We start from the raw sequence: 81902 nt of genomic DNA, 5'->3' as shown, positions 1-81902 counted from the left end.
GGTGTTTGGAGCAGTAGTAATACTTCAGTAGCAACGATTGATAACAGTGGGAAAATCACCGCCATTGCAGCAGGCACAACTACTATCACTTATACCGTTACCAATGGCAGTGGCTGTACAACGAGTGTGAGTGCACCTGTTACAATTATTGGAATTCAAAAAGCATCCATACAATTAAAAGATACAGGTAGCACATGTTTGCCATACACTCTTACTTTAATCAATAAAACAGTACCTTCTTCAAAAACAGTATGGTACTTTAGTGATGGAACTTCGTTGTCTGGTGACAGTGTTCGTTATGCTTTTAAAAACAATGGACAGTATGCTGTAAAATTAATTACCCAAACAGCACGAGGTTGTACCTATGCTGATAGCATGCCTTTATCTGTTCATGTTCCTGAAAGAACAGTTTCATTTAATAGCGGCTATACCTGTATCAACAACAATGTTACTTTTAATGCCCATATTTTATCCGACGATTCTGTTCGATGGAATTTTGGGGATGGTAGAATCTTAACTACTACGCAAACAAGCATACAACATCATTACATAAAAGGGGGTACATATATTCCTTCTGCGCAGTTAATAGCAGCAACAGGGTGTGAAATGCCGTTATCTGTAAATGATACCATAAAAGTAGACGAATTAAAAGCAAACTTTCATTTAACTGCTCTATATAAATGTGGTAAAACCACTTATCAGTTTATGGATTCTAGTCATACACTTTTTGGTATTCAGGAATGGAATTGGAAATCTGATGAGGATATAGTCGAAACACATTCTTCATTTTCCCAAAATTACACAACAGAAGGTAACAGACACATTACTTTGGTAGTAAAAGGAAAATCTGGTTGTAGTGATACTGCTAAAGCCTCCTTTAAAGTAAAAATATATCAGTATCCAAAAGTAAGCATACAATCTATGCAGGAAGTTTGTCGTACTGCTTTAGTTAGTTTTAATGGAATCGCAATTTCACAAGATTCAATTGTTCATCGTCAATGGGATATGGGTAATGGTAACATTTCAAATGATTCGGTTAGAGAAATAAGGTATAATAATGCAGGTGATTATGTTGTGAAATATACTGTTAGTACCGTAAACCAATGTTTGGATTCAGCAATTAAACAAATTACGGTGCATGCCTTGCCAAAAGTAGCTGCTATGGCGCCACAAAGAATTTGTAAAGGTGATTCTATTCAATTGAATGTTAATGGTGCTGAACGTTACATTTGGAAAGATCAGAAGAATAATATTATATGCGAAAATTGCGCTACACCCATTGTTAAGCCTGATGCCAATACACAATATTATGTGGTAGGTTATAATGAATTTGGATGCAGCCAAATGAGTGCTACCAATATAACTGTAGTACAGCCGTTTAAATTATTGGTATCTCCCAATGATACCATTTGTGCCGGACAACAAAAGCAGATTATAGCCATAGGTGCCAATAATTATCAGTGGGTAGCACCCGATGGAAGTAGTTTGGGAACTAGTTCTTCTATGTATGTGAGTCCGATTACTACTACTACTTATTCTGTAATAGCAAAAGACAGTTACAACTGTTTTACAGATACCGGTAAAGTGAGTATTATTGTAGGAAATCCAACACAAATTACTGTTGGCAAAGACACCATTTTACAGGCGGGTGATACCTATAATTTCAGAGCTGTGGCCGAAAAACAAGATATTAAGCAATGGGCATGGAGCGGTGCCAACAATTTATCTTGTTACAATTGTCAGGAACCACAGGCCAAAATTTCTGATGATGCCTGTATTAGTTGTGTGGCTACCAACGTATATGGTTGTCAGAGTGCCGATACAGTATGTTTAAAAACATTTTGCCCCACTGCTGAAGTGTATATTCCAAATGTATTTACACCCGATGGAGATGGTATTAACGATTTACTGATTGTACAGGGTAAAGGCATAAAAGTAATTAAACACTTTATGATATTCAATCGTTGGGGTGAGTTGCTGTTTGAAAGAAGCAACTTTATGCCGGGCGATCCTGCTTATGCATGGGATGGTAAAATTCATGGCAAACCCGCAACGCCCGATGTTTTCGTATATGTATGTGAAGTTTTATGTGAAAAAGGATTACCAAATGTATATAAAGGAAATGTTGCCATATTAAAATAAAAAATATAATAAAATGAGCGGATTTGGTTAATTATTTCAGGAAGACTTTAAAAAGTCTTTTATAAAAATCCAAAAAATATGAAAAAACGCTACTCACCCTTCATCTGCTGCATATTTTTTCTCTTGTCCGGGCAATTTGTTTTTGGACAGGATCTTACTTTTTCTCAGTTCTACGAGCAGCCCTTGCTAAGAAATCCTGCATTGGCCGGGGTATTTACCGGTGATTTACGAGTGTCTACTGTGTATCGTGACCAATGGGCCAGTGTAACGGTACCCTTTAGAACAGAAGCTATGAGTGTGGAATATAAAATGCCCATGCAAGGCAATAACGACGTGTTAACATTGGGTTCTCAAATGACCTTAGATCAGGCCGGTGATATTCAGTTAAAACGCACACAGTTTTTGCCGGTAGTAAATTATAGCAAGTCGTTGAGTGATGATAAAGACACTTATTTATCTATTGCATTTATGGGTGGTCCTGTTTACAGCCAATTTGATCCTACACTAATTAAAACCGGCGATCAATACCTGGGTGGTTCTTATAATTCCAGTAATCCAACCTCACAAATGTTTACCAATACTGGATACAATTACTGGGATCTGGCTACAGGTGTAAGTTTCAGCAGCAGCTATGGAGAAAATGGCCGTTTTTATATTGGGGCGGGCTATGCACATTTTAATAAACCGGTGATACATTCTGTTACGGGGACTGTAGAAAATTTCCTGTATCCCAAACTTACTTTTAATGTTGGGGTCAATTCACCGGTTACCGACAGAAACCGCATTATTGCTTTTGCCGATTATTTTACACAAAATGGCTATCGGCAATTATTGGGGGGTATTTTATATGGGTTTGATGTTCAAAAATTTTATAATGAAGATCCATATACCATTTATTTTGGTAGTTTTTTGCGTTGGGGAGATGCGTTTGTACCAGTAGTGAAAATGGATTTTAAACACATGAGTGTGGGGTTAAGTTATGATGTAAATGTTTCTAAGTTAAAAACCGTATCGAATTATCGGGGTGGATTTGAGTTAACTGCATCTTATCATGGTTTTCTCAAAATTAGAAACAGTACCTTAGATAAGTTAAGGTGTACGAGGTTTTAATTGCAATGGCAGTGCATTTTCACATTTATATTGGGTATATACTTTTAAATCCTGCTTTTTGCAGGTTTTTTTATGCAATTATTGGCAAAATATTGCATTTTAAAAACGGATGAAATCGTTAAAATTTTTACATTGAATGTAAAATTAAAACAGTAAGTCATCCTTTGATACTAAAAATAATTAAAATTTTTTTTGGAATGTTAAATTTTTATTAATAACATTGTTTCATTAACCAAAATTAAAATCCTGCATACATGAGAAAAGTTTATTTCCTGTTACTATGCTTGTGCTTAATAGTAAGCCAGGTATTTGCACAAAACCGCACTATAACCGGCAAGGTTACGGATGAAAAAGGAGAACCGTTGGTAGGTGTTTCCATCAATGCATTAGGCGGCGATAAAAAGGTGGTTGGTACTGCAGTTACCAATGCCGCCGGTATCTATTCTATTAATGTTTCAGAAAAAGTGAAAGGGCTTCAGTTTAGCCATGTCGGTTTAGATGAACAATATATTCCTGTAGGTAACAAGGGTATTATTAACCTATCATTATCTGCCTCCAGTAAAGATTTATCAGAAGTGGTTGTAACCGGTTATGGTCTTCAGAAAAAGAGTAATTCTTCCGCTGCAATAGTGAAAGTAGGTGGCGAACAATTGGCTGATAAGCCTTATGGGTCAATTGACCAAATGTTGCAAGGCGCTGCTGCCGGGGTACAGTCGGTAGCTACTACAGGCCAACCGGGTGCCAACCAACAAATAAGAATCAGGGGGGTAGGATCTTTTTCGTTAAGTGCATCACAACCCTTGTATGTAATTGATGGTGTTGTTATGAATGGTGGTGATTTATCGAATGGTAACGGAGGTGGGTTTAACATCAATCCCAGTACTAATGTTTTAGCTACCATTAATGCCGATGATATAGAGAGTATCTCTATTTTAAAAGATGCAGCAGCTACATCCATTTATGGTTCAAGAGGTGGAAATGGTGTAATTATTATTACTACCAAGAGCGGTAAAATGGGTAAAACACAATTTAACCTAAGTGCAGAATTAGGCAACAATAATGTAATTGCACCACCGGCTGCCGGAAGAGCATTACAGGCAGCAGACTGGTTTACTTTGTTGCAGGAAGGGCTGGTTAATAATAATGCAAGCCAAACTACTATTAATAATACTTTAGCATCGTATGGTTATGGCAATGGTGTAGATATTCATTGGTTTGATTTGGTAACCCAAACAGGTATTCAAAATCAATATAATTTAAGTGCTTCAGGTGGTGATGGTAAAACCAGGTATTTTATTTCAGGTGGTTATTTTAAACAACAGGGTACTACCATTGGTGCAGATTTAACCCGATATACAGGTAATATTAAAATAACCCATGCGGCAACCGACCGATTAAGTTTTACAACAAAAGTAACGGTAGGTAATGTGGTTCAAAATTCAGTATTGGCTTCAAGCGGTATTTCCGGAGGAGGTGGTTATTTTGGAAATCCCGGATATGTATCATTGGTATTAAGGCCAACGCAAAATCCATTTAATCCGGATGGAACTTTAAATATTTCCGGAAATAATTTCGGCTTTCCTGCCCACTATAATCCATTATACATTGCCGCCAATGATAAACGCTGGTTAAAGGCATTAAGTATTTTTGGAACAGAAACTGTAGAATATAAAATATGGAAATCACTGAAATTTACCAGTAATCTGGGATTGCAGTTTAATGGTAACGAAGAGTATCAATTTAATAACCAGTTTCATGGAGATGGTTCAGGTACTGCAGGCTATGCATTATCATTGTATACGCGAAATTTTTTATGGAATTGGTATAACCAGTTAGATTATCATTTTGATTTTAATAAGGATAAGAAATTTTATGCAGATATAAAAGTAGGTTATGAAGCTACACGCAATGCGTATTTGCAGCAACAGGGTTCTGCTCAGAGTTTTCCGCCTAAATTAGATTTGTATTCTTCTCAAAATGCAGCAACCTCTACGCTGGGTATTCAGGTATCATCCGATTATGCATTCACCGGGGCTTATTCTACTGCCAATATCAGTTATGATGACCGTTACTCTTTATATGGTAGTTTTAGGAGAGATGGTTCATCCCGGTTTGGTAGTAGCAACCCTTATGGTAATTTTTATTCAATAGGATTTGCCTGGAATGTGGTGAATGAAAATTTTATGAAAAATATTCCCGCTATTACTAATCTTAAATTAAGGGCATCTTATGGCACCAATGGTAATGCTGAAATAGGCAACTACCAATGGCGACCGTCCTTTGGTTTTGGTTACAATTATAATGGTGTTGCCGGTGGTACTTTTAATAATATTGGAAACATTAATTTAACCTGGGAACAAAACAAACAATTTGATATAGGATTTGATTTGAGTTTGTTTAAAAACAGAGTAAACATTACTGCTGATTATTATAATCGAAAAACAGATGGTTCTTTATTGAGTCAGCAAATTTCCAGAACAACCGGTTTTACCGGAGTAATCAGCAACTTGGGTAGCATGGAAAATAAAGGAATAGAATTTTCCATATCTGTGATACCCATTCAAACGAAAGATTTTACCTGGCAGGTAAATTTCAATTATGCGCATAATAAAAATGCAGTAACCAATTTGCCTACAGGAGATCAGTTCAATCCGCAAAGCAGTGCATTCCTAATGCGAGCAGGCCAGCCTTTCTACTCGTTTTATACCAGAGGATGGGCAGGTGTAGACCCTAATAATGGAAATCCGCTTTGGTATACTGACAGTACCAAATCTGCTACTACTTCAACCTTTGCTTCTGCCAAATTATATTTAGTAGGTAAATCTGCCTCACCAACCGATTTTGGGGGTTTGGGCAATACCTTTACTTATAAGAATTTTTCTTTTGGTATTGATTTTTATTACAACTACGGAAATTATATTGTAGATAACTATGCACGTTTCTTTACGGATGGTAGTTTTCCTACCCGCGGCAAATATGCATTTATGATGAACCGCTGGCAGAAAAAAGGTGATATTACCAATGTGCCTAAATATATTTATGGAGACTCCAGAAATGGCGCAAGTGGTTCAGACCGTATTATCTATAAAGGTGATTATATACGCTTGAGAAATGTTCAATTAGGTTATCGATTAACAGATAAAAATGTATTATCAAAATTACATTTATCTGCACTCGCATTTTATGTTCGCGGAAGCAATTTGTGGACAAAAGTTTATGATAATAATTTAACCAGCGATCCGGAGCAGGGTGTGCAAGGATTTAACAACCAAGCCGTTGCACCTTCCAGATCATTAACCGTTGGATTAAACGTAACATTTTAAATTCATTACTTAATAAAATTTCTGATAATGAAACATTTAAAAATATACAATCATTTAAGTAAGCTTACTTTATTGGGGCTGATTTTATTTTTATCTGCCTGCCAAAAAAGTTTTTTAGATCTAAAACCTTACAATGCATCTGTTTTGAGCGATGCAATTAAATCTGAGGCCGATTTAAATGCGGCAGTCAATGGCTTATATGCCTCATTGCGGGCAACTGATTTTTATGGCAGAACCTTTGCCGTAAAAGGAGATTTAATGGCCGACCATGCTTTCCAATCCAGTCAAAATTCTGGTCGTTATACCGGTTTTAATTTGTACAATATGGTGGTTACCGATGGTTATGCCAGCAATATTTGGTTCAATGCATATCAGGCCATCAAAAATGCAAATTTGATCATCAATTCCGGACTGGCTATAACCAATGACAATATCAGTCAATTATTCTCTGAAGCATATGCCATTAGAGGTATGGTATATTTTGATTTATGTAGAAATTATGCTTTGCCTTATGCTAAAGATCCCAATGGCCCGGGTGTACCTATTGTATTAACATTCAATCAAAATGCAAAACCTGCCCGTAATACCATTAAAGAAGTGTATGCACAGGCATTGACCGATTTAAATAAAGCTTATTCTCTTGCAAAATTTAATCAGGGTGGTACCATGACATTTCTCAGTACCGGCCAAACCAGAAGTGTCAATTCTTCTTTCTGCTCTAAATATGCCATTTCAGGTTTATTGGCAAAAGTTTATCAGCACATGGGCGATTGGACCAATGCTAAAAATGCCGCTTTAGATGTGGTAAATAATGGAGGCTTTACCTTAACTCCAAGTACAGGCCTTGTAAATTACTGGAAAGGAACTACTCCAAGAACTGACAGGGTAGAAACCATGTTTGAAGTAACTTCTGACGCCAACAATAGTGTTTCAGATGGTACATTGGCGAACCTCTATGTACCCAAACCAATTGGAAGCTATGGTGATATTTTGGCAACACAAGATTTCTACAATTCGTATACTTTAACCGATGCCAGACGGCAATTGTATAATCCAAGTACCCGTTCCGGTCAATTGGGTATTGCCTATTATATAACCAAATACCCTATTGATCCGATTAATTATGATGATGTAAAAATTGTACGTTATGCAGAAGTTTTACTGATTTTGTCGGAAGCTTATTACAATTTAAACGATCCCATTAATGCACTGAAATACTTGAACATGGTAGCGATGCAACGAGATCCTGCTTTTACAGGTTATACCTCTTCCGGCCCGCAGGTGTTAGAAGATATTTTAACTGAACGGGGTAAAGAATTAGCATGGGAAGGTTACCGTTTTTGGGATTTTTACCGGTTGCAGCGTTCTTTTGTAAAACCACAGGCGCAGGATGCCACTAATGCCATTATACAAAGCTTAAATGTTACACCTGCAACCTTAAATATCATCTTTCCCATACCAAAGGATGAGGTATTAGTGAATCCCAATATTGTTCAGAATAACGGGTATTAATATTTTTTTTAATTAATTTTTAAAAAGGCTAAATTAAAATTTGGCCTTTTTTAATTATAAATTATCTTAAACTTAAATCCAAGAATATTTTTTTTAAAAAAAAGATAATTTCACATTGTTGTCCGACTAAAGTTGTAAAATAATGGTTTAACCCCCTTACAGAACCATATTTCAGTCGATTTCAAAAGATGATGGGGTGCTCCCTCCAACTTTGAAATAATCATTTTTTAGCCTGTAATTCTTTACAGCAAAAGATTACAGCGATTTTTAAGTTAAGTTTTGTCGAACAATAGTGATAATTTTTATTTTTTTGCAACTTTTTATAGAAAATTTATGTCTTTAATGTTTTGATAACTTATATTTGAAATCCTTTTTTAACTTTTTTTAAAACTAAAACACAGAGAATTATGAGAAAACTGCTATTGCTTCTCGTGTGTGCATTGTTGACTGTGGGTCAATTGTGGGCACAAAATCGTACCATAAAAGGTACGGTTCTGGATGAAAACGGCAAACCCGTTGAAAAAGCATCCATTTTGGCAAAAGGAACGAAAATTGGGACGAGTACAGAAAGTGATGGAACGTTTTCATTAGCAGTTCCTGCTAATGTTAAGGCTTTAATTATTACTTCTTTAAACTTTGCCAGAAAAGAGGTAAATATTGAAGGGGCCACTTTAATTAACGTAAAATTAGAACCATCTAATTCAAAATTAGATGAAGTAGTTGTTGTAGCTTATGGTACTCAAAAACGAAAAGAACTTACAGGTTCTGTTGCTACCATTTCAGGTTCATCGATACAAGATCTACCTGTTGCAGGCCCGGATCAGGCAATTCAGGGTCAGGCATCTGGTGTTCAAGTAAGTTCACAATCAGGTACTCCCGGTGGTGGAATTTCTATTAGAATTAGAGGAGTTTCTTCACTGAGTGCCGGAAATCAACCACTGTGGGTGGTTGATGGTGTACCGGTTATAACGAACAATTTACAAACAATCGGTGTTGGTGGTCAGGGTTTAAATCCTCTATCTGATTTAAATCCAGATGATATTCAATCTATTGAAATTTTAAAAGATGCTGCCGCGGCTTCTTTATATGGCTCAAGAGCTAATAATGGCGTTGTATTGGTTACTACTAAACGTGGCGCTAATCAAAAAACTAAAATAAGTTTTAGCTCTCAGAACGGTATTCAATCTGTTTGGAGAAAAATTCAGCCACTCACAGGTCCACAATATATTGGCTTGGTTCGTGAGGAAGTGTTTAATAGATATGGTAATTTAATTCCAAATCCATTCCCAAATTTAGATGCTTTAGTAAATGCGTTATTTGGGAGTGGAAATGGATTATTAATTGCAGATAGTGCTAAAGGTGTAAGTACCAATTGGCAAGATTTAGTGTTTAGAAATGCACCTATTCAAAATTATGAACTTAGTGCTTCCGGTGGAAATGAAAAAACTAAGTTTTATTTTTCTGGCGGATATTTAAACCAGCAAGGAACTTTAATTGGTTCAGGATATGAGCGCTATAATTTGAGAATGAATTTAGAGAACAAAATCTCCAATAATTTTACAATTGGAGGGGTAATTGCATTATCTAGATCTCAAAATAACAGACTGGTGAATGATAACAGTATTTATGGCGTACTTTCAACTGCAGTTTTGCTAGGTTCTAATACACCAGCATACAATGCGGATGGTAGTTATGGTCGTGATAGAAATTCAAGTATAGATAATCCCTTGGCAGTTGCTTACGAACCTACCATAAAAGCAATCACAAACACCTTGAATGCAAATACCTATGGAGAGTGGAAAATTAAACCCTGGTTAACATTTAAAAGCACCTTTGGTGTAAATTCAGTAAACTTAAGAGAATCCAGGTTTTATCCCACCACCACTAATTCCGGACGAGGCACCAATGGAAATGGTTATCAGGCTAATACAAACTATTATACATTATTGTGGAATGATGTATTAACTTTCAGGAAAAAAATAGATCGGGCAGGAAACCATGAATTGTCAGCCTTAATTGGTAATGAAGTACAAACATTCAATTACGAAACAATCAATGCTTCTGCCACAAATTTTCCCGGAAATACAATAACCCAGTTAGATGCAGGTGCAGTTAAATCTGGCGCAGGTTCTAGTGCTACAAGTAACGCTTTAGTAAGTTTTTTTAGCAAAGCTGATTATTCTTTCAAAGGAAAATATTTATTAGGTGCAAGTTTTAGGCGAGATGGATCCTCTAATTTTGGAGCCAATAACCGTTATGGTAATTTTTATTCAATTTCCGGTGGATGGAATATCAGTGAAGAAAAGTTTCTTCAGAATAATCGAATTATCTCTAATTTGAAATTAAGAGGCAGTTATGGTACCACAGGTAATAGAAATTTTGGAGACTTTGCAGCTTTAGCCTTAGTTTCTCCCGGATTTAATATTAATCAGTTACCTGGTTTGGCACCCAGACAATTGGGAAATCCGAGTTTAAGTTGGGAAAATCGTAAAGCTGCTGATATAGGTTTAGAATTGGGTTTGTTTAATAGGGTCAATATTACAGTAGATGTATACAAGAATATTACAGACGATTTATTATTTAACTTACCATTGCCTCTTAATTCGGGATTTACCAGTATTGCCTCAAATATTGGACAAATTACAAACAAGGGCATAGAACTTTCTTTAAATGCTAATGTAGTAAAAATAAATAATTTTAGTTGGGACTTTAATGCAAATATTACCTGGAACAATAATCGTGTTACCAAATTAAGTGGGCAGCCATTTGCTGCTGGTTTTGCTAGTTGGGTTCAGGAAGGATATGCATTAGGTTCTTTTAGAGGGTATATTGTAGATAAAGTATTTCAATCTAAATCTGAGATTTCAAGTGCCCCTTTTCAAAGTTCACTTACCTCTCCCGGCGATTTAAAGTTTAAAAGTTTAACAGGGGGATCTGCTATAACCGGTGCAGATCAAACTATACTCGGAAATGCACAACCATTATATTTTGGAGGATTTAGTAATATTTTCAAATATAAAAATTTTGAATTTTCAGTTTTTGCTCAATATCAGGTGGGCAATCTAATTTATAACAATACACGTGCATTTGCTGAAGGAATGAATAGTATATTTGGCCAATTTGCAACTACCTTAAATAGGTGGACTCCCTCCAATCCAACAACTGACATCAGGTATCCCAGAGCGGTTTTTGGTGATCCTAATAATAATAGAAGAACTTCTACCAGATTTTTGGAAGATGGTTCATACTTAAGATTAAAAACTGTAACAATTGCTTATTATTTACCTCAAAGTATTTTGAGAAGATTGACTATATCCTCTATGCGGTTTTATATTCAGGGACAGAATTTAGCAACTTTTACGAAGTATAGCGGATTTGATCCTGAAATTAACACTTTTGGTGAGACCACTACGGCCGCTGGAACAGATTTTTTAACTGTGCCTCAGGCTCGAACTGTGTCAATAGGATTAAATGTTACCTTTTAATTTATTCAAATAAAAATGTATGAAAAAAATATTTGTTATTTTGTTTATATTTGGTACTATTTTTACGAGTTGTACCAAAGTAATTACAAACCAAACCCCACAAAATGATATAGAAGCATCCAGGCTTAATGATCCTGCGAGTATTCGTGCTGCTTTACTTGGTGCTTATAGTGCATCTTTAAGTGGTAATTATATGGGATTACGTTACTTTATTTTTGCAGATATGTATGCAGATAATATAACGCATGTTGGTACGTTTCCAAGTTTTGCACAGATATTTAACAAATCAATTACTCCGGATAATGTAGAAATTACAAATATGTGGACGCAAATATATTCTGGAATAAATAGGTGTAATACTGTTATAGCTGCTGCAACAGCAAATACTGCAACCACTTTTACAGATAAAAATCAAGTTATTGCAGAAGCTAAAGTTTTGCGAGCATACCACTACTTTAATTTGTTACGTTATTGGGGGGGCAATGAAAATGGTTATAATCAGGGGCCAGATGCAAATGGGAAATCCTGGGGAGTTCCATTAAGAATAAATCCAACTTTAACCGGAAGTGATGCAACTCCAATAGCAAGGTCCTCAGAGGATGATGTGTGGAAACAAATTTTAGCTGATTTAGACCCTACTCAGGTTATAGCCAACTTGGCAGTAACCAATTCTGCCAATAGCAGTTATAACTGGCGAATTGATCAAAAATCAGGAAATGCTTTATTGTCCAGAGTTGCATTATACAGAGGAGATTGGGCAAATGCAGAAGCAAAAGCAACTGCAGTTATTTCTGTAGCAGGTCAGTCATTATTGTCTAATTATGCATCCTTATATGGCAATATTGGTCCTAAACAAGAGGTTATTTGGACACTTCCATATGACCCAACAAATCAAAATTCAGTTGCTTTCTTCTATTTTACAACTGGTTATGGTGGTAGAAATGAAATTTCTGCCAGCACAGGCTTAAATAATGCGCATGAAATTGGTGATTTAAGAAAGGGCGTAAATTACACAACCGCTGCAAGTGCTGCTATTGCTCCTCCAGCTAAAACGCTTAAATATACACGTGTTTCGACTGGTGATGATTTTATTCCTCAAATTAGATTAGCCGAAATCTATTTAATTCGCGCCGAGGCAAGAGCGCAGCAAGGTAACCTTATTGGAGCTGCCAGCGATTTAAATGTTGTTAGAAATCGTGCTGGTTTACCAAATACTTTGGCTGTTACACAGAGTGATCTTTTAACTGCAATTTTAAATGAACGAAGAGTTGAATTAGCACATGAAGGGCATCGTTTTTTTGATTTAAGAAGATACAAACAATTAGGTATTATTGGAATTAATACTTCCGATCCTAATAGTGCTTTTAAATGTAGATTCCCAATTCCTTTACAAGAAATTTTGAATAGTGGTTCCATAATGGTTCAAAACCCAGGTTATTAATTTGGTTTTTAATTTAATAAAAACAGGCTGCTCCATTATGGGTATGGGTACAGCCTGTTTTTTATTGTATACTTCCTTTTTCTCTATTCTTTAAAAATTTGCCCCATTAATTTGTAAAGGTGCATTAGCTAATTTAAGCAATCTAAAAAAGCACTAAAAAGAGGTTGTATCAAAAGTGATATGCAGCCTCTTTTTTCAGTAAAAGGGGATGGAGAAAAATTTTGTTTATGCAAAATCTCAGCTCTTTCATTTTGCTTTTGATACATCCTCTAATGAATATTAGTGCAACCTATTTTAAGAATCTACCTGTTTTTACAATAAGCTGCTTTACAATCATTTTTCTATTTTAACACTTCCGCTAACTTATCCTGCAACGCAGCTCCCCTTAATTCAACGCCAATTATAATACCCTGTGGGTTAACCAATACATTAAATGGTATACCCGTTATTTTATATGAATCAACCACACTACTTTGCCATTGTTTTAAATCGCTTACATGGGTCCAGGTAAGTTTATCCTGATGGATGGCTTTTAACCAGGCTGCTTTGTCATTGTCTAATGATACGCCTAAAACAGTAAAATTTTTATCTTTATACTTGTTAAAAGCAGCAACTACATTGGGATTTTCCTGACGACAGGGGCTGCACCAACTGGCCCAAAAATCTACTAATACATACTTACCTTTAAAACTACTCAATGATACCATTTTACCCGAAGTATCGGCTAATGTAAAATCGGGTGCCGGTTTGTTCATGAGTGCAATTTTTGGATCGGTTGCCATTTGGCCATTGATGATTTCCTGTAAACGCAATAAGCCCGCATTGTCTTTAAATTTTGCTGCAGATGCATCTGTTAATTGTTTGATTGCATCGGGTTGCATGGTTTTAAATGCTTTACCAATTACATAATAGGTGAGAGCCGGACTATTGGATGTTTTGATGGTTTGCTCTAAAAACCCATTAAAATTTTTCAATAAGGTTTCTTTGCGCAAATTAACTGCTGCCAATAATGCACTGTCGGCATGGGGTGTATTTTGTAAAGAATCTGCCTGCAGATAGGCATCGGCCAAAGGCCCAAATTTTGTACTATACTGTTCTAAAAACTGATGTAATGCAGTAGATGCAGCAGAACCATTGGTAGTATAAGCCTTGTAATTATGTGCATCCATTACTACTTTAATATCTTTACTATCATTAATAAATAAAACCTGTGGCCCATTTTCTATTGCCAATAAATAAAGGCCTTCAGTGGTGGCAGTTCCTCTTAATTCAAAATTTCCGTTCGAAGTTAATGTAGTTGAATCAACTGCTACGGGTTGTTGTGCACCAAAGGGCAATGCTTCTAATAAAATTTTATTGGAGGGTGCATTTTCAATTTTCCCACTTATAATAAAAGCTCCGTATTTTTTTTGCTGACAGGCTAATAGTGTAAAAACCAGTACAATACCTAATACAAATTGTTTCATATATTTTGCTTTGTTTTTAAATAAACGCTTTGTTTTGAAATTCTAATTGAATATGCAGCTTGTTTGCTGCAATATTATTTTGCATTTAAAGTCTTTTCTAATATTGTGGTAGTTATTTTAGGATCAGCTTTACCCTTGCTTAATTTTTTCACTTCGCCAACAAACAAACCCATTAATCCTTTTTTTCCTTTTTTATATTCGGCAACTTTTTCGGGCATTGCTGTAATAACATGATGTACCCATTCTAAAACTGCATTGTCATCTGAAACCTGAATCAGGTTCATTTTTTCGGCAGTTATTGCCGGATCTGCGTTGGTTGTGATTATTGCGGGTAATAATTTATTGGCAGCGGTTGAAAAATTAAGTTTGCCATCATCTACTAATTGTATGATGCCGGCTAATGTTTTTGGCTGTAGGGTTAATTGACTAAAATCATGGCCTTGTTCATTCAGGTATTGTTTTAAAGGTCCCAGCATCCAATTGGCAATGGCTTTGAAATGGCGGGTATGGGTTGCAGTAGTCTCAAAAAAGGCCGCTGTATGTTTATCGTCACATAACTGATGCGCATCATATACACTTAACCCATATTCATGCTGAAGCTTTTGTTTTAAGGCATTGGGTAAGGCCGGCATTGTTTTTTGAATGACTTCAATAGTAGACTGATTGATAAAAAATGGCACCAGGTCAGGATCCGGAAAATAACGGTAATCATTGGCTTCTTCTTTTTCACGTATCGCAAAGGTGGTATCGTTGTTTGCATCAAAACTTCGGGTTTGCTGAACAATGGGTTTGCCATTTTCTGTTAATGCAATCATACGTTCCACTTCATATTCAATAGCTTTTTTTACATTACGAATAGAGTTTAAATTTTTTACTTCTACCTTGGTGCCCAGTTCTGTTGCACCTTTTAAACGGATAGAAATATTGGCATCGCAGCGCAAACTGCCTTCTTCCATATTCCCATCACAAATATCTAACCAGCGCACTAATTTTCTTATTTCCGTTAAATATTGGAAGGCTTCTTCAGCCGATTGAATACAAGGTTCCGTTACAATTTCAATTAAAGGTGTGCCGGCACGGTTATAATCAATACAGGTAAACCCTTCTACCGCATCGTGAATGCTTTTACCGGCATCCTCTTCAATATGAATTCTGTTTAAATAAATCTTTTTTTCAATGCCTGCAATAAAAATGCTGATATAGCCACCTATGCAAATTGGGGTAGTATGTTGTGATATTTGATAACCTTTGGGCAAATCAGGATAAAAGTAATTTTTACGGGCAAAACAATTCAGGGTTTCAATTGCACAATGACAAGCTAAGCCCATTTTAATGGCATATTCAATAGCTTTTTTATTGATTTTAGGAAGGGTGCCGGGATGTGCCAGTGTAATAGGGTTGATTTGGGTATTGGGATGGCCTCCAAAACGATTGGCATCACCTGAAAATAATTTACTTTGGGTTTGTAATTGTGCGTGTACTTCAAGGCCAATTACGGTTTCATATTTTGAATAATCCATTCGTTAAATTCAATAGTCACTGGATGATTTTACTGCGTAAAGGTATCATTTTATAACATAGGGTAAAAGCAGCTTGTTTAAAATGAAAAAACCACACTAACTTTTTACATTAGTGTGGTGCGCTTGGATTTTCATTGGGGGCAGGCTTTTATAGCGTAGCTTTTTTGATGGTTTTAGGAAACAGGATATTGGTATTGTATTTTTTACCGTTTCGTAAATAAGATAAACTCACCTCATCGCCTTCTTTTTTGTTATTCATTACTTGTTTAATGTCCTCAATGCTTTTCACGGTACTTCCATCAATAGCGATAACAACATCTCCTTTTTGAAGTCCTGCTTTTTCGGCCGGTGAATTGGGATTAACGCTATTAATTTTTACGCCTGCATTATTGTCCATTTCTTCAATTTGTACACCCAGCATCGGTTTTTTATTCATATTTCTGAAATTGAATCCGGGCATGTCAGGCATGGGCGGCATTTGAAGATTAAAATTTTCTTTACCCCATTGATTATCATTGGCTGCCATTTCATTTTTCTGCAATAGTGCTTTTGTGGTGTTGGAGATACCGTTTCTTAAGTAAGCAATGTTAACAGTATCGCCAGGTTTGTATTGGCCAATAGCTTTATATAAATCTTCGCTGTTTTGAATGGGTGTGTTATTTATTTTTTGAATAATATCTCGTGTTTGTAACCCGGCTTTTTCGGCTGCAATACCTTTTTTTACTTCTTTAATAGCTGCACCTGTTTCGTTTTCAGCTTTTTCGGTAAGCACACCTAATTGGGCTTTATTGTAGATGGGGGCATTCACAACCGGTCCCATTCCTCTAAAAAACTGAACACCACCTCTTGATGCATTGGGGCCAAACATTTGTTCAAATTGTTGTTTAAATTCGGGGAAATTGAAGGCAATGGAGGTTGAATCTGATTGCACTATTTCAACAGTGCCATCTTTCCATTGGTCAACCGGTTTGCCATTTACAGTAATATTTTTTCCATCAATTACGATGGTTGTTTTTTGTTGTGCATTTCCTTTTCTATGAATAATAATATCATCGTTTTGTTTGGTTTGTGCTGCAATACCTGCTGTAATTGCCATTGCCAGCAGGGGCAAAATGATTTGTTTTTTGTTCATACCATTTGTTTTTGAGGTTATACGAAAAGTTTAGTAGTTCAAAAGTAATTCAATTTTTCATTTACGAAAACCTTCGGAAATGTTAAAATCATCAAGGATAAATACAAAAAAACCGGAGCCAAATGCTGCCGGTTATTATGAGTAAAATAAACTTGAATTAGATTTATAAAAGTGCCCGGATGGCTGAAAAAATGGTGTTCAGGTTACTGGCATCTTGTCCGCCAGCAGTTGCCAGCGTTTTTTGTCCGCCACCGCTGCCTTTAATAATGGGTGCAATATGTTGTTTAATGAGTTGGTTGGCATCCCATTTTTTTTCAGTAACCATTGTTTCAGATAATAGCACAGCAACATGTGGTTTGCCAGATATATTTGCAGCCAGTACAACTACATAATTTCCGGTAAGTTGGTTTTTTAATTGAAAGCAAAGTTTTTTCAATATGTCGGGTTGCATTACATTTAACAATTTACCTATAAAATGTGTATGGTTAACGGTATCTGCTTGCTGTAATAGTTGCTCCTGAATTTGTTCTATTTGTTTCAACTCTAAATAGGCTACCTGTTTTTTCAGTAGTGCATTTTCTTCCAAATATTGTTCAATGGCTTTTAACAGGTCTTTGGGGTTTTTTAGTAATGTTTTTGCTTCCTGTAAAGTATGTAATTGTTGTTGCATCCATTGTTCCGCTGCAATACCACAAACAGCTTCAATTCTGCGCACACCTGCAGCTACTGCAGTTTCGTGTTGAATGGCAAAAATTCCCAATTCTCCCGTACTGCCTACATGGGTACCGCCGCACAATTCAACGGAATAGGAGGGGTCAATAATTACCACACGTACCTCATCTCCATATTTTTCACCAAATAAAGCCATAGCGCCCATTTTCAGGGCATCTTCCTTTTTCATGGTTTGAACAACTACCAGAATATTTCCCCTTATTTTTTCATTCACCAAAGCTGTTATATTTTCTAATTCTTTATCAGTAAGCTTTGCGAAATGTGAGAAGTCAAATCGCAAATAGGCTTCATTTACTAAACTGCCTTTTTGTGCTACATGAGTACCCAATACTTTTCTAAGTGCAGCATGCAGCAAATGGGTGGCCGTATGGTGCGCCATGATGGCTTTTCGGCGGGGAATATTAATACTTGCAATAACCGGTTCATTTAACTGAGCGGGTAAAGCTTCTGTAAATTGAATAAATACATTATTTTCTTTACGGGTATCGGTTACTGTAATGGTTTCGTTTGCAATGGTAAGCCATCCCGTATCGCCCACCTGGCCACCGCTTTCTGCATAAAATGGGGTAGCGTTTAACACCACCTGGTAAGCTTGTTTTCCCTTTGCGGTAACTTTTCGGTATTGTACAATTTTTGTTTCAATACTTAAGGTGTCATAACCAATAAATTCAGTAAAGGCATTGGGTTGTAGTATTACCCAATCATCTGCATCAATTGTACTGGCAGCTCTCGACCGGTTTTTTTGTAATTGCATTTCGGTTTCAAAGCCTTTATCATCAACCTGCAAATTATTTTCAGCAGCAATGAGTTTGGTTAAATCAATGGGAAAGCCAAATGTATCAAATAATTCAAAGGCACTTTTACCATCAATGATATGTTGCGTTTGCTGTGCCTGTTCTATCAGTTCTTCCATTTTTTTAAGCCCTTTATCTAACGTACGTAAAAAGGCTTCTTCTTCTTCTTTAATTACCTTTGCCACAAAATCAACTTGCTGTTGTAATTCAGGAAATACCTGATTAAATTGTTGTGCTAATGCCGGTATAAGCTGGAACAGTAAAGGTTGTTTGTATTGAAGATACGAGAAATAATAGCGAACGGCTCTACGCAAAATGCGGCGTACTACATAGCCGGCACCGTTGTTGGCCGGTAATTGCCCATCGGCTATGGTAAAGGCAATGGCACGAATATGATCGGCAATTACTCTAAATGCAATATCCTGCTTATTTTGCGTATTCTGGTATTGTTGCTTAGTAATTTGTTCTGTTAATGCAATAGTGAGTGTAAATAAATCAGTATCGTAATTACTGGTTTTATTTTGAATAACACGAACCAGACGTTCCAGCCCCATTCCGGTATCTACATGTTTAGCAGGTAAGGGTTCTAATTTTCCGTTTTTTAAACGGTTATACTGAATAAACACATTATTCCAAATTTCAATAACTTGTGGGTGGTCTTTGTTCACCAGTGTTTTGCCATTAATGGCTATCCGTTCAGCATCTGGTCTACAGTCAATATGTATTTCTGTACAAGGGCCGCAGGGACCGGTATCGCCCATTTCCCAAAAATTATCTTTTTTGTTGCCGGGTAAAATTCTATCCGCGGCAATCCATTTACTCCATTCTATCCGTGCTTCTACATCTTCGGGTAAACCTTCTGCCGTATCGCCTTCAAATATGGTTACATACAATCGGTCTTTATCAATTTTGTAAACCTTGGTTAATAATTCCCAACTCCATGCAATGGCTTCTGTTTTAAAATAATCGCCAAAACTCCAGTTGCCCAGCATTTCAAACATGGTATGGTGGTAGGTATCAACACCTACTTCTTCCAAATCGTTGTGTTTACCGCTTACCCTAAGGCATTTTTGGGTGTCGGCAACCCGAACAGCATTGGGTTGCCGAACGCCTAGGAAAATATCTTTGAATTGATTCATTCCGGCATTGGTAAACATTAAAGTGGGGTCATTTTTTAACACAATAGGTGCCGAGGGTACTATTTTATGCCCTTTTGAAGCAAAAAAATCTAAAAATTGTTGCCTTATTTCTGCCGATGTTAACATGCCTGTTTCAAAATTTTACTAAAAGTTTAGCAATCATTACAATTACCTTTGCCAATTATTTGGCAGCGTTCAAAGGTAAGCAAACCGTATGCTTAAACATACGGTATGCAACTAAAATTTATTCGTTTCAGTTGAATATGTATTTTTTTTCATGAATACAACTGAATTTGGTTTGAATTAAAATATGGCTGTACATCGCTCACTGAAAAAACAGCTGTTGTTTTACTTTGAAATTGGTACCATGCAAAACAAACAAATTATTTGAATACATTTATCATCAAGCTGATGAAACCGAATGAAAATCCAATGTTCTAATGCCATGTGGTTATAACATGGGAAACCGTTAGCTCAAATAGTGGCTTTTTAGCGGTGTTTAAAAACAATCACATTTATGCGAAAAATAAAATATTATTATAATACACATACCCTTCGGTTCGAAAAATTGGAAGTACCTTTGCGGGTTCGAATATTGCAGGTAATTGGTTTTATCGCAGCTTCGCTTGTTACAGGGGTATTGCTGGTATTATTGGTATTTCAATTTGTTGACAGCCCGAAAGAGAAATTATTGCGTCAGCAAAATCGCGATCTTTCTGAAAATTATGCCCTTATACAAGAAAGGGTAAAACAGTTGGAAGTGCAAATGCAGGAACTGGAAGATCGGGATAATAATGTGTACCGTACCATATTTGAATCAACCCCCATACCCGATAGCGCCAGAACCAAGATTATGGAAACCAAAAATGAAATTAAATTATTAGAAGGGCAAACAGAAACCGAATTGGTGAATAACATTAAAAATCAATTGAATAATTTAACCCTTCGGGTGGCTTATCAGGGAAAAAGCTATGCCGATATTGATAACATGATAAAGAATAAGGAGAAGTTGTTATTGGCTATTCCTGCCATTCAGCCGGTAAGCAATAAAAATTTAAATAGAATAGCGAGTGGTTTTGGTTATAGAATTGACCCGGTTTATAAAGTAACCAAGTTTCATGCAGGATTAGATTTTGCTGCACCACTGGGTACGCCTATTTATGCTACTGCAGATGGTGTAGTGCAAACAGCCGGATTTAATACCGGTGGTTATGGTAATGAAGTAATCATTAATCATGGCTATGGTTACCAAACCTTATATGGGCACATGTTTAAAGTAAAAGCCAGGTCGGGCGAAGTGGTAAAGCGGGGTGAAGTGATTGGTTATGTGGGTAGTACCGGCAAAAGTACTGGTCCGCATTGTCATTATGAGGTACATAAAAATGGGAAACCGGTTGATCCTATTTACTATTTTTATAATGATTTAACACCGGCACAATTTGATCGTATTTTAAAATTAGCAGCTACAGCCAACCAAAGTTTAGATTAATATCAACCATTCAGCAACACTGATTGTTAAGCTTTAAATACAATTATATTGGAAGAAGATATCAGGACATTTTTTGTAAAAATCATCAATACCATTGCAGCAATATTACTTTGGCTGTTTGTAAATATTGCAATTGGGTTAAAGTTAAAATTTGCAGAAGTGCAACATCATTTAACTGCTGGCAATATTATATTTTATGTGTGGGTATTGTTGAGTGGTGCATTTGTTTTTTATTACGTTCTAAAAATTTGGAGAAAGAAACATCCGCTCAAATGATTTCATCAGGAACTATGATCGGAAATAATGACCCATTGCCCTTCTATTTTTTTAAACAATAAGGTATAGTAACCTTCGGCATTCCCCACTGTTCTTTCCAAATGCCATTTACCGGTTACATAGCAATAATTGCTAGATAAAGGTTGCAAACGTAAAGTAGGGGAAGTAAAATGGCCCATCTGTGCTTTAGTGGAATAATGTGCTTTATAATTGGCCAAAGTTTTGTTATAACCATATACAGACCCGTTGCTGTCAATAAATTACAAACTGTCATTTTTTCCAATACCCTTGCATAAATGCATCCAAATTGCCATTGTTCCAGGCAACTACTTGTTGTTGTAATATGTTTCGGGTGGCAGCTTCATCTTCAGAAACCTGTGCTGAAAGCCGAAATGGATAAAAACAAAGCAGTATAGCAATTCGCTTCATGTGTATTTGTATTCTAAATTTAGTAATAATGTGAAAATAGTGGTAATATAAACTTTTTGTGCATTAAACTTTTCCATAAAAAAACAGTCTAACCAGCTTTATTTCCGTTTTTTATTTAATTTCCCTGCATGCAAAGCGATGATACCGTATTGTTATATGAGTTTCGGGAACCGGCTACAAAAGAGCGGACATTTACTGCCATTGTAAAAAAATATCAGGAAAAATTATACTGGCACATCCGAAGAATGGTAGTGAATCATGAAGATGCCAACGATGTGTTGCAAAATGTATTTATTAAAGCTTGGAAAGGATTAGAAAATTTTAGGGAAGACAGCCAATTATACACCTGGTTATACCGAATTGCCACCAATGAATGCCTTACTTTTTTGGAGCAACAAAAGAAAAAAGGCACTTTAAGTTTTGATGAAATGGAAAGTGGTTTAAGCAATAAAATTCGGGCAGATGAAAATTTTAACGCCAATCAGTTAGAATGGAAACTGCAGTTGGCCATTCAACAATTGCCTGAAAAACAACGATTGGTGTTTAACCTGCGTTATTTTGATGAAATGCCTTATGAGGAAATGAGTAAAGTATTAGATACCAGCGAGGGCGCTTTGAAGGCGAGCTACCACCATGCCGCTAAAAAAATTGAAGAAGTAATTAAAAACTTATAAACTGTTAAACGATTACTCCAAAAATTAGTCTTTATACCATGATGTTGAGAAGTGAAATGATATTGCAGGAGTTGAAAGAACATTCTCCGGGGTTGATTCAGATACAACCCACGCAGGTTTATACTGTTCCTCATAATTATTTTGAACAGTTTGCAGGCAATTTATTGCTTAAAATTCGTGAAGATGAAGTAGCATCCCTATTTCCCTCTCCCCAAAATCCGTTTGCGGTTCCGAATAATTATTTTAATAAGTTGCCGCATCAAATATTACAACGGATTCAGCAACAGGATAATTCCCAGCAAACAGCTTGGGAAGAATTAGAGGAAGTGGCACCATTGCTCAATCAAATTTCAAAAATGCCAGTTTACAGTGTACCTTCGAAATATTTTGAGCGCACTGATTTTACGCCTGTTCAGGAACAAACTAAGGCAAAAGTGATTGGCTTTAGTAAAACCCGCAAATGGATAACTTATGCAGCGGCGGCTGTTATGTCAGGCATTTTGGTAACCGGTGCATTGTGGAACAATACCATGCTTACTTCATCTATCAATGCTTTTAGTTTGAATAAAGAAATTACGAATGTAAGCGATGAATCCATTCAAAATTATTTGAACAATGATATTACTGCTCCCGCTTATGTGAATGATACCGCCAGTATTGATACAGATGGTACCATGCTGAGTGTGCAGGAAAGTTTACAAAACATTAGTGATGATGAGTTGAAAGGCTATTTAAAGGCAACTGAAGATGTTGCAAACCTGCCGGTAGCTGCTGAAACCAAACAAAAAGTTGGAAGTTAAGCCCTAATCAGATATACGTTTGAAGATCAAATGCTGAATGTTTGAAGCATTAAAAATTTGCAGATGAAAAAAAATTATATATTCCTGGTTGTTTTGTTGTTTTGTGGGCTACAGGTATTTGCACAAACTACCAATAATCGTTTTGTCAATATTCAGGGTTTGAAAATTGCTTACATCACCAAACAGTTGAATTTAAGCAGTGAGGAAGCACAGCAATTTTGGCCTGTTTACTATGATTATTTAGATGCTTTGAAAGAGGCAAGAAAAAATAATCTCAATAATCCCAATATCTTGGCATTGGATGAAGCTATTTTAGAGGTTAAGAAAAATTATTACAACCAATTTAAACAAATATTGGGTACTGATGAAAGGGCCGGTAAAGTATTTCTTTGCGAAAGAAATTTTAGATTGGTTTTAAAGAACGAATTGGAAAAGCGAAGACAAAACCGTTTGCCCAATCAACGTTAAATGTTTCCTGAAGGCTACATTTGATACACTGGTGTTACAATATCGTGGTAGAATAAAAAGGTCCAATTTTGAGCTTTACCTTCCTGCCACCATTGCTGTCTTAATTGCATGGCCTTTTTCCCGTCAAAATCATATTTAGCTATAAACTTACTTTTCATTTGCTGCAATTGTGGGGCATCATCCGCACCAAAAAAAATGGTTTGCGAATTATTTTTTATGCGACAAATTTGGTGAAAAGGGCTATGAGCACCGGTAATTTCATATTCAATTTCGTAACCGATATTATTTGTTAACCTGCCATTGCCATGTAGCCATTGCACTTGCGGATGATGATGCAGCACTTCAATTTCTTCAATCATGTAAGAGGGAAATCCTGTATCCATTGCATAAGCAAATTCTTCTTCCTGAATATAATATACCGCATTAGTAAAGGTAAGGTTATAAAATCCCAGATTGTTTTTTTTACTAATGCCGCCTGCATGGTCTTTATGTAAATGACTCATCCACACTTTTGTAACCTGTTCGGGTTGTATATGTTGGGCTTGTAAATTTTGAATTAACTGCAATGTATTTTGAACCGAAAAGCCCAAACCGGTATCTAATAAAATAATATCTTTTTCCGTAATCACTACAAAAGGCTGCACTTCTACCAATAAACTGCCAATGGGCCTGTTATGTAAATTATCAGCTTCCAGATTAAAAGGAACAAAAATTTTAGATTTATCAATCGTGAAACTCCCTTCCGATAATGGTATTACTTGCATTTAACTTGCATTTAATTGATTAAAAACAAAAAGAAACAGCATTGCTGCTGCTTTCCAATTTTGCAAATATCCCTTCCTTTTTTTAATTAGCGTAAAACCATTTGCCGGTCGGCATCTAATCGGAGCATAATAAAAATTAAGATAGTAAATGTTAGCAGGGAAGATCCACCATAACTAATGAGTGGAAGTGGAATGCCAATAATAGGAAACAAACCAATTGTCATACATACATTTACTACAATATGAAAAAACAGGATGCTGGCAACACTGTAGGCATATACTCTGCTAAAAGTACTTCTTTGTCTTTCAGCAATGTTCACAATACGTATTAGCAGAAATAAATAAATGAGCAAAAAAGTTAAACTGCCTGCCAACCCAAAAGCCTCGCCCAAAGAAGTAAAAATAAAATCGGTATGTTGTTCTGGAACATATTTACCCCGAGTTTGTGTACCCTTCAAAAAACCTTTACCCCAAATACCTCCTGAGCCTATGGCTATTTTACTTTGGCGTACATTATAATCATCGGGTTTTCTGGGAGGCTTATAATTGGCTTTACTGCTATTGGTATGATGGTGGTTTTTACTGCAATCATAATCTTTACCTACCATGCTGTAAATACGTGTACTTTGGTAGCATTGAAAAACATTATTAAAAATATAAGGCACTGCAAAGCGCTGGATGCCTACACTCAATGCCCATAATACAATAATAATACTTAACAGCCTTTTATTGCGTTTCAATTGTTTTCGAACAAAATAAATGGTTAATACGGCTATAACGGTTAATGTCAAAGCAAGGGTATTGGGTTCAATTATTAATGTGGCTATGACCAGCGCTGCAAAAGAAAAACCAAAAATCAGCAAGCCGGGTGGTAGCCCTTCCCGATACATAACAATGAAGAAAGAAAGGTAAACAAGCGCCAGACCGGTTTCGTTTTGAAAAACAGATAATACTGCCGGAGCCAGCGCAAGTGCACCACCAATTAATTGTGATTTTAATTTGGAGAAATCTGTTTCTTGTCGTGATAAATATTTAGCCAATGCAAGTGCTGTAAAAATTTTACACAATTCTGCCGGCTGCAGGTTAAATCCACCGCCAATGGGTATCCAGCTTTTAGAACCATTAATGCTTCTACCTGCTACAAATGTGGCCAGCATTAAAACAATGCCCAATGTATAAGAAAGATTGGCGAATGCAGTATAAATTTTACTATCTGTGAGTAATATAAATATGGCTGCTACCAAACAAACGCCTGCAAAAATCAATTGTTTACTGTAATTGGTTTTGCCACTGATAAACGATGCCAACACATCGGTATTGGGTTTGTATTCTACCATAAAAATGCAGAGTATGCCAATGGCTACCAAAATAAGGTAAATAGCCACAATTACCCAGTCTATACCTGGAGAAATGGTTTGGGTAGAATGATGATTTCTATGCATTGAATCGGAATGTTTTCTTTTTTTTGTGATCAGTCATTAAAATAGCCATTGTAAGTTGCTGCTGTTTTCTCTTATTCGGCTGGTTGGGTAATGAATGATTGGGTTGTTGTTTTACTTCATTGGGGAATAATGCTTCAGTTGTTTCGGTTCCGGAAGAATCTAACAACTGCTCTTGCAGATTTTGTCGGTTCTGTTCTTCTTCTTTTTTTAGTTTGATAGAATCCAAACGATTCATTTCCGCTTTCATTCGGGCTGGTATTAAATTCAGTTTGGCTATTTCTTCTACTTTCAATTTTCTGTCGGGTTCGGGTATTGAGTCTTTTAAATATTGTTCAATCATTAAACTGGCAATTGGGGCGGCAGATTGTGCACCAAATCCTGCATTTTCACACAATACAGCAATGGCAATTTTAGGGTGATTGCGTGGGGCAAAAGCGCCAAAAAAAGCATGATCTTTTTGGGCCACACCATGGTAAAAATTTTGTACGGTACCGGTTTTACCGCATACTACCACACCGGGTACCTGTGCAGCAGCTCCGGTTCCATATTCCATTACACCCTGCATGCCATTTTGTACTGCTTCATAAACACTGTCGGGTATAGCACTGTCGGTTAAGTGTTTTTCTTTAAAGCGGTCTAATAAATAGTCGAATTCTTTTCCTTCAATTGAATCAACCATATGTGGGGTATAATACCAGCCTTTGTTGGCAATGGTGGCCATTACATTGGCCAATTGTAACACGGTTGTGCTTACCTCACCCTGCCCAATGGCATTAGAAATAACATTGCAGGAGTTCCAGTTTTTTCCAAAAATTTTTCTGTAATAAGAAGAGATAGGCAAATTGCCAGGTTGCTCGCCGGGTAAATCAATTCCCAGCCTGTGTCCCAGTCCGAAAGTGTATGCATAGCTGTTAAATATTTTTAAAGCACTGTCTGCTCCACCATACCGTTGTTGGTCTAGTATACGTTTGTACACTGTAGCAAAATAAGTGTTATCACTATGTGCTATGGCCGATGTTAAATTAAAAGTGCCTTTGTCTAAGCATTTAGGACGGCCATTGCCACAACCCCAAAAGGCACCATTACAAACAATGGAGAAGCGTTCATCAATTACACCTTCTGATAAACCAACAATGCCTACCACTGTTTTAAAAGTTGAGCCGGGCGAGTAAGTGGTATAAATAGCGCGGTTTAATAAAGGCAGGCGGGGGTCTTTATATAATTTATTGAAATGCCTGCTGCGTTCACTTCCGGTTAAGTAATTGGGGTCGTAACTGGGTGCACTCACCATGCATAAAATACCCCCTGTATTGGGATCGATAGCTACAATGCTGCCCACTTTGTTGGTCATTAATTTTTCACCCAGTGCCTGTAATTGGGCATCTAAACTGAGGTATAGGTTTTTTCCTGCAACAGCTGCGGTATCAAAAAGCCCATTTTCATACGATCCCTGAATGCGGCTTCGGTTGTCTTTTATATAGCGTTTTATACCTCGTTGACCCATTAATACTTTTTCATAAGTTCGTTCAAGTCCTGTCATACCGGTATAATCGCCCATTTCGTAGCCTTCATCTTTATGTTTGGAAAGAAATGCAGGATTTACTTCAGCTGTATACCCTAAAAAATTAGCGCCAATATGAAAGGGATAAATACGAACCGAACGTTCACTTAATTCAAATCCGGGAAATTTGTAAATGTTTTCATTGAGGCGGGCATATAATTCCTGTGATAGCAAGGGCTCAAAAACACTGGGTCTTACTGAAGTATTTTTAAAAATAATATCCCGCATTCTCCTTTTATATTCAGCTGTATCAATGTCTAATAAATTACATAGCGCCAAGGTATCAATGCCACGGCTTTCGGCAGGTGTAACCACCAAATCAAACATAATACTGTTTTCTAACAGGCTTTTATTTTTTCTATCGAAAATAATACCCCTGTCCGGATAAATCACTTTTCGGTAAATGGCATTATTCTCTGCCTGTAATTTATATTTTTTGGAAAAAACCTGCAGGTTGATTAATTGTGCTGCTATTATGATGAATACAATAGCAAAAATAATTTGTATAACCCTGCTTCTGCTTTGGTTAAATACGGGCATTGTTTTCTAAAATATATCAATAAATAATGAAATGAATATACAAAGATGCACAAAAGCTACAGACAACCGCACAAACTTTTCCAAAAACAAATCATTAAAATATATTTATTGCTTTTTGCAATAAGCAGCAGTTTTATGCAGCGTTTGTTCTGTACTTTGCTTTTCTGAAAAAAAGCATTTCAGTTATAAAAATAAGCAATAAATTAATGGCGGTGGTGCCCAGCACTTTACCCATAAAATACAAAAAATTTCCAAATTGCAACCACTCTATCAATACCAGATAAACATTATGAGTAAGCGTTAGCAACAGCACATAAAGGCTATAAGGTGCCCAACCCATACTTTTAATAGAGGGTTCTAAATAACTTTGTTCTGTAGTTTCTTGTGGAATTAAAATGTTGAGCAAAAATGGTCGGAGATAAGCAATAAGCGTGCAACAAGCGGCATGCAGGCCGGGGGTTTCAGTGAAATAATCTAAACTAATACCAAACAAAAATCCTGTAAAAAGTAGCACTAAGCGGTTGATGGAAAAAGGTAACCAAAGAATAAAAAGAAAATAAACGTATGGTACAATAAACTGATGAATAGGTGGAATACGGTTTAGCACAAATACCTGCACCAAAATAAATAGTACGAAGCGGATAATATTTCGGATGAGGTTACTCATTTTTTAATTTGGCGTTTTCTAAATTGGTTTGTTCGTTAAAATATTTGTTTGCTATAATATATACATATTGTAAAGTATAAAAGTTAGTGGCGGGTTTAACTTTTAAAGTATAAAAGTTAGAGGCTGCTTCATTTTCTGTTCCACTTACTGTCCCAATCATTAAACCTGGTGGGAAGTTAGCAGAATAACTACTGGTAACTACCGTATCTCCTTTATTTACTACTGAACCTTTTGAAATATTGCGTAAGGTTAGCTCGTTGGGGTTATCGCCATCCCATTCAATACTACCAAAGCTATTGTCTTTTTTTAGCATGGCACTTACTTTGCTGTTGCGGTGCAGCAAACTCATAACCCTGCTGTAATTGGGGCTTACATCAATTACTACGCCAACAATACCTTGTGGCCCCATCACCGCCATTCCTTTTTTGATATCCTGATTGGCACCACGTTGTAAGGTGAGATAATTGGTTTGTGAACTAACTGAATTCCCCACCACACGGGCAGGCAGAAAAATATATTTTCTTGTTTTTTGAAGTGAATCAATGCGCAGCGTATCGGTGAAAATTATTTTTGAAGTATCTGGTATTTGGAAATCTGCTTTTAAGCGATTTCTAAGTGCAGCATTTTCTTCTGCCAGTTGCTGATTAATTTTACGAAGCGAGAAATAACTGTTTATATCATTAAACTGTGTATATATTTTTCCAGTTATATCACCTGTAACTGCACCGAAAAAAACTTCATGGGTTTTACTATATTTGGATAGAAATACCATACTGGTTATCTGCAATACAATAAAGCAGATAAATACAAAAAAACGCCTTATAAATAGAAAAATATTTTTCATTTTCTAAAAAGGGAAGCTACTCTAAAAACCTGACAAAGTTATTATCTTGGCATCTGTTTTTAGTAAACTGTAAAGATTTTTTTAATACGGCTATCGCATAATGAAAGGAAAGCGTTGATAATTTTTAAGCGCCAGTCCGGTACCTCTTACCACACTTTTTAATGGGTCATCTGCTACATGTACGGGAAGTTTAATTTTCGCACTCAATCTTTTATCGAGTCCTCTTAAAAGGGCACCTCCACCAGTAAGGTATAAACCTCTCCGGTAAATATCGCCGGCTAATTCAGGAGGTGTGGTTTCCAGTGCTTTTAAAATGGCTTCTTCAATCTTAAAAATACTTTTATCCAAGGCTTCTGCAATTTCCTGATAGCTCACCATAATTTGTTTGGGGATACCTGTTACCAGGTCGCGGCCATTTACGGGCATATCATCGGGTGGATTATCTAAATCTTTCATTGCAGCGCCCACATTTATTTTAATTTGTTCTGCAGTTCTTTCTCCAATTAATAAACTGTGATAGCGGCGTAAGGCTTCCATAATGTCGGCTGTAAACTCATCTCCTGCAATACGAATCGATTGGTCGCAAACAATACCGGCCAAAGCAATTACTGTAATACCGGTGGTACCACCGCCAATATCAATAATCATATTACCTACAGGTTCTTCTACATCAATACCAATACCTAATGCAGCGGCCATTGGTTCGTGAATCATATACACTTCTTTGGCGCCTGCCTGTTCAGCGCTATCGCGTACGGCTCTTTTTTCTACTTCAGTGATGGAAGACGGAATACAAATAACCATCCGCCAGCTGGGTGGGAAAAGCGGTTTTTTAGGATATACCAACTTAATTAATTCCCTTATCATTAATTCGGCAGCATTAAAATCTGCAATTACACCATCTTTCAGGGGTCTTACCGTTCTAATGCTTTCATGGGTTTTTTCGTGCATGAGCAAGGCTTTTTTGCCTACAGCCAGCACTTCTTTCGGATTATTTCTGTTCAAGGCAACAATACTCGGTTCGTTTACCACAATTTCATCGTTGTGAATAATTAAAGTATTCGCTGTGCCCAGGTCGATGGCAATTTCCTGGGTTAAAAAATTAAAAACTCCCATGTAAATGATGATTCTCTAAAGATGAATAAATTAGTTGCAAAGGTGTATGAAAAATAGCTAACTATCAAAGCCAATTATATTTTTATTGAAACTGAATATAATTTGTAAGTGAATATTTTGTTTGCCGGCCACATGCAGTTATCGATGAACCCATAATTGACTTAGATATTCTGTAACTCTAACGCAAAAACTATTTTTTTATTGGCTCTGAACATTCGAATAATCGTGCCAGAGTTTATAAAAATTCGTAACCAATATCATTTCTGTAATACATTCCATCAAACGAAATAGCAGATAATGTTTGTTTGGAAAGCCTTACTGCTTCCTGCAGTAGAGGGGCTAATGCTGTTACTGCCAAAACCCTACCCCCGCTGGTAACAATTTGGTTGTTATCTAAACAGGTGCCTGCATGAAATACCATTACATCTGCTCTTTTAGGCATTGTATCCAAACCATGAATGGGTTTGTTTTTTTCATAGGCTTCCGGATAACCGCCACTAACGGCAACAATGGTAGCTGCAGCGCGTTCATCTACATTAATATTTACATCGGCTAATGTGCCATTGTGCATAGCTGCAAACAGGGCTACCAAATCGGTTTGTAACCTGGGTATTACTACTTCAGTTTCCGGATCGCCCATACGGCAATTGTATTCAATTACATAGGGTTTATTACCAACTTTCATTAATCCAAAGAAAATAAAGCCGTTGTATTCCAATTGTTCTTCCTGTAATCCTTTTATAGTGGGCTGAATAATGGTGGTTTCTACTTCTTGCATAAATGCATCATTGGCAAACGGAACCGGACTAATACAGCCCATGCCGCCGGTGTTTAAACCGGTATCACCTTCTCCAATTCTTTTATAATCTTTTGCATGGCCAATTATCTGATAATCTGTGCCATTGGTTAATACAAAAACACTCAGCTCAATACCGGTCAAAAATTCCTCTATTACAACTTTTTTTGAGGCTTCTCCAAATTGCGCATGTTGAATCATGTTTTCGTAAACAGAGAGAGCTGTTGCATGGTCTTCGCAAATTACAACACCCTTTCCGGCAGCCAGTCCATCGGCTTTTAATACAATGGGTAAGCTATGTTGTTGAATATATGCTTTACCTGCTTCAAAGTTGGTTGCAGTAAAACTGGCGTATGCAGCAGTTGGAATGTTGTGCCTTTGCATAAACAGTTTTGAAAATGCTTTGCTACCCTCAAGTTGTGCTGCATTTTTGGAAGGGCCTACTAAAATACCATCCCAGTATTTGATTCCTTCCTTATTGGTTTCCTGCATAAAATCGTAGATCCCGTTTACCAAAGGTTCTTCGGGGCCAACCACCAGCAAGCCTATTGTTTGTTCTACACAAAAATTTCTGATACTGTTAAAATCGTTGAGGGATAAAGATACATTGGAGCCGTATTGTTGTGTACCTGTATTGCCGGGTGCAATAAATAAAGCATCGCAATGATAACTTTCCGATAATTTTTTGGCCAGTGCGTGTTCACGACCTCCGCTACCTAAAAGAAGTATTTTCATTAGAATTTGTTTGTTGATATGATGCGAATCAGTTCAATGGTTTTTGATGAAAAAAACAGAAAAACCGGCAGATTGGGGTTTATTAAAAAATGTAACCTGTTTTCCGGATGGCTGCGAAATTAGCGCCTTATTTTTAACTGAAAATATTAGTTTGGGTATTGGAAGGCATAAAATAAAAAGCAGTACTTCAAACAGACTGCTTTTTTAATGTTATTGAGTTGGGTTACCCTGCTGAAGCTGCATCTTCCAAAACATAGTTTTTTTCGGGCAGCATTTTGGCTATTAACATATATACAATCAAAAACCCTGATAAAATTGCCACAAATAACCAAAAATAACTGGCACCTGTAAATTTGGCAAAAATACCTCCGCTTGCAATGCTGCTGTTTACAAATGCAGTGAATAAATTACCTACGGCAACAGTTAATAACCAAATAGCACTCATGGTACTTTTCATTGATTTGGGTGAGTTGGTATAAGCGTACTCCAATCCGGTGATAGAAACCATTACTTCCGATGCAGAAAGTATGGCATAGGCCAAAATTTGCCACCAAACACTGGGGTACCCGCCATGATCAATAGCTGTTTGAATGAGCGCTATAATAATAAATGATGCACCGGTTAAAAATAAACCTGCCCCAATTTTTCTGAGTGGTGTTACCTTAATACCCAGTTTTTCAACCAATGGATAAATGCCATAAGTAAAAATGGGTATCATCATTAATAGAAATAACGGATTTACTGTTTGTATTTGTTCGGGTAAAAAGGTTTTACCAAAAATATTGAGGTTTAATTTTGTTGCTTGTAAAACCCATTCTGAAAGGCTTTGGTCCCACATAGCCCAAAATATGGGTACAAAAGCAAATACCATTAACACCCGGTTTACTGCCTTCACGCCATCAATCGACTCGGCACTGTATTTTTCACCTACTGCTTCCCAAATGGTTTTGCCATTGCGATTACTGAATGCTTTCATTATGTAATACGCCATAATAAACACATAATTTTCTTTTTTAATGCCGGAAGGAGGTACCCTTACATAGTATTTACGGCCTAACCAGAAAATAAGTGTTGCCAGCAACATTAATAAACCCGGTACGCCAAAGGCAACAGATGGGCCAAAAGATTTATACAATACAGGAATGAGCATGGTAGAAAATACAGAACCGGCATTAATACTAAAATAAAACCATCCATACACTTTACTCATCAGGCTTTGGTTCGATTTATCGAACTGATCGCCTACATTGGCCGATACACATGATTTAATACCGCCGGCAGCAACAGCTATAATGACTAATCCGGTACTAAACAATGGAAGGCTATGGGTAGATAAGGCCAGCGTTAAATTACCTATGGAATATAAAATAGATACATAAAAAATAACTAAGTATTTACCAAAAAACCAATCTGCAATAATGCCACCCACTAATGGCATTACATAAGCCAATGAAACAAAAATATGGGTTTGTTCATTGCTTTTGGCTTCAGCAATAGCAGTAAGTACCGGATTGTGTGTGGGGTTAAAAAATTGTGCAACCAGAAAAGTTGCCAAAATAGACCGGATGCCATAAAAACTAAATCGTTCTGCAGCCTCGTTGCCAATGATGAATGGAACGGCTTTGGGCATACGTGGCTTAGGTGCAATCGTTTCTTTTAATTCACTCATAATGCATTTTTAAAGTTTTAAAGATATTGGAATTATGTATTTCTGTTTCAAAAAATTGTAAATTAATGGTGGAATGTTGCACTGGTTAAAATTTACTACCTCATTTATATTGTTTTTACTGGCTTATATGGCATTTACGCATACAGGCTGGTGGTGCCTGACTGCACTGATATATGCCTGGCTGCTGATTCCGCTTATTGAATTATTAAGCAGCCCAGATATCACGAATCTTTCAGAGTCGGAGGAAAAGGCTGCAAAAAATGATTTTCATTATGATGCGGTTTTGTATGTGGCAGTAGTGTTGCATATTTTATTATTCATTGTTTTTTTAGGTAGTATGCAAACAATAGGATTGCCTTTTACCACTGTTATAGCTCGAATTGCAACCATGGGCTTATTATGCAGCACATTTGGTATTAATATGGCGCATGAGTTGGGGCATTGGCAAAAAAAGTATGAACAGCACTGGCAAAAATTGCTCTGTTAACCAGTTTGTATATGCATTTTTTTATAGAGCATAACCATGGGCACCATAAATGGGTGGCAACACCAAAAGATCCGAGTAGTGCGCCTTTGCATTTATCGGTATATGGTTTCTGGGTTAGAAGTGTAACCGGCACATATCAAAATGCCTGGAGAATAGCCAATAAAAGTATTCAGCAACAAGGCCTCCCTGTTGTGCATTACAGGAATGAAATGATACAAATGCAATTCATTCAAATAATATGGATGGCAGGCATTTGGTATTGGATAGACTGGTTAATTACCTGTTATTATATAGCAGCCACAGTAATTGGGTTTTTGTTGTTAGAAACCGTGAATTATATTGAACATTATGGATTGCAGCGAAAAAAATGGCTGATGATAAATATGAACGAGTTATGCCCCGGCATAGTTGGAACAGCAACCATGTTATAGGGCACTTAATGTTGTTTGAATTAAGCAGGCATAGTGTTATTATTATTGGGCATCCAGAAAATATCAGTTATTAAGGCATCAGCCAACATTGCCGCAAATGCCTACCGGCTATCCTGGCATGATGATGCTGAATTTTTTCCCACTTTGGTTTTATATGTGCATCGGCAAATGGCTTGATGCCTTCATAAAGAATACTGCCTGGTTGAACGGTGTTAAAGACGTTTTCGTTTTGTTTTGAAACGCAGATTATAATTTTCCTCTTTTTATTTCATCTACAACACCAGGATCTAATAATGTAGTGGTATCGCCCAAATTCTCGGTTTCGCCTTCGGCAATTTTTCTGAGAATGCGGCGCATAATTTTACCACTTCTGGTTTTCGGTAAGCCACTTACAAACTGAATTTTATCTGGTTTGGCAATGGCACCAATAATGCGGGTAACGGTTTGCAAAATATCTTTTCTTACCAAATCGCCGGTGCCATGTGTATCCTGACCATGTGAACCTTGATAAATGACAAAAGCATAAATGCCTTGCCCTTTTACATCATGTGGGTAACCTACCACGGCACTCTCTACCACGCCGGCATGCATGTTAATGGCATTTTCTACTTCAGCAGTACCAATTCGGTGCCCGCTTACGTTGAGTACATCATCCACTCTTCCGGTGATGCGATACATACCTTCTTTGTTTCGCATAGCACCATCACCGGTAAAATACATGCCGGGGTAAGTGGCAAAATAATTGGTTCGACAACGTTCATGATCGCCATAAGTGGTTCTTAAAATACCAGGCCAGGGTGCTTTAATACAAAGATTGCCTGATACAGTTGCGGCATCACCCTGTTCAATTTCTTTACCATTTTCATCTACTAAAGTCATTTGCACACCAGGTAATGGCAAGGTAGCCCATCCGGGTTTGGATGGTGTAATACCGGCAATGTTTGAAATTAAAATACCTCCGGTTTCTGTTTGCCACCAGGTATCAACAATGGGGCATTTTCTCTTTCCAATATGTTCATGATACCAATGCCAGGCTTCTTCGTTAATGGGTTCACCAACCGTACCCAATACCTGTAACGAAGATAGGTTTTTGCCTGCCAGCGGCCCTAAACCAAAACCCATTAAACTTCTGATGGCAGTAGGTGCGGTGTACAAAATATTTACTTTGTATTTGTCTACAATATCCCAAAAACGACCGGCATCGGGCCAGGTAGGTATGCCTTCAAACATTAGCGTGGTGGCACCGGCAGATAATGGTCCGTAAACAATGTAGCTATGCCCGGTAATCCAGCCAATATCTGCCGTGCAAAAATGTATTTGTCCCGGTTGGTATTGAAAAACATTTACAAAACTGTAATTGGTGTATACCATGTATCCGCCACAGGTATGCACAACACCTTTTGGTTTGCCGGTTGAGCCGGAAGTGTATAAAATAAATAAGGGGTCTTCTGCATCCATTTCTTCGGCTACAAAATCTGTTAGCCCCAAGGTTTCTATTTTTTTAATTTCCTCTTCCCACCAAACATCACGCCCTTTTATCATAGAAACCGGTGTTCTCGTGCGTGTACAAACAATTACCCTTTGTACGGTTTTATTGCCAATTAAAGCATCATCAATTACACTTTTTAAAGGAATGTCTTTGGCACCTCTAAAAGCGCCGTCGCAGGTAATAATGTAAGTTGCTTTTGCGTCTTCTAACCGGTCGGAAATACTTTGGGCCGAAAAGCCACCAAATATTACTGAATGTATGGCGCCAATTCGGGCACAGGCTAAAACTGCAATGGCTAATTCAGGAATCATGCCCATGTAAATACAAACCCTATCACCTTTTTTAACGCCATTATTTTTGAGTACATGCGCAAATAAACAAACTTTTTCATGCAATTTTTTATAGGTAAGTACCCGGTGGTGTTCGTCAGGGTCATTGGGTTCCCAAATAATGGCCGGCATATTGCCCATTTTTTCTAAATGTCGGTCTAAACAGTTTTCTGTAATATTGAGTTTGCCGCCTTTAAACCATTCAATTTTTGGTTCTGTAAAATTCCACTCTAAAGTTTTATCCCACTTTTTACGCCAGGTAAAATTTTCTGCAATGTTATTCCAGAAAGCTTCCGGATTTTCAACACTGTTTTTGTAATCGGATTGATACTGTGCTACAGTTTTAATTTGATAAGGATACGACATGGCAATCAATGTTTTGGCAATAAAATTAAGATTATTGGTTGGCATGCAGTGATGGGCATGTTGTTTTTTGTTGCAAAATGCAAAGGTTTGCGCCATAATGGTAACATGGTTTTCTGCTTTCCATCATTTTTTAGGATAGTTTAATTTAAATGGTAAGCATCAAAAATAAACACAAGTCTGTCTTTGCATTATTATTTCAGGACAAGACACAATATGTTTCGTAGCTGTCGGGTATTTTTCTTTTAACATTTTCTATTCATTGCAAAATAATTTTAATGAAGTAAAAGTGATTGCCCAAAAACAATTCAAATTTATTTTGCTCAATTTCCCTGTTGAGATTGGTGTGGTAATCTGGTTTAGGTTCTACAAACCATCGATTTAATAGCCAATGTTATTTCAATTACTTTCTGTTTGAACAGATGAAAATATGAGGTTATTTTATGTTTTTATTGCAATCTGCTTAGGTTTAAAGTAGTACTTTCGGGCAAATTAGCAACACATGTCGGTAGAAGTGCAACATTTACTGAAACAGTATGGTACACAATTGGCAGTAAACGATATAAGTTTTAAGCTGAATAAAGGAGAAATTACCGGTTTTCTCGGGCCAAATGGTGCCGGTAAAAGTACCACCATGAAAATGATAACCGGCTATTTAAAGTCTGATGCCGGAACCGTTTTAGTGAATGGAATAGATGTGCAAAGGAATCCAATTGACGTAAAAAAAATGATTGGATATTTGCCCGAGTCAAATGCATTGTACTATGAAATGTATGTGAGTGAATACCTTTATTTTGTTGCTGGCATTAAAAAAATAGATCAAAAATGGAAGCACATAAAAAACGTAATTGCCCTTACTGGTCTGGAACTTGAAAAAAATAAAAAAATAGGGCAGCTTTCAAAAGGATACAAACAAAGGGTAGGTCTTGCTGCAGCATTAATTAATCAGCCTAAAGTACTTATTTTAGATGAGCCAATCAGTGGGTTAGATCCCAATCAAATTGTTGAAATTAGAAATGTTATTAAACAGCAGGGAAGTGATAAAACGGTATTGTTTTCTTCCCATACTTTACAGGAAGTGAATGCAGTATGCGATCGGGTTATGATTATTCATAAAGGACAAATAGTAGCCAATGATTCGTTGCAAAATTTACAACATCAAAAAAATGAAGTGGTAACTGTTATTGTAAGTTTTCGGGAGCAGTATTTAACTCCAGAGCAATTAAAATTCAATTTTGTTGATCGTGTAGAAATGATAACGCCGGGTAATTTTAAATTACATACCAAACAAGAGCAATTGGTAAGAAAAAACCTGCTGGCTTTTGCCTTACAGGAAAATTTGAATATACTTTCTCTACAAACGGAACAAAAATCGCTGGAAGAAGTATTTCGCCAGCTAACACTTGGTAGTTAAATATATCAGAAAAAATTCCACAGATAAATTAATTTCGCATCCAATAAATTAAAAATAAGCAACCATGAGTTACATTGTAGAAGTACATGCCCGCCAAATATTAGATAGTCGCGGTAACCCAACGATTGAAGTAGATGTTTTAACCGATGAAGGTATCATGGGCCGTGCAGCAGTACCCAGTGGTGCCAGCACCGGTGTACATGAAGCCGTTGAATTGCGGGATAATGATAAAAAAGTTTATCAGGGAAAAGGTGTTTTACAGGCTGTAAAAAATGTAAACGATACAATAGCAGAAGCAGTAGTGGGTTATGATGTTGCCCAACAAGTGGCCATTGATGAGGCGATGATTGAATTAGATGGCACGCCCAACAAAGCTAAATTAGGTGCCAACGCAATTTTAGCAGTTAGTATGGCTGTTGCAAAAACTGCTGCCGAAGAAGCAGGATTGCCCTTATATCGCTACATAGGTGGTACCAATGCAAAAACATTGCCCATTCCTATGATGAATATTTTAAACGGTGGTGCACACGCCGATAATAAAATAGATTTTCAGGAATTTATGGTAATGCCTATTGGCGCCCCATCTTTTAGTGAAGGATTGCGCTGGGGTGTTGAGGTTTTTCACGCATTAAAATCAGTATTAAAGAAAAAAGGTTACAGTACCAATGTGGGCGATGAAGGTGGTTTTGCACCTAATATTCAAAGCAATGAAGAAGCCATTGATACTGTAATGGCGGCAATTAGCGCTGCCGGGTTCAAAGCCGGAACACAGATGGCCATTGCCATGGATCCTGCAGTAAGTGAAATGTTTAATGCCGATAAAAAAGTATATCATTTTCATAAATCAGATGGCAAAGAACTTTCCATTGAAAAAATGGTAGATTATTGGGCTAACTGGGCAAAAAATTATCCCATTGTTTCTATTGAAGATGGTATGGCTGAAGACGACTGGGATGGCTGGAAATTATTAACACAAACATTGGGCAGTAAAATACAATTGGTGGGCGATGATTTGTTTGTTACCAACGTAAACCGTTTACAAAGAGGTATTGATGAGCATATTGCCAATGCATTATTGGTGAAAGTAAATCAAATTGGATCAATTACTGAAACAATTAATGCCGTTACTTTGGCGCAGCACAATGGTTATAATACTATCATGAGTCATAGAAGCGGTGAAACTGAAGATGTAACCATTGCCGATTTAGCTGTTGCATTAGGTTGCGGACAAATTAAAACCGGCTCCGCTTCCCGTACAGATAGAATTGCCAAATACAACCAGCTGCTTAGAATTGAGGAAGAACTGGGTTCAACAGCCATCTTCCCGACCGGTAAAATTAAGTTTGCTAAGTAGTGATATTTAATTACTTATTGAATGAAAGAAGAAGGCATGGCAACATGTTTTCTTCTTTTTTTATGCTTTTTTCAATAAAACAGCAAATATTCCGTTTAATAAAAAAAATAACTTTCAACTCAAGTAATTTTGGCATGAGGCTGCTCAAATCAATTTGAAATATTCTTTTGTGTTCTTGATATGAATCAATCAGTTGAAAAAAAATGTTACACTACAATGCATTTGGTTGTTTAAAAGGTTGAAATAAAAATGTTCTCTTACGCATGAAAAAAATTCCCTCATTTTTTTACAATAAGTATGTGCTGGTCACCGCATTTTTTGTGGTTTGGATGCTATTTATTGATCAGCGCGATGTTTTTTATGTATTGCAGCAAAAACATCAATTACAATCACTGCAATTAAAAAAACAATACTATGAGCAGCAAATTAAACTGGTACAAATAGATTTAGATAATTTACAGCATAATCCCGCCGCAATTGAAAAATTTGCCCGTGAAAAATATCTGATGAAAAAGCCCAATGAAGATGTTTTTATTGTGGAAGGCGATGTTTTCCACAATTAATGCACTACTGCAATAATTGAAATAAAAGCTCGTTTAACTGAGGTCGTCTTGTTTGATTAAAAAATGAAACAACAAATCACCAATAACACTGCAAAAAATATCCGGTAACAATGAAATCATTTACAGAAGAAGCACTATTATTATACCTTTATCAGGAAACCGATAAAAATCTAACTAAAGAAATTGAAGCAGCATTAGAAGAAGATATTCATTTGCAAGAAAGACTGAAAGTACTGCAACGCAGCATCAAACAATTAGAACGGTTAAAAAAACAATCAAAACATCCCCGCGAAGAGTCTGTGAACAGTATTTTGGCGTATGCTAAAAAATTGGCTAAAAAATAACGTATTTTTAGTTTGCTATTTTTCAAAAACACATGTTATGAAATCATTTTTATTGGTATTGGTGCTTTGCACCACAGGTTACTTTGCAGTAGCTCAATCGCACGGTACAGTAAGTGAACATGAAGTAATTAAAAGTAATATTCTGCATAAAGATGTAGCGTATGCAGTGTACCTTCCTTTCGATTATACTACTTCAAACCGCAATTATCCTGTTGTTTATTTATTGCATGGGTATACTGATGATCAAACCGGTTGGTTGCAGTTTGGTGAAATAAACCGTTATGCAGATAATGCTATTGCCCATGGTATCATTCCTCCTATGATTATTATTATGCCGAATGCTGACTCAAGCTGGTATATTAATTCATTTGATGGGAATGAAAATTATGAAGACTTTTTTATAAAAGAGTTGATGCCCACAGTTGAAAAAAAATACCGTATTAAAGCTGAAAAAAAATTCAGAGGTATTGCTGGACTATCGATGGGTGGTTATGGCACTTTAATATACGCTATGAAATATCCCGATTTGTTTGCAGCAGCAGCCCCACTCAGTGCCGCCGTTTTTACCGACGATGAGATGGTAAATATGCCACAAAAAAGCTGGGATATAACATTTGCCAGATTATATGGTAATAACTTAACAGGTAAACAGCGTTTAAATAATGCCTGGTATCAAAATTCTATTTTAAAAATGGTAGAGAATACACCGGCAGATAGTTTGAAAAAAGTACGTTACTGGATTGATTGCGGCGATGATGATTTCTTAACAAGAGGAAACTGCATGCTGCATATTGCATTAACCGATAAAAAAATTCCACACGAATATAGGGTGCGTGATGGGGCGCATAACTGGACATACTGGCGCACCGGAATTACAGATGCACTTCAGTTTATTGGAAACAGCTTTCACCAGTTTTAGCCACTTTTCTTTGTTGTATTCTATTTGAAGCAGGTGTATGACCAAAAAAGAACGTTATAAAATTGTATTAGATTATTTTGAACGTAGCATACCCAATGCGCAAACAGAACTAATATACCATAATCCGTTCCAACTGCTGGTTGCTGTTATTCTTTCTGCACAATGCACTGATGTTCGGGTTAATCAAACCACACCGGCTATTTTTAAAAGGTATCCTAACGTGGATGCATTGGCGAAAGCTACATTTGAAGAATTATTACCATTAATAAAAAGTATATCTTATCCCAACAATAAAACCAAACATTTAATAGGCATGGCCAATATGCTCATTCAAAAGTTTGGGGGCGAGGTACCCATGACGGTGAATGAATTGGTTCAATTACCCGGAGTAGGCCGCAAAACAGCCAATGTAATTACCAGTGTTATTGATCAGCAACCCAATATGGCGGTAGATACACATGTTTTTAGGGTAAGTGCCCGTTTGGGTTTAACTACAAAAGCTACTACGCCCTTAGCAGCCGAAAAGCAATTGGTTCAATACATACCCGAAACATTGGTGCACAAAGCACATCATTGGCTTATTTTGCATGGGCGATATACCTGTTTGGCACGCAATCCTAAATGCAGTGCATGTGGTTTAACCGAAATATGTTTGTATTATAAAAAACAAATGAAAAGTAAAACCTTAAAAACAACCGCATAGCTTACTGATTGGCCATTTTTGCAGAGTTTTCTGCCAATTGCAGTGCTTCAATAAATTCATCTATTTCGCCATTCATTACTGCATCTAAATTATATGAAGTTAATCCAATTCTGTGGTCGGTAACCCTTCCCTGCGGCCAGTTGTAGGTGCGAATTTTTGCACTTCTGTCGCCGGTGCTTACCAAAGTTTTTCTTTGCCGGGCAATTTCTTCTTCCTGTTTACGCACCTGTTCTTCATACAATTTTGTACGCAGCATTTGCATAGCTTTTTCGCGATTGCCTAACTGTGTTCGCTCTGTTTGGCATACCACCACTGTTCCGGTGGGTATATGGGTTAAAAATACCTTGGTTTCTACTTTGTTTACATTTTGTCCGCCGGCACCTCCACTTCTGGCAGTTTCCATTTTAACATCACTTTCTTTCAACTCAAAATCAACTTCTTCTGCTTCCGGTATCACTGCAACAGTAGCCGCCGAAGTATGCACACGGCCCTGCGTTTCAGTAGCGGGTACACGTTGAACACGGTGTACACCACTTTCAAATTTTAAAGTTCCATACACATCTTCGCCGGTTACTTCTACCACAACTTCTTTGTAGCCACCTGCTGTGCCCTCACTTTCACTCACAATAGCCGTTTTCCAACCCTTTTTGGCACAATAACGTAAATACATTCCTAATAAATCGCCTGCAAAAAGGCTCGCTTCATCGCCACCGGTACCGGCTCTAATTTCCAAAATGGCATTTTTATCATCCTGCGGATCTTTCGGAATTAATAATTGGGTTAATATTTTTTCTAATGAATCTTTCTTCATTTCTAATTCCGGTAATTCCATTTTGGCCAGGTCTTTCATCTCCTCATCGTTGCTATTCAGGTTTTCTTTTACAAATTGATAGTCGTTGAGTACCTTTTTGTATTCCTCAAATGGTTGTACAATTTTCTCTAAGGAACGGTATTCCTTGCTAAGTTTTCCAAACTCTGCCTGGTTATTAATAATCTCCGGGTTGGTCAGTGCAACACCTACCTGGTCAAATCGCGCTTTAATGGCTTCTAGTTTATCCAGCATATCCACAAAAAATTTTGAGTTGGCAAAAGTACTGCTTTGCAGTAAGATTAAGTTTCCTTAATTTCAATCACCCCAAAACAGCACACATGAGAAAATTAATTTGGCTTTTTATTGTTCTTTTCCCCGTTGCACTAACAGCCCAAACTGCTGATATACTTATAAAAAATGGGAAAATTATCAATGGAACAGGTAATAATTGGTTTTATGGTGATGTGGCTGTTGTGAACAATAAAATTGCAGCGGTAGGTAATCTCTCTGCCTGGAAAAGCGCCAAAGTAATCGATGCCGCCGGAATGATAGTAGCACCTGGTTTTATAGATGTACACACGCATATTGAAGGCGATGAAGTCCGAAATCCTACAGCAGATAATTTTATTTATGATGGAGTAACCACGGTAATAACGGGTAATTGTGGCCTTTCTAAAGTAGATATTGGAAATTATTTTAAGTGGTTAGATAGCTTGCATCTTTCTATTAACATTGCATCATTAGTAGGGCATAATGATATACGGAAAGCCGTAATGGGCACTGCCCGAAGAGCGCCCACTGAAGCTGAAATGTTGCAGATGGAAGCTATTACCCGAAAAGCAATGCAGGATGGAGCAGTAGGTTTGTCAACCGGCTTAATTTATATTCCCGGCACCTATGCTGCTACCGATGAAGTGGTGGCTCTAACAAAAATTGCTGCAGCCTATCATGGTGTATATGCCACCCATATGCGTGATGAAGGTGATAGTGTAGTACAAGCCATTCAGGAGGCATTGCATATTGGAACAGTTGCAGGACTGCCTGTTGAAATTTCGCACTTTAAATTAAGTGGCCAGCAAAACTGGAGAAGAAGTAAAGAAACACTTGCTTTAATAATAGATGCCAGAAAAAAAGGGATTGATGTTACCATTGATCAATATCCTTATACCGCCAGTAGTACCAATTTAGGAACATTGTTACCTGATTGGGTATTGGCAGATGGCAAAGATTCAATTAATGCCCGATTGAATAATCCTGTTATCCGTGAACAGGTAATTGCTTATATGCTACAACGCTTAAGTAAGCGAAAATTAAAGCATTTCAGTTACCCGGTAGTAGCCAATTATGCTTTTGATACTGCTTTTAATGGGAAAAGTATCGAAACAATAAACCTGTTAAAAGGCCGAAAACATACGGCCAAAGCTGAAGCTGAAACCGTTTTAGAAATGATGCAGCACGGTGGTGCAGGAATGGTTTTTCATGGCATGAGTGAAACAGATGTACAATACATTATGCAGTATCCTTTCTGCATGTTTGGGTGCGATGCTGGTATCAGGGTTTTTGGCGAAGGGGTGCCACATCCCCGAGGCTATGGCAGTAATGCTAAAATTTTAGGAAAGTATGTTCGTGAGGAACATTTGTTTTCTTTGGAACAAGCCATCCGGCGCATGACCAGTCTGCCAGCTCAAAAATTTCACTTACAAAACAGAGGATTATTATTGCCGGGGTATGCGGCAGATATTGTAGTGTTTAATCCGGATACAGTAACCGATAAAGCTACCTATGAAAAACCACACCAGTATTCAGAAGGGTTTAAATATGTGGTAGTGAATGGAACCATTACATTGAAAAATGGGCAGCATACCGGCGCACGAAATGGTATTACACTAAAAAATAGTGCATCATTTTAATGGTTTCATAAAGGAGGAGTACCATTTTGAAAATAGCTTGTTGTATTGCATTAATTATAAACATTCATATATGAAAATATTTTTTACCCTAATCGCTTTGTGTTTTGCTATCAGCTTATCTGCACAACGTTACCAACGCATTACACAGCAGGCTATTTTAGTAGATACCCACAATGATATTTTAACCGCCTGTATTGAAAAGAAGGTATCGTTAGATCAAGACTTGAAAGGTATTACCATGTCTGATTTAAAAAGATTTAAACAGGGTGGAGTAGATGTACAATTTTTTTCTGTGTGGTGTGATAGTGACCAACGGAACCCATTTGACTTTGCGAATCGTGAAATGGATACATTGTATGCCGTGGCTGAACGAAACCCTGATAAAATGGCTATCGTAAAAAATTATAGCCAGTTAATGCAGGCGGTAAAAGCACATAAACTGGCAGCATTATTTGGCGTAGAAGGTGGACACATGATTGAAAATGATGTATCCAAACTCGATAGCCTGTACAAAAGAGGTGCCCGCTATTTAACACTCACCTGGAATAATTCAAACCCCTGGGCAAGTTCGGCAATGGATGAAACCCTTCACCCCGATGCATTGCAACAAAAAGGACTGTCTGATTTTGGAAAAAAATTAGTACAACACATGAATCAATTGGGAATGATGATTGATGTATCGCATGTAGGTGAACAAACTTTTTGGGATGTAATGCATGCCACAACCAAACCTGTAATTGCTTCGCACAGTGATGTTTATGCGCTTTGTCCGGTTTTTCGAAATTTAAAAGATGATCAGATAAAAGCGATTGGTAAAAATGGAGGTGTTGTACAATTGAATTTTTATTCCGGATTTTTAGACAGCACTTTTATGCAAAAACAAAAACTGTTTGGTGTGCACCATCGCCATGAATTAGATTCAATGATTCATGCAGGAACACAACAAGATTATGCCCTAATCATTTTATTTGAAAAATATGCAGCAGAAGTAAATAGCTGGCGGCCTCCATTATCCTTACTGCTCGATCATTTGGATTATGTGGTACATTTAATTGGTGTAGACCATGTTGGCATTGGATCTGATTTTGATGGCATTAACGCTGCACCGCAGCAATTAAATGATGTTACAAATTATGCGCTCATTACCAAAGGTTTATTGCAAAGAGGATACAGTAAAAAAGATATCAATAAAATTTTAGGCGGTAATTTGTTACGTGTTTTCAAACAAAACGAAAATTAAAAATAAAAGTATTGTTATGAAATATGTATGGATTGCTTTGCTTTGGCCGATACAGCTTTTTGCACAATCACCTACCCATGAAATGGTTGCAAGATGGGAAGACATGGCAAATAATGTAACCATCATCAGGGATAATTGGGGCATACCACATATTTACGGAAAAACAGATGCGGCTGCTGTTTTTGGTTTGTTGTATGCACAATGCGAAGATGATTTTGATAGGGTTGAAATGAATTATATTGAAAAATTAGGCCGTATGTCTGAGATAAAAGGTGAATCTGCTTTGTATGATGATTTACTGATCAGGTTGCAAATTGATTCAGCAGATGCCCAAAAAGATTATGCAGCGGCGCCGCAATGGTTAAAAGCTTTACTCAATGCGTATGCCGATGGCATCAATTTTTATTTGTACAAACATCCGGAGGTAAAGCCCAAATTGCTATACTGCTTTAAACCCTGGTATCCACTTTTGTGGACGGATGGTAGTATTGGTGCCATAGATATTGGAGGGCTAAGTACAACTGAAATAAAAAATTTTTATGACAAGTTAAATGAGCCTGTAGCTAAAGTTGATACTGAAAATAACATCTTAACATCAGGTTCTAACGGCTTTGCCTTTGCGCCATCCCGAACAGCATCGGGTAATGCGATATTGTACATTAATCCGCATGTTACTTTTTATTTTAGATTTGAAGTGCAAGTGGCAAGTGATGAGGGGTTAAATGCATATGGTGCAGTAACTTGGGGGCAATTCTTTGTCTATCAGGGTTTCAACGAACATTGCGGCTGGATGCATACCTCCAGCTACGCAGATGCAGCTGATTTGTATGCTGAAAAAATTGTTCAAAAAAAGGGGCAATATTTTTATGAATACGAAAAGAAATGGTTGCCGGTAAAAGAAAAAAGTATTACCATTTCCTACACAACTGATAATGGATTGTCCTCAAAATCATTCACTACTTTTTTTACACAACATGGTACTGTAATGGCTGAGCGCAATGGTAAATGGATATCCGTTAAGGCTATGAACCGATCTATGACCAGCCTTATTCAATCCTGGGAACGCACAAAGGCCAATGGGTTTGAATCGTACAAAAAAATTATGGAGTTGTATGCCAATACCTCTAACAATACCGTTTTTGCAGATGATAAGGGCAATATTGCCTACTGGCATGGAAATTTTATACCACGCAGAGATACAGCTTATAACTGGGCATTACCTGTTGATGGCACTACTGCCGCAACTGAATGGAAAGGCTTACATACTTTAGATGAAATGGTGCATGTATATAATCCTGCCACCGGCTGGATAGAAAATTGTAATTCAACCCCTTTTACCGTATCGGGAAGCAGCAGTCCCTTGAAACAAAATTATCCGCGTTATATGGCACCCGATGGTCAGAATTTCAGAGGAATATTGGCCGTTAAACTTTGGAAAAATGCAACACAATTAACCATTGATAAGGTTATAAAAACAGCATATAATACACATTTAAGTGCATTTGATATTTTAATTCCTGCTTTGCTGAACGCATATGACGCTGAAAAAAATAATTATGCAAACCTGCAGCAGCCTATAGAAATTTTACGAAACTGGAATCGTGATGCCAATGCTACGTCGGTTGCTACTACATTGGCTATTGAATGGGCACAGCAATTATTACCTGCTATTATGCGCAATAATGGAGATGATGATGATCAGGTACAAAAAACTGAAAAATTTGTACAACAAGCCAATGCCGCTACCTTATTACAGCCACTTGAAAATGTGATTCAAAAATTAATTGAAAATTTCGGCACATGGCAAGTTGCCTGGGGCGATATGAACCGTTACCAGCGGTTAACCGGAAAAATAAATGAGCAATTTGATGATAGCAAACCCAGTCTGCCTGTTGGTTTTGCAGCTTCTACCTGGGGTTGTATTCCATCGTTTGTCAGCAGAACATTTAATGGAACCAAAAAAAGATATGGGTATAACGGCAATAGTTTTATTTGTGCGGTTGAATTTGGAAAAAGAATAAAAGCCAAATCATTGCTCACCGGTGGCGAAAGTGGTCATTTGTCATCTGCGCATTTTTCCGATCAGGCAGCCATGTACACCAATGGCATTTTTAAAGATGTGCTGTTTTACAAAGAAGATGTATTGCAACATGCCGAAAAAACCTATCATCCGGGTAGTTGATTCCATTTAATAATGCATTAGTTTTTGAATAGCAGCTTCTAATCTTGAACTGGCTAAAAAATTTTGTTCCAATGCCGTATTAAATGGAATGGGTGTATCTAAACTGGCACAGCGCAACACGGGTGCATCTAAATGCTCAAAACAATGTTCAGTGATCCATGCACTGATTTCAGCACCAATACCGCCTGTTAAGGTATCTTCATGCAGCACCAATATTTTACCTGTTTTATGAACCGTAGCACGAATGCTTTCATAATCAAAAGGCTGTAAAGATCTTAAATCAAGAATTTCAATATCTGTTTCAGTATGTTGCGCTGTATATTGTAATGCCCAGTGAACACCGGCGCCATAGGTAATAATACTCATATCATTCCCGGGTTTTATTACACGTGCTTTTCCGATAGGAATTTCATAGTACCCGTTTGGGACATAGCCACTAATACTCCTGTACAAAGCTTTATGTTCAAAAAATAAAACCGGATTGGGGTCTTTAAAAGCTGCAAGTAATAATCCTTTTGCATCAAAAGGGGTAGCAGGGTATACTACTTTTAATCCGGGTACATGTGTAAACCATGCTTCATTGCTCTGAGAATGGTATGGGCCAGCACCAACACCGGCACCTGTAGGCATGCGAATTACTACATCAGCATTTTGTCCCCAGCGGTAATGGATTTTTGCAAGATTATTTACAATTTGATTAAAGCCTACTGATACAAAATCGGCGAACTGCATTTCAACCATACTTTTAAATCCTTCTAAACTTAGCCCCAGTGCTGTTCCTATAATTGCGCTTTCACAAAGTGGTGTATTGCGTACCCGATTTTTGCCAAATTTTTCAACGAACCCTTCTGTAATTTTAAATGCACCGCCATATTCTGCAATATCCTGCCCCATCAATATCAGGTTAGGATATTTTTCCATTGCCTGATCTAATCCTTCTTTAATGGCATCTATAAGTCGATGTGGTTTTTGTTGAGATGGATGATGGCGCAATGATTCATCAGGTTCATCAATAGCTTCCACTGGGGCATATACATCCGCTAATTCTAGTGCTGTATTGGGTATAATGGCCGGTGCCTGAAATGCGATTTGCAATTCCAGCTCAATTTCTTTCCTGGTATTTTGTCTGATTTCATCTATTGCCTGTGCAGAAAGTATTTGCGCATCTAATAAATACTGCTCATAATTTTTTACCGGATCTTTTTCGCCCCATATCTCAAATAATTCATGCGGAACATATTTTGTGCCGCTGGCCTCTTCATGCCCTCTCATTCTGAAAGTCATGCATTCAATAAAATAAGGCTTTTGCTGTGTGATGCAATAATCCCTAACCCCACGAATGGTATCATACACTTCCAAAATATTATTCCCATCAATTTGAACGGCTTCCACGCCATAACCTATGGCTTTGTCAACCAAATTTTTGCAACGGTACTGCTCATTTACTGGCGTGCTAAGTCCATAACCGTTGTTTTCAATCAAAAAAATAACGGGTAAGCTCCATACTGCCGCTACATTTAATGCTTCATGAAAATCGCCTTCGCTGGTTCCGCCATCACCACTAAAGGCTAATGCTACTTTTTGTTTTTGTTGTAGCTGATTGGCTAATGCCACACCATCGGCTATAGCCAATTGTGGGCCAAGGTGCGATATCATTCCGCAAATAAAATGTTCTTTGCTTCCAAAATGAAAACTTCTTTCTCTTCCTTTTGAGTAACCTTCATTATTGCCTTGCCATTGCATAAACAATTTATGCAGGGGCATTTTACGGGATGTAAACACACCTAGATTTCTATGCAGTGGCATTATCCATTCATCGGGTTCTAATGCCATGGTAGCGCCTACAGCAATGGCTTCCTGACCAATACCACTAAACCATTTACTGATTTTTCCCTGACGCAGTAACAACAGCATTTTTTCTTCTATCAATCTGGGTAATAACAAATGCCGGTAAAGGTTTATTAAGTCGGTATCAGTAAGCGATTTTCTGTTAAATTCCATGGCAGCTCTTGTTTTAAAGTTCTAAATTACCGGTTATTCGCTGCAGGTATATCAATCTGCAAAAATGTTTTCAAAGTTTTTTAAAAGGGTATAAAAAACCCCATACTGTTTGGGTATGGGGCTATCAAAAATAATTGGTTTATTAGTTTCTGCTGCTGGCCAAACGGCTAAGCAGTTTTAATATTTCAATGTATAACCAAACAATGGTAACCAGCAAACCAAAAGCGCCGTACCATTCCATAAATTTAGGTGCTCCTTGCTCAGCGCCTCTTTCAATCATATCAAAATCCAATAAAAGGTTCAAGGCAGCAATAGCTACAACAAACAAACTGATACCAATGCCAAGCATACCGCCATTGGTAATACTCATAAATGGCATATTCACTCCAAAAAGGCCCAAAACAAGTGTAAGGCCATAAAAGATAGCGATGCCTAAAGTAGCAGTGAAAATAATGCTTCTTAATTTGTCGGTTACTTTAATAATCCTGAAACTGTACAGCAAAAACATAGCAAGTGCAACACCAAAAGTTAAGCCCACTGCTTGTAGTACCAAATTTGGATAATTTTTTGCAAACATGTCATTGATCATTGCTGAAATGGCACCAATAAATAATCCTTCCAATATGCCATAGGCCGGGGCAATATAACCTGCCCACATGGGCTTAAACATAATTGCAATAGCGGCAATTAAGCCACCAAAAACACCCACCATCATTAAAGTGGTAGTGGTGCCGGGTTGTCCGCTTTGGTAAGTATGCCAGGTATAAAAAGCGCCACCAATTACCATCAGCATTAAAAAACCGAATTTATTTAAGGTGCCTCTAACACTCATAATGCCTTGTGCATTGGCTTCGGCAGTAAGGCTGTTATTAAAAATTTTTTCTGTTAAAGTAGGGTTACCAGATTTAAAAATTGCCATAATTTAAATTGTTTTAATTCTTGTGTAAAGTTACTGCAATAATGTAAAAAGAGTCGTTAAAGTTATAATGGTTTTTTAAGATTGGGGTAATGGTCAACTGTTTCAAAAACGTAGTTGGAGTTTTGTTTTAACAGGCTAATAAATTTTTGCAATGAATCTGTAAAATTAGCATTTCTGAACATCCGGTCGTGTGAAAGAATCACCAGATGGTTTTTAGTATGGGTATAATTTTTTTCGAATGCATGATTGACCAGTTCCAACATTGTTTCCGGAGTTTGAATGGGGTTTGCCGTTTTATGGTTAAAGCTCCATTCTACATCCCAGCCAATTACATTGTAACCGGCACTATCTAACATTTTGCAAACAGGCCTTACCAGTGGTGATGTTTTTATTGAATTGGCGCCAATCCATGCACTGTTACCCGGCAAACGAATAATTTTGAATGGAATATTGATTGTTTCCTGTGCTTGAATAAAGTCATTAAACGCCATTTGTGGATGATGATAAAAATAAATGTATTTATTGCCGGCATGTGTAAAACTGTGATTGGCCAATAGTATTTGCGGATAATCATTGCGAATAGATGCCACTAATTTTTTCAGGTATACATCGTTTATCTGATTGCCTATCATAAAAAAAGAAGCTTTTACCTGTTCTTTTTTGATGGTTTCTACGCAGGCAGTTGTGCCATGTTGCGGGCCGTCATCAAAAGTCAGATAGATGTATTTTTTTGTTGTATCATATTGAATGGGCGTGCTGATAATGGTTTGCTTTTGTGCATGCATGGAATCCGCCAGTGCCACTATATCAGGTATTGAAAGAGCAAGAGAAGATAATTTTGCATTGGAAGGCTTTTCATTGCATGAAATGCTAAGCATGAATAGCAGCCCCATTAAACTTTTTAAGGATAAATTTTTTAGTAAAGAATCAGTCATATGTTACTTTTATACCCTGCAGGTGGTGCAAGGTAATGCGGTAATGTGTAATAAATGTTTAAAATGTTTCTAAATTGCTGCAAAACTGCTCAAATATGAACGGGTATTATGCTTAACTTCGTAACCAATTTTTTATAAAATGAACAGAAATGAGCAATTACTGCAGGATGTAGTAATCAAGTTCGCCGGCGATAGCGGCGATGGCATGCAATTAACCGGTCAGCAATTTACCAATAACACCGCTTTATTAGGAATTGATTTAGCAACATTTCCCGATTTTCCTGCTGAAATCAGAGCCCCCATTGGAACACTGCCTGGGGTAAGTGGGTATCAATTACATTTTTCTTCCAATAAAGTATATACACCCGGCGATATTGCTGATGTGTTGGTAGCAATGAATGCGGCTGCATTAAAAGTAAACTTGAAAAGTATTAAACCGGGTGGAAAAATTATTGCCAATATTGATGGGTTTGATGCAAAAAATTTACGCTTAGCCAATTATCCGGATGGCGTTAATCCTTTAGAGGATGGTAGTTTGGATAGTTATGAAGTAATTAAAATTGATGTAACCAAACTGACAAGAGAAGCACTTAAAGATTTTACCGATTTAGGCACCAAAGAGCGTGATCGTGCCAAGAACATGTTTGTGTTGGGTTTTATTTATTGGATGTACAACCGCACACTTGATAATACCATTGCGTTTCTGAAGGAAAAATTTGGTAAGAAAGAAAGCATTTTACGAAGTAATATTAAGGTATTACAGGCGGGTTATAATTATGGTGATACCACTGAAACATTTACTACGCGATACAAAGTAGAAAAAGCCAAACTTCCTGCAGGTACTTACAGAAGTATCATGGGTAATCAGGCATTGGCATATGGTTTAATTGCAGCCAGCCAAAAAAGTGAGTTGCCTTTGTTCTTAGGTTCTTATCCTATTACACCTGCATCTGATATTTTGCATGAACTCAGCAAGTATAAAGGGTTTGGTGTAAAAACTTTTCAGGCAGAAGATGAAATTGCTGCCATTAGCTCCAGTATAGGTGCCAGTTATGGTGGTTCTTTGGGTATTACCACAACCTCAGGTCCTGGAATGGCTTTAAAAGCAGAGGCGATGGGCTTGGCAGTGATGTTGGAAATTCCTTTGGTGATTGTTGATATACAACGTGGCGGCCCCTCAACCGGATTGCCTACAAAAACCGAGCAAAGCGATTTAATGCAGGCATATTATGGCAGAAACGGGGAATGCCCTATGCCCATTATTGCATCAGCTACACCCAGTGATTGTTTTGATGTGGCTTATGAAGCTTGCAGAATTGCCGTACAGCATATGACGCCGGTTATTTTATTGAGTGATGGTTACATTGCCAATGGTGCTGAACCCTGGCGTTTTCCAAAAGCAGCAGATTTAAAACCAATTGAAGTGGCTTTTGCTCCTGCTAAAACTAATGCTGATGAAAAGTTTCAGCCGTATGTAAGAGATGAAAAATTAGTGCGTCCCTGGGCTGTACCCGGAACTGCAGGATTGGAGCACAGAATTGGTGGATTGGAAAAACAGGATATTACCGGAAATGTGAGTTATGACCCCGATAACCACCAACACATGGTAAAAATCAGACAGGCTAAAGTAGATAAAATTGCCGATCATATTCCATTACAGCATTTAGACAGTGGTGCCGAAACAGGCGATTTGCTTGTAATTGGATGGGGTTCAACGTATGGGGCTATTAAAAGTGCCGTACTCGAATTGCAACAGCAAGGCTATGTCGTTAGTCATGCCCACCTTCGTTATGTACGCCCTTTCCCAAAAAATCTTGGACAAATTATTAAAGGATTTAAGCAGGTATTGGTACCAGAAATTAACAATGGACAATTGGTTAAAATTTTGAGAGACATATACATGGTAGATGCGAAAGGTTACAATAAAATAATGGGTATTCCAATTACTAAAACTGAGTTGGTAGCTGAAATGAGTGCCATGCTGAAAAAATAAATGAATAACTAAAATATTAAATATATAAAAAATAAAACTTTTAATCCCCCTCTCTTAATCCTATATCAAAAACCAAAACCCTCTTTTATTCGGAGGGTTTATTTTTATGATATGCAATAAGCTTATCAGTAATTTTAGCCATATCATAGGAAACATTGTGTATAAAATAATACTGATCAGTAATTGATTTTAAGGTAGAAAGATATGGCCTGGTTTCACTATTCAATTGTCCGGCATTAATTTCATTGGCTCTTATTTGCAATAAATCATTAATTTTTTGCTCGATGGTGGTTGTTTGAATGATTTTATTTGAAAAATCTGTTTGCTCAATTATCTTATCAGATTGCAATTGCTGAATGCCGCTATCAAAATATTGTTCAATCAATATTCCGATATCGTTTAATTCAGGTGTGATATATTGGTTGGTTAGTTGCTCCGCATAAAAATTTAGGGTAGCCAAATGCGCATTGGTAATATGCAACAACACCACTAATTGGTGTATTTGTGTAAGGTGATGTTGCTGATTTTTAGGTTCAGATAGCATTCTGTTAAAGCTGTCTGAAACATTGGCTATTGCAACCCAACTTTTTTTTCTGGAAAGGCGCATATCTGCCTTGTTGTATATTGCCCTTCCTGTAAAAATTTCATTTAAAGCTTTAAAATAATTACGTGTATCAGCTAAAGCCCGCACTATAATGGTATCTAATTGAACACTTTCCCAAACCGGAGGTAAAACATAACTAAAAATGAAAGCTAAGGCAGAACCAATGGCCGTATCAATTAATCGGTCTGTAATCAGTAAGCGATAATTATTGAAATTTAAAAGGTGATACAGCAATATAACATATAAAGTAATGGCAACAACGCTTAGCCGGTAATTGGTGCGCATAAAACTGTAGGCTACCAGCATACTGGCAGAAAGTATCAGTAATAAAATAGTATCGTTATGAATAAAGTAAAGTGCTATTGCACCAATCATTGCACCAATGATGGTGCCGGTTAATCTTTCTTTATTTCTTTTTTTGGTAAGATTATAAGCCGGTTTTAAAATTACAATTACAGTTAATAAAAGCCAGTAACTATGCCCTAGTAAAAAATATTGCGCTATGAAATAGGCTGCCAGGGCTGCTAAAGCAATTCTGAGTGAGTGCCTGAAAATATTTGAATGGAAAGTTAAATTATCTAAAACTACGTTAAATGATATCCGTTGGTGTGAAATGAAATCTTCAGGATTTGTTTCCTGAAAAATTTTACCGGGTATTTTAGTTCTGTAAGATGTATATAATTCGAGCGTTTTTATTCTTCCAGCTACTGCTTCTATACTGTCTAAAATATGTTTCAGGCTGATTAAAATTGGAATAGAATCTGCTGCGATATTTTTAGCATGCAACTGGCTGTATTCATTTCTAAGTGAACGAATGGTTGCACTAAAATCAGTGGGTGATTGAATGGCAGTACTACTTTTTAAAGCAATTCCCGCTTCATCTAAGTAATTTGCCAGATCGCTAATTGCATTGGCATAACCTTTTAGTAAATTTTGTGCAGGAAGATAGGCATGCAATGCCTGATAATTCTGATGCGAAGTCATTGAAATTTCCAGTAAATCGGTTGCATCTAAAAATGCCATCATTAAAATGTGGCTAACCGGTGTAGATTCTTTTACAAAATTTCTGGTTTTAAAAATTAGTTCGGCTGTCAGGTTTTGTTTTTCCAGAACGGTTGTTTGCAATTGCAATAGTTGTGCGTAAGTATGCTCTAGATTTGTTGCATCCTGAAAAAAAGATCCTTTTAAACGCAAATATCTGCTGATGGATTCCAGATATTCTCCTAATGCCTGTTGCATGATTTTGTAGGGACGAAGATTATACAGTGCCAGGCTTAACAGGCTATACCAAACAGCACCCATTCCAATATAAAAACTTACGGTTACAACATCCCTCCAATTATTGTAATGGTGTTCTGCCTGTAATACTAAAATCAATAAAGCTGCAATTCCAATAGAAGCGGCCCTTGTTCCAAAAACACCTAACATGGAAAATATAAAACACAATAAGGGTAATATGAAACCATATAACCAGTGGATTGGACTGGCGAAACCAATGATTAACGACACCAAAAACAGGATAATACTTCCGGCTAAAAATCCGTTTTTGCGATGGGAAATTGGGCCGGGATTGTCGCTAATGGCTATACCCAATGCGCCCAGCGACATATTAATGCCAATAGGCAAAGCATGAAAATATCCTGCAACAAGTGAAGGCAATAAAATGCCAAAGGTAATTCTTACCCCTTCGCCAACATAATAACTATTAATAAAACTGCGGAATTGTTTTAAATAATCCATACAGGTATAAAGTTATTCCCTTCACCTGCAAATCGTAAATTTTTTATTACTTCAATAAATGCGGAATAGTACAATAGTTTGATTTTCCGGGTGCTATTTAATTTTTTTTGTCGTAAACTGTTTTTGTTCCCAAGCCCATGCAGTGCGCATCATATCTTCTAAGCTGTATTGAATGTTCCAGCCTAATGTTTTTTTTGCTAATTCGTTATTGGCATAAATGACTACTACATCGCCCGGCCTTCTTGGGCCAATTTCATAATTTAATTGAACACCACTTACTTTTTCAAATGCATGTATGGCTTCCAAAACGGAAACTCCATTGCCGGTGCCTAAATTAAAAACATCGCAATAGCTTTTGTTTTTTTGAGCAATTAAATATTCCAAAGCAAGGGTATGTGCATGTGCAATATCACATACATGAATAAAGTCTCTGATGCAACTACCATCTCGTGTAGGATAATCGTTGCCATACACCATTAGTTTGGGTATTTTACCGATAGCAGTTTGGGTAATAGCCGGCACAAGATTCATGGGTTTACCAATGGGCAGTTCGCCCAAATGATTGGAAGGATGGGCACCTACCGGATTAAAGTAGCGTAATAAAATTGAAGTAGTTTCAAAAGCATTACTGCAATCTCTTACAATATCCTCACCCATTTGTTTGGTAGCTCCATAAGGCGATTCAGCTTTTTTGATGGGAAAAGATTCTGTAACAGGTATACTATCGGGATTACCATAAACAGTGCAGGAAGAAGAAAAAACAAAGTAAGGAATAGAAAATTCCTTTACACATTTCAGCAGATTGATTAATGAAAACAGATTGTTTTCATAGTAAAACAAAGGTTGTTCAACCGATTCACTTACGGCCTTATAAGCTGCAAAATGTATAATTCCTGTAATATCATGATGTTCTTGAAATACCGCTTGTGTTTCATCAAAATTCTTCAAATCAACTGTATAATTTTTTATTTTTTTTCCGGTAATCAATTCAATGCCATTTAAAGCAGTAATGCTTGATCTTGAATTATCATCAATAGAAATTACTTCATATCCGTTTTCAATTAAATCAACAATGGTGTGTGATCCAATATAGCCGCATCCACCGGTAACTAATATTTTCTTCATATTATTCAAACTATTTTGAGATTCTCAGTTATACTAAGCTGTTGTGTAATATTATTTTCATTCATTTCAATGAAAATATAAACCGGTATAAAGTTATACCCTGATTGTGTAAATATGGAAAGATAGCCGTATAAATTTATGTGCAAACGTTAGAATAAAAAATTTGCGCCATAATAGAACAATGCAGCCATACCTGCTGAAACCGGGATGGTTAGTATCCATGCCCAAACTAAATTGATAGTGACCCCCCAGCGCACTGCACTTAAGCGTTTGGTGGCTCCAACGCCAATAATGGCACCGGTTATGGTATGGGTAGTACTTACCGGGATGCCAAAAAATGTAGTTAAAAATATGGTTAATGCACCACCACCTTCTGCACAAAATCCTTCTAACGGGGTAACCTTTGTAATTTTTGTACCCATGGTTTTAACAATGCGCCAGCCGCCAAACAAAGTACCCAAAGCTATTGCCGTATAACATGCAAAAGGCAGCCATTCGGGCATGGCAAAATTGTGAATAGAACCAATATTTGGGTTAGAAGATTTTTCAAAAAACCATAAACCGGCTAAAATTAAACCCATGGTTTTTTGTGAATCGCCACCGCCATGCGCTAAGCTTAATGCACCAGATGATACCAATTGCAAACGTTTAAACCATCCTTCAGCTTTAGAGGGGCGGGCATTTTTTGCCACATTAACAGTAATAATGGTGATGATAAAACCAAATATTAATCCCAAAATAGGGGAGAGTACCATGAAAACTAATGCAGTTATAATGGGGCTGCTGTTTACGCCATCTAATCCGCCACCGGCTGCAATGGCTGCACCGGCTAAACCCCCAATTAAAGTGTGAGATGAGCTGGAGGGGATACCAAAATACCAGGTAATTAAATTCCAGATAATAGCAGCAACGGTTGCAGCCATTAATACATGAAAATTAATTATATTTTCTGCAATGATGTTGGCAATAGTGCCGGCTACTTTGTGTTCTTTAAAAACAAAATAGGCAATAAAGTTAAAAGAAGCTGCCCAAACTACTGCCTGTAAAGGTGTGAGTACTTTTGTAGAAACGATGGTGGCAATGGAGTTGGCAGCATCATGAAAGCCATTAATAAAATCAAATATCAGCGCAAGTACAACAAGTGTAACCAATAAAATCATCATATCTCCTGATTGCTGTTAATAAGTTTAGTTTAAGCCATCAATGCCGATTAAGCATATTTGATGATAATGGATTCAATTACATTAGCGGCATCTTCGCATTTATCTGTAGCAATTTCCAATACCTGATAAATTTCTCTCTTTTTAATCACTTCTTTGGCATCATTCTCTTTCTGAAAAAGCATTTCAATGCTCATATCAAAAACATCATCGGCCTGATTTTCTATGGAATTTACTTTTACTAATGCTTCAGTCATTTTTCTCAAATCTTTCATATCGCGAAGGCCATATACTGCTTTTTTAATTTCATTGCAACCCTGGTAAATTAATTCAGCCATTTTTTGGATACCGCTGTCATTAGGGTTAATATGGTAGAAATTAATTTTTTTGGAAGAGGAATAAATATAATCTGCAATATCATCTAATGCAGTGGCCAAATAGTGAATATCTTCCCTATCGAAAGGGGTTATAAAATTTCTGCCTAATTCGGTAAAAATTTTGTGGGTATGGTCATCATTTTTGTGTTCTAAATCTTCAATTTGTTTAATAAGTGGTGCCCTTTTATCATGTTCCGGTTCTGCTACCACTTTTTTAAGCATATCTGCCATCTCACAAACGGTATCGGCTACCTGCTCAAAAAGTTCGTAGAAAATTTTGTTTTTGGGCATGAAAATCCTGCCAATCGTGTTTAATCCCATAATCGAAAAAATTTGGACAAAAGTAAAGCTATGGATTTGAAGCCTTGGGTAAAAAAAAGAATTAATAATTTGTTAATACAGCCATTTAAACTTTGGCTCCAAAATGTTAATGATTTGGTTGCATTGAATTTACATTGGCTTCACATTGGGCTCTTTATTTTGCATTCAGAATTTAGTTCATAGTTAAAGCGCAACAAGAGTACAGTAGATTTTCTCATGACCGGCCCTTATTTTCATAGGGGCTTTTTTAATTTCTTTTGGTAGAAAGGGTAAACCCAACCGATGTACCTACATCAATTTTGCTTCTTATATGTATGGTTTGGCCATGTGCTTCAATAATGTGTTTGCAAATGGCTAATCCTAAACCTGTACCGCCTACATTTCGGCTTCTTCCCCGGTCGGTTCGGTAAAAACGTTCAAACACTCTGGGTAAATGCTCTTCAGCAATGCCAATCCCATCATCACTAATTTCAACTAAAACATGCATGCCATCGGTTTTATAAATACTGGCTATAATAGTACCATTGTTTTTACCGTATTTGGTGGCGTTTATCACTAAGTTATTGAGCACCTGCCTTATTTTTTCTTTGTCGGCAAATACAATTATGGGTGCTTCACATCCTTTTTTAATGATTGTTTTTATTTGTTTGGCTGCAGTTTTTATGGAAAGGGCTTCAAAAACTTCCCTGATTAAATCCTGAATAATAAAATTTTCTTTATACAGGGGTTGTTCACCACTTTCTAATTTCGAGATCTCATCTAAATCTTCCACTAAATTTACCATTCGGTCAATATTTTTAGAAGCATTTTCCAAAAACTTTTTATTGACTTCCGGATTTTCAATGGCACCACTTAATAAAGTATCTATATAACCCTGAATGGCAAAAATGGGTGTTTTAAATTCATGTGCTAAATTTTGAAGAAATTCTTTCCGGTAAGCTTCATTTTGTTTCAGCAATTCTATTTCAGCACTTTTTTGTTCTGCCCATTTTTCTACATCTTCTCGTACCTCATCTATTCCCTTTTGTGGTAATATATATTTATAATAGGTTTCTTCCCTTTTACTGGCTTTGGTTTGATAAATGAATTTATAAATTAGCTTGATTTTTCGGTAAATGAACGATTCCAGCACAAACCCGATGAGATAATAACTACCAATAAAAGTGAGTACAAATGCTGCTGCACCAATCCATACATTTTCAATTAAAAAAAATGTAAATCCAATAGGAATGGCCAGAAATAATGCGGTTAAGGCAGATAGTTGCTGGGGCGATAAATTTTTGGTTTCTAACATAGTGGCTAATATGCATAAAGCTAAGCAGCAAATACTTTTATAACAAGCATGGGAGGAATTATTTTCAGTTCGTAAACTTATATATCAAATTTATAGCCTACACCTTTTACAGTGGTAATACAATCTAAATTTAACTTTTGCCTGATTTTTCTAATATGCACATCAATGGTTCTGTCGCCAACAATTACTTCATTGCCCCAAACCTGCGAAAGTATTTCATTCCTTAAAAATACCCTGCCCGGTTTAGCCGCCAGCAGAAATAGTAATTCAAATTCCTTTTTTGCCAGCATTATTTCACGGCCATCTATTTCAACCACAAATTTTACAGGATCGATGGTAAGATTCCCCACTTTCAGTGGTTTGCCATCTTCTTTTTGTACCCTTCTAAACAGCGCATTTACCCTGCTGATGAGCATTTTGGGCGATATGGGTTTGCTTACATAATCATCTGCGCCGGTTTCTAAACCTTTAATGTGCGATGGTTCATCACTTAATGCAGTCAAAAAAATGATGAGGGTATGTTGAAACTGTGGTTGCGCTCTTAAAATAGCACATACTTCAATGCCAGTTTTATGCGGCATCATAATATCTAAAATAATTAAATTCGGTTTAACCAATTTGGCTTTTTCTATGGCTTCATCTCCATCTTTGGCAGTAGTAACTGCATATCCTTCTTTGGTTAAATTGTAACTGATAATTTCTAAAATATCGGGTTCATCGTCTGCAATTAAAATTTTTTTAGCTGCTGTTTCCATGATAACATCAAATTTACACAAATTTAACTTACAGTTTTTGCATTCATCTACAAGGCCCAGATTATCTAATTGTTAACTCCATTAACGAAAAATTTGCATAATTGCATTTATTTTTGATGATTATGCGAATCATTCAAAAGGTTTACCTATCCGTTTTATGTTTGCTGGGTGTAATGGTCTTGCAGGCGCAACCCGAATTAGCAATGCCGGTTATACCGCATATGCGCCAGTTAATTCACGATAATATAAAAACGGCCGAACAAAATATTATTAACCTTACGCCGAATAAGGATCATTTATTTGCACCAACTAACAACATTGATGTTAATTTACAAATTACCCAATTGCTGCATACCACTGTTCATAATATGGCTGCAGCGGTTGAATTAGACAGCACTATTAGCAATAATGATAAATACAAATGGTTAAGAGGTATTTACAGCCTTTTAGAAAGTTTTACTACAGCTTATAAAGCCGGATTAATAAAAGGAATTATGCTGGGCGATTTGATGGTAGTTTACGAAAATGCAATAGCCTTTGAAAAAAATCACCAATCTATAGCCCCGATTGTTAATGCTAACGATATGGCAATTGGAAATCTACTGATCAGCAATTTTGCCTTGCAGGATAATATTGGGCTAAATGATGCTAAAAATATTTTAGTACTAAAAAACTGCCAACAAAATCCGGATAACATTTTAAATATTATAGGAAATCATTTGAATTTGCCTTTTGCCGATAGCCTCATAACTGTTGTGGCGCACAGAAATCCGGATATGATTTATGATTATCTCGGTGCAGGAAATGAACTTTCGCAAAAAATAAAAAAAGTAAATGATGCATTGGTGCAAACCATTTATCAAATAGAAAAATTGCCCGGTGGCCGTATTTATTTCGCTTTTCTGGATGAAATTTATCACAAACAAATTACTATTGATTCAATACAGAAATTAAAAGATACCGACGACCCCTTTTATAAATTATTGGTGAATACAGAAATAAAATATGCAGCCCGTATGCAAATGGGTGATACACCTTATGCCAAACAAGTGTTAACCGATAAACTGAAACAAAAAGCTGTTGAACATTATATTAATGAAATTAATGGACTGCATGAAGAACCACGCGATGCTGTTCGGTTTAAAGTATTAGATAATTTGGCGCCTCAAGATTTATACTATTTATGTGTTTTGGGTGAAGATGATATTTATACCAGCAGCTATCTGGGTGTGTACAACCGAATTTTTCCACGCATGGCCATTCCCCGATCAGATACTTTATTGGCATGGGTACATGATGATTTTTACAAGAAGTTTATTCGCATGGCCGCTGCGTATAATGAGCTGGATGATTTTTTAAAGCGAATGGATAAATCAACCGCTCAAAATTTAATTAAGCGCTTTGTAAACGGTCTGGAAAAAACCACCACATTGGAAGATGCGGTAGATGTTGCTGATTCTTATGCCAGCATCAATGATCCCGGAATAAGAAGCCTGATGTTAAAGCAAGTGCAACAGCAACTGCAATACAATCAAAAAAAGCGAAATGAAAGAGGCATTGTAATTTATAACATATTGAATACCATTTTTTTATCGATGGATCCTGCCAATCACATTGATGTTTCAGCAAAATTGGGAATTATTCCGGTGTATGAAATGCCTTTATCATTATTGAAAGATGCCTCAGGTAAAGTAATTATTCAGCAGTTTTTTTACGGAGATAAAGACGGTAAAAATATATTTAATGCATTTTTGGCCAATTTTAATAATGGATATTGGCGTGTTGTAAATAAACCGGAATGGGTAGAAGTAAAATCAATGAAAGGCGCACCTATTGAAATTTATGCCAACAAGCCTTTAGATGCGCAGCAGGATTTAGATGATGCTGCTCAGCAGCACCTGTATAGTTATTTAGATTCAGCCAATATAGAACCTACGGTAGTGATTCATCGTGGCCACAGTTATTATGTAAATTCTACCATCAAAAGGTTGTTCCCTTCGGCAAAAGTGGTATTATTGGGCAGTTGTGGTGGTTACAATAGTTTGAATGATGTTTTAAAAATTTGCCCAGAGTCACATATCATTGCATCTAAACAAGTGGGTACGGGTGTGGTGAATATGGCATTGATAGAAACTATTACAGAAACTTTGCGACAGGGTAAAAATTTAGACTGGGCTAAAATCTGGAGCGGATTGCAAAATAAATTTACCGGCGGTTATAAAGAAAAATTTGATGATTACGTGCCACCGCAAAACAATTTAGGAGCCATGTTTATTATGGCATATAATAAAGCCATTCAAAAAGCTAAAAGTCAGTAAGATATTATGATTGCAGGAAGGGGTTGTAGCGCAACTCATGCCCAATAGTAGTGGCAGGTCCGTGCCCCGGGTATGCCACTGTATCTTCTGGTAAAACAAGCAATTTTTCTTTAATGTTTTTAATGAGTTGATGGTGGTTGCCTCCGGGTAAATCAGTTCTTCCAATACTTTCTTTGAAAAGCGCATCGCCTGCAATTAAAATTTTTTGCGGTGCATGATATAAGCAAATACTGGCAGGTGAATGACCTGGCACTTCAAAAATTTCAAATTCATCCTCATCTAAATATATTTTATCTCCTTCCTGCAATAAATTAATGTTTCCACTATAGTTTTCAAATGGCAAGCCCCATTGCTGGCCCGAAATGGGTGCCATTTCTAACATGGGTATTTCATCTTTATGTGCCCAAAGTTCAATTTTATAATGTTCATGTACCCATTTATTTCCAAAAACATGGTCTAAATGGCAATGTGTATTAACGAGCAACGAGGGTGTTAATTGTTTTTTTTGAATATAATCGCTAAAAACCTGTTGTTCTGAAGAAAAATAAAATCCCGGGTCAACAATTACAGCGTTTAAAGCATCATTATAAATAAGGTAAGTATTTTCCTGTATGGGGTTAAACGTAAAAACTTTAATGTGCAACATGTACTTATTTTTAAATTGATAATGGGTAATTACTTAATTTTAACAAGTATTGAGGAATTAGAAATTAATTGACCAATATCTTCACTTTAAAATTTTGGACAAACGTTTCTGATGCCCCGAATATTTTTAAATTCTGACTGGATATGCAAATGAAATCAATCATTCATAAAGTTACAATCTTATTATTTATCATTTTACCGGTAGCGGTTACGGCACAGGTAAATATGGTTGAATTTGGTAAAAACAGGGTACAGTTTAACAAATTCAAATGGAAATTTTACCAGTCACCTAATTTCAATACCTATGTTACACAAGGTGGTACTGAATTGGGAAAATTTGTAGCACAGGTTGCAGAAGATAATTTACCTGAGTTAGAAAAATTTACCGAGTATAGTTTGCAACGCCGCGCCAATATTGTGGTGTACAACAGCTATAACGATTTTAAACAAAGTAATATTGGAATTGGCATTGATTGGCAAAATGCCGGTGGATTAACCAAATTGGTGAACAATAAAATTGTAGTTTTTTTTGATGGCAATCATAATCATTTAAGAAATCAGATCCGAGAAGGAATTGCCAAAGTATTAACCGATAATATTTTGTTTGGAGATGATATTGGTGAATTTGCCAGTAATCAGGCTTTATTGGATTTGCCGCAATGGTTAACAGATGGTTATGTAGCTTATGTTGCACAGAATTGGAGTACAGAGAAAGATGATCAGTTAAAAAGTGCCCTGTTAAGTGGTAATTATAATAATTTTTACCAGTTTGCATTCGATAAACCGCTTTTAGCCGGCAACGCGTTCTGGTATTACATAGCCGAACATTACCGAAAAGAAAATGTAACTTATTTTTTATACTTAGCCCGTATCTACAAAAGTTTGAATAGTGCTTCTGAAAAAATTTGTAAGAAAAAATTTAAAGAGGTATTAGATGATTTCATGCAGCAAATGCAAGACCGCTATTATAAAGATATCCGGCAAAGAAGAAATGCGCCAAAAGGTGTTTTAAGTGTATCGGAAGATGTGAGCAAAAATGATTATTTCCGTTTTCAGGCAAATCCCAATCCACGCAATAATAACTATGCCGTAGTTGAATTTAAGAAAGGTGTTTACAGGGTTAAATATGTTGAAAATTTTTACGACACAAAAATATTATTAGATTATGGCGTTCGTACCAACGAAGGGGACATTAATCCAAATTATCCCATTTTAGCATGGGATGGCAAAGGAACCCGGCTTTTAGTAATTTATTGGGATAAAGGAAAAATTAAAATGTTTGTATACGATGTATTAGCCCGTTATAAAAGGTTTAAACAGGAAATTACAGGATTTGAGCAGATTAATGATGCGTCTTTTATGCTCGATGCCAATACCCTTATTTTAAGTGCAGTTAAAAATGGTCAGACAGATTTGTTTATTTATAAAATTGATGACCAGAAAATAGAGCAGGTAACCAATGATGTGTATGATGAATTGTATCCCAATTTTGTATCTTTCCCCAACAGATCCGGTATCATTTTTTCCTCTAACAGACCCAGCCCTTCTGCCCCCAGTAATGATACCGTTTTGCCAAGCCGTTACCGTTTCAATATTTTCCTGATTGATATTTTAAACAAAAGCAAAACCAAACAAATTACACAACTTACGAATTTAAAATATGGTAATGCTACTTTCCCGATGCAATACAATACCAATCACTTTACTTTTGTGAGTGATGAGAATGGAATTGGTAACCGTTGGGCCGGTTTTTTCTCTACCAAACGGGATGGGCTTGACACATTGTATTATATTGGTACCGAAATGTTGAGAAATCCTTCTGTAAAAGAGTTGGATTCTACCTTAGCCGCCTGGCGTAAACCCGAAGCCGATAGTATCAGTTATTTTCAGGTGTATAAAGATTCTACTTATACTTTCCCTATTACCAATTACCAGAGTTCTTTACTGGAATCAAGAGTATCGGGCAATAACGGCCAGGTAAGCGAAACCCGACAGGAAGGTGACTTTAAATTTCTTTACAAATTAAAAGTAGATGAAACAGCATTGAACAGAAGAAACGTGAATGCCCGGCCTACACAATACATACAAGAGCAAATGAATGCACAAAAAATTGCACGGGGTAATCCGTTAAATTACACCAATAATTCCAAAAAGAAACTGCCTGTTGCATTAGTTGATACGGTAAAACCAGCACCAAAAAACTTTTTTCAAAATGAATTTTCAAGTGAAGCCGATACTGCTACCTCCCAATCAGGTATTTCGAACACCAATATTTCAGGAAACAATGCCACAGGAACTAAAAATCAACATAACTATTTACAAGAAACCAAACTGTTTAATTATCGTTTAAAGTTTAGTGCCGATTATTTGTTGGCCGGTGTTACTAATAACATATTGGTAAATCGTTATCAACCTTATGCAGGTGGTGCCGGCCCTATTCAGTTGAACAATGGAAGTGCCATTAACTGGAGCTTCCGCGCAGGTGTCAGCGATTTGATGGAAGACATTAAATTTATTGGAGGTATTCGTTTCGGCACTTCTTTAAAAGATAAAGATTTCTTTTTCTCCTTTCAAAACTTGAAAAAACGGGTTGACTGGGGTGTAACTTATTACCGTAGTACCCAAACTAATTTCTTTAATACCAGCCCTTATGATAATCAGTTAATTACCAACTTGTATCAATTTAATGTGGCCTATCCATTTGATGAGGTAAGAAGCCTGCGAGCCACATTCGGCTTACGTAAAGACCTTGGCGTTATAAAACCTGCAGATCAGTTTTCACTCAAGGTAAATGATACCAGTGCACAATATTTAGTGGGGCATATTGAGTACGTTTATGATAATACCATCAACCCGGCACAGAATATCTGGAATGGTTTGCGCTGGAAAGTATATGCCGATATTAATGAGCCCATTGCCGGAACTACCGGTGGCAGTGGTAATCAAACTTATAACTTAGGCTTTGATGCACGTAACTACTACAAAATTTATCGCAATTTTATTTGGGCAACAAGGGCAGCAGGCGACTTTAGTTTTGGCAACCAAAAAATTATTTATTACTTGGGTGGAACAGATGGCTGGGTAAATCCAAAGTTCAATAGTGCCAATCAGCCTGCACCCGATCAAACCTATGCATTTCAATCGTTGGCTTTAAATATGCGGGGTTATAATCAAAATGTTGCCAATGGTAATAATGCAGTGGTGATTAATAGTGAACTTCGGTTTCCTTTATTTTCAACCTTGTTTAACCGCCCCATTAACAATGCCTTTTTAAGGAATTTTCAATTGGTTCAATTCATTGATTTAGGTACCGCATGGAACGGAAAATTTAATGGCATTAAACGGCCTACTGAAATATTTCAACCTGCCAATCCGGCTATTAATCCTATTACAGTACGCTTAGATGCCGGTGGTTTAGGCCCATTTGCCGGTGGTTATGGATTTGGTGCAAGAAGTACTTTGTTGGGTTATTTTATCCGTGCCGATTTGGGTTGGCCAATGAAAGGCTTATTTAGAGGACCATCTGTATTTTATTTATCACTTGGGTTAGATTTTTAATGAAATGAATATGATATGCTTCAATAAACCGGTGTACATCCATTGCATCGGTTTTTTTATTCCCAATTGAAAATATAGTGAGTGATTTTTGGAATAAAAATAATGCAACCAATTATTACACTGCAACAGGCTGCCCAAAGTACGGCACCAGCAGCAATATCTTTAATGATTTTAATATTAGGATGAAAATCCGGTGTGATGTGATTGCAGATTTTTTCAATAGCTGTATTCATCATTTCTAACCCAATTACCAGCATCATGCAAAGCAAAACCAGTATCCATTCTATGTTTGAAATATGTAACCACCAACTGAGAAAAAGGGTAAGAATGGCTATAAAGAACTGTATTTTTGCATTTCTTTCCTGTATAAAAAATGTATAAATGCCGATAGCAGCATATTTCACAGCAATAAAAAATGAGGTCATTCCCTTGTTTGAATTGTAGTTTAAAGTTATTGTTATTGGGAAATATGTAGCAACCATTTTTGAAAAATCTTGTTATACATTAATTTATTTTAAATAATAACAATTGAAAGCTGTGTTTTTTCCATTCATTTTCACAAAAGCAGCATTTCATAAAAAAGGGCTATCTAACCAAAAGTCATTGGGCATGATTTAAAATAAATTAAATTTAATTGTGACTTATGTCTCTATTTACATTCCCCTATCCTTTAATTTTGCGCTATGATATGGCATACAGTTAAGAAAACCCTTTTGAGTGTTCTTTTGGTTTGGATGTGTAGCGCAGTAACTGTAGCGCAGGCAATTAAAATTAGTGGAGTCATAGTAGATAAACAAAGTGATGAGCCTATTCCCTTCTCTACTGCTGTTTTTAAATTGAGCGGGCAGGGTGTTTTAACCGACTCTTCCGGCCGCTTTGTATTTACTTCCGGCCAATGGAGTCACAATGATACCTTGCAAATCAGTTCAGTTGGGTATAAAAATGTTTTAATACCCAGTGCTTTATTTAAAGACTCGGCATTTTTTACTGTTAAAATGGAATTGTTGCCCAGTAATGATGTGGTGGTTAAAAGCAAATACAACCGGGCATTATGGTTTTGGCGAAAAATTATGCAGCACAAAGCCGATCATGAGCGTACCCACTGGAATAATTTTTATTATGAGGCTTACAATAAATTAGAATTAGATATTGCCAATATCAACACTGCCAAACTTTCCAAAAACTTTTTGGTAAAGCCTTTGAATTTTGTGTTCAATTATATTGACTCTACTTCAGAAGATAAACCATTTTTACCGGCTTATTTAACCGAAACCATTTCAGATTATTATCATCAAAATAATCCCGTACGTTCCCGCGAAATTATTAAAGCAACCAAAACCAATGGCATTGATAATGAAAGCCTGATAAAACAATTGGGTAATATGTACCAGATTGTAGATATTTATGCCAACACCATTCCTGTGTTTAACCGAGATTTCATTGGCCCTTTTAATGAACGTGGCGATAAGTTTTATAATTTTAAATTATTAGATACACAGTACCTGAATCATCGGAGATTGGTGCATTTTAAATTTACACCCAAACACAAAGGTGAAGATGTATTTGAAGGAGATTGCTGGGTGAATGATACCAGCTTTGCCATTCAAAAAATTACTTTACGGCCTGCCGTTGACGTAAATTTAAATTTTATCAGTGGGCTTACTTTAATTCAGGAATATAGATTAATAGATGATAGTATCTGGTTTTTATCGAAAGATAAATTTGTGGTAGATATTTCGCCCCTTGGGAAAAATAAACTGGCTTTTAAAGGACGAAAAACAACCACTTACCGAAAGGTATTGCTGAACAGCCCTTATGTTACCCGCATGCTCGATTCGGCCAAAACACCGAGTGAAGTTGATCTATTACCCAATGTTACCAATTTGCCCGATTCATTCTGGGCCGATCATCGGCATGAAGAACTGAATAAAAGTGAAAAAACGGTGTATGCATTGTTAGATACATTGGAAAATAATAAAACTTATATTCATTATCGAAATACATTAGAGTTTTTAGCGAAAGGGTATAAAGATGTGGGCAATGTACGTATTGGCCCCTGGTGGTATTGGTTAAGCGCCAACCCCTATGAAGGTGCAAGGGTTCGTTTTGATGTGGAAACCAATCGTGGATTTAATGAGCATTGGTTTGCACATACCTATCTGGCTTATGGCTTTAAAGATAAAGGGCTAAAAGGGTTGGGTGAAATACGGTATCAGTTTAGCAGGCAACCCTGGAGTTACATCAACTTAAAGTATCGAAATGATTTGGATAATGGCCAGATGTATGCTGATCAGTTAGGTACCGATAATATTTTTGCTACCATTTTCAGGAGGCCTAATATTCCTTTTAAATACCAACGTTCCGAAGAATGGGATTTGAATTATTATGCAGAGACCAATTCAGGTTTTGGCTTTGGCACTTCTTTCACTTCTAAACAATATGAAGCATTATTAAACTTGCCCGGTAAACAATATTTTCCTACTACGAATGGCGGTACCCCTTTAAAAACCTTTGAAGCCGGATTTAGTGTTCGCTATGCTTACGATGAACGTACCCTGGTCAGTAATTTTACACGTTATAGTTTGGGTAGCGATTATCCCATTGTATTATTCAACTATGCGCATGGCTTCCCCGGTGTTTTAAACAGTAGTTACACCTACGATAAAGTAAGTTTATCTGTTTCTGATTATTTAAAAATTGCACCATTTGGTTATGTTTATTATAATGTGTATGGCGGTAAAATTTTTGGAACAGCACCTTATCAGTTTCTGGAAGTACATCCCGGTAATGAGCAGTACTATTATAACAGGTATGCTTTCAGCTTAATGAATCGTTTTGAATATGTAAGCGATCAATATGCAGGTATTAATATTGAACACAATGTAGGTAATGGTTTGTTTAGATTAACCTCATTAACCCGTAAACTGAAGTTGCGGCAGTTATGGACATTTAAAGCTGTAGTAGGCAATTTAAGCCCTGACAATCAGCAATTGAACTATGTAGGCAATGCCCCCTTTAAATCGTTAGACGGGCATGTGTATACAGAAATTGGAACAGGTATTGATAATATATTTAAGCTGTTTCGTGTTGATTTTATTTGGCGCTTATCGCCAACTCCGGCAGTTAATGAAAATATAAATAAATTTGGTGTGTTTGGCAGTTTCCGAATTACTTTTTAATGAGCAACAGCAATCAACGGCTTAGTAAAGACTCGCAAATATTGCGTGCAATACGCGGTCCTTCATACACAAAACCGGTCCAAACCTGTACTAATTGAGCACCTGCTGCAAATTTATCCTGGGCATCGGCACCCGTAAAAATTCCTCCGCTTCCTATAATGGGTAAACGGTGTTGGGTTTGTGTAGCAACATAAGCCAACACTTGATTGCTTTTTTCGCGAAGCGGTGCGCCACTTAATCCACCCGCACCAATTTTTTCAATAACAGATGCTGCTGTGTGGTTCATCCCTTTTCTGCTAATGGTAGTATTACTGATAACCAGGCCGGAAAGCTTTACTTCTTCTGTTAATGCAATAATATCGTCTAATTGTTCTGTAGTTAAATCTGGCGCAATTTTAAGTAAAAGAGGTTTGGGTTGTGACTTCCCAAAATTGATATTCTGTAAGGAAGCGAGAATTTTTTTCAAAGCATCTTTTTCCTGTAAAGCCCTTAACCCCGGTGTGTTAGGCGAGCTAACATTCACCACAAAATAATCAGAAACATCAAATAAGGTTTCAAAGCAAATGGTATAATCTTTCCACGCATCTTCATTTTCGGTATGTTTATTCTTGCCAATATTTCCTCCAATAATTAACGATGCTGTTTCAGGTGTGTGTGCACTGTTTTTCCAATCTGCTAATCTTTTTTGTATGGCAATTACGCCATCATTATTAAATCCCATCCTGTTAATCAAAGCTTTGTCTGCCGGTAGTCTGAATAAACGTGGTGGCTCATTGCCCGGTTGTGCTTTCGGTGTAACAGTGCCTATTTCAACAAATCCAAACCCTAAACTGCTGAGTGGTTTTAAATAAACTGCATTTTTATCGAACCCCGCACCCAGTCCAACAGGATTTTTAAAATGAAGCCCAAAAACTTCTTTTTCCAAAGCCGCATCTTTTATGGAAAGTTGTTGTGCAATAAAATGTTGCAAAGTAGGAATATTACAAGCCTTTTGTAAACTATTCATCGCAAAATAATGTACCCTTTCAGGGTTCATTTGAAACAATAATTTTCTAATCAATGCATACATGGCTGCGAAGATAAAGCAGTGCAAAGAATAAGGAACAGAATCCTTGTTTGTTGATAGCATATTACGGTATACGCACAGTTGAAGCACAACATTTTTCCCTGCATGATTAACTAATTATTGGTTTCATTTGTTGAAAACCGAGATGGTAAAATTCAATGAATATATAGTTGCATAAACAACTTTTTATTACATTTGATGAGTAAAATTATTTTTATGCAGGAAGCATACATCGTTGCAGGTTTTAGGACCGCAGTTACCAAGAGCAAAAGAGGTGGCTTTCGTTTTTACCGTCCCGATGATTTGGCGGTGGAAGTGATAAAAGGATTGATGGCTACCCTTCCGCAGTTAGATTATAAACGGATAGATGATGTAATTGTAGGTAATGCTGTGCCAGAAGCAGAACAAGGCTTGCAATTTGGTAGAATTATTGCAGCTAAAGCATTGGGTGTTGAAGTGGCTGGTATTACCATTAATCGTTATTGTGCCAGCGGGTTAGAGAGTATTGCCATGGCAACTGCTAAAATAAGAACCGGTATGGCCGACTGTATTATTGCCGGCGGTACGGAAAGTATGAGTTTGGTGCCTACAACCGGCTGGAAAACGGTTCCATCCTATAATATTGCAAAAGATGAACCCGATTATTACCTGAGCATGGGTTTAACTGCCGAAGCAGTTTCAAAAGAATTTAATGTTTCAAGAGAAGATCAGGATGTGTTTGCATACCATTCGCACCAAAAAGCAAAAACAGCTATAGAAAATGGGTATTTTAAATCTGGAATATTACCCATTACTGTGCAGGAAACTTATGTAAATGAAAAGGGGAAAAAAGCGAACCGTTCTTATGTAGTAGATACTGATGAAGGGTTGCGTGCCGATACTACTGTTGAAGGGTTGGCTAAATTAAAACCTGCTTTTGCACTGAATGGTACCGTTACTGCAGGTAATTCATCGCAAACCAGCGATGGTGCTGCTTTTGTAGTTGTAATGAGTGAGAAGATGATGATTGAACTGGGCTTACAGCCCATTGGCCGATTGGTGAATTGTGCCAGTGCCGGCGTACATCCGCGTATTATGGGTATTGGTCCTGTGGCCGCAGTACCCAAAGTTTTAAAACAGGCGGGACTGAATTTAGCAGATGTAGATTTAATTGAACTGAATGAAGCCTTCGCAGCCCAGTCTGTTGCAGTAATTCGAGCGTTGGGAATGGATCCGGCTAAAGTAAATATTAATGGGGGTGCTATTGCGTTGGGGCACCCATTGGGATGCACCGGTGCTAAACTAACCATCCAAATTTTGAATGATTTAAAAAGACTGAATAAAAAATACGGAATGGTAACAGCCTGTGTAGGCGGTGGCCAGGGCATTGCAGGCATTATTGAACGAATGTAGGTTTGATTGGGAACTGTGTATAATGGGATAAGCGTGAAAGGGAAGGATATTATTTTTTTGTGAAATGATTTTCATCATTTTTTAACAGGCTTCTAAAAATTACCTTCATGTTATAAAAGTAAACACATGAAAACAATATTAATACCCACCGACTTTTCAGAAACTGCCAAACATGCCGCCATTTATGCCATGGAAATTGCCCGGCAAATAAAGGCAGAAAAAGTAATTTTATACAATACCTATCAAACCATTGTTACAATAGGTGCCGACCCGCTGGTTCCTGCGGTTGATGCTGTTGGGATTGATAATTTGAAGAAGGGAAGTGAAACAGGTTTGGAGAATTTTAAATTCATTTTATTGGCTTATCAGCCTGAAAATATTGTTGTAGAAACACTTTCAGAATTTAATCTGTTAACGCCGGGTATTCAGAGTGTATGCGAACGTATGCCCATTGATGTTGTAATGATGGGTATTACCGGCGGTGATGCCATTGAAGAAAATCTTTTTGGAAGCAATACTATACAGGTAGCCAAAAATGTTACTGTACCGGTAATCATTGTTCCAAAGGAGGCGCCAGTAAAGCCAATTGAAAAAGTATTATTTCTTTGTGATTTTCAAAAAGTTGTTGAAACTACGCCTATTCAGCCTATTATCAAGGTATTGGATGCTACCAAAGCAGCATTGCATGTGTTGAATATTGATAAAGATAATAGTCATTTTACACCTGAAACACCTCATGAAAGTTTAATGCTGCATAATTTGTTACATCAATACAATCCGCAATATCATTTTGTAGATGGCAATGATTTTATGGAAACAGCCAATAATTTTGTGAAAGAAAATAAAATTGATTTAATCATTTCAATTCCCAAAAGGCATGGCTTGTTTGATACACTGTTTAAAAGAAGCCATACCAAAATGATGGCATTTCATAGCATTGTACCATTAATGGTGGTTCATGACTAAAAAAATTAACTTAAATACTTTCCTACAATGGGTACCCTTCTGCCTACGCCAAAAGCCTTGGGCGAAACGCGTATGATGGGGCAAAACTGGTTGCGTTTGTATTCGTTTGTATTTACAAGTTTTAAAATTCTGTTGACTAAGTCGGCATCATAGCCCATTGCTTTTATTTCGGCAGGCCCCATCCGTTGCTCAATATATTGGTATAAAATTTTGTCTAAAATGGTATAGTCAGGAAGGCTGTCACTGTCTTTTTGGTTTGGTCTCAGCTCGGCACTGGGGGCTTTCTGAATGATGTTTTCAGGAATAATCATTTTATTTTTATTAATGAAACGGGCCAGCTCATATACCTGTAATTTATAGCAGTCGCCTAAAACACCGAGGCCACCAGCCATATCGCCATACAAAGTACCATAACCGGTAGCCAACTCGCTTTTATTAGATGTGTTTAATAAAATGTAGCCAAATTTATTTGCTAATGCCATTAATAAATTACCTCTTATTCTGCTTTGCATATTTTCTTCAGCCAACGAAAATGGCATACCGTTAAATTGAGGAGCTAAGGTGTTTAAAAATGATTCGTAAATATGGTTAATGGAAATAATATCGTAAGGGTTACCGAGATTTTTACTGAGTGCAACTGCATCATCCACAGAATGTGATGTAGAATAGGGTGATGGCATTAATACAGCACGCACATTTTCGGCACCTAAAGCAGCGCAGGCAATGGCCAAAGTAACTGCCGAGTCTATTCCGCCGGATGAGCCAATAATAGCTTTGGTAAAGCCCATTTTCGAAAAATAATCCCGAATTCCTAAAACAAGCGCATCATAAATTTGATCGATATTCAATGATTCCTGTAAAGTTGCAGGGTCCAATAATGCATCGGGTACATAAGCTGCTGCTTCAATTACCGGTTCTTTAAAATAGCCATCTTCATCCAAATGCACTGATTCTATTGCCTCTTTAAACAAGGGTAATGCTTTGCACAGGTTTGCATCTTTATCAAAAACCAATGAGGAGCCATCAAATACAATTTCTGTCTGACTGCCAATTGCATTGCAATAAATCATGGGTAATTTGTATTTCAATACATTGGCTTTAATCACAGCTTTTCTATCTTCAACATGAGTATAATCAAATGGTGAAGCGCTTAAATTAACCATCATATCCGGTGCATCTTTCATCAATTCATCCATTGGGCAGGTTCTGTACAATGGGTTGTTGCCTAAGTTCCAAATATCTTCACAAATGGTTACGGCAATTTTCTTTCCTTTAAATGGTACTACATGCCAATCAAAAGCAGGTTCAAAATAGCGGTATTCATCAAACACATCATAAGTAGGTAAAAGGGTTTTATGTAATTCTGCAATCACTTCGCCATTGTATAAAAAAAATGCTGCATTAAAAAGTTCCTTTCCTTTTCCGCTATTATTGTTTGCAGGTGCACCTACCAATACCCCAATATTTTGGGTATGCGCTTTAATAACGTTAATAGCAGCATAACATTTGGCAATAAAATCGTTGAACTCAACAAAATCTCTTGCAGGGTATCCGCAAATACTCATTTCACTAAATACAATTAAATCGCCACCGGCCTGCTTTGCTGTTTCTATGGCCGCAATAATTTTTTGTGTATTGAAATCAAAATTGCCGATATGATAATTTTGTTGTGCTAAAAAAATCTTCATGTAATTTTTTTTAAGTGTGCTTACAAATAGACCTAAATGAAACAGGAATAGTACATCAATTATTGTCGTTTAAAAATGCAAAGTTCTATATTTTAGACCAAAGCTATCAGCCCAATCTTAACAAAACAAATGGCAATACTCAACACATTGTATTTATTTTGCAGTAAATTATTTAGGAATGGTCAGATTGATGCGTAGAACAGGTTGGATAGCAGTAGTGATTTTTTTGGCAGCCTGCTCTCCCAAAAAAAAATTACCTGATGTTTCCAATATACCCATGCCTTTGACCTTGCAACGTTTTGACCGGGATTTTTTTGCAATGGATACCATGCATGTTTCGCATGGATTAGACAGTCTGCAAAAAAAATATCCTGTTTTTATTAAAGATTATTTGTATAATATTTTAGCAGCGTATCCACAACCAGATAGCGTATTGAAAGATGTACTGCTCTTCAGAAGAACCTATGCGCCGATTGATAGTGCCGTTCAACAGCAATTTTCAAATGTTAAAAAGTATACGGAACAAATTGCCACTGCTTTTCGATATTTTCATTATTATTTTCCCAAATACAATTTGCCACACAACATTATTACTTATATTGGTCCCATTGAAGGAATAGGCAGTGCCTTAACTTCATCCGGATTGGCCATTGGCTTGCAGGCATATCTGGGGCATCAGTTTCCGACCTATCATACACAATACATTAGGGAAGTATATCCCGATTATGAAACAAGACGGTTTGAACCAGAATACATTACGGTAAATTGTATGCGTAATATTTTAAGTGATTATTACCCGGAAAAAAAAGCAGGAATGCCCTTGATAGAACAAATCATAGAAAGTGGAAAGCGCATGTATGTTTTAGATGCCTGTTTACCAAATGTAGCCGATAGTATTAAAACCGGTTACACGCAAACCCAGCTTTCCGGCTGTTATGCCCACGAAAAAAATATATGGAGTTTCTTCATACAAAATAATCTGCTGTATGAAACAGAACCTACCCAAATTGCCCCTTACGTGAATGATGGCCCCGGAACACCTGAATTGGGCCCTGCAGCTCCCGGAAATATAGGCCTGTTTACCGGCTGGCAAATTGTAAAACAATGGATGAAAAAACATCCGGGAACCAGTCCGGAACAATTATTAGAAACCCCTTCAAAGCAAATTTTTGACGAAGCAAAATACCAACCCTGATTAATTCAGTTTGGCGGGCACAATCATTTCAAATGGGGGAATATTTACAGTAAAATGGGTTTTTGTATTTTGATTTTCCATAGTATAATAACCGCTCATTTTTCCCACTTCTGTTTTAAAATTACAACCACTTACATACTGGTAACTTTCACCGGGAAGAATAACAGGTTGTACCCCAACCACGCCTTCACCATCTACCTCCCTGTTTTCACCATTACTGTCAAAAATAAACCAATGCCTGTTGAGCAACTGAACGGTAAAATCATTGAGGTTTTCGATGGTAATACGATAGGCAAACATGAATTCATGGGTTAAAGGATTGCTGTAATCCGGCTGATAAAATGTTTCCACGCTAATTTGAATGCCTGCAGAAATTTTTGAAACCATATGCTGTGTAATCTGTAAGCATAAAGATAAGAAAATCAGTGTTAATAGTATTTGTTCATTCAATTTTAAAGCAGTAATACACTATTCCGGCCTGTTTACTACAGAAACAATTCTATGAAAGCTTACTTTTGCAATCTAAAATTTAAAGTATGAATAAAATAGCAGTGGCAAAAGGTGATGGAATAGGCCCGGAAATTATGGAGGCTGTTTTAACTATTTTTTCCGCAGCGAAAGTGCCGCTGCAATACGAATTTGTAGAAATGGGAAAATGGGTTTTTGATAAAGGATTCAGTAATGGAATGACACCCGATGCGCAACAAACCATAGAAGCATTGGGTATTTTGTTTAAGGGCCCTATGGAAACACCAAAAGGAAAGGGGGTAAAAAGTGTAAATGTTACTGCCCGTAAAACCTGGAATACCTATGCCAATAAAAGAACTTTTCAAACTTTGCATGGGGTAGATACCGTTTTTAGCAAAGCAGGTATTCCTATCGATATTACAGTGGTAAGAGAAAATATTGAAGATACCTATGGTGGTATTGAACACATGCTTACACACGATGTAGCGCTTAGCCGCCGTTTTATTACCCGCCCCGGCAGCTTGCAGTTAATAAAATATGCCTTTGAAATGGCCAAGAAAAAAGGTGCGAAAAGAATTACCTGCAGCCATAAAGCCAATATCATGAAAATTACAGATGGTTTGTTTTTGCAGATATTTTATGAAGTGGCCAAAGATTACCCGGAATTAAAAGCCGATGATGTAATTGTAGATGATTTGTGTATGAAACTGGTAACACGGCCCGATTTATTTGATGTGGTGGTATTAACCAATTTACAGGGCGATATTGTAAGTGATTTATGTGCCGGACTGATTGGCGGCTTAGGCTTTGCACCCTCTGCCAATATTGGTGATCATATTTGCATTTTTGAAGCAGTTCATGGAACAGCTCCGGATATTGCCGGTAAAAATTTAGCCAATCCGACTGCTTTGTTGTTAAGCGGTATTGGTATGCTGCACCATTTGGGATTAATGCAAACAGCAGCACTCATTGAAAATGCCTTATTATATACCTTAGAACAAGGTATTCATACCGGCGATTTTGGCGATAAAAGCATACCGGCCCTTTCTACCACTGCATTTGCAGAGGCCATTATTCAAAATTTTGGGAAAATACCCGAATTGGGCGCTAAGCCGGCATTACCTAACATGCCTACTACACAAACCCATTTTAAATTAGATAAAAACCCCATGCTCGAATCTATTGAAACAGAAAAAGAGCATATTGTTGGGGTTGATTTTTTTATTGAAAGCAATGAACAACCCATTGCTATTGCCAATAAATGTATGCGCCATGCAGGTGTAAAATTTAAATTAGTGAATATCAGCAATCGTGGTACACAGGTTTGGCCTACCGGATCGGTGTATACTAATTTAGTGAACCAATACAATGTTCGCTTTGAGAGTATTGATGATATGCCTTTAAACCAAATGGATGTGCTGGGATTATATGTAAGTATGAGTGGCAATTTTAAAATATGCTCATCAGAATTGCTGTTAATGTTGGGTAACAAAAAAGCCTACTCATTGGCACAGGGGCAATAAGTAAATACATAACCAATTAAAATAACAATAAGTGACCCGTTCAATTGAATTTAAATGAAGAAACAGTCATTTTTTAAAGGTTTACCTTTTCTGTTCTCATTTTTAACTTAATTTCACGGCTCATTTTAAAGAGCAATTGAACTATGGCAGAAGCGATATTAATGCCACGCTTAAGCGATACCATGACGGAAGGGGTAATTGCTGCCTGGCACAAAAAAGTGGGAGACACTGTTAAAAAGGGCGAATTATTAGCCGAAATTGAAACCGATAAAGCCACTATGGAGCTGGATAGCTATCAAAATGGGGTTTTATTGCACACCGGCGCCCCAGTAGGCGGTAAATTACAAGTAAATGATTTATTGGCTATTTTAGGACAGCCCGGCGAAGATATTAGTGGTTTACTGGCACAGCATGCACCCAATTCCGGGGCACAGCCTGCGGTAAAACCAGCAAAAGCTGCACCGGCAACTCCGCCTAATCAACCTGCTGCAAATGCACCAGCACCGGCAATGGATATTAGCAAGATGGAAGAAGTGGTATTAATGCCGCGATTAAGTGATACCATGACCGAAGGGGTTATTGCAGCCTGGCATAAAAATATTGGTGATACCGTTAAAAAAGGGGAAGTATTAGCGGATATTGAAACCGATAAAGCTACCATGGAGTTAGAAAGTTATAAAGATGGCATTTTACTTTATCAAGGGGCTAAAGCCGGCGAAAAAATTCAAGTGAATGATTTGCTTTGTATTATTGGCAAAGATGGATTAGATATTAATGGCATTGTAGCTGCCGTAAAACATACCAATCAACAAGGCACTCCTGCAGCTACTGTACCAACACCCGCTGCGCCTGCTTCACCGTCTGCACCTGCTACACCAGCTGCTGCTCCTGCGCCTGTTATCGTTAATGAAGGAAGAATTTTTGTTTCTCCATTAGCCAAGAAATTGGCAGAAGAAAAAGGTATAGATTTACGATATGTAAAAGGTAGCGGCGACAATGGCAGAATTATAAAAGCTGATATCGATAATTATGTGCCGGCTACTACAGCCGCCTCTGCAACTGCAGCTTCTGCGCCAACTGTACAGGCATTACCGGCAGGCCAGGTTAGGTACGAAGATGTTCCTGTTTCGCAAATGCGCAAAACTATTGCACGTCGCCTGAGCGAAAGTTTATTTACAGCGCCGCATTTTTATTTAACTATGGCTATTAATATGGATGCTGCTGTTGCCGCCAGAACCAAATTGAATGAAAATGCCAAAGTTAAAATCAGTTTTAATGATTTGGTACTGAAAGCTACGGCTATAGCTTTAAAACAGCACCCTAAAGTAAATAGTAGTTGGATGGGCGATTTTATTCGGTATAACCAGCATATCAATATTGGTGTTGCAGTAGCCGTAGATGAAGGTTTATTAGTACCCGTAGTGCGTTTTGCAGATAGTTTGAGTTTAAGCCAGATTGCTGTTCAGGTAAAAGAATACGCACAAAAAGCAAAAGATAAAAAATTACAACCGGCCGATTGGGAAGGAAGTACTTTCACCATTTCTAATTTGGGCATGTTTGGTATTGACCAGTTTACAGCCATTATCAATCCGCCGGATGCTTGTATTTTAGCCGTTGGTGGAATATCGCAGGAACCTGTTGTGAAAAACGGACAAATTGTACCCGGCAATGTAATGAAGGTTACCCTTAGTTGCGACCACCGGGTTGTAGATGGAGCAACCGGTGCTGCCTTTTTACAAACACTAAAAAGTTTATTGGAAGAACCGCTTAGAATGTTGATTTAACTTAACGGATACTAATTGAAAAAGTCCTGTTGATTCCTTGCGAATGAACAGGACTTTTTTTTAAAAAAATAATTAATAATATTAACAATATGTGTAAATGACTGTAAATTAATAGTTTTATCAAAAATTCATCAAAAAAAACCGTTTTTTTTCATTAAAAAATAATAAAATAAATTTTAAATTTATTAAAATATAAAATTATTTTTTATTTAAATTAATAGGATTAGGTAGAATAAACGCGAAGGGATTTTAGATAATTGTAAGGATGTGGAATTTGATTCATCAATCTTT

At 37.0% G+C, this 81902-nt stretch carries 61 protein-coding genes; 31 read left to right on the top strand and 30 right to left on the bottom strand.

The genetic code is table 11. From position 1 onward, the window contains the following. The 6 genes from JK139_RS10885 to JK139_RS10860 form a co-directional block, all read left to right on the top strand. On the top strand, positions 1-2142 hold a 2142-nt coding region (locus JK139_RS10885; protein ID WP_218331291.1), incomplete at its 5' end, for a PKD domain-containing protein. A 78-nt stretch (positions 2143-2220) separates the two neighbouring features. After that, complete coding sequence (locus tag JK139_RS10880) at positions 2221-3252, top strand: PorP/SprF family type IX secretion system membrane protein (RefSeq protein ID WP_218331290.1); 1032 nt, start codon at positions 2221-2223, stop codon at positions 3250-3252. A 254-nt stretch (positions 3253-3506) separates the two neighbouring features. Then, the gene (locus JK139_RS10875) at positions 3507-6575 is read left to right on the top strand and encodes a SusC/RagA family TonB-linked outer membrane protein (protein WP_218331289.1); all 3069 of its coding nucleotides are present in this window, start codon (positions 3507-3509) and stop codon (positions 6573-6575) included. A 27-nt stretch (positions 6576-6602) separates the two neighbouring features. Continuing rightward, the gene (locus JK139_RS10870) at positions 6603-8087 is read left to right on the top strand and encodes a RagB/SusD family nutrient uptake outer membrane protein (protein ID WP_218331288.1); all 1485 of its coding nucleotides are present in this window, start codon (positions 6603-6605) and stop codon (positions 8085-8087) included. Positions 8088-8494: 407 nt separating this feature from the next. After that, complete coding sequence (locus tag JK139_RS10865; RefSeq protein ID WP_218331287.1) at positions 8495-11572, top strand: SusC/RagA family TonB-linked outer membrane protein; 3078 nt, start codon at positions 8495-8497, stop codon at positions 11570-11572. Positions 11573-11591: 19 nt separating this feature from the next. After that, on the top strand, positions 11592-13013 hold the full coding sequence (locus JK139_RS10860) for a RagB/SusD family nutrient uptake outer membrane protein (RefSeq protein ID WP_218331286.1): 1422 nt from the start codon (positions 11592-11594) through the stop codon (positions 13011-13013). A gap of 341 nt (positions 13014-13354) precedes the next feature. Here the strand turns inward: JK139_RS10860 and JK139_RS10855 are convergent, their stop codons facing one another. The 4 genes from JK139_RS10855 to alaS all read right to left on the bottom strand — a co-directional run bounded on the left by JK139_RS10855 (position 13355) and on the right by alaS (position 19922). Further along, positions 13355-14479, bottom strand: a complete 1125-nt coding sequence (locus JK139_RS10855; protein ID WP_218331285.1) for a TlpA disulfide reductase family protein — start codon at positions 14477-14479, stop codon at positions 13355-13357. A 74-nt stretch (positions 14480-14553) separates the two neighbouring features. Continuing rightward, complete coding sequence (gatB, locus tag JK139_RS10850) at positions 14554-15999, bottom strand: Asp-tRNA(Asn)/Glu-tRNA(Gln) amidotransferase subunit GatB (RefSeq protein WP_218331284.1); 1446 nt, start codon at positions 15997-15999, stop codon at positions 14554-14556. A gap of 148 nt (positions 16000-16147) precedes the next feature. After that, positions 16148-17131, bottom strand: coding sequence for a PDZ domain-containing protein (locus JK139_RS10845; protein ID WP_218331283.1), 984 nt, complete (start codon positions 17129-17131; stop codon positions 16148-16150). A 163-nt stretch (positions 17132-17294) separates the two neighbouring features. Then, positions 17295-19922 (bottom strand): alanine--tRNA ligase, encoded by a 2628-nt coding sequence (alaS, locus tag JK139_RS10840; RefSeq protein ID WP_218331282.1) that lies wholly within the window; start codon positions 19920-19922, stop codon positions 17295-17297. Positions 19923-20313: 391 nt separating this feature from the next. Here alaS and JK139_RS10835 point away from each other — a divergent pair, with 391 nt between their 5' ends. Then, the gene (locus JK139_RS10835) at positions 20314-21285 is read left to right on the top strand and encodes a M23 family metallopeptidase (RefSeq protein WP_068245175.1); all 972 of its coding nucleotides are present in this window, start codon (positions 20314-20316) and stop codon (positions 21283-21285) included. Between the two features lie 281 nt (positions 21286-21566). On the opposite strand, the gene JK139_RS10830 is transcribed toward JK139_RS10835, so the two are convergent. Then, positions 21567-21818: a nuclear transport factor 2 family protein gene (locus JK139_RS10830; protein ID WP_287101456.1), complete on the bottom strand. Its 252-nt coding sequence runs from the start codon at positions 21816-21818 to the stop codon at positions 21567-21569. A gap of 13 nt (positions 21819-21831) precedes the next feature. After that, a complete protein-coding gene (locus JK139_RS10825; RefSeq protein WP_179853784.1) occupies positions 21832-21990 on the bottom strand; it encodes a Cif family virulence factor in 159 nt (52 codons plus the stop codon). Between the two features lie 128 nt (positions 21991-22118). Here JK139_RS10825 and JK139_RS10820 point away from each other — a divergent pair, with 128 nt between their 5' ends. From JK139_RS10820 to JK139_RS10810, 3 genes are all read left to right on the top strand, one after another. Then, on the top strand, positions 22119-22664 hold the full coding sequence (locus JK139_RS10820) for an RNA polymerase sigma factor (RefSeq protein WP_074420577.1): 546 nt from the start codon (positions 22119-22121) through the stop codon (positions 22662-22664). A gap of 38 nt (positions 22665-22702) precedes the next feature. Then, on the top strand, positions 22703-23464 hold the full coding sequence (locus JK139_RS10815) for a hypothetical protein (RefSeq protein WP_074421131.1): 762 nt from the start codon (positions 22703-22705) through the stop codon (positions 23462-23464). A gap of 63 nt (positions 23465-23527) precedes the next feature. Beyond that, entirely contained in the window at positions 23528-23932 is a 405-nt protein-coding gene (locus JK139_RS10810) for a hypothetical protein (protein ID WP_074421130.1), read from the top strand. Positions 23933-23946: 14 nt separating this feature from the next. On the opposite strand, the gene JK139_RS10805 is transcribed toward JK139_RS10810, so the two are convergent. From JK139_RS10805 to purD, 7 genes are all read right to left on the bottom strand, one after another. Then, positions 23947-24696, bottom strand: coding sequence for an MBL fold metallo-hydrolase (locus tag JK139_RS10805; RefSeq protein ID WP_074421129.1), 750 nt, complete (start codon positions 24694-24696; stop codon positions 23947-23949). An 86-nt stretch (positions 24697-24782) separates the two neighbouring features. Beyond that, positions 24783-26138 (bottom strand): rod shape-determining protein RodA, encoded by a 1356-nt coding sequence (gene rodA, locus JK139_RS10800; protein WP_074421128.1) that lies wholly within the window; start codon positions 26136-26138, stop codon positions 24783-24785. Then, the gene (gene mrdA / locus JK139_RS10795) at positions 26131-28239 is read right to left on the bottom strand and encodes a penicillin-binding protein 2 (RefSeq protein WP_074421127.1); all 2109 of its coding nucleotides are present in this window, start codon (positions 28237-28239) and stop codon (positions 26131-26133) included. Before mrdA ends, rodA begins: the two co-directional genes overlap by 8 nt. A 133-nt stretch (positions 28240-28372) precedes the next feature. Then, the gene (locus JK139_RS10790) at positions 28373-28906 is read right to left on the bottom strand and encodes a rod shape-determining protein MreD (RefSeq protein WP_074421126.1); all 534 of its coding nucleotides are present in this window, start codon (positions 28904-28906) and stop codon (positions 28373-28375) included. After that, the gene (gene mreC / locus JK139_RS10785; protein ID WP_074421125.1) at positions 28899-29750 is read right to left on the bottom strand and encodes a rod shape-determining protein MreC; all 852 of its coding nucleotides are present in this window, start codon (positions 29748-29750) and stop codon (positions 28899-28901) included. The genes JK139_RS10790 and mreC overlap by 8 nt, the downstream gene beginning before the upstream one ends. A 90-nt stretch (positions 29751-29840) precedes the next feature. Further along, entirely contained in the window at positions 29841-30866 is a 1026-nt protein-coding gene (locus JK139_RS10780) for a rod shape-determining protein (protein WP_068245144.1), read from the bottom strand. A 235-nt stretch (positions 30867-31101) separates the two neighbouring features. After that, a complete protein-coding gene (gene purD, locus JK139_RS10775) occupies positions 31102-32397 on the bottom strand; it encodes a phosphoribosylamine--glycine ligase (RefSeq protein ID WP_218331281.1) in 1296 nt (431 codons plus the stop codon). A 46-nt stretch (positions 32398-32443) separates the two neighbouring features. Here purD and JK139_RS10770 point away from each other — a divergent pair, with 46 nt between their 5' ends. Further along, on the top strand, positions 32444-32605 hold the full coding sequence (locus JK139_RS10770) for a hypothetical protein (protein WP_218331280.1): 162 nt from the start codon (positions 32444-32446) through the stop codon (positions 32603-32605). Positions 32606-32620: 15 nt separating this feature from the next. Here the strand turns inward: JK139_RS10770 and JK139_RS10765 are convergent, their stop codons facing one another. After that, positions 32621-34066 carry a POT family MFS transporter gene (locus tag JK139_RS10765; RefSeq protein WP_218331279.1) on the bottom strand — a complete coding sequence of 482 codons (1446 nt, stop codon included), beginning with the start codon at positions 34064-34066 and terminating at the stop codon, positions 32621-32623. 73 nt (positions 34067-34139) lie between these two features. On the opposite strand from JK139_RS10765, the gene JK139_RS10760 reads away from it, so the two are divergent. Then, a complete protein-coding gene (locus tag JK139_RS10760) occupies positions 34140-34553 on the top strand; it encodes a fatty acid desaturase family protein (protein WP_218331278.1) in 414 nt (137 codons plus the stop codon). 11 nt (positions 34554-34564) lie between these two features. Beyond that, positions 34565-34984, top strand: a complete 420-nt coding sequence (locus JK139_RS10755; RefSeq protein WP_218331277.1) for a fatty acid desaturase — start codon at positions 34565-34567, stop codon at positions 34982-34984. A gap of 246 nt (positions 34985-35230) precedes the next feature. Here JK139_RS10755 and acs read toward each other — a convergent pair whose 3' ends face one another. Beyond that, positions 35231-37264: an acetate--CoA ligase gene (gene acs / locus JK139_RS10750; RefSeq protein ID WP_228733206.1), complete on the bottom strand. Its 2034-nt coding sequence runs from the start codon at positions 37262-37264 to the stop codon at positions 35231-35233. Between the two features lie 403 nt (positions 37265-37667). On the opposite strand from acs, the gene JK139_RS10745 reads away from it, so the two are divergent. From JK139_RS10745 to nth, 6 genes are all read left to right on the top strand, one after another. Continuing rightward, the gene (locus tag JK139_RS10745) at positions 37668-38579 is read left to right on the top strand and encodes an ATP-binding cassette domain-containing protein (protein WP_218331276.1); all 912 of its coding nucleotides are present in this window, start codon (positions 37668-37670) and stop codon (positions 38577-38579) included. A 64-nt stretch (positions 38580-38643) separates the two neighbouring features. Next, complete coding sequence (eno, locus tag JK139_RS10740; protein ID WP_218331275.1) at positions 38644-39933, top strand: phosphopyruvate hydratase; 1290 nt, start codon at positions 38644-38646, stop codon at positions 39931-39933. Positions 39934-40196: 263 nt separating this feature from the next. Then, positions 40197-40496, top strand: coding sequence for an FtsB family cell division protein (locus JK139_RS10735; protein WP_074418599.1), 300 nt, complete (start codon positions 40197-40199; stop codon positions 40494-40496). A gap of 110 nt (positions 40497-40606) precedes the next feature. Then, entirely contained in the window at positions 40607-40840 is a 234-nt protein-coding gene (locus tag JK139_RS10730; protein WP_074418598.1) for a hypothetical protein, read from the top strand. A 37-nt stretch (positions 40841-40877) separates the two neighbouring features. Further along, positions 40878-41759, top strand: a complete 882-nt coding sequence (locus tag JK139_RS10725; RefSeq protein ID WP_074418597.1) for an alpha/beta hydrolase — start codon at positions 40878-40880, stop codon at positions 41757-41759. A gap of 37 nt (positions 41760-41796) precedes the next feature. Further along, positions 41797-42462 carry an endonuclease III gene (gene nth, locus JK139_RS10720; protein WP_218331274.1) on the top strand — a complete coding sequence of 222 codons (666 nt, stop codon included), beginning with the start codon at positions 41797-41799 and terminating at the stop codon, positions 42460-42462. Position 42463: 1 nt separating this feature from the next. On the opposite strand, the gene prfA is transcribed toward nth, so the two are convergent. Then, positions 42464-43525, bottom strand: coding sequence for a peptide chain release factor 1 (gene prfA, locus JK139_RS10715; protein WP_218331273.1), 1062 nt, complete (start codon positions 43523-43525; stop codon positions 42464-42466). A gap of 86 nt (positions 43526-43611) precedes the next feature. Between prfA and JK139_RS10710 the strand changes: the two genes are divergently transcribed. The 3 genes from JK139_RS10710 (at position 43612) to JK139_RS10700 (ending at position 48605) form a co-directional block, all read left to right on the top strand. Next, positions 43612-45183 (top strand): N-acyl-D-amino-acid deacylase family protein, encoded by a 1572-nt coding sequence (locus JK139_RS10710; RefSeq protein WP_074418652.1) that lies wholly within the window; start codon positions 43612-43614, stop codon positions 45181-45183. Between the two features lie 70 nt (positions 45184-45253). Continuing rightward, positions 45254-46423, top strand: a complete 1170-nt coding sequence (locus tag JK139_RS10705; RefSeq protein WP_218331272.1) for a dipeptidase — start codon at positions 45254-45256, stop codon at positions 46421-46423. Positions 46424-46439: 16 nt separating this feature from the next. Beyond that, positions 46440-48605 carry a penicillin acylase family protein gene (locus JK139_RS10700; protein ID WP_218331271.1) on the top strand — a complete coding sequence of 722 codons (2166 nt, stop codon included), beginning with the start codon at positions 46440-46442 and terminating at the stop codon, positions 48603-48605. Between the two features lie 6 nt (positions 48606-48611). On the opposite strand, the gene JK139_RS10695 is transcribed toward JK139_RS10700, so the two are convergent. From JK139_RS10695 to JK139_RS10685, 3 genes are all read right to left on the bottom strand, one after another. Beyond that, positions 48612-50606, bottom strand: coding sequence for an alpha-ketoacid dehydrogenase subunit alpha/beta (locus JK139_RS10695; protein WP_218331270.1), 1995 nt, complete (start codon positions 50604-50606; stop codon positions 48612-48614). A gap of 142 nt (positions 50607-50748) precedes the next feature. After that, a complete protein-coding gene (locus tag JK139_RS10690; protein ID WP_218331269.1) occupies positions 50749-51525 on the bottom strand; it encodes a Bax inhibitor-1/YccA family protein in 777 nt (258 codons plus the stop codon). A 62-nt stretch (positions 51526-51587) separates the two neighbouring features. Further along, positions 51588-52460 (bottom strand): polysaccharide deacetylase family protein, encoded by an 873-nt coding sequence (locus JK139_RS10685; RefSeq protein WP_218331268.1) that lies wholly within the window; start codon positions 52458-52460, stop codon positions 51588-51590. 139 nt (positions 52461-52599) lie between these two features. Between JK139_RS10685 and JK139_RS10680 the strand changes: the two genes are divergently transcribed. Beyond that, positions 52600-54453 (top strand): 2-oxoacid:acceptor oxidoreductase subunit alpha, encoded by a 1854-nt coding sequence (locus JK139_RS10680; protein ID WP_074420280.1) that lies wholly within the window; start codon positions 52600-52602, stop codon positions 54451-54453. Between the two features lie 85 nt (positions 54454-54538). Here the strand turns inward: JK139_RS10680 and JK139_RS10675 are convergent, their stop codons facing one another. The 6 genes from JK139_RS10675 to JK139_RS10650 form a co-directional block, all read right to left on the bottom strand. Then, complete coding sequence (locus JK139_RS10675) at positions 54539-56797, bottom strand: FUSC family protein (protein WP_074420279.1); 2259 nt, start codon at positions 56795-56797, stop codon at positions 54539-54541. Positions 56798-56890: 93 nt separating this feature from the next. Continuing rightward, positions 56891-57922, bottom strand: a complete 1032-nt coding sequence (gene galE, locus JK139_RS10670) for a UDP-glucose 4-epimerase GalE (protein ID WP_074420278.1) — start codon at positions 57920-57922, stop codon at positions 56891-56893. A gap of 149 nt (positions 57923-58071) precedes the next feature. Continuing rightward, positions 58072-59085: an inorganic phosphate transporter gene (locus JK139_RS10665; protein ID WP_068245085.1), complete on the bottom strand. Its 1014-nt coding sequence runs from the start codon at positions 59083-59085 to the stop codon at positions 58072-58074. A 47-nt stretch (positions 59086-59132) separates the two neighbouring features. Next, positions 59133-59780, bottom strand: a complete 648-nt coding sequence (locus JK139_RS10660; RefSeq protein WP_068245082.1) for a DUF47 domain-containing protein — start codon at positions 59778-59780, stop codon at positions 59133-59135. Positions 59781-60027: 247 nt separating this feature from the next. Continuing rightward, complete coding sequence (locus tag JK139_RS10655) at positions 60028-61074, bottom strand: sensor histidine kinase (RefSeq protein WP_074420277.1); 1047 nt, start codon at positions 61072-61074, stop codon at positions 60028-60030. 77 nt (positions 61075-61151) lie between these two features. After that, positions 61152-61829: a response regulator gene (locus tag JK139_RS10650; RefSeq protein WP_074420276.1), complete on the bottom strand. Its 678-nt coding sequence runs from the start codon at positions 61827-61829 to the stop codon at positions 61152-61154. A 122-nt stretch (positions 61830-61951) separates the two neighbouring features. Between JK139_RS10650 and JK139_RS10645 the strand changes: the two genes are divergently transcribed. Further along, positions 61952-64147 carry a hypothetical protein gene (locus tag JK139_RS10645; protein WP_218331267.1) on the top strand — a complete coding sequence of 732 codons (2196 nt, stop codon included), beginning with the start codon at positions 61952-61954 and terminating at the stop codon, positions 64145-64147. A gap of 4 nt (positions 64148-64151) precedes the next feature. On the opposite strand, the gene JK139_RS10640 is transcribed toward JK139_RS10645, so the two are convergent. Next, positions 64152-64793, bottom strand: coding sequence for an MBL fold metallo-hydrolase (locus JK139_RS10640; RefSeq protein ID WP_074420274.1), 642 nt, complete (start codon positions 64791-64793; stop codon positions 64152-64154). A gap of 143 nt (positions 64794-64936) precedes the next feature. Here JK139_RS10640 and JK139_RS10635 point away from each other — a divergent pair, with 143 nt between their 5' ends. After that, a complete protein-coding gene (locus JK139_RS10635; RefSeq protein WP_228733205.1) occupies positions 64937-68350 on the top strand; it encodes a BamA/TamA family outer membrane protein in 3414 nt (1137 codons plus the stop codon). Positions 68351-68406: 56 nt separating this feature from the next. Here the strand turns inward: JK139_RS10635 and JK139_RS10630 are convergent, their stop codons facing one another. Continuing rightward, positions 68407-68775 (bottom strand): diacylglycerol kinase family protein, encoded by a 369-nt coding sequence (locus JK139_RS10630; protein WP_074420283.1) that lies wholly within the window; start codon positions 68773-68775, stop codon positions 68407-68409. A gap of 258 nt (positions 68776-69033) precedes the next feature. On the opposite strand from JK139_RS10630, the gene JK139_RS10625 reads away from it, so the two are divergent. After that, positions 69034-71529, top strand: coding sequence for a DUF5686 family protein (locus JK139_RS10625; RefSeq protein ID WP_074420272.1), 2496 nt, complete (start codon positions 69034-69036; stop codon positions 71527-71529). Positions 71530-71542: 13 nt separating this feature from the next. Here the strand turns inward: JK139_RS10625 and JK139_RS10620 are convergent, their stop codons facing one another. Continuing rightward, the gene (locus JK139_RS10620; RefSeq protein WP_074420271.1) at positions 71543-72598 is read right to left on the bottom strand and encodes a quinone-dependent dihydroorotate dehydrogenase; all 1056 of its coding nucleotides are present in this window, start codon (positions 72596-72598) and stop codon (positions 71543-71545) included. Positions 72599-72793: 195 nt separating this feature from the next. Here JK139_RS10620 and JK139_RS10615 point away from each other — a divergent pair, with 195 nt between their 5' ends. Together JK139_RS10615 and JK139_RS10610 are read left to right on the top strand one after the other, a co-directional pair. Continuing rightward, complete coding sequence (locus JK139_RS10615; RefSeq protein WP_228733204.1) at positions 72794-73987, top strand: acetyl-CoA C-acyltransferase; 1194 nt, start codon at positions 72794-72796, stop codon at positions 73985-73987. A 126-nt stretch (positions 73988-74113) separates the two neighbouring features. Next, the gene (locus JK139_RS10610) at positions 74114-74953 is read left to right on the top strand and encodes a universal stress protein (RefSeq protein ID WP_074420418.1); all 840 of its coding nucleotides are present in this window, start codon (positions 74114-74116) and stop codon (positions 74951-74953) included. A 5-nt stretch (positions 74954-74958) separates the two neighbouring features. On the opposite strand, the gene JK139_RS10605 is transcribed toward JK139_RS10610, so the two are convergent. Continuing rightward, positions 74959-76641, bottom strand: a complete 1683-nt coding sequence (locus tag JK139_RS10605) for an NAD+ synthase (RefSeq protein WP_218331266.1) — start codon at positions 76639-76641, stop codon at positions 74959-74961. Positions 76642-76819: 178 nt separating this feature from the next. On the opposite strand from JK139_RS10605, the gene gldB reads away from it, so the two are divergent. Next, the gene (gene gldB, locus JK139_RS10600) at positions 76820-77836 is read left to right on the top strand and encodes a gliding motility lipoprotein GldB (RefSeq protein WP_218331265.1); all 1017 of its coding nucleotides are present in this window, start codon (positions 76820-76822) and stop codon (positions 77834-77836) included. Here gldB and apaG read toward each other — a convergent pair whose 3' ends face one another. Continuing rightward, positions 77837-78223 carry a Co2+/Mg2+ efflux protein ApaG gene (gene apaG / locus JK139_RS10595; RefSeq protein WP_074420421.1) on the bottom strand — a complete coding sequence of 129 codons (387 nt, stop codon included), beginning with the start codon at positions 78221-78223 and terminating at the stop codon, positions 77837-77839. It abuts the gene before it with no gap. 149 nt (positions 78224-78372) lie between these two features. Between apaG and JK139_RS10590 the strand changes: the two genes are divergently transcribed. Continuing rightward, positions 78373-79827, top strand: a complete 1455-nt coding sequence (locus JK139_RS10590; RefSeq protein ID WP_218331264.1) for an isocitrate/isopropylmalate family dehydrogenase — start codon at positions 78373-78375, stop codon at positions 79825-79827. 143 nt (positions 79828-79970) lie between these two features. Further along, a complete protein-coding gene (locus tag JK139_RS10585; protein ID WP_074420423.1) occupies positions 79971-81611 on the top strand; it encodes a pyruvate dehydrogenase complex dihydrolipoamide acetyltransferase in 1641 nt (546 codons plus the stop codon). The last annotated feature ends 291 nt before the right edge of the window (positions 81612-81902 follow it).

The sequence above is a fragment of the Hydrotalea lipotrueae genome, from assembly GCF_019249625.1.
GTDB classification, from domain to species: Bacteria; Bacteroidota; Bacteroidia; order Chitinophagales; family Chitinophagaceae; genus Hydrotalea; species Hydrotalea flava.
Note: the sequence above shows the minus strand (reverse complement) of the source record. Positions and strands in the feature narration are given on the sequence as shown.

Excerpts from the sequence above, each read along its gene's own strand:
- JK139_RS10835 (WP_068245175.1), top strand. The coding sequence starts at position 20,314 with ATGCGAAAAATAAAATATTATTATAATACACATACCCTTCGGTTCGAA.
- JK139_RS10620 (WP_074420271.1), bottom strand. The coding sequence starts at position 72,598 with ATGTATGCATTGATTAGAAAATTATTGTTTCAAATGAACCCTGAAAGG.
- acs (WP_228733206.1), bottom strand. The coding sequence starts at position 37,264 with ATGGCGCAAACCTTTGCATTTTGCAACAAAAAACAACATGCCCATCAC.
- apaG (WP_074420421.1), bottom strand. The coding sequence starts at position 78,223 with ATGGTTTCAAAAATTTCTGCAGGCATTCAAATTAGCGTGGAAACATTT.
- gldB (WP_218331265.1), top strand. The coding sequence starts at position 76,820 with ATGGTCAGATTGATGCGTAGAACAGGTTGGATAGCAGTAGTGATTTTT.
- JK139_RS10880 (WP_218331290.1), top strand. The coding sequence starts at position 2,221 with ATGAAAAAACGCTACTCACCCTTCATCTGCTGCATATTTTTTCTCTTG.
- nth (WP_218331274.1), top strand. The coding sequence starts at position 41,797 with ATGACCAAAAAAGAACGTTATAAAATTGTATTAGATTATTTTGAACGT.
- JK139_RS10585 (WP_074420423.1), top strand. The coding sequence starts at position 79,971 with ATGGCAGAAGCGATATTAATGCCACGCTTAAGCGATACCATGACGGAA.
- JK139_RS10605 (WP_218331266.1), bottom strand. The coding sequence starts at position 76,641 with ATGAAGATTTTTTTAGCACAACAAAATTATCATATCGGCAATTTTGAT.
- JK139_RS10685 (WP_218331268.1), bottom strand. The coding sequence starts at position 52,460 with ATGACTGATTCTTTACTAAAAAATTTATCCTTAAAAAGTTTAATGGGG.
- JK139_RS10590 (WP_218331264.1), top strand. The coding sequence starts at position 78,373 with ATGAATAAAATAGCAGTGGCAAAAGGTGATGGAATAGGCCCGGAAATT.
- alaS (WP_218331282.1), bottom strand. The coding sequence starts at position 19,922 with ATGTTAACATCGGCAGAAATAAGGCAACAATTTTTAGATTTTTTTGCT.
- JK139_RS10860 (WP_218331286.1), top strand. The coding sequence starts at position 11,592 with ATGAAAAAAATATTTGTTATTTTGTTTATATTTGGTACTATTTTTACG.
- JK139_RS10755 (WP_218331277.1), top strand. The coding sequence starts at position 34,565 with ATGCATTTTTTTATAGAGCATAACCATGGGCACCATAAATGGGTGGCA.
- JK139_RS10645 (WP_218331267.1), top strand. The coding sequence starts at position 61,952 with ATGCGAATCATTCAAAAGGTTTACCTATCCGTTTTATGTTTGCTGGGT.
- purD (WP_218331281.1), bottom strand. The coding sequence starts at position 32,397 with ATGAAAATACTTCTTTTAGGTAGCGGAGGTCGTGAACACGCACTGGCC.
- mreC (WP_074421125.1), bottom strand. The coding sequence starts at position 29,750 with ATGAAAAATATTTTTCTATTTATAAGGCGTTTTTTTGTATTTATCTGC.
- JK139_RS10745 (WP_218331276.1), top strand. The coding sequence starts at position 37,668 with ATGTCGGTAGAAGTGCAACATTTACTGAAACAGTATGGTACACAATTG.
- JK139_RS10870 (WP_218331288.1), top strand. The coding sequence starts at position 6,603 with ATGAAACATTTAAAAATATACAATCATTTAAGTAAGCTTACTTTATTG.
- JK139_RS10815 (WP_074421131.1), top strand. The coding sequence starts at position 22,703 with ATGATGTTGAGAAGTGAAATGATATTGCAGGAGTTGAAAGAACATTCT.
- JK139_RS10865 (WP_218331287.1), top strand. The coding sequence starts at position 8,495 with ATGAGAAAACTGCTATTGCTTCTCGTGTGTGCATTGTTGACTGTGGGT.
- JK139_RS10625 (WP_074420272.1), top strand. The coding sequence starts at position 69,034 with ATGATATGGCATACAGTTAAGAAAACCCTTTTGAGTGTTCTTTTGGTT.
- JK139_RS10825 (WP_179853784.1), bottom strand. The coding sequence starts at position 21,990 with ATGAAGCGAATTGCTATACTGCTTTGTTTTTATCCATTTCGGCTTTCA.
- JK139_RS10790 (WP_074421126.1), bottom strand. The coding sequence starts at position 28,906 with ATGAGTAACCTCATCCGAAATATTATCCGCTTCGTACTATTTATTTTG.
- gatB (WP_218331284.1), bottom strand. The coding sequence starts at position 15,999 with ATGGATTATTCAAAATATGAAACCGTAATTGGCCTTGAAGTACACGCA.
- JK139_RS10855 (WP_218331285.1), bottom strand. The coding sequence starts at position 14,479 with ATGAAACAATTTGTATTAGGTATTGTACTGGTTTTTACACTATTAGCC.
- JK139_RS10615 (WP_228733204.1), top strand. The coding sequence starts at position 72,794 with ATGAGTAAAATTATTTTTATGCAGGAAGCATACATCGTTGCAGGTTTT.
- prfA (WP_218331273.1), bottom strand. The coding sequence starts at position 43,525 with ATGCTGGATAAACTAGAAGCCATTAAAGCGCGATTTGACCAGGTAGGT.
- JK139_RS10875 (WP_218331289.1), top strand. The coding sequence starts at position 3,507 with ATGAGAAAAGTTTATTTCCTGTTACTATGCTTGTGCTTAATAGTAAGC.
- JK139_RS10730 (WP_074418598.1), top strand. The coding sequence starts at position 40,607 with ATGAAATCATTTACAGAAGAAGCACTATTATTATACCTTTATCAGGAA.
- JK139_RS10760 (WP_218331278.1), top strand. The coding sequence starts at position 34,140 with ATGTTGCACTGGTTAAAATTTACTACCTCATTTATATTGTTTTTACTG.
- JK139_RS10640 (WP_074420274.1), bottom strand. The coding sequence starts at position 64,793 with ATGTTGCACATTAAAGTTTTTACGTTTAACCCCATACAGGAAAATACT.
- JK139_RS10725 (WP_074418597.1), top strand. The coding sequence starts at position 40,878 with ATGAAATCATTTTTATTGGTATTGGTGCTTTGCACCACAGGTTACTTT.
- rodA (WP_074421128.1), bottom strand. The coding sequence starts at position 26,138 with ATGCATAGAAATCATCATTCTACCCAAACCATTTCTCCAGGTATAGAC.
- JK139_RS10630 (WP_074420283.1), bottom strand. The coding sequence starts at position 68,775 with ATGACCTCATTTTTTATTGCTGTGAAATATGCTGCTATCGGCATTTAT.
- JK139_RS10805 (WP_074421129.1), bottom strand. The coding sequence starts at position 24,696 with ATGCAAGTAATACCATTATCGGAAGGGAGTTTCACGATTGATAAATCT.
- JK139_RS10690 (WP_218331269.1), bottom strand. The coding sequence starts at position 51,525 with ATGGCAATTTTTAAATCTGGTAACCCTACTTTAACAGAAAAAATTTTT.
- JK139_RS10710 (WP_074418652.1), top strand. The coding sequence starts at position 43,612 with ATGAGAAAATTAATTTGGCTTTTTATTGTTCTTTTCCCCGTTGCACTA.
- JK139_RS10765 (WP_218331279.1), bottom strand. The coding sequence starts at position 34,066 with ATGAGTGAATTAAAAGAAACGATTGCACCTAAGCCACGTATGCCCAAA.
- JK139_RS10700 (WP_218331271.1), top strand. The coding sequence starts at position 46,440 with ATGAAATATGTATGGATTGCTTTGCTTTGGCCGATACAGCTTTTTGCA.
- JK139_RS10695 (WP_218331270.1), bottom strand. The coding sequence starts at position 50,606 with ATGGAATTTAACAGAAAATCGCTTACTGATACCGACTTAATAAACCTT.
- JK139_RS10665 (WP_068245085.1), bottom strand. The coding sequence starts at position 59,085 with ATGATGATTTTATTGGTTACACTTGTTGTACTTGCGCTGATATTTGAT.
- JK139_RS10675 (WP_074420279.1), bottom strand. The coding sequence starts at position 56,797 with ATGGATTATTTAAAACAATTCCGCAGTTTTATTAATAGTTATTATGTT.
- galE (WP_074420278.1), bottom strand. The coding sequence starts at position 57,922 with ATGAAGAAAATATTAGTTACCGGTGGATGCGGCTATATTGGATCACAC.
- JK139_RS10735 (WP_074418599.1), top strand. The coding sequence starts at position 40,197 with ATGAAAAAAATTCCCTCATTTTTTTACAATAAGTATGTGCTGGTCACC.
- mrdA (WP_074421127.1), bottom strand. The coding sequence starts at position 28,239 with ATGCCCGTATTTAACCAAAGCAGAAGCAGGGTTATACAAATTATTTTT.
- JK139_RS10655 (WP_074420277.1), bottom strand. The coding sequence starts at position 61,074 with ATGTTAGAAACCAAAAATTTATCGCCCCAGCAACTATCTGCCTTAACC.
- JK139_RS10635 (WP_228733205.1), top strand. The coding sequence starts at position 64,937 with ATGCAAATGAAATCAATCATTCATAAAGTTACAATCTTATTATTTATC.
- JK139_RS10680 (WP_074420280.1), top strand. The coding sequence starts at position 52,600 with ATGAACAGAAATGAGCAATTACTGCAGGATGTAGTAATCAAGTTCGCC.
- JK139_RS10660 (WP_068245082.1), bottom strand. The coding sequence starts at position 59,780 with ATGGGATTAAACACGATTGGCAGGATTTTCATGCCCAAAAACAAAATT.
- JK139_RS10820 (WP_074420577.1), top strand. The coding sequence starts at position 22,119 with ATGCAAAGCGATGATACCGTATTGTTATATGAGTTTCGGGAACCGGCT.
- JK139_RS10705 (WP_218331272.1), top strand. The coding sequence starts at position 45,254 with ATGAAAATATTTTTTACCCTAATCGCTTTGTGTTTTGCTATCAGCTTA.
- eno (WP_218331275.1), top strand. The coding sequence starts at position 38,644 with ATGAGTTACATTGTAGAAGTACATGCCCGCCAAATATTAGATAGTCGC.
- JK139_RS10770 (WP_218331280.1), top strand. The coding sequence starts at position 32,444 with ATGAAAAAAACAGAAAAACCGGCAGATTGGGGTTTATTAAAAAATGTA.
- JK139_RS10780 (WP_068245144.1), bottom strand. The coding sequence starts at position 30,866 with ATGGGAGTTTTTAATTTTTTAACCCAGGAAATTGCCATCGACCTGGGC.
- JK139_RS10845 (WP_218331283.1), bottom strand. The coding sequence starts at position 17,131 with ATGAACAAAAAACAAATCATTTTGCCCCTGCTGGCAATGGCAATTACA.
- JK139_RS10610 (WP_074420418.1), top strand. The coding sequence starts at position 74,114 with ATGAAAACAATATTAATACCCACCGACTTTTCAGAAACTGCCAAACAT.
- JK139_RS10810 (WP_074421130.1), top strand. The coding sequence starts at position 23,528 with ATGAAAAAAAATTATATATTCCTGGTTGTTTTGTTGTTTTGTGGGCTA.
- JK139_RS10650 (WP_074420276.1), bottom strand. The coding sequence starts at position 61,829 with ATGGAAACAGCAGCTAAAAAAATTTTAATTGCAGACGATGAACCCGAT.